The organism is Microvirga sp. CF3016, assembly GCF_036314085.1.
GTDB lineage: Bacteria > Pseudomonadota > Alphaproteobacteria > Rhizobiales > Beijerinckiaceae > Microvirga.
Genome location: NZ_JAYGGM010000011.1, coordinates 111,517 through 222,949, shown reverse-complemented (window position 1 = coordinate 222,949; position 111,433 = coordinate 111,517). Strand labels below are relative to the sequence as shown.

The 111,433-nt window shown below is 65.3% G+C and carries 108 protein-coding genes and 1 tRNA gene (2 of these 109 running past the window's edge); 37 read left to right on the top strand and 72 right to left on the bottom strand.

Annotated features, from left to right (window positions below; translation table 11 throughout):
• Positions 1 to 65: the 5' end (the start) of a response regulator transcription factor gene (locus tag VB672_RS17670; protein WP_329785512.1), read on the bottom strand. The gene continues 622 nt to the left of window position 1, outside the view; 65 of the gene's 687 nt are visible here — the first part of the coding sequence; the start codon lies at positions 63 to 65; its stop codon lies off the left edge, out of view.
• A gap of 230 nt (positions 66 to 295) precedes the next feature.
• On the opposite strand from VB672_RS17670, the gene VB672_RS17665 reads away from it, so the two are divergent.
• On the top strand, positions 296 to 829 hold the full coding sequence (locus tag VB672_RS17665) for a L,D-transpeptidase family protein (protein ID WP_329785511.1): 534 nt from the start codon (positions 296 to 298) through the stop codon (positions 827 to 829).
• Positions 830 to 963: 134 nt separating this feature from the next.
• Here the strand turns inward: VB672_RS17665 and VB672_RS17660 are convergent, their stop codons facing one another.
• Together VB672_RS17660 and VB672_RS17655 are read right to left on the bottom strand one after the other, a co-directional pair.
• Positions 964 to 2,478 carry an ABC-F family ATP-binding cassette domain-containing protein gene (locus tag VB672_RS17660; RefSeq protein ID WP_329785510.1) on the bottom strand — a complete coding sequence of 505 codons (1,515 nt, stop codon included), beginning with the start codon at positions 2,476 to 2,478 and terminating at the stop codon, positions 964 to 966.
• A gap of 279 nt (positions 2,479 to 2,757) precedes the next feature.
• Positions 2,758 to 3,693 carry a LysR family transcriptional regulator gene (locus VB672_RS17655; protein ID WP_329785509.1) on the bottom strand — a complete coding sequence of 312 codons (936 nt, stop codon included), beginning with the start codon at positions 3,691 to 3,693 and terminating at the stop codon, positions 2,758 to 2,760.
• A gap of 117 nt (positions 3,694 to 3,810) precedes the next feature.
• Here VB672_RS17655 and VB672_RS17650 point away from each other — a divergent pair, with 117 nt between their 5' ends.
• Entirely contained in the window at positions 3,811 to 4,806 is a 996-nt protein-coding gene (locus tag VB672_RS17650; protein ID WP_329785508.1) for an aldo/keto reductase, read from the top strand.
• Positions 4,807 to 4,965: 159 nt separating this feature from the next.
• On the opposite strand, the gene VB672_RS17645 is transcribed toward VB672_RS17650, so the two are convergent.
• The gene (locus VB672_RS17645; RefSeq protein WP_329785507.1) at positions 4,966 to 5,652 is read right to left on the bottom strand and encodes a YggS family pyridoxal phosphate-dependent enzyme; all 687 of its coding nucleotides are present in this window, start codon (positions 5,650 to 5,652) and stop codon (positions 4,966 to 4,968) included.
• A 330-nt stretch (positions 5,653 to 5,982) separates the two neighbouring features.
• Between VB672_RS17645 and leuS the strand changes: the two genes are divergently transcribed.
• Genes leuS through holA form a run of 3 tightly spaced genes read left to right on the top strand, consistent with a single transcriptional unit; the run spans position 5,983 to position 10,151 of the window.
• Positions 5,983 to 8,604 (top strand): leucine--tRNA ligase, encoded by a 2,622-nt coding sequence (gene leuS / locus VB672_RS17640; RefSeq protein ID WP_329785506.1) that lies wholly within the window; start codon positions 5,983 to 5,985, stop codon positions 8,602 to 8,604.
• A complete protein-coding gene (lptE, locus tag VB672_RS17635; RefSeq protein ID WP_329785505.1) occupies positions 8,591 to 9,127 on the top strand; it encodes an LPS assembly lipoprotein LptE in 537 nt (178 codons plus the stop codon). Before leuS ends, lptE begins: the two co-directional genes overlap by 14 nt.
• 4 nt (positions 9,128 to 9,131) lie before the next feature.
• A complete protein-coding gene (holA, locus tag VB672_RS17630; RefSeq protein WP_329785504.1) occupies positions 9,132 to 10,151 on the top strand; it encodes a DNA polymerase III subunit delta in 1,020 nt (339 codons plus the stop codon).
• A gap of 240 nt (positions 10,152 to 10,391) precedes the next feature.
• Here holA and VB672_RS17625 read toward each other — a convergent pair whose 3' ends face one another.
• The 5 genes from VB672_RS17625 to mnmE all read right to left on the bottom strand — a co-directional run bounded on the left by VB672_RS17625 (position 10,392) and on the right by mnmE (position 16,268).
• Complete coding sequence (locus VB672_RS17625) at positions 10,392 to 11,276, bottom strand: ParB/RepB/Spo0J family partition protein (protein ID WP_329785503.1); 885 nt, start codon at positions 11,274 to 11,276, stop codon at positions 10,392 to 10,394.
• A gap of 18 nt (positions 11,277 to 11,294) precedes the next feature.
• Positions 11,295 to 12,134 carry a ParA family protein gene (locus VB672_RS17620; RefSeq protein WP_329785502.1) on the bottom strand — a complete coding sequence of 280 codons (840 nt, stop codon included), beginning with the start codon at positions 12,132 to 12,134 and terminating at the stop codon, positions 11,295 to 11,297.
• Positions 12,131 to 12,760, bottom strand: a complete 630-nt coding sequence (rsmG, locus tag VB672_RS17615) for a 16S rRNA (guanine(527)-N(7))-methyltransferase RsmG (protein ID WP_329785501.1) — start codon at positions 12,758 to 12,760, stop codon at positions 12,131 to 12,133. The genes VB672_RS17620 and rsmG overlap by 4 nt, the downstream gene beginning before the upstream one ends.
• Positions 12,757 to 14,640: a tRNA uridine-5-carboxymethylaminomethyl(34) synthesis enzyme MnmG gene (mnmG, locus tag VB672_RS17610; protein ID WP_329785500.1), complete on the bottom strand. Its 1,884-nt coding sequence runs from the start codon at positions 14,638 to 14,640 to the stop codon at positions 12,757 to 12,759. Before mnmG ends, rsmG begins: the two co-directional genes overlap by 4 nt.
• Before the next feature lie 317 nt (positions 14,641 to 14,957).
• Complete coding sequence (mnmE, locus tag VB672_RS17605) at positions 14,958 to 16,268, bottom strand: tRNA uridine-5-carboxymethylaminomethyl(34) synthesis GTPase MnmE (RefSeq protein ID WP_329785499.1); 1,311 nt, start codon at positions 16,266 to 16,268, stop codon at positions 14,958 to 14,960.
• Between the two features lie 117 nt (positions 16,269 to 16,385).
• On the opposite strand from mnmE, the gene VB672_RS17600 reads away from it, so the two are divergent.
• Positions 16,386 to 18,404, top strand: coding sequence for a thioredoxin domain-containing protein (locus VB672_RS17600; RefSeq protein ID WP_329785498.1), 2,019 nt, complete (start codon positions 16,386 to 16,388; stop codon positions 18,402 to 18,404).
• A gap of 267 nt (positions 18,405 to 18,671) precedes the next feature.
• Here the strand turns inward: VB672_RS17600 and VB672_RS17595 are convergent, their stop codons facing one another.
• Positions 18,672 to 19,181, bottom strand: coding sequence for an Lrp/AsnC family transcriptional regulator (locus tag VB672_RS17595; protein WP_329785497.1), 510 nt, complete (start codon positions 19,179 to 19,181; stop codon positions 18,672 to 18,674).
• Positions 19,182 to 19,303: 122 nt separating this feature from the next.
• Here VB672_RS17595 and VB672_RS17590 point away from each other — a divergent pair, with 122 nt between their 5' ends.
• A complete protein-coding gene (locus tag VB672_RS17590; protein WP_329785496.1) occupies positions 19,304 to 20,224 on the top strand; it encodes a DMT family transporter in 921 nt (306 codons plus the stop codon).
• Positions 20,225 to 20,423: 199 nt separating this feature from the next.
• Here VB672_RS17590 and rho read toward each other — a convergent pair whose 3' ends face one another.
• The 3 genes from rho to hemE form a co-directional block, all read right to left on the bottom strand.
• A complete protein-coding gene (rho, locus tag VB672_RS17585; protein WP_329785495.1) occupies positions 20,424 to 21,689 on the bottom strand; it encodes a transcription termination factor Rho in 1,266 nt (421 codons plus the stop codon).
• A gap of 438 nt (positions 21,690 to 22,127) precedes the next feature.
• Complete coding sequence (gene hemJ / locus VB672_RS17580) at positions 22,128 to 22,553, bottom strand: protoporphyrinogen oxidase HemJ (RefSeq protein WP_329785494.1); 426 nt, start codon at positions 22,551 to 22,553, stop codon at positions 22,128 to 22,130.
• Position 22,554: 1 nt separating this feature from the next.
• A complete protein-coding gene (gene hemE / locus VB672_RS17575) occupies positions 22,555 to 23,592 on the bottom strand; it encodes a uroporphyrinogen decarboxylase (protein WP_329785493.1) in 1,038 nt (345 codons plus the stop codon).
• Between the two features lie 380 nt (positions 23,593 to 23,972).
• Here hemE and VB672_RS17570 point away from each other — a divergent pair, with 380 nt between their 5' ends.
• The 5 genes from VB672_RS17570 to dnaQ are packed head-to-tail and all read left to right on the top strand — an operon-like array spanning position 23,973 to position 27,630.
• Positions 23,973 to 24,803, top strand: a complete 831-nt coding sequence (locus tag VB672_RS17570) for a pyruvate, water dikinase regulatory protein (protein ID WP_329785492.1) — start codon at positions 23,973 to 23,975, stop codon at positions 24,801 to 24,803.
• A gap of 4 nt (positions 24,804 to 24,807) precedes the next feature.
• Entirely contained in the window at positions 24,808 to 25,425 is a 618-nt protein-coding gene (locus VB672_RS17565; protein WP_329785491.1) for a Maf family protein, read from the top strand.
• A 13-nt stretch (positions 25,426 to 25,438) separates the two neighbouring features.
• A complete protein-coding gene (locus VB672_RS17560; RefSeq protein ID WP_329785490.1) occupies positions 25,439 to 26,287 on the top strand; it encodes a shikimate dehydrogenase in 849 nt (282 codons plus the stop codon).
• Positions 26,284 to 26,889, top strand: coding sequence for a dephospho-CoA kinase (gene coaE / locus VB672_RS17555; RefSeq protein ID WP_329785489.1), 606 nt, complete (start codon positions 26,284 to 26,286; stop codon positions 26,887 to 26,889). Before VB672_RS17560 ends, coaE begins: the two co-directional genes overlap by 4 nt.
• Before the next feature lie 15 nt (positions 26,890 to 26,904).
• Complete coding sequence (gene dnaQ, locus VB672_RS17550) at positions 26,905 to 27,630, top strand: DNA polymerase III subunit epsilon (protein WP_329785488.1); 726 nt, start codon at positions 26,905 to 26,907, stop codon at positions 27,628 to 27,630.
• Between the two features lie 225 nt (positions 27,631 to 27,855).
• Here dnaQ and secB read toward each other — a convergent pair whose 3' ends face one another.
• Positions 27,856 to 28,338, bottom strand: coding sequence for a protein-export chaperone SecB (gene secB / locus VB672_RS17545; RefSeq protein ID WP_329785487.1), 483 nt, complete (start codon positions 28,336 to 28,338; stop codon positions 27,856 to 27,858).
• Positions 28,339 to 28,599: 261 nt separating this feature from the next.
• Here secB and VB672_RS17540 point away from each other — a divergent pair, with 261 nt between their 5' ends.
• From VB672_RS17540 to VB672_RS17520, 5 genes are all read left to right on the top strand, one after another.
• Positions 28,600 to 29,322 carry a Tim44/TimA family putative adaptor protein gene (locus tag VB672_RS17540; RefSeq protein ID WP_329785486.1) on the top strand — a complete coding sequence of 241 codons (723 nt, stop codon included), beginning with the start codon at positions 28,600 to 28,602 and terminating at the stop codon, positions 29,320 to 29,322.
• A 50-nt stretch (positions 29,323 to 29,372) separates the two neighbouring features.
• On the top strand, positions 29,373 to 30,488 hold the full coding sequence (gene mltA, locus VB672_RS17535; RefSeq protein WP_329785485.1) for a murein transglycosylase A: 1,116 nt from the start codon (positions 29,373 to 29,375) through the stop codon (positions 30,486 to 30,488).
• Complete coding sequence (locus VB672_RS17530) at positions 30,485 to 31,054, top strand: Smr/MutS family protein (protein WP_329785484.1); 570 nt, start codon at positions 30,485 to 30,487, stop codon at positions 31,052 to 31,054. The genes mltA and VB672_RS17530 overlap by 4 nt, the downstream gene beginning before the upstream one ends.
• Before the next feature lie 4 nt (positions 31,055 to 31,058).
• Entirely contained in the window at positions 31,059 to 31,478 is a 420-nt protein-coding gene (locus tag VB672_RS17525; RefSeq protein ID WP_329785483.1) for a helix-turn-helix domain-containing protein, read from the top strand.
• An 88-nt stretch (positions 31,479 to 31,566) separates the two neighbouring features.
• A complete protein-coding gene (locus VB672_RS17520) occupies positions 31,567 to 32,568 on the top strand; it encodes an adenosine kinase (protein ID WP_329785482.1) in 1,002 nt (333 codons plus the stop codon).
• A 296-nt stretch (positions 32,569 to 32,864) separates the two neighbouring features.
• Here the strand turns inward: VB672_RS17520 and VB672_RS17515 are convergent, their stop codons facing one another.
• A complete protein-coding gene (locus VB672_RS17515; RefSeq protein ID WP_329785481.1) occupies positions 32,865 to 33,386 on the bottom strand; it encodes a YidH family protein in 522 nt (173 codons plus the stop codon).
• A gap of 258 nt (positions 33,387 to 33,644) precedes the next feature.
• Between VB672_RS17515 and VB672_RS17510 the strand changes: the two genes are divergently transcribed.
• Complete coding sequence (locus tag VB672_RS17510; protein ID WP_329785480.1) at positions 33,645 to 34,649, top strand: DUF2279 domain-containing protein; 1,005 nt, start codon at positions 33,645 to 33,647, stop codon at positions 34,647 to 34,649.
• A gap of 29 nt (positions 34,650 to 34,678) precedes the next feature.
• On the opposite strand, the gene coaA is transcribed toward VB672_RS17510, so the two are convergent.
• The 8 genes from coaA to hisB all read right to left on the bottom strand — a co-directional run bounded on the left by coaA (position 34,679) and on the right by hisB (position 40,284).
• Positions 34,679 to 35,656 carry a type I pantothenate kinase gene (coaA, locus tag VB672_RS17505; RefSeq protein WP_329785479.1) on the bottom strand — a complete coding sequence of 326 codons (978 nt, stop codon included), beginning with the start codon at positions 35,654 to 35,656 and terminating at the stop codon, positions 34,679 to 34,681.
• Positions 35,657 to 35,674: 18 nt separating this feature from the next.
• Entirely contained in the window at positions 35,675 to 35,995 is a 321-nt protein-coding gene (locus VB672_RS17500) for a phosphoribosyl-ATP diphosphatase (RefSeq protein ID WP_329785478.1), read from the bottom strand.
• Positions 35,996 to 36,002: 7 nt separating this feature from the next.
• Positions 36,003 to 36,752, bottom strand: coding sequence for a type I methionyl aminopeptidase (gene map, locus VB672_RS17495; protein ID WP_329785477.1), 750 nt, complete (start codon positions 36,750 to 36,752; stop codon positions 36,003 to 36,005).
• Positions 36,753 to 36,809: 57 nt separating this feature from the next.
• Complete coding sequence (hisF, locus tag VB672_RS17490) at positions 36,810 to 37,631, bottom strand: imidazole glycerol phosphate synthase subunit HisF (RefSeq protein WP_329785476.1); 822 nt, start codon at positions 37,629 to 37,631, stop codon at positions 36,810 to 36,812.
• Complete coding sequence (gene hisA / locus VB672_RS17485; protein WP_329785475.1) at positions 37,631 to 38,383, bottom strand: 1-(5-phosphoribosyl)-5-[(5-phosphoribosylamino)methylideneamino]imidazole-4-carboxamide isomerase; 753 nt, start codon at positions 38,381 to 38,383, stop codon at positions 37,631 to 37,633. The genes hisF and hisA overlap by 1 nt, the downstream gene beginning before the upstream one ends.
• Entirely contained in the window at positions 38,371 to 39,021 is a 651-nt protein-coding gene (hisH, locus tag VB672_RS17480) for an imidazole glycerol phosphate synthase subunit HisH (RefSeq protein WP_329785474.1), read from the bottom strand. Before hisH ends, hisA begins: the two co-directional genes overlap by 13 nt.
• The gene (locus VB672_RS17475) at positions 39,018 to 39,509 is read right to left on the bottom strand and encodes a DUF2628 domain-containing protein (RefSeq protein ID WP_329785473.1); all 492 of its coding nucleotides are present in this window, start codon (positions 39,507 to 39,509) and stop codon (positions 39,018 to 39,020) included. Before VB672_RS17475 ends, hisH begins: the two co-directional genes overlap by 4 nt.
• 187 nt (positions 39,510 to 39,696) lie before the next feature.
• Entirely contained in the window at positions 39,697 to 40,284 is a 588-nt protein-coding gene (gene hisB, locus VB672_RS17470; protein WP_329785472.1) for an imidazoleglycerol-phosphate dehydratase HisB, read from the bottom strand.
• A gap of 294 nt (positions 40,285 to 40,578) precedes the next feature.
• On the opposite strand from hisB, the gene hslV reads away from it, so the two are divergent.
• The 4 genes from hslV (at position 40,579) to VB672_RS17450 (ending at position 43,979) form a co-directional block, all read left to right on the top strand.
• Positions 40,579 to 41,109: an ATP-dependent protease subunit HslV gene (gene hslV / locus VB672_RS17465; protein ID WP_329785530.1), complete on the top strand. Its 531-nt coding sequence runs from the start codon at positions 40,579 to 40,581 to the stop codon at positions 41,107 to 41,109.
• A gap of 120 nt (positions 41,110 to 41,229) precedes the next feature.
• Positions 41,230 to 42,543: an ATP-dependent protease ATPase subunit HslU gene (hslU, locus tag VB672_RS17460; RefSeq protein ID WP_329785471.1), complete on the top strand. Its 1,314-nt coding sequence runs from the start codon at positions 41,230 to 41,232 to the stop codon at positions 42,541 to 42,543.
• Between the two features lie 97 nt (positions 42,544 to 42,640).
• The gene (locus VB672_RS17455; RefSeq protein WP_329785470.1) at positions 42,641 to 43,411 is read left to right on the top strand and encodes an endonuclease III domain-containing protein; all 771 of its coding nucleotides are present in this window, start codon (positions 42,641 to 42,643) and stop codon (positions 43,409 to 43,411) included.
• 73 nt (positions 43,412 to 43,484) lie between these two features.
• Entirely contained in the window at positions 43,485 to 43,979 is a 495-nt protein-coding gene (locus VB672_RS17450; RefSeq protein ID WP_329785469.1) for a BA14K family protein, read from the top strand.
• A 58-nt stretch (positions 43,980 to 44,037) separates the two neighbouring features.
• Here the strand turns inward: VB672_RS17450 and VB672_RS17445 are convergent, their stop codons facing one another.
• The gene (locus tag VB672_RS17445; protein ID WP_329785468.1) at positions 44,038 to 44,388 is read right to left on the bottom strand and encodes a RidA family protein; all 351 of its coding nucleotides are present in this window, start codon (positions 44,386 to 44,388) and stop codon (positions 44,038 to 44,040) included.
• Positions 44,389 to 44,468: 80 nt separating this feature from the next.
• Entirely contained in the window at positions 44,469 to 45,083 is a 615-nt protein-coding gene (locus tag VB672_RS17440) for a pyridoxamine 5'-phosphate oxidase family protein (RefSeq protein ID WP_329785467.1), read from the bottom strand.
• A 112-nt stretch (positions 45,084 to 45,195) separates the two neighbouring features.
• On the opposite strand from VB672_RS17440, the gene VB672_RS17435 reads away from it, so the two are divergent.
• Complete coding sequence (locus VB672_RS17435) at positions 45,196 to 46,911, top strand: adenylate/guanylate cyclase domain-containing protein (RefSeq protein ID WP_329785466.1); 1,716 nt, start codon at positions 45,196 to 45,198, stop codon at positions 46,909 to 46,911.
• Between the two features lie 50 nt (positions 46,912 to 46,961).
• On the opposite strand, the gene VB672_RS17430 is transcribed toward VB672_RS17435, so the two are convergent.
• The 3 genes from VB672_RS17430 to rpsO form a co-directional block, all read right to left on the bottom strand.
• Positions 46,962 to 49,373, bottom strand: coding sequence for a calcium-binding protein (locus VB672_RS17430; RefSeq protein WP_329785465.1), 2,412 nt, complete (start codon positions 49,371 to 49,373; stop codon positions 46,962 to 46,964).
• A 112-nt stretch (positions 49,374 to 49,485) separates the two neighbouring features.
• Complete coding sequence (gene pnp / locus VB672_RS17425) at positions 49,486 to 51,660, bottom strand: polyribonucleotide nucleotidyltransferase (RefSeq protein WP_329785464.1); 2,175 nt, start codon at positions 51,658 to 51,660, stop codon at positions 49,486 to 49,488.
• Positions 51,661 to 51,876: 216 nt separating this feature from the next.
• Positions 51,877 to 52,146: a 30S ribosomal protein S15 gene (gene rpsO, locus VB672_RS17420; protein WP_173948757.1), complete on the bottom strand. Its 270-nt coding sequence runs from the start codon at positions 52,144 to 52,146 to the stop codon at positions 51,877 to 51,879.
• A 297-nt stretch (positions 52,147 to 52,443) separates the two neighbouring features.
• Here rpsO and VB672_RS17415 point away from each other — a divergent pair, with 297 nt between their 5' ends.
• Positions 52,444 to 52,989, top strand: coding sequence for a ferritin-like domain-containing protein (locus tag VB672_RS17415; protein ID WP_329785463.1), 546 nt, complete (start codon positions 52,444 to 52,446; stop codon positions 52,987 to 52,989).
• 117 nt (positions 52,990 to 53,106) lie between these two features.
• Here the strand turns inward: VB672_RS17415 and truB are convergent, their stop codons facing one another.
• The 16 genes from truB to VB672_RS17335 form a co-directional block, all read right to left on the bottom strand.
• Positions 53,107 to 54,027, bottom strand: coding sequence for a tRNA pseudouridine(55) synthase TruB (gene truB, locus VB672_RS17410; RefSeq protein ID WP_329785462.1), 921 nt, complete (start codon positions 54,025 to 54,027; stop codon positions 53,107 to 53,109).
• A complete protein-coding gene (gene rbfA / locus VB672_RS17405; RefSeq protein ID WP_329785461.1) occupies positions 54,024 to 54,461 on the bottom strand; it encodes a 30S ribosome-binding factor RbfA in 438 nt (145 codons plus the stop codon). The genes truB and rbfA overlap by 4 nt, the downstream gene beginning before the upstream one ends.
• A 158-nt stretch (positions 54,462 to 54,619) precedes the next feature.
• On the bottom strand, positions 54,620 to 57,523 hold the full coding sequence (infB, locus tag VB672_RS17400) for a translation initiation factor IF-2 (protein WP_329785460.1): 2,904 nt from the start codon (positions 57,521 to 57,523) through the stop codon (positions 54,620 to 54,622).
• On the bottom strand, positions 57,520 to 58,191 hold the full coding sequence (locus tag VB672_RS17395; RefSeq protein ID WP_329785459.1) for an RNA-binding protein: 672 nt from the start codon (positions 58,189 to 58,191) through the stop codon (positions 57,520 to 57,522). Before VB672_RS17395 ends, infB begins: the two co-directional genes overlap by 4 nt.
• Before the next feature lie 31 nt (positions 58,192 to 58,222).
• Complete coding sequence (gene nusA, locus VB672_RS17390) at positions 58,223 to 59,842, bottom strand: transcription termination factor NusA (RefSeq protein ID WP_329785458.1); 1,620 nt, start codon at positions 59,840 to 59,842, stop codon at positions 58,223 to 58,225.
• 12 nt (positions 59,843 to 59,854) lie between these two features.
• Entirely contained in the window at positions 59,855 to 60,484 is a 630-nt protein-coding gene (gene rimP / locus VB672_RS17385) for a ribosome maturation factor RimP (RefSeq protein WP_329785457.1), read from the bottom strand.
• Positions 60,485 to 60,630: 146 nt separating this feature from the next.
• Entirely contained in the window at positions 60,631 to 63,543 is a 2,913-nt protein-coding gene (locus tag VB672_RS17380) for a hypothetical protein (RefSeq protein ID WP_329785456.1), read from the bottom strand.
• 332 nt (positions 63,544 to 63,875) lie between these two features.
• On the bottom strand, positions 63,876 to 64,559 hold the full coding sequence (gene trmB, locus VB672_RS17375) for a tRNA (guanine(46)-N(7))-methyltransferase TrmB (RefSeq protein ID WP_329785455.1): 684 nt from the start codon (positions 64,557 to 64,559) through the stop codon (positions 63,876 to 63,878).
• Positions 64,560 to 64,711: 152 nt separating this feature from the next.
• The gene (metK, locus tag VB672_RS17370; RefSeq protein ID WP_329785454.1) at positions 64,712 to 65,890 is read right to left on the bottom strand and encodes a methionine adenosyltransferase; all 1,179 of its coding nucleotides are present in this window, start codon (positions 65,888 to 65,890) and stop codon (positions 64,712 to 64,714) included.
• A gap of 104 nt (positions 65,891 to 65,994) precedes the next feature.
• Entirely contained in the window at positions 65,995 to 66,408 is a 414-nt protein-coding gene (locus tag VB672_RS17365) for a helix-turn-helix domain-containing protein (RefSeq protein WP_329785453.1), read from the bottom strand.
• Positions 66,409 to 66,458: 50 nt separating this feature from the next.
• Positions 66,459 to 68,060 carry an apolipoprotein N-acyltransferase gene (lnt, locus tag VB672_RS17360; RefSeq protein WP_329785452.1) on the bottom strand — a complete coding sequence of 534 codons (1,602 nt, stop codon included), beginning with the start codon at positions 68,058 to 68,060 and terminating at the stop codon, positions 66,459 to 66,461.
• A complete protein-coding gene (locus VB672_RS17355) occupies positions 68,057 to 69,088 on the bottom strand; it encodes a hemolysin family protein (protein ID WP_329785451.1) in 1,032 nt (343 codons plus the stop codon). The genes lnt and VB672_RS17355 overlap by 4 nt, the downstream gene beginning before the upstream one ends.
• Before the next feature lie 20 nt (positions 69,089 to 69,108).
• A complete protein-coding gene (ybeY, locus tag VB672_RS17350) occupies positions 69,109 to 69,567 on the bottom strand; it encodes an rRNA maturation RNase YbeY (RefSeq protein ID WP_329785529.1) in 459 nt (152 codons plus the stop codon).
• Between the two features lie 14 nt (positions 69,568 to 69,581).
• On the bottom strand, positions 69,582 to 70,679 hold the full coding sequence (locus tag VB672_RS17345; protein ID WP_442932092.1) for a PhoH family protein: 1,098 nt from the start codon (positions 70,677 to 70,679) through the stop codon (positions 69,582 to 69,584).
• Between the two features lie 69 nt (positions 70,680 to 70,748).
• Positions 70,749 to 72,107 carry a tRNA (N6-isopentenyl adenosine(37)-C2)-methylthiotransferase MiaB gene (miaB, locus tag VB672_RS17340; RefSeq protein ID WP_329785450.1) on the bottom strand — a complete coding sequence of 453 codons (1,359 nt, stop codon included), beginning with the start codon at positions 72,105 to 72,107 and terminating at the stop codon, positions 70,749 to 70,751.
• Between the two features lie 110 nt (positions 72,108 to 72,217).
• Entirely contained in the window at positions 72,218 to 72,556 is a 339-nt protein-coding gene (locus tag VB672_RS17335; RefSeq protein WP_329785449.1) for an ArsR/SmtB family transcription factor, read from the bottom strand.
• Between the two features lie 112 nt (positions 72,557 to 72,668).
• Between VB672_RS17335 and VB672_RS17330 the strand changes: the two genes are divergently transcribed.
• Positions 72,669 to 73,853 carry an MFS transporter gene (locus VB672_RS17330; RefSeq protein ID WP_329785448.1) on the top strand — a complete coding sequence of 395 codons (1,185 nt, stop codon included), beginning with the start codon at positions 72,669 to 72,671 and terminating at the stop codon, positions 73,851 to 73,853.
• A 16-nt stretch (positions 73,854 to 73,869) separates the two neighbouring features.
• Here the strand turns inward: VB672_RS17330 and VB672_RS17325 are convergent, their stop codons facing one another.
• Positions 73,870 to 74,553: a glutathione S-transferase family protein gene (locus VB672_RS17325; RefSeq protein ID WP_329785447.1), complete on the bottom strand. Its 684-nt coding sequence runs from the start codon at positions 74,551 to 74,553 to the stop codon at positions 73,870 to 73,872.
• A 19-nt stretch (positions 74,554 to 74,572) separates the two neighbouring features.
• Positions 74,573 to 74,812, bottom strand: coding sequence for a DUF1127 domain-containing protein (locus tag VB672_RS17320; protein ID WP_329785446.1), 240 nt, complete (start codon positions 74,810 to 74,812; stop codon positions 74,573 to 74,575).
• Positions 74,813 to 74,932: 120 nt separating this feature from the next.
• Between VB672_RS17320 and VB672_RS17315 the strand changes: the two genes are divergently transcribed.
• Positions 74,933 to 75,865: a transcriptional regulator GcvA gene (locus tag VB672_RS17315; protein WP_329785445.1), complete on the top strand. Its 933-nt coding sequence runs from the start codon at positions 74,933 to 74,935 to the stop codon at positions 75,863 to 75,865.
• Positions 75,866 to 75,934: 69 nt separating this feature from the next.
• On the opposite strand, the gene VB672_RS17310 is transcribed toward VB672_RS17315, so the two are convergent.
• From VB672_RS17310 to tsaB, 4 genes are read right to left on the bottom strand one after another with little or no spacing between them, the layout of a single operon-like run.
• The gene (locus tag VB672_RS17310; RefSeq protein WP_329785444.1) at positions 75,935 to 76,705 is read right to left on the bottom strand and encodes a lysophospholipid acyltransferase family protein; all 771 of its coding nucleotides are present in this window, start codon (positions 76,703 to 76,705) and stop codon (positions 75,935 to 75,937) included.
• Positions 76,702 to 77,157, bottom strand: a complete 456-nt coding sequence (locus tag VB672_RS17305) for a Fur family transcriptional regulator (protein ID WP_442932091.1) — start codon at positions 77,155 to 77,157, stop codon at positions 76,702 to 76,704. The genes VB672_RS17310 and VB672_RS17305 overlap by 4 nt, the downstream gene beginning before the upstream one ends.
• Positions 77,158 to 77,207: 50 nt before the next feature.
• Positions 77,208 to 77,693, bottom strand: a complete 486-nt coding sequence (locus VB672_RS17300) for a GNAT family N-acetyltransferase (RefSeq protein WP_329785443.1) — start codon at positions 77,691 to 77,693, stop codon at positions 77,208 to 77,210.
• Positions 77,690 to 78,373: a tRNA (adenosine(37)-N6)-threonylcarbamoyltransferase complex dimerization subunit type 1 TsaB gene (tsaB, locus tag VB672_RS17295; RefSeq protein WP_329785442.1), complete on the bottom strand. Its 684-nt coding sequence runs from the start codon at positions 78,371 to 78,373 to the stop codon at positions 77,690 to 77,692. Before tsaB ends, VB672_RS17300 begins: the two co-directional genes overlap by 4 nt.
• A gap of 131 nt (positions 78,374 to 78,504) precedes the next feature.
• Here tsaB and VB672_RS17290 point away from each other — a divergent pair, with 131 nt between their 5' ends.
• Positions 78,505 to 79,089, top strand: coding sequence for an NUDIX hydrolase (locus tag VB672_RS17290; RefSeq protein WP_329785441.1), 585 nt, complete (start codon positions 78,505 to 78,507; stop codon positions 79,087 to 79,089).
• A 3-nt stretch (positions 79,090 to 79,092) separates the two neighbouring features.
• Here VB672_RS17290 and VB672_RS17285 read toward each other — a convergent pair whose 3' ends face one another.
• The 6 genes from VB672_RS17285 to VB672_RS17260 all read right to left on the bottom strand — a co-directional run bounded on the left by VB672_RS17285 (position 79,093) and on the right by VB672_RS17260 (position 84,587).
• The gene (locus tag VB672_RS17285; protein WP_329785440.1) at positions 79,093 to 79,683 is read right to left on the bottom strand and encodes a malonic semialdehyde reductase; all 591 of its coding nucleotides are present in this window, start codon (positions 79,681 to 79,683) and stop codon (positions 79,093 to 79,095) included.
• 81 nt (positions 79,684 to 79,764) lie between these two features.
• On the bottom strand, positions 79,765 to 80,325 hold the full coding sequence (locus VB672_RS17280) for a NifU family protein (protein WP_329785439.1): 561 nt from the start codon (positions 80,323 to 80,325) through the stop codon (positions 79,765 to 79,767).
• Between the two features lie 170 nt (positions 80,326 to 80,495).
• Positions 80,496 to 80,945, bottom strand: a complete 450-nt coding sequence (locus VB672_RS17275) for a universal stress protein (RefSeq protein WP_329785526.1) — start codon at positions 80,943 to 80,945, stop codon at positions 80,496 to 80,498.
• A 126-nt stretch (positions 80,946 to 81,071) separates the two neighbouring features.
• On the bottom strand, positions 81,072 to 82,112 hold the full coding sequence (gene trpS, locus VB672_RS17270) for a tryptophan--tRNA ligase (RefSeq protein ID WP_329785438.1): 1,041 nt from the start codon (positions 82,110 to 82,112) through the stop codon (positions 81,072 to 81,074).
• Between the two features lie 182 nt (positions 82,113 to 82,294).
• Positions 82,295 to 83,818 (bottom strand): murein biosynthesis integral membrane protein MurJ, encoded by a 1,524-nt coding sequence (murJ, locus tag VB672_RS17265; RefSeq protein ID WP_329785437.1) that lies wholly within the window; start codon positions 83,816 to 83,818, stop codon positions 82,295 to 82,297.
• 142 nt (positions 83,819 to 83,960) lie between these two features.
• Positions 83,961 to 84,587 (bottom strand): thioredoxin domain-containing protein, encoded by a 627-nt coding sequence (locus VB672_RS17260; protein WP_329785436.1) that lies wholly within the window; start codon positions 84,585 to 84,587, stop codon positions 83,961 to 83,963.
• A 299-nt stretch (positions 84,588 to 84,886) separates the two neighbouring features.
• Here VB672_RS17260 and VB672_RS17255 point away from each other — a divergent pair, with 299 nt between their 5' ends.
• Entirely contained in the window at positions 84,887 to 85,726 is an 840-nt protein-coding gene (locus tag VB672_RS17255; RefSeq protein WP_329785435.1) for a DUF3800 domain-containing protein, read from the top strand.
• 278 nt (positions 85,727 to 86,004) lie between these two features.
• On the opposite strand, the gene VB672_RS17250 is transcribed toward VB672_RS17255, so the two are convergent.
• The 4 genes from VB672_RS17250 to fabA all read right to left on the bottom strand — a co-directional run bounded on the left by VB672_RS17250 (position 86,005) and on the right by fabA (position 92,043).
• Positions 86,005 to 88,581, bottom strand: a complete 2,577-nt coding sequence (locus VB672_RS17250) for a bifunctional diguanylate cyclase/phosphodiesterase (protein ID WP_329785434.1) — start codon at positions 88,579 to 88,581, stop codon at positions 86,005 to 86,007.
• A gap of 460 nt (positions 88,582 to 89,041) precedes the next feature.
• Positions 89,042 to 89,872 carry an enoyl-ACP reductase FabI gene (gene fabI / locus VB672_RS17245; RefSeq protein ID WP_329785433.1) on the bottom strand — a complete coding sequence of 277 codons (831 nt, stop codon included), beginning with the start codon at positions 89,870 to 89,872 and terminating at the stop codon, positions 89,042 to 89,044.
• Positions 89,873 to 90,080: 208 nt separating this feature from the next.
• Entirely contained in the window at positions 90,081 to 91,304 is a 1,224-nt protein-coding gene (gene fabB, locus VB672_RS17240; protein WP_329785432.1) for a beta-ketoacyl-ACP synthase I, read from the bottom strand.
• Between the two features lie 217 nt (positions 91,305 to 91,521).
• Positions 91,522 to 92,043, bottom strand: coding sequence for a 3-hydroxyacyl-[acyl-carrier-protein] dehydratase FabA (gene fabA / locus VB672_RS17235; RefSeq protein WP_329785431.1), 522 nt, complete (start codon positions 92,041 to 92,043; stop codon positions 91,522 to 91,524).
• 237 nt (positions 92,044 to 92,280) lie between these two features.
• Between fabA and irrA the strand changes: the two genes are divergently transcribed.
• From irrA to VB672_RS17220, 3 genes are all read left to right on the top strand, one after another.
• Complete coding sequence (gene irrA / locus VB672_RS17230) at positions 92,281 to 92,751, top strand: iron response transcriptional regulator IrrA (RefSeq protein WP_329785430.1); 471 nt, start codon at positions 92,281 to 92,283, stop codon at positions 92,749 to 92,751.
• A 147-nt stretch (positions 92,752 to 92,898) separates the two neighbouring features.
• Complete coding sequence (locus tag VB672_RS17225; RefSeq protein ID WP_329785429.1) at positions 92,899 to 93,777, top strand: EamA family transporter; 879 nt, start codon at positions 92,899 to 92,901, stop codon at positions 93,775 to 93,777.
• Positions 93,778 to 93,801: 24 nt separating this feature from the next.
• Complete coding sequence (locus VB672_RS17220) at positions 93,802 to 94,251, top strand: GNAT family N-acetyltransferase (protein WP_329785428.1); 450 nt, start codon at positions 93,802 to 93,804, stop codon at positions 94,249 to 94,251.
• Here the strand turns inward: VB672_RS17220 and VB672_RS17215 are convergent.
• A complete protein-coding gene (locus tag VB672_RS17215) occupies positions 94,241 to 94,387 on the bottom strand; it encodes a DUF3096 domain-containing protein (protein ID WP_329785427.1) in 147 nt (48 codons plus the stop codon). The two genes, VB672_RS17220 and VB672_RS17215, sit on opposite strands and share 11 nt — an antisense overlap.
• 73 nt (positions 94,388 to 94,460) lie before the next feature.
• Positions 94,461 to 94,997 (bottom strand): SH3 domain-containing protein, encoded by a 537-nt coding sequence (locus VB672_RS17210; protein WP_329785426.1) that lies wholly within the window; start codon positions 94,995 to 94,997, stop codon positions 94,461 to 94,463.
• Positions 94,998 to 95,163: 166 nt separating this feature from the next.
• Here VB672_RS17210 and VB672_RS17205 point away from each other — a divergent pair, with 166 nt between their 5' ends.
• From VB672_RS17205 to VB672_RS17190, 4 genes are all read left to right on the top strand, one after another.
• Entirely contained in the window at positions 95,164 to 96,156 is a 993-nt protein-coding gene (locus VB672_RS17205; RefSeq protein ID WP_329785425.1) for a 2-hydroxyacid dehydrogenase, read from the top strand.
• Positions 96,157 to 96,325: 169 nt separating this feature from the next.
• Positions 96,326 to 96,703: a response regulator gene (locus VB672_RS17200; protein ID WP_329785424.1), complete on the top strand. Its 378-nt coding sequence runs from the start codon at positions 96,326 to 96,328 to the stop codon at positions 96,701 to 96,703.
• Between the two features lie 193 nt (positions 96,704 to 96,896).
• On the top strand, positions 96,897 to 97,616 hold the full coding sequence (locus tag VB672_RS17195) for a Crp/Fnr family transcriptional regulator (RefSeq protein ID WP_329785525.1): 720 nt from the start codon (positions 96,897 to 96,899) through the stop codon (positions 97,614 to 97,616).
• A gap of 17 nt (positions 97,617 to 97,633) precedes the next feature.
• Positions 97,634 to 97,915, top strand: coding sequence for a hypothetical protein (locus VB672_RS17190; protein WP_329785423.1), 282 nt, complete (start codon positions 97,634 to 97,636; stop codon positions 97,913 to 97,915).
• A gap of 5 nt (positions 97,916 to 97,920) precedes the next feature.
• Here the strand turns inward: VB672_RS17190 and VB672_RS17185 are convergent, their stop codons facing one another.
• Positions 97,921 to 99,219: a flavin monoamine oxidase family protein gene (locus VB672_RS17185; protein WP_329785422.1), complete on the bottom strand. Its 1,299-nt coding sequence runs from the start codon at positions 99,217 to 99,219 to the stop codon at positions 97,921 to 97,923.
• Between the two features lie 54 nt (positions 99,220 to 99,273).
• Between VB672_RS17185 and VB672_RS17180 the strand changes: the two genes are divergently transcribed.
• Positions 99,274 to 100,005 (top strand): sulfate transporter family protein, encoded by a 732-nt coding sequence (locus VB672_RS17180; RefSeq protein ID WP_329785421.1) that lies wholly within the window; start codon positions 99,274 to 99,276, stop codon positions 100,003 to 100,005.
• A 19-nt stretch (positions 100,006 to 100,024) separates the two neighbouring features.
• On the opposite strand, the gene VB672_RS17175 is transcribed toward VB672_RS17180, so the two are convergent.
• Positions 100,025 to 101,128: a complex I NDUFA9 subunit family protein gene (locus VB672_RS17175; RefSeq protein ID WP_329785420.1), complete on the bottom strand. Its 1,104-nt coding sequence runs from the start codon at positions 101,126 to 101,128 to the stop codon at positions 100,025 to 100,027.
• A gap of 173 nt (positions 101,129 to 101,301) precedes the next feature.
• Here VB672_RS17175 and VB672_RS17170 point away from each other — a divergent pair.
• Positions 101,302 to 101,386 (top strand) — tRNA-Leu (locus VB672_RS17170).
• Positions 101,387 to 101,486: 100 nt separating this feature from the next.
• Here VB672_RS17170 and VB672_RS17165 read toward each other — a convergent pair.
• The 8 genes from VB672_RS17165 to VB672_RS17130 all read right to left on the bottom strand — a co-directional run.
• A complete protein-coding gene (locus VB672_RS17165) occupies positions 101,487 to 102,407 on the bottom strand; it encodes a GntR family transcriptional regulator (protein WP_329785419.1) in 921 nt (306 codons plus the stop codon).
• Positions 102,408 to 102,552: 145 nt separating this feature from the next.
• Positions 102,553 to 103,518: a Bug family tripartite tricarboxylate transporter substrate binding protein gene (locus VB672_RS17160; protein ID WP_329785418.1), complete on the bottom strand. Its 966-nt coding sequence runs from the start codon at positions 103,516 to 103,518 to the stop codon at positions 102,553 to 102,555.
• A gap of 55 nt (positions 103,519 to 103,573) precedes the next feature.
• Entirely contained in the window at positions 103,574 to 106,285 is a 2,712-nt protein-coding gene (gene acnA / locus VB672_RS17155) for an aconitate hydratase AcnA (RefSeq protein ID WP_329785417.1), read from the bottom strand.
• A 217-nt stretch (positions 106,286 to 106,502) separates the two neighbouring features.
• Positions 106,503 to 107,780 carry an MGH1-like glycoside hydrolase domain-containing protein gene (locus VB672_RS17150; protein WP_329785416.1) on the bottom strand — a complete coding sequence of 426 codons (1,278 nt, stop codon included), beginning with the start codon at positions 107,778 to 107,780 and terminating at the stop codon, positions 106,503 to 106,505.
• 25 nt (positions 107,781 to 107,805) lie between these two features.
• Positions 107,806 to 108,855 carry an ABC transporter ATP-binding protein gene (locus tag VB672_RS17145; RefSeq protein WP_329785415.1) on the bottom strand — a complete coding sequence of 350 codons (1,050 nt, stop codon included), beginning with the start codon at positions 108,853 to 108,855 and terminating at the stop codon, positions 107,806 to 107,808.
• A gap of 12 nt (positions 108,856 to 108,867) precedes the next feature.
• The gene (locus VB672_RS17140; protein ID WP_329785414.1) at positions 108,868 to 109,728 is read right to left on the bottom strand and encodes a carbohydrate ABC transporter permease; all 861 of its coding nucleotides are present in this window, start codon (positions 109,726 to 109,728) and stop codon (positions 108,868 to 108,870) included.
• Entirely contained in the window at positions 109,725 to 110,576 is an 852-nt protein-coding gene (locus tag VB672_RS17135) for a carbohydrate ABC transporter permease (protein WP_329785413.1), read from the bottom strand. Before VB672_RS17135 ends, VB672_RS17140 begins: the two co-directional genes overlap by 4 nt.
• Before the next feature lie 66 nt (positions 110,577 to 110,642).
• Positions 110,643 to 111,433 carry the 3' portion of an ABC transporter substrate-binding protein gene (locus VB672_RS17130; RefSeq protein ID WP_329785412.1) on the bottom strand. Its footprint extends 493 nt past the window's final position, so only the last 791 of its 1,284 coding nucleotides appear in the window; its start codon lies off the right edge, out of view; its stop codon occupies positions 110,643 to 110,645.

Genomic DNA, 111,433 nt, shown 5'->3' with positions numbered 1-111,433 from the left:
TCGGCTAGGGTGTCGCGCAGGTCCTGATCGTCATCGACGACGAGGAGGCGGCTGGCATTCGACATCTCATACCCTTCAACACGATGGACTGCAAAAGTCGCCGGAACGGCCGACGGAAACGAAAACCATCAGGCCCTCGGCCGGTTCGGTCGCCCCGAGGCGCCTCCCATGACCCTGATCGAAAAGACGCAGCCTGACGATGGCACGGGCCTTGAGCTTCGGATCATGCTCGACGCATAAGAGTAGTCATTCCCAGCTTGACAACAAGGGGGCCCCAAGGCCCTTCCACTGCCTCATGAAACCGTCTCGCGTCAATGTTATTCGCGTCTTCCGCTCCCCGCTCGACCCCAGGCGCGGGCGCCTGACGGCCGGCAACCTGGTCATGCCCTGTGCGCTGGGCCGTTCGGGACCCCGCCATGACAAGCGCGAGGGCGACGGCGCCTCGCCGGTGGGCCGCTTCAGGATCCTGCAGGCCTTCTACCGGCCGGACCACGGCGTGCGCCCCCGGACCGGCCTGAAGCTGAGGCCGATCCGCCCGACCGACGGCTGGTCCGACGACGTGAGGGACCGCCGCTACAACCGCCTTGTTCCCCTGCCCTGCCCCACGGGCCACGAGAAGATGTGGCGGGACGACCATCTCTACGACGTGGTGCTCGACATCGCCTGGAACCGCGGCCCCGTCCGACGCGAACGCGGCAGCGCGATCTTCCTCCACCTCGCCCGCCCGGGTTTCCTGCCCACGGAGGGCTGCGTCGCGGTGGACAAACGCATGATCCGCCGCCTCCTGGAGCGGATCGGGCCCGATACGCGGATCGAGATCGTGGGGTGACGAGCCGTCGTCACTTTCCCCGTGTCATGGCCGGGCTCGTGCCGGTCATCCCGAAACGCAGAACGCTGCGCCTCGACGAAGCGGGATCACCGGCACAGGGCCGGTGACGACGTCGAGGATCGGGCTCTCTGCATTCACCCAACTACGCTCCCGTAAAACGTCTCCGGCCCGTCGATCTCGCGCAGGCGGCCCTTCTCGATGAGCAGGAAGCGGGTGCCGATGGTCTTCACGAAGCTGCGGTCGTGGGATACCACGATGCAGGTGGCCTGCGCATCGAGGATCTCCGTTTCGAGCTGCTCGCGGCCGGGGATGTCCACGTGGTTGGTGGGCTCGTCCATGAGATAGAAGTTCGGCTCGGACAGGCGCAGGGCCAAGAGCCCGAGCCGCGCCTTCTGGCCCGGCGACAGCTTTGCGATGGGAAGATCCTGCCGCTCGATGGAAAAGCCCGCCTCCGCCAGCACAGCGCGGCTGCGCTGATCGCCGAGACGGAAGCGCGCGAGGATGAAGTCGTGCGCGGTGCTGGTCTCGGGCAATTGCCCCATGTCCTGATCCACGTAGCCCAGCGCAAGGCTCGGGCTCACGCGGATGCCAGGCAGGCCCTCGGGCTCCTGCATCGCCCGGTGCAGCAGCCGGACGAGCTGCGACTTGCCGGCGCCGTTGCGGCCGAGCACCACGATGCGGTCGCCCTGGGCGACGTCGAGCCTCGGGACGGCGAAGAGCCTGCGGCCGTCCGGCGCCTGCACCGTCACGTTCTCCAGCGCCACGAGCACGCGGGCATGGGTGCCGCGGTTGCCGAGCCGGATCTCGCCGGGCCGCTCCTTGTGCACGGAACGCGCGGTCTGCTCCAGCGCATCGGCACGGCGCTTGATCTGCGCGGACTTGATCTGTGCTGCATCGCTGCCGCTGTTGATGCCGACGTTGCGCAATTCCTGCGCGCTTTGGCGCAGACGCTTGACCTCGCGCAGGGTCCTGTCGCGCTGCGCGAGGGCTGCTGCATCATGCGCGTCGAGCAGCGCGCGGGCGCGGCGGTAGGGATGCGCGAAGGCGACGGATTCCTCCGGCCTCAGAAACAGGGTCTTGGTCGTGCAGGCATCGAGGAAATCGCGGTCGTGGCTCGCCACCACGATAGGCGCGGTATAGCCCGCCGCGTTGATCCAAGCCTCCAGCTTGAACAGCTTTTCGAGATCGAGATGATTGGTGGGCTCGTCGAGGAGCAGCAGATCCGGCTCCGCGATCCAGGCGCGGGCGATCAGCGCGAGCCGCTGCCAGCCGCCGCTGAGCGCGCGCATGGGCAGAATGCGCAGATCGGCCGGCGTGTCGAACTCGTCGAGCACCATGTCGACGCGCCACTCCTGTCCCTCGCGCTCACCGGGCGGCAGAGCCCGGAGCAGCACGTCATGGAGGGACAGATCGAGCAGGTTCGCGGGAACGTCCTGCTCCACGAGGGCCACACGTATTCCCCGCGAGCGCACGATGTCGCCCTCGGTCGGCTCGGCAAGGCCGGCAAGGCATTTCAGAAGGGTCGATTTGCCGGCCCCGTTGGCGGCCACAAGACCGAGGCGGTCGCCCTCGCCGATGACGAGGTTCAGGTTCCGGAACAGGGGCGTGTGGGCAATGACGCCGACATTGCGAAGGCTCAAGGAAGCCATGGAAGGATCTCACTGGTGCAGCGCGCTCGGGCGAAAGCCTTCGGAGCGCGAAAAATCTCGAACGTGTCAGACGCACCGATGCCTTGCGGGGCGAAAGCGCGGAGAGCCGTTCAGAGCTGACCAGGATGAGATAAGGAGGGCAAAGAGCCCGTCAGATCCGTTCGATGGCCGGCCCTGCAACATGCTGCTGCAGGGCATGCCAGGGGCCGAACTTGCGTTGATGCATCGCTTCCAACATGCAGCCCTCCCTGGTTCGAATGGCGGATCGATCGTTCAAGCTTAACCGAACGGGGCCGCGGATGCAACGCCGGGCGCGTCGAGGTCCGGTCGCCGCTTGATGAAATCCACGAAGGCACGCAGGGGCACCGGCATGTGACGGCGGCTCGGGTAATAGAGGAAGGGTCCCGAGAAGGGCTGCTGCCAGTCCTGCAGCACCGGCTCGAGAGCGCCGCTCCTCAGCTCCTGCTCCAGAAATCCTGCGAAGGTCGCGATCAGGCCGAGCCCCTGGAGGGCGGCCGCGATCTCGAGATCGATGGAATTGGCGATCACCCGGGCGGTCGGGGTGATCTTCACGGCTTCGCCATCGCGCTCGAACTCCCAAGGGTGCATCACGCCGCTGGCGAAGCGATGCCGGATGCAGGCATGGTTCAGGATGTCCTTCGGATGCGTGGGCCGGCCATGGAGGGCGAAATAGGCCGGCGCGCCGGCGACCATGAAGCGCTGCGCGCGCGGGCCGATGGGCACGGCGATCATGTCCTTCTCCAGCCGCTCATCGTAGCGGATGCCGGCGTCGAAGCCCGCCGCCAGCACGTCGACGAAGCTGTCGTCGGCGCTTACCTCCAGGACGATCCCCGGATAGGCGGCAAGGAACGGGCCGAGGATCGGGGGCAGCACCAGGCGGGCCACCACCGTGGGCACATTGAGCCGCAGCGTTCCCGTCGGCGAGTCGCGAAAGCCGTTCACCGCGTCGAGCGCGGCCGCGACCTCGCCCAGGGCCGGCCCCAGGCGCTCCAGCAGCCGCTGCCCGGCCTCCGTCGGCGTGACGCTGCGGGTGGTGCGGTTCAGCAGCCGCACGCCGAGCCGTGCCTCCAGCCGGCGCAGGGCCTCGCTCAAGGACGAGGCTGAGACCCCGCGCAGGCGCGCCGCGCTGCGGAAGCTGCGCGCCCGCGCCACCGCCGCGAAAGCATCGAGATCGGCGAGGTCCACATCGCTCATTGTTCGAAAATCCAAACAGCCTGTTCTGGTTATGGCGGATTATCGCACGAACGGGAAGCGGGCATGTTTCGTTGACGCCAGCGACGTCGCCGGCCGAAAATTTCAGGAGATCGCATGATGCAACAGCGCCATTTAGGACAAACCGGCCCCTCCGTCTCGGCTCTCGGCCTGGGCTGCATGGGCATGTCGGGCATGTACGGCCCGGCCGAGAGGTCCGAGAGCATCGCCACCATCCACGCGGCTTTGGAGGCCGGCATCACCCTGCTCGATACGGGCGACTTCTACGGCATGGGCCACAACGAGATGCTGATCGGCGAGGCGCTCCAGGGCCGCAACCGGGATCAGGCGCTCATCAGCGTGAAGTTCGGCGCCCTGCGCGATCCGGCCTCGGGCTGGACCGGCTACGATGCGCGCCCGAAGGCAGTAAAGAACTTCCTCGCCTATACCCTGCAGCGTCTGAGGGTCGATTACATCGACATCTATCGCCCGGCGCGGCTCGATCCGAGCGTGCCGATCGAAGACACCATCGGGGCCATCGCCGACATGGTGAAGGCCGGCTACGTGCGCCACATCGGCCTGTCGGAAGTGGGCGCCGACACCATCCAGCGGGCAGCCGCCGTGCACCCGATCTGCGACCTGCAAATCGAGTATTCCCTCATCTCGCGGGGCATCGAAGACGCCATCCTGCCCGTCTGCCGGGAGCTGGGCATCGGCATCACGGCCTATGGCGTGCTCTCCCGCGGCCTGATCAGCGGCCACTGGAGCAAGGACAAGGCCGGACCCGGCGATTTCCGCGCGTACAGCCCCCGCTTCCAGGACGGCAACGTGGAGAGAAACCTGGCGCTCGTCGAGGCGCTCAAGAGCGTGGCGGAGCGGAAGGGCATCAGCGTGGCGCAGATCGCCATCGCCTGGGTGGCCGCCCAGGGCGACGACATCATCCCGCTGATCGGCGCCCGCCGCCGCGACCGGCTCAGCGAGGCCCTCGGCGCTCTCGACGCGCGGCTGACGGGCGAGGATCTCGCGGCCATCGAGCAGGCCGTGCCCAAGGGCGCCGCCGCGGGCGAGCGCTATGCCGCGCCCCAGATGGCGATGCTGGACAGCGAGCGGGGTTGAGGAAAACCATTCATGGCTCCTTGTGCCGTGTCATCACCGGCCTCGTGCCGGTGATCCCGATGACGTGAAGCGCTGAGCATCACCGGATCCGGATGGCCGGGACACGCCCGGCCATGACGGCGAGGATGCCTCTTCTGCAGCGGCAATCCGATCCGGTTTTCAAGCCTTGGCCGGGCGCGGTCTTGCCCCGAAAATCGCGCTGCCCACCCGCACATGGGTGGCGCCGAGCTGGATCGCCGCGTCGAAATCGGCGCTCATGCCCATGGAGAGCACCTTCAAACCATGCCGCCCGGCGATGGTGTTGAGCAGGGCGAAGTGCGGCGACGGCGGGTCTTCAGCGGGCGGGATGCACATGAGGCCCTCGATCTCCAGACCGTATGTCGTGCTGCAGGCCTCGAGGAAGGCGTCGACCTCGGTCGGGATCACGCCGCCCTTCTGCGGCTCCTCGCCGGTGTTCACCTGCACGAGCAGGCGCGGCTTCCTGCCCTGCCGGGCGATCTCCTTCGCCAGGGCCTCTGCGAGCGACGGGCGGTCGAGGGTGTGGATCACGTCGAAGAGCTCCACCGCCTCCTTGGCCTTGTTGGACTGGAGCGGGCCGATCATGTGGAGCTCCACATCCGGATAGCGCTCGCGCAGTAACGGCCATTTGGCCTTCGCCTCCTGCACGTAGTTCTCGCCGAAGACCCGCTGGCCGGCCGCGAGCACCGGCTCGATCGCCTCGGCGGGAAAGGTTTTCGAGACCGCCACGAGAGTGATGCTCGACGGATCGCGGTCATAGTCGGAGGCCGCGCGCCGAATGCTCTCCTGCACCTGCTTCAGGCCTTCGACCGCATCGTTCTCGCTCATAGCCGCGTCCTCACTCGTTTTGTCATCCCCCCGGCCGCCCCCCCCCCCCCCCCCCGCCCCCCCCGCGGCCGCCCCCCCCCCCCCCCCCCCCCCCCCCCCCCCCCCGGGGGGATGACATCAGCGCAAAACCTGACCGTCTCGCATGCGCGAAACCGTTGACCGCGCGGGAGAGCTGTGTCCTAGTCCGCCGCAACGTGGCGGCGCAAGCCGCTTGAATCGTTTAAGCATGATCCGGTGAAGTGGACACCGGTTCACCGATAAGATCATGCGATGATAGGAACAAGAGAGCAGGAAGCCCTTCCTGCTCGGAATGACGGATAAAGACGGAAAATGAGGCCCGAGCGCTACAACGCCAAGGAAGCCGAGCTGAAATGGCGGAAGGTCTGGAACGACCGCGACCTGTTCAGGACGAACAACGACGACCCGCGTCCGAAATACTACGTGCTTGAGATGTTCCCCTATCCGTCGGGACGCATCCATATGGGCCACGTGCGCAACTACACCATGGGCGACGTGGTGGCGCGCTACAAGCGGGCCAAAGGCTTCAACGTGCTCCATCCCATGGGCTGGGACGCCTTCGGCATGCCGGCCGAAAACGCCGCCATGCAGAACAAGGTCCACCCGAAGGAATGGACCTATGCCAATATCGCGACCATGCGCGCCCAGCTCCAATCCATGGGCCTGGCCATCGACTGGAGCCGCGAGATCGCCACCTGCGATCCGAGCTATTACAAGCATCAGCAGGGCATGTTCCTGGACTTCCTGGAAGCCGGTCTCGTCGACCGCAAGACCGCGAAGGTGAACTGGGATCCGGTCGATCACACGGTGCTCGCCAACGAGCAGGTGATCGATGGGCGCGGCTGGCGTTCGGGCGCCCTGGTCGAGCAGCGCGAGCTGACCCAGTGGTTCCTGAAGATCACCGATTTCGCGCAGGATCTCGACGAACGGCTCGACACCCTCGACCGCTGGCCGGAGAAGGTGCGCCTGATGCAGCGCAACTGGATCGGCCGCTCGGAAGGCCTGCTGGTCCGCTTCGCCCTGAAGCCGGAGACGGTGCCGAACGGCGACACCGAGCTGCAGATCTACACCACGCGCCCCGACACCCTGTTCGGCGCGAAGTTCATGGCGGTTGCGCCCGATCATCCCCTGGCGAAGGCCGCTGCCGAAAAGAACCCGGAGCTCGCCGCCTTCATCGAGGAGGCCAAGCGCATGGGTACGGCCCAGGAGGCCATCGACAAGGCGGAGAAACTCGGCTTCGACACGGGCATCCGCGCCGAGCACCCGTTCGATCCGAACTGGACCCTGCCGGTCTATGTGGCGAACTTCATCCTGATGGAATACGGCACGGGCGCGATCTTCGGCTGCCCGGCGCACGACCAGCGCGACCTGGATTTCGTCAACAAGTACGGCCTGGGCAATACGCCGGTGGTCTGCCCGCCGGACGTGGACCCGGCCAGTTTCGTCGTCACCGACACCGCCTATGACGGCGAAGGCCGGATGATCAATTCCCGCTTCCTCGACGGCATGACCATCGCGGAGGCCAAGGAAGAGGTTGCCCGCCGCTTGGAAGCCGAGACCCGCGGCAACCGCCCGGTGGCCGAGCGCAAGGTGAATTACCGCCTGCGCGACTGGGGCATCTCGCGCCAGCGCTACTGGGGCTGCCCGATCCCGGTCATCCATTGCGACGAATGCGGCGTGGTGCCGGTGCCGAAGGACCAGCTGCCGGTGGTGCTGCCGGAGGACGTGTCCTTCGACGTGCCGGGCAACCCGCTCGACCGTCACGCGACCTGGAAGCACGTGGACTGCCCGCAATGCGGCGGCAAAGCCCGCCGCGAGACGGACACCATGGACACCTTCGTCGATTCGTCCTGGTATTTCGCGCGCTTCACCGATCCGACCCTGACGGATCAGCCCACCGACCGCGCGACCGTGGACCGCTGGCTGCCGGTCGACCAGTATATCGGCGGCATCGAGCACGCGATCCTGCACCTGCTCTATTCGCGCTTCTTCACCCGCGCCATGAAGAAGACCGGCCATGCCGGCCTGGACGAGCCGTTCGCGGGCCTGTTCACCCAGGGCATGGTGGTGCACGAGACCTACAAGGATGCGAGCGGCGGCTGGGTGCTGCCCGCCGACGTGCGCTTCGAGACGCAAGGCAACACGCGCAGGGCCTTCCATGTGGAGACCGGCGCCCCGATCGAGATCGGCTCGATCGAGAAGATGTCGAAGTCCAAGAAGAACACGGTCGATCCGGACGAGATCATCGCATCCTACGGGGCCGACACGGCCCGCTGGTTCATGCTCTCCGACTCGCCGCCGGAGCGCGACGTGATCTGGACCGAGGAAGGCGTGCAGGGCGCCGGCCGCTTTGTCCAGCGCGTCTGGCGTCTCGTGGGCGAGATCGCCGAACGTATGACGGGCGGCAACGGCGCGTCCGCGGAGGGACCCATTGGTGCCGCCGTCCGCAAGGCTGCCCACAAGGCGCTGGCGGCCGTCGAGGAGGATGTGGAGCGCCTGCGCTTCAACCGCTGCGTCGCCCATCTCTACGAACTGGCCAATTCCCTGCAGGATTTGGCGAACCAGGCGAAAAGCACCGACGAGCCGGGCGTCGGCACGGCCTTTACCGAGGCCGGGCGCATCTTCGTGCAGCTGCTCGCCCCGATGATGCCGCATCTGGCGGAGGAATGCTGGGAGTCCCTGGGCCAGTCCGGTCTCGTGGCCGACGCCCCCTGGCCCCAGGTGGAGCGCTCGCTTCTGGTCGAGGACACGGTGACCCTGCCGGTGCAGGTCAACGGCAAGAAGCGTGCCGACGTGACGGTTGCCCGCGACGCCGATCAGGCTACAGTCGAGGTTGCCGTGCTGTCGCTCGAGGCTGTGCAGAAGGCCCTGGACGGAAAGCCCGCCCGCAAGATCATCGTCGTTCCCAATAGGATCGTGAATGTCGTCGCTTAATCTGAAGGGCCTCGCCCACGTCGTTGTCGTGGCGGGCCTGTCTCTCGGCCTGTCCGCCTGCTTCCGTCCGCTCCATGGCCCGACGGCGTCGGGCGAGTCGCTCCAGACGGTCCTGGCCTCCATCGACGTGCCGGAGGTGAAATGGCCGCCGGCGCTCGCGAATACGGGGCACTACCTGCGCAGCGAACTGGTCTATGCCCTCAACGGCTCGGGATCGGACACGCCCAAGCGCTATAGCCTGAAGCTGGCCCTGCGCGAGAGCCAGTCGAGCCCGGTGGTCGACACCGAGACCGGCACGGCCAGTTCCGTCATCGTCGGCGGCACCCTGACCTATACCCTGACGAGTCTGGACGGAAAGACCGTGGTCGCGCAGGGCACGGCCACCTCGTCGACGAGCTTCGACCGCTTCCCGCAGCGCTTCGCCAATATCCGGGCGGCGCGGGACGCGGAAATCAGGCTCGCCCGGGATCTGGCCCAGCAGGTAAGGACCCGGCTGTCGGCGACGCTCGCGACCGCAAGCTAAGCCGATGGTCGCCGTCAAGGCAGGCGACGTGGACGGGGCGCTGCGGCGCCCCGATCCGCGCATCGGCGTCTTCCTGTTCTACGGGCCCGATATGGGCCTGATCAACGAGCGCGCCCGCATGGTCGCCGAGCGCTCGGTGGACGATCCGTCCGACCCCTTCCAGCTCATCCGCATCGACGGCGACGACATCGCGGCCGACCCGGGCCGCCTCGCCGACGAGGCCGGCACCATGGGGCTGTTCGGGGCCAAGCGCGCCATCTGGGTGAAATCCACCTCGCGCAACATTGCGCCGGCGGTCGACGCGGTTCTGAAGAGCGAGCTGCAGGACACGGTGATCGTCATCGAAGGCGGCGATCTCCAGAAGTCCTCGCCGTTGCGAACCCTGTGCGAACGCTCGCAGAAGGCGCTCGCCCTGCCCTGCTATGCCGATACGGGCCGCGATCTCGGCACGGTCGTCGACGAGACCTTGAAGGCGAACGGCTTTTCGATCCAGCGCGAGGCCAGGACCGCTCTCATCGCGAGCCTCGGCGGAGACCGGCTCGCCACAAGGGGCGAACTCGCAAAGCTCATGCTCTATGCCCATGGCCAGACCGAGATCACCCTCGCCGACGTGGACGCCATCATGAGCGACGTGTCGAGCCTCGCCATGGATGCGGTGGTCGATGCCGCCTTCGCTGGCGAGGGCACGGGCTTGGAGACCGGCTCCCGGCGTCTGGCCGCGGAGGGCGTGAACGCATCCGTGCTGCTCGGCGCCGCGCTCCGTCACGCCCTGATGCTGCTCGCGGCCAGACTTTCCGTAGAGGAAGGTCGGCCGATCCCGGCCGTGATGGAAACCCTGCGCAGCCTGCACTTCCGGCGCAAGCCCCTGGTCGAGCGCCACCTGCAGCGCTGGACGAGCGACAGACTCAAGGATGCCATCGCTCTCCTGCAGACGAACCTGCTGCAGACCCGCCGCCTCGCCGATCTCGACGACACGATCGCGGCCAAGACCCTGCTCGACATCGCACGGGCGGCGCGGCGGTAAGCCCTCTTTTGGTGAAGCGTATATCTCTAAGTCATCACCGGCCTCGTGCCGGTGATCCCGATGCGAGAAGCGCCGCGCCTCAAACGATCGAGATGGCCGGCACAAGCCCGGCCATGACGAGCAGGATGCATTCCCGGCCGGCGATGGCGCAGCCATCGCAGGGCAAGGGAATCCATGGCGGTGGGCTTGATCTTGGATCCCCTTCCCGGTCCTACGGACCGTCGGGGATGACAACCGGGATTACGGATTCAACCGCCGGCACAATCCGTCGAGCTGCTCCAGGGTCTTGTATTTGATGCGCAGTTCGCCGCCCTTGCCCTTGTGATCGATGCTGACCGTGAGCCCGAGCACGTCCTGCAGGGCCTTTTCGAGGGCGCGGGTGTCCGGGTCCTTGTCGGCCTTGGCGGGCTTGGCCGCCTTGGCCTCGGCCTTGGTCGGGTCGGCATTGTCGTTCTGGGCGATCTCCTCGACCTGGCGCACGCTCAGGCCCTCGTCGAGGATGCGGTTCGCCACCTGGAGCGGATCCTTCACGGACAGGAGCGCGCGGCCGTGGCCCGCCGTGAGCTTGCGCTCCATCAGGAGCTTGCGCACGCCGACAGGCAGATCGGCGAGGCGCAGCATGTTGGCGATGTGGCTGCGGCTCTTGCCGATGATCTTCGAGAGGTTCTCCTGCGTGTAGGAGAACTCGACCATGAGCCGCGAATAGCCCTCCGATTCCTCGATCGGGTTGAGGTCGGCGCGCTGGACGTTCTCCAGGATCGCGTATTCGAGCGAGGTCTTGTCGTCGATGGAGACGATCACCACCGGCACCTTGTGCAGGCCGGCCTTCTGCGCGGCGCGCCAGCGGCGCTCGCCGGCGACGATCTCATATTGCTCGGTGTTGGTCGGCATCGAGCGCACCACGATGGGCTGGATGATGCCGCGATCCTTGATCGACTGGGTCAGCTCCTGCAGATCCTCCTCGTCAAAGCGCTTGCGCGGATTGCGCGGGTTCGGACGCAGGAACTCCACCGGCACATGGCGGGGCACGAAGCCCTTGCGCTCGAGATTGCCCATCTCGTCCCCGACCTCCCCGATCAGGGCGGCCAGTCCCCGGCCCAGGCGCGACTTACCTTCTTCTGCCATTGTCTCTCTCAAATATGTTTAAGCCGCGCGCAGGGCGCGTTCACGCTGAATGACTTCCGAGGCCAAACGGAGATAGGCCTGCGAGCCAGCGCATTTCAGGTCGTAGAGCAGCACCGGCTTCCCGTGCGACGGCGCTTCGGACACGCGGACGTTGCGCGGGATCATGGTCTCGTAGACCTTCGCTCCCATGAACTCGCGCACATCGGCCACCACCTGCCCCGAGAGGTTGTTGCGGGGGTCGAACATGGTCAACACGACCCCATGGATCGACAGATCCGGATTGAGCGCCGAACGGACCTGCTCGACCGTCTTGAGCAGCTGGCTGAGACCTTCCAGGGCAAAAAATTCGCATTGGAGCGGCACCAGAACCGCGTCAGCAGCCGTCAACGCATTGATGGTCAAAAGATTGAGCGATGGCGGGCAATCGATCAAAACATAGGTAAAAGGTTCGCTTACCTCGGAGCTCGAAAGGCTCTGGATCGCCGAGCGCAGGCGATGCGACCGGTTGCGCTCGTTGGCGATCTCCAGCTCGACGCCGAGCAGGTCGAGGGTCGAGGGTGCGACGGACAAACCCGGCACCACGGTCTCCGTGATGCTCTCGGCCAGAGACGCTTCGCCGGCGAGCACATGATAGGTCGAGATCTGGCGGCTCTTGCGGTCGATGCCGAGGCCCGTCGAAGCGTTGCCCTGCGGATCGAGATCGATGATCAGCACCCTTTCGCCGATGGCGGCGAGCGCCGTGCCGAGGTTGATCGCCGTCGTCGTCTTGCCGACGCCTCCCTTCTGGTTGGCGAGCACGAGAACGCGCGGCTTCACGCCACGCGCGCCTGCTTCGGGTCCGTTGCGGTCGGTCATCATGAATGGCTCTCGATGGAGGTTATGCGAAGAATCCTGGCTTCGGAATCGGTCAGGCTCGGCAGGTTCTCTGCCTCGAATGTCCACTTTTTCCGGGCCTCGGTCAATTCGATCTCGGCGTCCCGCCCCTTGGGAAACAGGCCCCTTGTCCCCGCTTTCAACAAGGGTGCGGTCCAGTCCAGGAGCAGGGTGAGCGAGGCCAAGGCGCGGGCGGAGACCACGTCGGCCTTGCCGACGAACCCGGGGATGACGGTTTCCAGCCGTGCTTCGTGGATTGTGGCCGAGACGCCGGTCAATCTGGCAATGTGACGGAGGAAGGCGCATTTGCGCGAATTGCTCTCGACGAGGTGAACCGCGAGCCCCCTCTCTGCCCCCGCGATGGCGAGCACAAGGCCGGGAAAGCCGGCGCCGGATCCGAGATCGAGCCAAGTCCGAGCATCGGGTGCAAGGTCGAGGAGCTGGAGCGAATCGACGATGTGGCGCTCCCAGATCTGGTCAAGGGTGGCCGGACCGACCAGGTTCTTGATCGCCTGCCAGCGCCGGAGCTCACGCTCCAGCAGCTCGAGCCTCTCGAATGTTTCACGTGAAACATTCAGGTCGGAGGCGTTGGCCGTAGCCGGTTTCGTCACGACAGCACCTCGGCGGAGCGGCCCTTCCGACCCGGTGCCTTGCGGGCGTGGGCGGCTAGCAGGGTCAGAGCCGCCGGTGTGATGCCCTCGATCCGGGCTGCTTGCCCGAGGGTCTTGGGACGGACCAGATCGAGCTTGGCCTTGATCTCGTTCGACAAGCCGGGAAGGCCCTGAAAATCGATGCTCTCCTCCAGCACCACGCCCTCATCGCGGCGATAGGCAGCGATGTCGGCCTGCTGCCGGTCGAGATAGACCGCATAGGTCGCATCGGTTTCGAGCCGCTCCCGCACCGGCGCGCTCACGTGGCCGAGGTCAGGCCAGACCCGGACGAGGTCGCCCCAGCCGATGCTCGGATAGGAGAGGAGCTGGTAGGCCGAGCGGCGGATGCCGTCCTGGTTCAGCTCGAACCCGTAACGGGACGCCTCCTGCGGCGTCAGGGTCAGGGACTGCAGCCGCTGCCGCGTCTCACGGATGTCCGCTTGGGATCGCCGGAAATGGCTCTCGCGCCGAGAGCCGACGCAGCCGATCTCCAGACCCTTGCCGGTCAGGCGCTCGTCCACGTTGTCGATGCGCAGGCTCAGGCGGTATTCGGAGCGGGACGTGAACATCCGGTAGGGTTCGCTCACCCCCCGGGTAATCAGGTCGTCGATCAGCACGCCGATATAGGACTCTGCCCTGTCGAACACGATTCCGTCCTGGCCGGCGGCCCGGCGCGCGGCATTGAGGCCGGCGACAAGACCCTGGGCGGCCGCCTCCTCATAGCCGGTGGTGCCGTTGATCTGGCCGGCCAGGAACAACCCTTGGACGGCCTTGGTTTCGAGCGCGGCGGTCAGGTTCCGCGGATCGACGTAATCGTACTCGATGGCATAGGCCGGCTGGAGCATCCTGACCTTCTCCAGGCCGGGGATATGGGACAGGAAGGCGAGCTGGACGTCCTCCGGCAGGGAGGTCGAGATCCCGTTCGGATAGACCGTGACGTCGTCGAGCCCCTCCGGCTCGAGGAAGATCTGGTGTCCGTCCCGATCGCCGAAGCGCACCACCTTGTCCTCGATGGACGGGCAATAGCGCGGCCCCCGGCCCTGGATCTCGCCGGAATACATGGCCGAGCGGTGCAGGTTGCGCCGGATCAGGTCGTGAACCTTGGCGGTCGTGCGGGTGACGCCGCACTCGATCTGCGGGTTCTCGATCCGGGTGGTGAGCAGGGAGAACGGCACCGGCTCGTCGTCCGCCGCCTGCTTGTCGACTCCGGCCCAGTCGATGGTGCGGCCGTCGAGGCGGGGCGGGGTACCGGTCTTCAGGCGTCCGAGGGTGAAGCCGAGCCGCTCGAAGGTCTTGGGCAAGCCGAGCGAGGGACGCTCGCCCATTCGGCCCGCCGGGATCTTCTTCTCGCCGATATGGATCAGGCCGGACAGGAAGGTGCCGGTGGTGATGACCACGGCCCCGGCGGTCAGGGTGCGTCCGTCGGTCAGAAGAAGGCCCGTGACCCGGCCTGCCTGGACGACGAGATCGTCGGCTTCTCCCTCGACGATGGTCAGGTTCGGCGTGTGCAGCAGCTCGGCCTGCATGACCCGGGCATAGAGCTTGCGGTCGGCCTGGGTGCGCGGGCCACGCACAGCCGGTCCCTTGCGGCGGTTGAGCAGGCGGAACTGGATGCCGGCCCGGTCGGCGATGCGGCCCATGACCCCGTCGAGGGCATCGATCTCGCGCACGAGATGGCCTTTGCCGAGGCCGCCGATGGCCGGGTTGCAGGACATGGCGCCGATGGTGGGCAGCTTGTGCGTGACGAGAGCCGTCCGTGCGCCCATGCGTGCGGCCGCGGCCGCCGCTTCGGACCCCGCATGGCCGCCGCCCACGACGATCACATCGAACACCTCACCCATCCTGATCTCCATGCCGGAGCATCGGCACATGAGCAAATCCCACTGGGGAAGCTCCGATGCTCCTTCGTCCTGCCGGGGCTCAGCCCGATGCGGGACGCTCGAAAACATTGTTTTGTCTGGTGCACCTGGATCTAAGACCCGGCGCGACGGAGGTCAAAAGGGCAAAATGTTTCACGTGAAACATTTCGGGTCGGACCTCGCTTCTGCACAGGCTGTTCACAACCTGTCCTCGGGCGATTCAGCATTGTTCCACCGATTCGTGAACAGCGGAAATCGCGAGTCTCACCGATTCGATTCAAGGTTACTGTCCGAGATAATTACTTTCCGATGCAGAAGCTGGAAAACAGGCGGTCGAGCACGTCCTCCACATCCACCCGGCCTGTGATCTCGCCGACGGCCCGGGCCGCCAGCCGCACCTCCTCGGCCGCCAGTTCGACCGGGCCACGATGGACCAGCATGAGCCGGGCCCGTTCCAGCGCCTCATAGGCCCGCTGCAGAGCCTGGCGATGACGCTCGCGAGTAACGAGGGCATCGCCCTGCCCCATCAGGGTGCCGGCCTCCTGCTCCAAGCGCCTGATCAGTTCCGGCAGACCCTCACCGGTCGTGGCCGCGATCATCAGGTCGCAATCATGCCGGGTCCGTTCGACATCCGCTTTGGTCCCGATGCGGAGGAGACGCCGCGCCGTGGGCGGGTTGCTCTCCTCGCCCTCCGGCGGCACGAGCCAGAGCACGAGGTCCGCATCCTGTGCCCGAGCCCGGGCGCGGGAGACCCCCTCCTGCTCGATCAGGTCGCCGCTCTCCCGCAGGCCGGCCGTGTCGACGATGTTCACGGGCAGGCCGCCGAGATCGCAATGGACCTCGATCACGTCCCGGGTGGTGCCGGCGATCGGCGACACGATGGCCACGTCGCGCCGGGCCAGGGCGTTCAGCAGGGTCGACTTGCCCGCATTGGGCGGGCCCGCCAGCACGACGGTCAGCCCTTCGCGCAGGCGTTCGCCGCTGCGATCGGCCATGGCCCGACCGATCTCGCCTGCCACCCGGTCGATCATCTGCAGGATCTCCGCCTCCAGATCCTCTGGGACATCGCCCTCGTCGGAGAAGTCGAGGCTCGCTTCGAGCAGAGCCAGGATCTGCAGCACGCTTTCCCGCCAGCCCTCGGCGGCGTTGCCCAGCCGGCCGCCGAGCTGGCGCATGGCCTGCCGCCGCTGGGCCTCCGTCTCGGCGTCGATGATATCCGCCAAGCCCTCCACCTGGGCCAGGTCCATCCGTCCGTTGAGGAAGGCCCGGCGGGTGAATTCCCCGGCCTCGGCCGGGCGGCAGTTTTCGACCACACCGAGGGCGCGCAGCACGGCAGCGCGGGTCGCTAGGCCGCCATGGATGTGGAGCTCGGCCTGGTCCTCGCCGGTGAAGCTCTGCGGGGCGGGCATCCACAGGACCAGGGCCTGATCGAGGAGCTCGCCCGTTACCGGGTGCTTCAACGTCCGCACGACCGCGCGCCGGGGCTCCGGCACCCCGCCGGCCATCCCCTCCAGAATGGTGCGGCTCTCACGTCCGCTGATCCGGATCAGGCACACGGCGGCGCGGCCGTGACCGGACGCGATGGCGAAGATGGTGTCGTCGGAACGCATGCGGGTGAACCTGGTGACGAGAAGAGGATTTAAGGTTGATGATGTCTTAATTAGTCAAAGCACGGTGCGGATCGGTTCTGATCCGAATCGATCGCGTTCAACGCCGGAGCAGGACCGATGAACCGCCTGACACAGGCCAGTTCCCCCTACCTTCTGCAGCACCGGGACAATCCTGTCCATTGGTGGGAATGGGGCTCCGAGGCCCTGGCGGAGGCCAAACGCCTCGACAAGCCGATCCTGATCTCCATCGGCTATGCCGCCTGCCACTGGTGCCACGTGATGGCCCATGAGAGCTTCGAGGATCCGGACGTAGCCGCGGTCATGAACGAGCTCTTCGTCAACATCAAGGTCGACCGCGAGGAGCGGCCGGATGTGGACCATGTCTACATGAGCGCGCTCCATCTCCTGGGCGAGCCCGGCGGCTGGCCGCTCACCATGTTTCTCACGCCCGACGGCGAGCCGTTCTGGGGCGGCACCTATTTTCCGAAGGAGCCTCGGTTCGGGCGCCCGGGCTTCGTCGGCGTGCTGCGGGAGATTAGCCGTCTGTATTACGCCGAGCCGGAGCGCATCCTCAAGAACCGGGACGCCATCAAGCACCACCTCGCGACAACCGACCAGGGTGACGGCGGCACTCTCGGACCGGCCGATCTCGACCGGATGGGGCTGCGGCTGTCCGAGCTGATCGACACGGAAAACGGCGGCCTGCAGGGTGCGCCGAAATTCCCCAACCCGCCAATCCTGGAATACCTCATTCGTTATGCTGGCCGCACCGGCGATGCGGAGGCGCGGAGGCGTTTCCTCCTCACCCTGGAGCGCATGGCGCTCGGGGGGATCCACGATCATCTCGGCGGCGGCTTCGCCCGCTATTCCGTCGACGAGCGCTGGCTCGTGCCGCATTTCGAAAAGATGCTCTACGACAACGCGCAGCTCCTGGAGCTCTTTGCGCTGGCCTATGCCGAGACCGGCCGCGCCCTGTTCCGGGATGCCGCCACCGGCATCGTCGCCTGGCTCGAACGGGAGATGACCACGCCGGAAGGCGCCTTCGCGTCCAGCCTCGATGCGGATTCGGAGGGCGAGGAGGGCCGCTTCTATGTGTGGAGCGTGCCTGAGATCCGCGAGGTCCTGGGCGATGAGGACGCCGCCTTCTTCGCGCGTGTCTACGACATCAGCCCGGAGGGCAACTTCGAAGGCCACAACATCCCGAACCGGCTCGTCTCCGGCGAGGCGCCGCCCGCCGTGGAGGAGCGGCTCGCCATCATGCGGGAGAAGCTTCTGGACCGACGCGCCTCGCGGGTGAGGCCCGGCCTCGACGACAAGGTGCTGGCGGACTGGAACGGATTGATGATCGCAGGCCTGGTGCGCGCCGCTCCCCTCCTCGACCGGCCGGACTGGATCGCCCTCGCCCGGCGGGCCTATCGTTTCGTGTCTGAATCGATGAGCCGCGACGGCCGGCTCGGTCATTCCTGGCGCGGCGGCGCCCTGATCTTCCCGGGCTTCGCTCTCGACCATGCCGCCATGATGCGGGCGGCGCTCGCCCTTTACGAGGCGACGTCAGAACCCGCCTATCTCCGGGACGCGCAGACCTGGCGCGATGGGCTGCTCTCCGACTTCATGGTCGAGGAGGCCGGCTGTCTCGCCATGACGGCCCAGGGGGCCGATCCGCTCGTGGTCCGTCCGCAGCCGACCCATGACGACGCGGTGCCTAACGCCAACGGCGTTTTCGCCGAGGCGCTCGTTCGGCTGGCCCAGATCACCGAGACAGAAGGCGATCTCCAACGGGCCTCGGATGTACTGAGCCGGTTGGTGGGGCTCGCACGCTCGTCCCCGCTCGGCCACACCTCGATCCTCAACGCCCTCGACCTACACCTGCGCGGCCTGAGCATCCTCGTCACGGGAAGCGGGGCCGAGGCCCTGTTCGAGGCTGCGCAGAAAATCCCCTACCTCGATCGGAGCGTGCGCCGGCTGGGCGCAGACGAGGCACTCGACGACAACCACCCGGCCAAAGCCCTTGCCGCATCGAGCCCGGAGGCCCAAGCCCTCGTCTGTGCCGGCACGCGCTGCTCCCTGCCGGTGACGGATGCGGATGGGTTGAAGGCGCAGGTGGCGGAGATGCTGGCGGTGGAGGGCGAAACATAAATCAAGCACGAAAACTCTCCTCCCCCTTGTGGGGAGGAGTTGGAGGTGGGGGTGTGGGCATAAGTCGATTTCGAGAGAGCGCAGCGCCTTCAGCTGCTCACCTCTCCTTGAGGGAGAGGTCGCGCCGGAGGCGCGGGTGAAGGGTTACAGGTCTATCCGGAGAGGGCGTATCCCCTCACCCGGACCTGACAGTCCGACCTCTCCCCATGGGAGAGGTGAGGCTGCGGCACCGCCGTGCCTGGCCCTCCGCAGTAGCGGGCAAGCTCATCAGCAATCCGGCTCCGGTCGCTCCACCCCGCGCTTCAGGTGCGTCAAAGGCAGGGTCGCGTCGGATTTCACGCGCGTCAGGGCGAAGTTCGACCGGATGTCGCCGATCATCGGCAGGACCAGGAGCTTTTCCGTCAGCAGCGTCTCGTAGGCTTTCAGGTTGGTCACCACGATCTCGGCGATGAAATCGGCCGTGCCCGAGACCATGTGGCAGGCGACCACCTCGGGCATGGCGGCCAGCGCCTGCTGGAGCGCCTGCGCATTGTCGCGGGAATGCTTCTCCACCTTGATCTCGACGAAGACCGTCAGGCCGAGACCGACCGAGTCCCGGTCGAGCACGGCCCGGTAGCTGCGGATGAAGCCGTCGCGCTCCAGGCGCCGGACCCGCCGCAGGCAGGGCGAGGGCGAGAGGCCGACCTGATCGGCCAGCTCCTGGTTGGTCAGCCGCCCGTTGGCCTGAAGGGCTTTCAGGATCCGAAGGTCGATGGCGTCGAGATTGATGTAGGGCATGGATGCGCGAAACCCTGTTATCGCGCAATTTTCTGCCAAGAACACGCAATCATCAAGCGGAACTTCGCAAGGACATGTCTTGGCCTGGAAGGCTATGCTCAATGGCACCAAGGAGACTCATCATGTCCGATCTTGCCTGTCCCGCGCCTCGGGCGCGACGCCGCCCTGCCCTTATCGGCTGGCTCGCCGCCCTTGCCACGGTAACGATCTGGGCGGTCTGGGCCGTTGCCACCCGCCATGCGGTAACGCACGACCTGCCGCCGGCCGCCCTCGGTCTCGTGCGGTTCGGCGTCCCGGCCCTCCTGCTCATCCCGATCAGCTGGCGGATCGGCCTGTTTCCGAAAGGTCTCGGGATCGTCAAAGGGCTCGGGCTCCTCGGCTCCGGCGCGCCGTTCTTCCTGGTCGTGGCGCTGGGCATGCAATTCGCCCCGGCGGCGGAGATCGGGCCGCTGCTGCCGGGCACCATGCCGCTCTTCGTGGCGCTGATCGGCTGGCTCGCTTTCGGCGAGCGGCTCGGGCGCATCAGGGTCGCCGGTTTCGCCCTCATCCTGATCGGAGTCCTCTGCATCGGGGGCCATGGCCTGCTCTATGCCGGCAACGGTGCCTGGCGCGGGCATCTTCTGCTGCTCACCGGCGCCTGCCTGTGGGGGATCTACACCCATGCCTATCGCGGCAGCGGTCTGTCTGCCCTCCAGGCCGCCGCGCTCATCGGGCTGTGGTCCTTCCTGATCCTCTTGCCTTTCGGCGCCCCGTCTCTGGTCCGGGCGCTCGGCGACGGATTAGCCGGTCCAGTGATCGTGCAGGCGGTGCTCCAGGGTTTCCTGTCCGGCGTGGCGGGCATCATTCTCTACGGGATGGCCGTCGACCGTCTCGGCGCCTCACGGGCGGCCGCCGTCTCGCCCCTGGCGATCGTGCTGGCGGCGGTGCTCGCCGTTCCCGTCCTCGGCGAGATTCCGGATATGGCCGCTCTCGTCGGGATAACATTGGCGACGCTCGGCGTTGTGCTGGCGAGCGGCGTCTTCGGTCCCCCCGCGAAGGGATGACGAGGGCGCCCGTCACGGCACAGGAGCGACGATGTTCTTTTTCTTCTCGAACCGGCTGGGCTGCGCAGGCTCGCTCCTGGTCTCCGCGGTGCTGACCGTGATCGTGCTCGCTCTGATGGGGGTGTTCTGACGGCAAACAAAAACCCCATCCTCACGAGAAGGATGGGGCTGATGTTCGGAGCCGGACGGTCCGGCCGCCTCAGGTGTTCATCGAATCGAAGAATTCCTGGTTCGACTTGGTCTGGCGCAGCTTGTCGAGCAGGAACTCGATGGCATCGACCGTGCCCATCGGGTTGAGGATGCGGCGCAGCACGTACATCTTCTTGAGCGTGTCGCTCGGGACCAGGAGCTCTTCCTTGCGGGTGCCGGAGCGGGTGATGTCGATGGCCGGGAAGGTGCGCTTGTCGGACACCTTGCGGTCGAGGATGATTTCCGAGTTGCCGGTGCCCTTGAACTCTTCGAAGATCACCTCGTCCATGCGCGAGCCCGTGTCGATCAGCGCGGTCGCGATGATGGTGAGCGAGCCGCCCTCCTCGATGTTGCGCGCCGCACCGAAGAAGCGCTTCGGGCGCTGCAGGGCGTTGGCGTCGACACCGCCGGTGAGCACCTTGCCGGAGGACGGCACCACGGTGTTGTAGGCGCGGCCCAGACGGGTGATCGAGTCGAGCAGGATGACCACGTCACGGCCGTGCTCCACGAGGCGCTTGGCCTTCTCGATCACCATCTCGGCCACCTGCACGTGGCGGGTCGCCGGCTCGTCGAAGGTGGAGGCCACGACCTCGCCCTTCACGGAGCGCTGCATGTCGGTCACCTCCTCCGGGCGCTCGTCGATGAGCAGCACGATGAGGTAGCACTCGGGATGGTTGGTGGTGATCGACTGCGCCACGTTCTGCATCAGCACGGTCTTGCCGGTGCGCGGCGGCGCCACGATGAGGGCGCGCTGGCCCTTGCCGATGGGCGACACGATGTCGATGATGCGCGGCGAGAAATCCTTGCGCGTCGGATCGGCGATCTCGAGGTTGAAGCGCTCGTGCGGGAAGAGCGGCGTCAGGTTGTCGAAATGGACCTTGTGCCGGATCTTCTCCGGATCCTCGAAATTGATGGTGTTGACCTTGAGCAGGGCGAAATAGCGCTCGCCCTCCTTCGGGCCGCGGATCGGGCCGTCCACCGTGTCGCCGGTGCGCAGGCCGAACTTCCGGATCTGGGAGGGCGAGACGTAGATGTCGTCGGGGCCGGGCAGGTAGTTGGAATCGGCCGAGCGCAGGAAGCCGAAGCCGTCCTGCAGCACCTCGACGACGCCGGCGCCGATGATCTCCACCTCGCGCGCCGCCAGCTGCTTGAGGATGGCGAACATGAGCTCCTGCTTGCGCATGGTGCTCGCATTCTCGACCTCGAGCTCTTCGGCGAAGGTGATGAGTTCGGTGGCGGACTTGGATTTCAGGTCTTGAAGTTTGATTTCCCTCATCGGGGAACACTCTCGGGGTAAAATCGCGGGCAGATGGGGCTGTACGCGGGGAGATCGGGGAACGTTCGACAGGGCCGCTCAGTTCACGAGGGTGACTTGAGAGAGCCCTGGGGGCCCCGTGCAGCGCACCTGTCTTTAAGGAAGAGAAATCTTATGTAGCGTCTTTCGATCCAAGTCTCAAGAGGCTTTGGAACACAACCTCGCGAACGTCATTCCGGACGAGGCACAGCGGAGATCCGGGAGCGGTTCAGGATATAGGGCGCACTCCCTCTCCCTGAGGGAGAGGGTTGGGGTGAGGGGTTAGAGCCTTACCGGCTAGACCTGTAACCCCTCACCCGCGCCTCTGGCGCGACCTCTCCCATCGGGAGAGGTGAAGAAGCGCCACACTCGTCCCACGTTCCCGGATCGTCTGCGGCATCCGGTATGACGTTGGTATCCTCAAAACGGCTTCACGATCACCAGGATCACGATGCCGATCATGAGCACCGTCGGGACCTCGTTGATCATGCGGTAGAACTTCGCCGGGCGGGTGTTCCGGTCGGCGGCGAAATCCTTCACGGTGCGCGACAGGAAGCCGTGCACGCCGGAGAGGATCAGCACCAGGAGCACCTTCACGTGCAGCCAGCCGGAGGTGTACCAGCCGCCCTGCCAGATCAGGATCAGGCCAAGGATCCAGGCGATGCTCATGGCCGGGTTGATGATCGCCTTGAGGAGGCGCCGCTCCATGATCTTGAAGGTCTCGGACTGGATCGAGCCCTTCGGCGCGTCGCAGTGATAGACGAAGAGGCGCGGCAGATAGAGCATGCCGGCCATCCACGCGATGATGGCGATCACGTGGGCCGCCTTGATCCAGAGATACAGCATGTCAGCCCCCCCGCACGCGAGCGATCATCTGCTCCACGTGGTCGATCGGCGTCTCCGGCAGGATGCCGTGTCCGAGATTGAAGATATGCGGCCGGCCGCGCACCGCGTTCAGGATGTGGTCGACGCCCTTGGTCAGGGCCTCGCCTCCGGCGATGAGGGCGAGCGGATCGAGATTGCCCTGGGTCGCCACCGCGCCCGGCAGGGTCGGCAGCACGATTGCGGGATCGAGCGTCCAGTCGAGGGCGAGCGCGTCCCCGATGCCGGCCGCGGCGAAGCGGTGGAGATTGGCACCGCCGCCGCGCACGAAAACGATCACCTTCGCCTGCGGCCGCGCGCGTTTGAGGCCCTCGACCATCCGACGGATCGGCTCGAGGGAAAGCCGGTCGAAAAGCGCCGGCGGCAGGGCCGAGCCGAAGCTCTCGAAGATCTGGACCGCTTCGGCGCCCGCGTCGATCTGGCGGACGAGATAGGCCATGGAGGCCCGCACCAGGCGGTCGATGAGCGCATCCATGAAAGCCGGATCGCGATAGGCGGTGAGCCGGGCCGGCGCCTGGTCGGGCGTGCCCTTGCCGGCGATCATGTAGCTCGCCACCGTCCAGGGCGCGCCGCAGAAGCCGAGAAGGGTAGTCTCCTTCGGCAGCGACTGGCTCAGGCGGTCGAGGGTCTCGAAGACGGGATTCAACCGCTCCAGCGGCAGCTCGTCGGCAAGCCTCGAAAAATCTTTCGCGGAGGTGACCGGATCGAGTTTGGGACCCTCGTTCTCGACGAAACGCACGTCCTGACCCAGGGCATGGGGGATCACCAGGATGTCGGAGAACAGGATCGAGGCATCGAAGCCGAAGCGGCGGATCGGCTGGAGGGTTACTTCCTCGGCGAGCTTCGGATTGTAGCAGAGATCGAGGAAGGAGCCGGCCTGTTTCCGGGTCTCGCGGTATTCCGGCAGATAGCGACCGGCCTGACGCATGATCCAGATCGGCAGCGGCCAGACCGGCTCGCCGTTCAGCACGCGTAAAATCGCTTTGGTGGGACGCTCGCTCACAGGCCCTCTCTAATAAAGATAATCTTTGAATCTAAGAATCTGATGTTTCTCTTGGGCCGTGAATCACAAAGCCGCAACCCCGTCCACAGACGGTCCACATGGGCCGTCCCGTTAACGGGTCATTAACGGATGGGGCGAGCGTGCCACAATCCTTTCCGAATTGTTAAACCTTAACAGCCCGTTAACGAAGCTTAACCACATCTGAATCGAGTTCTTGCGGGTGATTCGTGCCGGATTCTCCCAAACCGCCAGCGGGAGACTCGCACAATCGGGAGCCCTGTTGATCGTTTGAGACGAATCCCACAGGCCCCCGCGCTGGACCTCCGCGCGACGGCGTTTTATCCACATTGATCGACTCCTCTTCCCGGAGAGCATCCGCCGTGGGACGCAGCTATTTCCATCTCCACCTCGTGTCGGACTCGACCGGCGAAACGCTCATCACCGTGGCGCGCGCGGTGGTGGCGCAATACGAGGGGGTGGCCGCCATCGAGCACGTCTATCCGCTCGTGCGCTCCAACACGCAGCTCGAACGGGTGATCAGCGAGATCGAGACCGCGCCGGGCATCGTGCTCTACACCCTGGTGGAGCAGGATCTGGCCCACCGGCTCGAGGAGGTCTGCCGCGCCACGGGCTCGCCGCATCTCTCCGTTCTGGAGCCGGTGCACGCCCTGCTCTCCTCCTATCTCGGCACGCATTCGACGGCGCGTCCGGGCGCGCAGCACATGCTCAACGCCGAATATTTCAAGCGCATCGATGCGATGAACTTCACGCTGCTCCACGACGACGGGCACCTGCCGCACGATCTCGACGACGCGGACGTGATCCTGGTGGGCGTGAGCCGCACCTCGAAGACGCCGACCGCCATCTATCTGGCCAACCGTGGCCTGAAGACGGCGAATATTCCCCTCGTGCCCGGGGTGCCGCCGCCGGCGGTTCTGGAGACGGCGCGGAAAGCCCTGATCGTCGGCCTTGTGGCCACGCCGGAGCGCATCGTGCAGATCCGGCAGAACCGTCTGCTCAGCCTCAACGCCGATGACGACACATCTTACGTGGACCGCGACGCGGTGGCCGAGGAACTCGCGGCCTCCCGGCGGCTGTTCGCCCGCAACGGCTGGCCGGTGATCGACGTGACCCGCCGCTCCATCGAGGAGACGGCGGCGGCGATCATCGATCTCTATCGCGACCACCGCCTGCGCTTCATTGCGGAATAAACCCATGCCGGCGCTCTGGACCCATTCCGACAAACTTCTCCTCGCCTCGAAGAGCGCGACACGGCTCGCCTTGCTCGTGAGCGCGGGCCTTCCGGTCGAGACCCAGGATTCCGGCGTCGACGAGCGGGCCGTCGAGGCGACGGCCGCGCAGGAGAGGCTCGATCCGCCGGCGCTCGCCGGACGGCTCGCGGCCGAAAAGGCGCTCGCCGTCAGCCGCCGCCATCCGGACCGGGTCGTGCTCGGGGCCGATCAGGTGCTCGCGTTCGAGGGTGCGGTGTTTCACAAGCCTGCGGACTGCGATGCGGCGAAAGCGCATCTGATGAGCCTGTCCGGACGGCGCCACGCCCTGCATTCGGCCGGCGCCATCGCCATCGGCGGACAGGTGGTGGAGCGCTTCCTGGCCAGCGCCGATCTCGCCATGCGGACTTTGACGGACGAGGCGGTCGATCTCTATCTCGACCTCGCCGGGCCCGATGTGCTCAGGAGCATCGGCGTTTACCAGGTCGAAGGGATCGGGGTGCATCTCTTCGAGACCGTCGAGGGGGACCATTCGACGATCCTGGGACTCCCGCTCCTTCCGTTCCTTGCCGCCCTGCGCCGTCTCGGCTGCCTCGCCCTTTAAGGATCTTGACGTCATGACGAAGGCCTTCGTCGTCGGCCATCCGATCAAGCATTCCCGCTCGCCCCTGATCCACGGCTATTGGCTGGAGCGATACGGCCTCGATGGCTCCTATGACCGCATCGACGTCGCACCTGTGAACTTCGGGGATTTCCTGAAAGGCTTCCGGTCAAAGGGCTATGCCGGCGGCAACGTTACCATCCCGCACAAGGAGATGGCCTTCTTCAACGTCGAACGCCGCACGGCCCAGGCTGAGCGCGTGGGCGCGGTGAACACCGTCTGGATCGAGGACGGGGTGCTCTGGGGCGACAACACGGACGTCGCCGGCTTCATGGCCCATCTCGATGCGAGCCTGGGGACAGGCTGGGAACAGGATGTGGAAACGGTTCTGGTGCTCGGAGCCGGCGGCGCCGCCCGGGCCGTGGTGGCGGGTCTCCAGGACAGGCCGATCAAGCGCATCTTCGTGGCGAACCGCACCCCGTCGAAGGCCGAGGACCTGGCACGCGATCTGAGATCCGGCAGCCCCGTGGGTCTGGAGACCTCGGCCTGGGAGGCGCTGCCGCGGGTGATCCCCCATGCCCGGCTCATCGTCAACACCACGTCCCTCGGCATGGCGGGCCAGCCACCGCTCGCCCTCGACCTGTCCCGGGCGCCGCGCAAGGCAATTGTCGCGGACATCGTCTATGTTCCGATCGAGACGCCGCTCCTGGCAGCCGCGTCGGCCGAGGGGCTGAGGACCGTCGACGGGCTCGGCATGCTGCTCCACCAGGCGGTGCCGGGCTTCCGGCGCTGGTTCGGCGTGACGCCCGAGGTGACGCCGGAGCTGCGGGGGCTGATCCTCGCCGACATCGAAGGTGCACGATGACCTTCGTGCTCGGCCTCACCGGCTCGATCGGCATGGGAAAATCGGCCACCGCCGATCTCTTCCGCCGGCTCGGCGTGCCGGTTCACGATGCCGACGCCGCAGTGCACAGGCTCTATCGCGGCCGCGCCGCGCCGTTGATCGAAAAGACCTTTCCCGGCACCGTGACGGAGGGAGCCGTCGACCGGGCGAAGCTTGGCGCCGCCGTTCTCGGCGACCCGGCGCGCATGAAGCAGCTGGAGGCCATCGTGCATCCGCTGGTGCGGGAGGAGGAGGAAGCTTTCCTCAGGCGAGTGTCGGCCCTTTCGCCGGTCGCCGTGCTGGACATTCCCCTCCTGTTCGAGACCGGCGGCGAGACGCGCTGCGATGCGGTTCTCGTGGTCACCGCGCCTGCGGCCGTACAGCGCGCCCGCGTCATGGCCCGGCCCGGCATGACGGACGAAAAATTTCATGCCATCCTGGCCAAGCAGATGAGGGACGAGGACAAGCGGGCCAGGGCGCATTTCCTGGTCGAGACCGGCCGCGGCTTTTCGTCCGCCGAGGCTCAGGTCCGGTCGATCCTCGCCTGTCTCGCCGGCCGGCCCGGGCGACGAAGCCATTGTTGATGAAAAGAGTTCGTGATGTTGCGTGAAATCGTTCTGGATACCGAAACCACCGGCACCAGCTATGCGAACGGCGACCGGGTGATCGAGATCGGCTGCGTCGAGCTCCTCAACCACATTCCCACGGGCAAGAGCTATCACGTCTACATCAACCCGGAATGTCCGGTCTCGCCCGGCGCCTTCGCGGTCCACGGGCTCTCGGACGAGTTTCTCAAGGACAAGCCGGTCTTCGCCGCCATCGCCGACGAGTTCGCCGCGTTCGTGCGCGATGCCCGTCTCGTCATCCACAACGCCGCCTTCGACATCGGCTTCCTCAACGCGGAATTCGCCCGCACCGGACACAAGCAGTTCAACCTGTCCGATGCGGTCGATACCCTCAGCATGGCCCGGCGCAAGCATCCGGGTGCGGCCAACAACCTCGATGCCCTCTGCGCGCGCTACGGGATCGACAATTCCAAGCGCACCAAGCACGGGGCGCTGCTCGACGCCGAGATCCTGGCCGAGGTCTATATCGAGCTGATCGGCGGCAAGCAGGTGGGCTTTGACCTCGCGGTGAGGCCCGCCGCCCGGGCCGGCGCGGCCCATTCGGGCGCGACAGGTGCCCGCGATGCCCGTCCGCGCACCCTGATCTCACGGCTGACCGAGTCGGAGCGCGCGGCGCACGAGGCCTTCATCCAGTCGCTGGGCCCCAGCGCCCTCTGGCGCGAGTACCTTGGTGAGGCCACGACCGAGGCGTCGTCCTGATCTGAACTACCTCCGTCGTCATCACCGGCCCTGTGCCGGTGATCCCGATCAATTGAAGCGCGTCGTTCTTCCGATCGGGATGGCCGGGACAAGCCCGGCCATGACGTCTGCCGTTTGTTCATCACGGGCCGGCCAAGCCCCCGGGCTGAGGGCTAGACCACAAAAATAAGGGCGAGGCAGTCACCCGCCTCGCCCGATCTGGACAGTCGAACCTCGTCCGAAGACTTAGGACAGCGTCTGACCGGCGCCGTTCTGCTGCCCCTGGACCTCGGCCGCGCGCTGGCGGTAGAGGGCCACGAAATCGATCGGGTCGATGTAGAGGGGCGGGAAGCCGCCGTTGCGCACCGCATCGGCCACCATCTGGCGCGCGAAGGGGAACAGCAGCCGCGGGCACTCGATCATCACCACCGGGTGCAGCTGCTCCTGCGGGATGTTCTGGATCCGGAACACGCCCGAATAGGTCAGCTCGAAGGCAAACAGCACGTCCTTGCCGCCGATCTTGGCATCGCCCTCGAGGGTGAGGTCGACCTCGAAATCGGCCTCGGCGAGCTGCTTGGCGTTCACGTTGACCTGCAGGTTGATCTGCGGGCCTTCCGATTGCTGCTGCAGGGAGCGGGGGGCGTTGGGATTCTCGAAGGAAAAGTCCTTGCAGTACTGCGCAAGGGCGTTGAGCGCGGGCGCTCCGTTGTTTGCCGGGTTCTCGGCCATGGGTTCATGCTCCCTAAGGGGTGTCTTGTCGGCCCGGACGGAACACGTCGTCGGGCAAAGCGCCGGCTCGCTTCGGGCCATGGGTCTTCGCGCTATCAGCTTCTCCGGCACGAAGCAAGATTTCAGCCGACTCATTTGCTTGTCGGGGGCAGAGGTGGATGTTACGACCTCAAGACCCCATATGCGAAGGATGACACCTTCGCCTCCTTGATACAACGCCCGGCGACAACCGGGCGCGGGCAGGCTCACAACGGATCGACGATGCAGGATTCCTTCGACATCACGACCCTCATTTTTATCGTACTCGCCGTTTTCGTGATCTGGCGTCTGCGCTCCGTTCTGGGGCAGAAGACCGGCAACGAGCAGCCCCCTTTCGATCCGATGTCGCGCCGGGATGCGCCCCTTCGTCCCGGCAATGCGCCGGCCGAGCCGGATCACAATGTGGTGCGCCTGCCCGGCGCCAACGGCGCCCGTCCCGCCGCCGAGGTCCCCTCGGCGGAGCGCTGGAAGGGCATCGCCGAGCCGGGAACTCCCATGGCCCAGGCCCTCGACGGCATTGCCCGGGCCGAGCCGGCCTTCAACGCGGCCGAGTTCCTGGAAGGCGCCAAGTCCGCCTATGAGATGATCGTCACCGCCTTCGCGCAGGGCGACCGCAAGACCCTCAAGGACCTCCTCGCGCGGGAGGTCTATGAAGGCTTCGAGCGGGCGATCACCGAGCGCGAGCGCAGAGGCGAGACGGTGGAGACCACCTTCGTGTCCATCGACAAGGCCGAGATGGCCGGAGCCGAGATCCAGGGCAAGACGGCCCAGATCGTGGTCCGTTTTCTCTCCAAGCTGATCACTGCGACCCGCGATGCCTCCGGCACCGTGGTCGATGGCAGCCCCGAGACCGTGGCCGACGTCACCGACGTGTGGACCTTCGCCCGCAGCCTCGGCAGCCGTGATCCCAACTGGCAGCTCGTGGCGACCGAAGCGGGGCAATGAGGCATGCCGGGCGGGCCCTCCTCGCTTGCTCTCTCGCATGGGGCTTAAGCATGCCCGCTGGCGCAGCCTCGGCGCTGCGGGATCAGGCGCGGCTCGAGCCCCTGCCCTTCATGCAGCTTGCAGGCTGGGAGGCGGACGATCACGCGGCCGCCTTCCAGGCCTTTCTCCGCTCCTGCCGCGCTCTTGATGCGGGTGCCGGGACGCTGCGCCCGGCGCAGGCGCCGCAACCGGACCTCCTGTCGGTCTGCCGCGAGGCCCTCAAGAATCCCGGTGCCTCGCGGTCCGAGGCGCGGCGCTTCTTCGAAACCCATTTTCAGCCCGTCGCCGTCACTCCTCTGTCCGGCAACGGCTTTCTCACCGGCTATTACGAGCCGGAATTTCAGGGCTCGCGCACGCCCGACGCTACCTATCGGGTGCCCCTGCTCGACCGGCCCGAGGATCTCGTCACTATCCCTCAAGGCGAAACCCTGCCCGGCCTCGAGAAAGGCCTGCAGGCCGCCCGGCGCACGAAGGAGGGCTACGAGCCCTATCCGGACCGGGCCGCCATCGAGGAGGGCATCCTAGGACCTCTGGCCAAGCCCATCGTGTACCTGCGCGAGCCGGGCGAGGCCTTCATCATTCATGTGCAGGGCTCGGCCCGCATCCGCTTGGCCGACGGCTCGGTGATGCGCGTCGCCTATGCGGGGCGCAACGGACGGCCCTACACGTCCATCGGCCGCCTGCTGGTGCAGCAGGGCGAGATGGACCTGGAGACCATGACGCTCGACAAGCTGATGGGCTGGCTCAAGAACCATCCGGAACCGGCCAAAGCCCTGATGCGGCAGAACCAATCCTACATCTTCTTCCGCGAGGCGAGCGAGCTTGCGCCCGCGGACGGACCCATCGGTGGCGCCGGCACGCCGCTCGTGCCCGGCCGCAGCCTCGCGGTCGACCGGTCCCTCTGGACCTACGGCCTGCCCGTCTGGCTCGACGGTCAATTGCCGCTGACGCTCGACAGGACGGAGCCCCTGCGGCGGCTCATGATCGCCCAGGACACGGGCTCGGCCATCGTCGGCCCGGCCCGGGGCGATTTCTTCTTCGGCAGCGGCGAGGAGGCGGGACGCCGCGCCGGGCTCCTGCGCCATGCGGTGCGCTTCGTGGTTCTGCAGCCCAAATCCCGCTCATGACCAAGAGAAGCCGTGCCCGCCAGCTCAGCCCCGAGGAGAAGCGGCTCTGGTCCCACGTGGCCAGGCACGTGAAGCCCATGGCGGGCAAGCGCCTGCCGCCCGAGCCGGAGCCCGAGAGCAAGCCCGCCACGGGCCCTGCCCCGCAGGTTACGGCGCTGAACCCCACCCTGCCCCCGCTCCCGCCGCAGCCGAAACCGGCCCTGCCGCCGCTCGCGCCCGTGGAGCGCAAGACGCTCCAGGCCCTCCGGCGCGGCCGCAAGGACGTGGACAGCGTCATCGACCTGCACGGGATGCGCCAGGAAGAGGCTCATTTCGCCCTCCTGCGCTTCCTCCATCAGGCGCAGAGCTCCGGCTACGGGCTCGTCCTCGTGATCACCGGAAAGGGCGGCGCGGCTGCCGGCCACGGCCTGTTCGAGGAGCGCGGCGTGTTGCGGCGCATGGTGCCCCATTGGCTCCGCCTGCCCGATCTGCGGCCTCTGGTGATCGGCTTCGAGGAGGCCTCTCCCCAGCACGGCGGATCCGGTGCACTCTATGTCAGGCTCCGCCGCCGGCGGGGTGCGGGATAGGGACATGACCCCTTTCGGTGAACGGGTGCGGCAGCTGCGCCAGGAGCGCGGGCGAATGTTGAAGGACATGGCCGCGCATCTGGGCGTGTCGAGCGCCTATCTGTCGGCCCTGGAGCGCGGCGAGCGCGGCAAGCCCACCTGGGCTCTCATCCAGGGGGTCCTGCAGTATTTTCACATCATCTGGGACGAGGCCGACGAACTCGCCCGCCTTGCGGATCTCTCCGACCCGAAGGTGAAGATCGACACGGCGAACACCAATCCCAAGGCGACGCTGCTGGCCAACCGCCTGGCCCGGGAGATCCGCGGCCTCACGCCGGAGGAACTCGATCAGATGGTCGCCGTCCTCGACCAAGCGCAGGAGCGGGAGAAAAAGGCCGCTTGCGGCATTCCGGGCGACGCCCAGGCACCTGTCTCACCCCGCTGAAACATCGGCCCTTCAGGTCGGCTTAAGACCTTGACCTCCCCTGCCCCGGATGCGAAAGCGCCCCGTCCTGTCCCAACCCCGGTGGCTCATGTCCCAGACCCGCATCGACGTCCTCACCCTCGGCAACGCCATCGTTGACGTGCTCGCCCATACGGACGAGGCCTTCCTCATCAAGAAGAAGGTCCATAAGGGCGCCATGCAGCTCATCGACGAGGCCCGAGCCGAGGAGCTCTACGGCGACATGGGACCGGCGATCATCGTGTCGGGCGGCTCGGGGGCGAATACGGCGGCGGGCGTGGCCTCCTTCGGGGTCAAGGCGGGCTTCATCGGCAAGGTGAAGAACGACGAGACAGGAAAACTCTTCGCCCATGACCTCAGGGCCATCGACGTGCATTACGATGTGGCCCTGGCCGAGGACGGCCCGGCGACGGCGCGCAGCTTCATCCTGGTGACGCCGGACGGCGAGCGCACCATGAACACCTATCTGGGCGCCTGCCAGAACCTCACCCCCGACGACGTGAACCCCGACACGGTGCGCGCCTCGTCGATCGTCTATCTCGAAGGCTATCTCTGGGACCCGCCGGCCGCCAAGGAAGCTTTCCGCAAGGCGGTCAAGATCGCCCACGAGGCCGGCAACAAGGTGGCGCTCACGCTGTCCGACGCCTTCTGCGTCGATCGCTACCGGGACGAGTTCCTCGGGCTCATGCGCGACGGCAGCCTCGACATCCTCTTCGCCAACATCCACGAGCTGCAGAGCCTCTACGGCACATCCGACCCCGACACCGCGCTGGCCGCCCTGCGGGAGGAAAACGTACTCGGCGCCATCACCCGCTCGGCGGAGGGCGCGCTGATCGTCAGCCGTGGCGAGACCCGCGCCGTGCCGGCCTTCCCGGTGGAGCGCGTGGTCGACACCACGGGCGCGGGCGACCTCTTCGCCTCAGGCTTCCTCGCCGGCCTCGTGAAGAACCTGGATCTGACCGACTGCGCCCGCCTCGGCGGCCTCGCCGCCGCCGAGATCATCAGCCATCTCGGCGCCCGCCCGCAAACCAGCCTCAAGGGGCTGGCTGAGCAGCAGGGGTTGCTGGGGTGACCGCTTTCTTCCCTCCCCCTTGCGGGGAGGGATTGAGAGTGGGGTCGGAATGTCAAAGCGCTGCGCCTGATCCAGCAGGCGCAGCGGCTGCTGCGTGTACCTCCCCCTTCCTGAGGGAGAGGGTTGGGGTGAGGGGTTGCAAGTTTATCCGGCGAGGACTCTAACCCCTCACCCGGACCTCCGGTCCGACCTCTCCCATTGGGAGAGGTGAAACAGCGCCTCACTCGGCGAACGCTTACCCAGCTGCACCACCCCTACCTCCCACTCCTCCCCGTAAGGGGGAGGAGAAATCGCGCTCAATCCCCTCCCGTCCGCCCGAACCAGATGCTGAACAGCGCCGCCAAGGCCACCAGCGCCAGGAAGCCGTTGAAGGCGACGAGCAGGAACGGCGGGATCCGCTGCACGTCGGGCTGCGGCGGCTGCGAGCCGGTGAAGACCTGACGCCAAACCGCGGCCGCGAAGCAGAAGGCGCTGAACAGGACTAGGATCGACCCGGTGGATAGGATCGTCCAGTCCGGCACCACGCCCTCCAGGAGCTTCTTCGCCCCGATGCCGGAGGCGAGCGACGCGAGACCGGTGCGCACCCAGGCGGCATAGGTGCGCTCGGCGGCGAAGACCGTGCGGTTGGCGGCGAGCTCCGTGCGCCGGTCGGCGCTGTCCTTCATCTGCACGCTGGCGGTGGCGGTCGTCTTGGCGGCGGCCTGCGTATGTTCGGCCGCCTCCTGCGTCTGCTCGGCGGCTTCCTGGCTTTGCTCAGCCGCCTCCTTCGCGTGCTCGGCGCTGCGCTTGAGCTTTTCGTCGACGGGCTGGGATGTCATGCTTGCTCCGTAGATCTGGAGGCACAACGCTCAAGGTTATGAAAAGGTTGGCGCTTCCTCAAGCCTTGGGGCTGAATCGCACTTCACTTTCCGGATTCATACGTTCGGCCTCACCGTGCCAGCATTCGGGCCTTGAGGCTCTGTTTACCTTTCCGGCCGTCTTTCCGCCCCTGCGGCAGATGGCGTCTGCCACAGGGGTTGAGTTCCGCGGCTCGCCATAGAAGGATGCCGGTGGGGGCGCCGGAAGAGGATCGGCCAATGCGAGTGGTCGCCTTCGTCGCTTGCCTTGCCATCCTCATGGCTGCTTCGGGCCCCGCGCCATCACGGGCGCAGACGAGCGGGCCATCGTACCGGTCCGCATCACCGACAACGGTAGAACTCGCGCCGACACCCGCGCCTCCCACGTTTTATTCGGTCAGCCAGCTGGGCGATCACCTGCATGCGATCCGCTGGGAGCTGGCCATCGTCGGGGCCGCCATCGTGGCCGTCGGCATCAAGGATTGGGATTGGGGCAATGTCTCCGGGTTCCAGACCATCGAGGAAGGATGGTTCTCCAAGAACACCCGGCACGGAGGAATGGACAAGATCGGCCACTCCTTCTCGACCTATGTCATTGCCGACCTTCTCACCGACAGGATCCGGGCCAATGCCTCTGATCCTGCAGGGGCGCCGATCACGGCCGCCCTCGTCGCATTCGGCATCATGGGGCTGGTCGAGACCGTGGATGGGTTCACGGGCCGGCACCGCTTCTCGCGCGAGGACATCGTGGCGAACGGCGTGGGGGCCCTTTTCTCAGCCTTCAGCAACTCCGTTCCCGGGCTGCGGGAGAAGCTGGACTGGCGGATCATGTACACGCCCGCGAGCTTTGAGCGACCCGGCATCACAGGGGAGAACGGCATTCTCCCTCCCTACGAGCGCCAGCGCTACATCATGGCCCTGAAGGGGAGTGGATTCGAGACGCTCAAGAACACACCCCTGCGCTATGCCGAGCTGCATGTCGGCTTCGATGCACGCGGCTTCGAGGAGAAGGAGCGAGAGCTCGGCTACCCGATCGAGCGCTCCTTCTATGTCGGGCTTGGCCTGAACCTCAACGAGGTGCTCTTCGGCAACGGCCCCAATCCGAATTTCGCCCGGTACAAGGATACGCTCCCGGGCTGGGCCGCCCGCAAGACGCTCGAATACGTCCAGGTGCCATACACGTCCGTTTACGCCAAGAGCCGCTTTTCGACGGTGCGCCGCGTGGAAACGACCTTCGAGGATTAGAGCTTGGGCATATCTCTGGGATCGATGCCCTACAGCCTTCGCAGCGCCACCGTCTCGATCCGGTGGCTCGGACCCTTCTTCAGGATCAGGCTCGCGCGCTGGCGGGTCGGCACGATGTTTTCCTGCAGGTTCACCAGGTTGATGCGGTTCCACAAGCCGTCCGCGACGGCGATGGCTTCCGCCTCCGCCAGTTCCGCATAGCGCCGGAAATAGGACAGCGGGTCCCGGAAGGCCGTGTGGCGCAGGCGCAGGAAGCGGTTCACGTACCAGCGGTGCAGGTCTTCCTCGTCGGCGTCGATATAGACCGAGAAATCGAAGAAGTCCGACACGAAGGGAATGGCCGTGCCGTCCTTGGGCATGCGCGCCGGCTGGAGCACGTTCAGGCCCTCGACGATGAGGATGTCCGGCCGGTCGACCACGGTCTCCTCTCCGGGCACCACGTCGTAGACGAGGTGGGAATAGAGCGGCGCCTTCACGTTGCGCTTGCCCGCCTTGATGTCGGCGAGGAAATGCAGGAGCTTTCCGGTGTCGTAGCTCTCCGGGAAGCCCTTGCGCTCCATCAGCCCCAGCCGCGTCAGCTCGGCATTGGGCAGGAGGAAGCCGTCCGTGGTGACGAGGTCGACCTTCGGGGTGTTGGGCCAGCGGGCGAGGAGCGCCTTCAGCACGCGGGCCGTGGTGGACTTGCCGACCGCCACGGAGCCCGCCACGCCGATGATGTAGGGCACCTTCTCCTGATGCTCCGCGAGAAGGAAGCGCTGGGTCGCCTTGAACAGCCCTTGCGTCGCCGCGACGTAGAGGGAGAGCAGGCGCGAAAGCGGCAGGTAGATCGCCGCGACCTCGTCGAGCGAGATCGGGTCGTTGAGGGATTGCAGCTGCAGCACCTCGTCGGCGGTGAGCGTCATAGGCGCATCGGCACGCAGCCGGGCCCATTCGTCGCGCGGGAAGATGCGGTAGGGCGAGAGGCCGTCATCGGTCTCGGGCGTGGAGATCACGTTGGGCTGGTCCATGCGAACCACCTTCTCGGTTTAGGTCCCGCGTGCGGCCTTCTCCGCAAGACCCGACTGCGCCGTGCGGCGCTCCAGTTCGGCCATCACGTCACTTAGCGGAATGTTCGCGCCCTGCAACACGACCAAAAGATGATACAGCACGTCCGCGGCTTCCGCCGTGAGATTCTGCCGGTCGCCCTGGACGGCCGCGATGGCGGCCTCGACGGCCTCCTCGCCCAGCTTCTTGGCCGCCTTGGCCGGGCCGCCGCCGATGAGCTTGGCCGTATAGGATTCCGCCGCCGGAGCGGCCGCGCGCTCGGCCACGATCCGGGCGAGATCTTGAAGCGTGAAGGTGGTCATAGCCGCATCATCCGGGCAGGGTCACGACAAGGGGGCCGTTGCGGGTGGCAACGACGGTGTGTTCGTACTGGACGGTCAGCGCACGGGGCTCGCTGAACAAGGTCCAGGGATCATCGCCGTCCTGGGCCCATTCCGCTCCCAGAGACAGGAAGGGCTCGACCGTGAAGACCAGGCCCTCGTTCATGATCCGGCGTTCGGAGCGGTCTGGCCAGGTGGCGATCTCCTTCGGCTCCTCGTGCAGGGAATGACCGATGCCGTGGCTCGCCAGGTTGCGGACGAGCGTATAGCCGTTCTTCTGCGCAAATGTCCCGATGGCCTCGCCGATGCCCGCGAGGGGCTTGTTGGCCCCGACCTGGCGCAGCCCGATCCACATGGCGCGGCGCCCGTCCCGGCAGAGCCGCTTGGTGGCGTTCGTGATCGGCGGAACGGCGAAGGAAGCGCCCGTATCGGCGAAGACGCCGTTCTTTTCCGCCGAAATGTCGATGTTGACGAGATCCCCCGCGTCGATCCGCCGGGAACCGGGAATCCCGTGGGCGATCTCCTCGTTCACGCTGATGCAGGTGGCGCCGGGAAAATCGTAAACGAGTTCCGGGCCGGACCGAGCGCCGGCGTTCTCGAGGTGCCGGCGCCCGATCGCGTCGAGCTCCGCCGTGGTCATACCCGGTTCCAGGGCCGCCGCCATGGCTTCGAGCGCATTGGCGACGATCCTGCCGATGTCCTGGAGCCTGATCAGGTCGTCGTCGCCGGATACCGTCATTGTCTCACCTTCCTTCGGCCTTGCTCGATGCATCCTTCCGGTCGGAAGGTACGGCACTTATGACAGAGCCCTGTCTGCCCTTCGGACGGCCGTACCCTGCGCCGGCTCGTCGAGGCGCATCCTCAGGCCCTTCTCGGCCATGTAGCCCTTGGCCTCGCCGATCGTATGCGTGCCGAAGTGGAAGATCGAGGCGGCGAGCACCGCGCTGGCATGGCCCTTCTCGACACCGTCGACGAGATGGTCGAGGTTGCCGACGCCGCCGGACGCGATGACCGGCACGGCAACCGCGTCCGCGATGGCGCGCACCAGCGCCAGATCATAGCCGCCCTTGGTGCCGTCCCGGTCCATGGAGGTGACGAGCAGCTCCCCTGCCCCGAGCTCCGCCACCTGCCGGGCGAACGCGATGGCGTCGATGCCCGTGGCGTTGCGCCCGCCATGGGTGAAGATTTCCCAGCGCGGAGGTTCGCCATCCCCCGACACCTTCTTGGCGTCGATGGCCACGACGATGCATTGATTGCCGAATTTTTCAGCCGCCTCGCGCACGAAATCCGGGTTCTTCACGGCAGCGGTGTTGATCGAGACCTTGTCGGCCCCGGCGAGCAGCAGCCTGCGGATGTCCTCGACACTGCGCACGCCGCCGCCCACGGTGAGCGGCATGAAGCAGGCCTCTGCCGTGCGCTGCACCACGTCGAGCAGGATCCCCCTCGCCTCGTGGCTCGCCGTGATGTCGAGGAAGCAGAGCTCGTCGGCCCCGGCCGCGTCATAAGCTTTGGCGGCTTCCACCGGATCGCCCGCATCGACCAGGTCGACGAACTGCACGCCCTTCACGACGCGCCCGTCCTTGACATCCAGACAGGGAATGAGACGCACCTTGAGCATCAGGCGGGCTCCTTGCGCACGGAGCGCAGCAGCGCCAGCGCTTCCTCCGGGTCGATGCGCCCGTCGTAGAGGGCGCGGCCGGAGATGGCGCCGTTGAGGACGGCGCAGTCGGGTTGGGTCAGGCGCTCGATATCGGCCATGGAGGCGAGACCTCCCGAGGCGATGACCGGGATCGAGACGGCGCGCGCCAATCCCAAGGTCATCGGGAAGTTGAGGCCCTTGAGGATGCCGTCGCGGGCGATATCCGTGTAGATGAGCGCGGCGACGCCCGCATCCTCGAACCGGCGGCCGAGCTCTTCCGCCGACAGGGTCGAGGTCTGGGCCCAGCCCTCCACGGCAACCAATCCGTCCTTGGCGTCGATGCCCACGGCGATCTTGCCCGGATGGAGGCGAGCGGCCTCCCGCACGAAGGCGGGATCGCGCACGGCCGCCGTGCCGATGATCACGCGGGACACGCCCTTGGCGAGCCAGCCCTCCACGGTCTTCATGTCGCGGATGCCGCCGCCGAGCTGCACGGGGATGCTCACGCGCCGGAGAATGGTCTCGACCGCCGCGGCATTCATCGGCTTACCGGCAAAGGCTCCGTCGAGATCGACCACGTGCAGCCATTCGAAGCCCTGAGCCTCGAAGGTGGCGGCCTGGTCGGCCGGGTCGTCGTTGAACACGGTCGCCTGGTCCATGTCGCCCTGGACGAGGCGGACGCAGCGGCCCTCTTTGAGATCGATCGCAGGATAGAGGATCACGGGCGCCACCTCAGAAAATTGGCGATGAGCTTGAGGCCGAGCGCCTGGCTCTTCTCGGGATGAAACTGGGTGCCGACGAGGTTGTCCCGTCCGACGATGGCCGTGACCGGACCGCCGTAATCGGCGGTGGCGACCACGTCGTCCGGGTCCGCGGGCGAGAGCGCGTAGGAATGCACGAAATAGGCGTGCAGCCCGTCCGGCCCGGTCGGGATGCCATCGAGCAGCGGGTGCGGCTTTACCAGGGTCAGCGTGTTCCAGCCCATATGCGGAATCTTGAGCGATGGATCGCCGGGTTGGATGGCCTTCACGTCGCCCGGGATCCAGTCGAGGCCGTAGCTCGTGGTGTGCTCGAGGCCGCGCGTCGCCATGAGCTGCATGCCGACGCAGATGCCGAAGAAGGGGCGCTTGTCCTCGTGGACGCGCCTTTGCAGCACTTCCACCATGCCGGGCACGGAATCGAGGCCGTGGCGGCAATCGGCGAATGCGCCGACGCCCGGCAGCACGATCCGGTCGGCCCGGGCCACGAGGTTCGGGTCGGACGAGACGGCGACGGACAGATCGAGCTCCGCCTCCCGGGCCGCCCGCTCGAAGGCCTTGGCGGCGGAGTGCAGGTTGCCGGACCCGTAATCGATGATGACGACGCTCACCGGGGACGCTCCGCATCGGGGAAGAGGCCGATCACCGGCTCGGACCGCCTCGGGGTGGACAGGACCGGCGAAGACGCCGGAGGGCGGGGCAGGGAGGACGGCTTGGCCCCGAGCCAGCGGGCGAAGGCCCTGGCCTCCGCCTCGTCCTGGTCCTCGGCCGTCACCGCGTCGACCATGGAGAGGCCGCGGCGGGCCAGGGTCCAGCGCCGCAGGCTGTTGGCCTCGAGCCCGATCAGGCCCTGGAGCAGGAGCTGCGCGACGGAGCCGGCGAGCGGATGCACGTCGAGCACGGCCATGAGGCCGCCGAAGGCGAGGACGAGGATCAGCACGCCGAACCCGGCGAGCCAGAGCCGATGAAAGAAGAACCACAGGAAGGTGAAGAAGAAGGCGCCCCAGGAAAAGGCGTCCTTCACGAGCTCGGACCGGTCCAAAGCACTCGGATCACCCGGCCGCGCATCGCGCGGAAGGTGCAGGGTATAGGTGGTCATGACGTTTCCTCAGGCCTGTCCGGTGAGGTGACGCTGGCGTGCCCGCCGGACAAGACGTCTCTTCGAGCATCGGACCCAAAAGTGGAAGGCACATTTGGGATCCATCCGATGCTCCAGTTCCTAAAATGGCGCATCGTTAGGCGCGGAAAACCGGATCCACTTTTCCGCACGATGCGCTGACGGGTTTTTAGAGCGTTCCCTTGGTGGAGGGAACGCGGCCCTCTTCCCTTGGGTCCAGTGCCACGGCCTGACGCAAGGCCCGTGCCAAGCCCTTGAAGCAGCTCTCGGCGATATGGTGGCTGTTCTCGCCGTAGAGCGTCTCCACGTGGAGCGTCAGCCCCGCATTGATGGCGAAGGCTTGGAAGAACTCGCGCACCAGCTCGGTGTCGAACACGCCGATCTTCTCTGTCGGGAAGGTGGTCCGGAACACCAGGAAAGGGCGGCCCGAGATGTCGAGGGCGACGCGCGTCAAGGTCTCGTCCATCGGCAGATGGATGTCGGCATAGCGCGAGATGCCCTTTTTATCGCCAAGCGCCTGCAGGATGGCCTGGCCTAAGGCAATTCCGGTGTCTTCGGTGGTATGATGCTGGTCCACATGCAGATCGCCGGTCACCTTCACGGTCAGGTCGAAGAGACCGTGTCGGGCGAACAGTTCGAGCATATGGTCGAGGAAGCCGACTCCCGTGGAGATCTCGGCCTTGCCGGTGCCATCGAGGGCGATCGACACAGCGACATCGGTCTCGGCGGTGCGACGGCTGACGCTCGCGGAGCGCATCATCAAAATCCTTTGCGGAACAAGAGACCGGGCCTTCTAGCACATCGTCCGGAAAAGTGGATCCGGTTTTCCGATTCTGACGATGTGCCCATCGAAGAAGGAGCATCGGATGGATCCCGAAAGTGCAAATCCACTTTCGGGTCCGATGCTCTAGCAAGCCGCGGCGAGAAATGCCACCCGCGTTGCTTTTGGCCGACGAATGATTAAGTCAGGCCTTGAAACGGCCCTTTCTGCCTTCGATCATTTCCCGCCTGCCGGAGTCCTGTTCCCGTGTCCGAAGACGCCACCCCCCGCATGCATGCCACCACGATCCTCATGGTCCGCAAGGGCGGCCGCGTTGTCATCGGCGGTGACGGGCAGGTGAGCCTCGGCCAGACGGTCGTGAAGGGCAATGCGCGCAAAGTCCGCCGGCTGGCCAAAGGCGGCGTGATCGGCGGCTTTGCCGGCTCCACGGCCGATGCCTTCACCCTGTTCGAGCGCCTCGAGGCCAAGCTCGAGCAATATCCCGGCCAGCTCACCCGCGCCTGCGTCGAGCTCACCAAAGACTGGCGCACCGACCGCTACCTGCGCCGCCTGGAGGCGATGATGCTGGTGGCCGACAAGGATGTCGGCCTGCTGCTCTCCGGCGCCGGCGACGTGCTGGAGCCGGAAAACGGCATCATGGCCATCGGGTCCGGCGGCAATTATGCCTTGGCTGCCGCGCGGGCGCTCGCCGATTCCCAGATGGACGCGGAAGCCATCGTGCGCCGCTCACTCGCCATTGCGGCCGAGATCTGCGTCTATACCAACGCGAACATCGTCATCGAAACGCTCGATGAAACCTGAATGCCCGTCATGGCCGGGCTTGTCCCGGCCGTCCACGTCTTTAAACCTCTCCATGCCGGAAGGCGTGGATCCCCGGACCAGGTCCGGGGATGACGATCACCCTTTGAGCCAAGACATCTCATGACCACGTTTTCTCCCCGCGAAATCGTTTCCGAACTCGACCGCTACATCGTGGGCCAGCACGACGCCAAGCGCGCTGTCGCCATTGCCCTGCGCAACCGCTGGCGCCGGCAGCAGCTCGAAGGCAGCTTGCGCGAGGAGGTGGCGCCGAAGAACATTCTCATGATCGGCCCGACCGGGTGCGGTAAGACCGAGATCTCGCGGCGCCTCGCCAAGCTCGCCGGCGCGCCCTTCATCAAGGTCGAGGCGACCAAGTTCACCGAGGTCGGCTATGTGGGCCGCGACGTGGAGCAGATCGTGCGCGATCTGGTCGAGATCGGCATCGGCCTCGTGAAGGAGGAACGCCGACGGCAGGTGCAGGCCAAGGCCCACATCGCCGCAGAGGAGCGCGTGCTCGATGCGCTGGTCGGCTCCACGGCGAGCGCCGTCACCCGCGATTCCTTCCGCCGCAAGCTGCGCGCCAACGAGCTCGACGACAAGGAGATCGAGGTCGAGCTGCAGTCGGGCGGAGGGCAGGGGATGCCCATGTTCGAGATCCCCGGCATGCCCGGTGCATCGGTGGGTGCGATCAACCTCTCCGACATGTTCGGCAAGGCTTTCGGCGGCGGGCGCGCGAAGACGCGCCGCACCACTGTGCGTGAGGCCTACGAGCCGCTGGTGACGGAGGAGGCCGACAAGCTGATCGACCAGGATGCCATCGTCCAGGAGGCCCTGCGCCAGGTGGAGAACAACGGCATCGTGTTCCTCGACGAGATCGACAAGATCGCCGGCCGCGAAGGCCGCACCGGCGCGGACGTGTCGCGCGAGGGCGTGCAGCGCGACCTGCTGCCGCTGATCGAGGGCACCACCGTGTCGACGAAGTATGGTCCGGTGAAGACCGACCACATCCTCTTCATCGCCTCGGGGGCGTTCCACGTATCGAAGCCGTCGGACCTGCTGCCGGAGCTGCAGGGCCGCCTGCCGATCCGTGTCGAGCTCGCCCCGCTGACGGTGGAGGATTTCAAGCGCATCCTCACCGAGACCGAAGCGAGCCTCATCAAGCAGTCGGTGGCGCTGATGCACACCGAGGGCGTGGACCTCGTCTTCACGGACGATGCCATCGATGCGCTGGCCCAGGTGGCCGTCGACGTGAACAGCTCGGTCGAGAACATCGGCGCCCGCCGCCTGCAGACGGTGCTCGAGCGCGTGCTCGACGACGTCTCCTTCACGGCCCCCGATCGCTCGGGCGAGACGGTCACCATCGACGCCGCTTACGTGCGCGGCGAGGTGGAGTCGCTGGCGAAGAACACGGATCTGAGCCGGTTCATTCTTTGAAGACACCCGTGTTATCATTCCGGGGCGAGCGCAGCGAGAGCCCGGAATGACAGTGTGGGATATGGAACCACTCTCCTGATTCGCGACTTGCCCCGGGATGAATCCGGACCTGCAGGATCTCAAGGCGAAGGCGCTGATCATCCACCAGCGCCTCTGCGAGGTGTATGGCTGCCCGATTCCCTATTTCCATTCCCTCGATCCCTTGAGCGAGTTGATCTCGTCCCTTCTCTCCCACCGCACCCGCAATGCGGATTCCGGCCGCGCCTTCAAGGCGCTGAGGGCCCGCTATCCCGATTGGCGCGCCATGATGAACGCGCCGACGGAGGAGGTGGAGGAGACGATCCAGGGCGTGACCTGGCCGGAGCAGAAGGCGCCGCGCCTGCAGACGGTGCTGCACGCCATCGAGGAGCGGCACGGCAGCCTCTCGCTCGACTTCCTCGGCGCCATGCCGGTCGAGGAGGCGCGGGCGTGGCTTGAGAGCATTCCGGGAATTGGGCCGAAGACCAGCGCGGCGGTGCTGTCGTTTTCGATGCTGCGAAAGGCGGCTCTGCCCGTCGACAGCCACCATCACCGGGTCGCGCAGCGCAGCGGGCTGATCCCGCAATCGACGGCGGTCGGGCCGTCCCATGCGGCGCTCGCCGCCCTGCTGCCCGAGGATTGGGACGCTCAGGCGGTCTACGACCACCACGAGGTCATGATGCTGCACGGCCAGCGCTGCTGTTTCTTCAGCAATCCGGCCTGCGGACGCTGCGCCATTCTCGATCTCTGTCCGACCGGGCAGGGGCGGCTAGAGGGCAGGCGGGTTCCCGCCATGAAGCCCGAGATCGCCGCGAGGGATCATCCATCCTCACGTTCGCGCGAGAGATAGCCCGAGGTTCCTCGAAGGCGGAACGACCTGCGGGCGTCTCGCGTTCGCCTCCCACGATTGGAGGAGTAAACTCATGCGTAAGTTCGTCTTGGCTGCCGCCGCCACGGCAGTCCTTAGTACTCTTGGCTTTGCCGCTCCGGCTTCCGCTGCCGAGACGCGGACCATGCCCATCGATCAGCTTGCCGCCGCAGTGCGCAACGGCGACCTGAACGTTACCTACGTTCAGGACTACTACCGTGGACGCGCCATCCGGCGTGCCTATCGCGGTGGTGGCCCGCGCTACGTGGAGCGCCGCTATTACGGCCCGCGCCGTGGCTACTATGGTCCACGGTACGGCTATTACGGCCCCGGCTATTACCGTCGCGATTATGGCTCAGCTGCCGCAGCGGGTGCCATCGGTCTTGCCACCGGTGCGATCATCGGCGGCGCCATCGCCCAATCGCAGGCTCAGGCAGCGCCAGTCTATGGCAGCAACACCGCCGCCTATTGCGCCCAGCGCTACCGGTCCTACGATCCGGCCTCGGGCACCTATCTCGGCTACGACGGCCTGCGTCATCCCTGCCCGTAACGCCAGAAAGCATGAACGGACGGAGCGGGCCAAACGGCCCGCTTCTTTTTTCGAGATCTTACTTCGCCGCGATGACGGCGATTTCGACCTTGAAGGCCGGAGCCGCGAGCTTCGCCTCGACGGTCGCGCGGGCAGGCGTGTTGCCGGCCGACACCCAGGCATCCCACACCGCATTCATCTCCTGGAACGTGCCCATGTCGGTGAGCCAGATATTGGCCATCAGGATCTTCGACTTGTCGGTGCCGGCCTCGTTGAGCAGGCTATCGATGATCGCGAGGATTTCCTTCGTCTGCTCGGTGACGCTTTGCCCGGCGGTCTGGTTGGCGACCTGGCCGGCGAGGTAGACCGTGTTGCCGTGAACGACGGCGCCGCTCATGCGCGGGCCGGGCTTGATGCGTTGGATCGTCATGGAATGTCCTTGTGCCTTTTCCAGAACAGGTGGGATCTGCCTTTTCGGGGGCAGGGGGCTTCAGGTCAAGAGCGTCGGCCTCAGTAGAGACTCGACCGCTGCCGCTCCGGCAGTGCCCTGTCATAGGCCTCGCCGCCCACTTGGTCGTTGGACAAGGCAGCGAGGATCTGGCCGGCGCTCGGCAACGAGGCGCGGGCCACGTGCTTGTCCGGATTCCACAGGTCCGAGCGCAGGATCGCGCGAGCGCATTGGAAAAAGACCGCCTCGACGGCGATCGCGATGACGGATCTCGGCGCCTTGCCGTCGATGGCGAAGCCGTCGAGCAGGGCCGGCTCGACCGAGATCGTCGCCCGGCCGTTGACGCGCAGGGTCTCGCCGATGCCCGGGATCAGGAACAGCAGGGCGACGCTCGGGTCGCGCACGATGTTGCGCAGCGAATCGATGCGGTTGTTGCCGCGCCGGTCGGGCAGGAGCAGGGTCTTTTCGTCCTGCACCCGCACGAAGCCGGGACCGTCGCCGCGGGGCGAGCAGTCGAGCCCCTCCGGCCCGCGCGTCGCCAACGTCACGAAGGGCGCGGCCTCGATGAAGGCCCGATATTCGGGCACGATCCGATCCGTTTCCTTCAGAAGGGACGCCTTGTTGACCTCTCCATAGAGGGCTTCGAGTTCGGACAGGGTGGTGATCGTATGGGACATGAGGTGAGGAGCCGGTGCGGGATCGTGATTTGACAACCGGCACCTTGGTGCAACTGCATAGCGGCAGGCAAGCCCGATTGCTCTTGCCGACCGGCCCATGTGAAAGACGCGTATGAAAAGCCCGCAAGCCAAAGTGGCCCCTGAAGCCCCCGCTTCGGAGATCCCGATCCGTACGCGCGAAATCCGTCTGGTCACGGGGCTGGTGCTTGGCCTCTTTCTCCTCACCCATTTCAGCAATCACGCCCTCGGACTGATCTCGGTGGAGGCCATGGAGGCCGGCCGCGCCTGGTTCAATCGCCTGTGGCGAAATCCCGTCGGCACGCTCCTCCTGTACGGATCGGTCCTCGTCCATTTCCTGCTGGCCCTGCAGGCGCTCTACCGGCGCCGGACCCTGCGCATGCCCTGGCGCGAGGCGGCCCAGCTCACGCTGGGCCTGAGCCTGCCGTTCCTGTTGATCGCCCATGTGGTCGGAACCCGGATCGAATGGGCCCTGACCGGGCACGATTCCGGCTATCCCGAAGTGGTCAGGAATCTCTGGGTCCTCAATCCGGAAATCGGTGCCCGGCAGGCTGCCGCCCTCGTCATCGCCTGGCTCCATGGTTGCCTCGGGGTCTATTTCTGGCTGCGGCCGAAAACCTGGTTCCCGGGCTATGCGCTCGTCCTCTACACGGGCGCCGTCCTCGTCCCGGTCCTGGCGCTCCTCGGCTTTGCCGGAGCGGGAAGGGAGATCGCGGAAGCGCCGGAGCCGTTCCTCCGAACGCCACCTCCTCCCGGGTCCGACATCCTGCCGATGATCGCGCCTGCGCTTTATGCCTTCTTCGGCGGATTGGTCGCCGCCACAGTGGCTGGCCGCTTCATCCGCAGCGGGCTTCTGTGGTCGCGGCGGGTGCGCGTCTTCTATCCCAACGATCAGGTTGCGACCGTGCCGCTCGGCTTCAGCGTTCTGGAGGCAAGCCGCATCGCGGGCATTCCGCACCTCTCCGTCTGCGGCGGGCGAGGGCGCTGCTCCACCTGCCGGGTTCGGGTGCTCGACGGCCATCAGAGGCAACCGCCGCCCACGCCCCAAGAGCGGGGCACGCTCGCGCGCATCAAGGCCGGCCCCCATGTGCGCCTCGCCTGCCAGTTTCGGCCGACCCACGACGTCTCGGTGGTGCCGATCCTGTCCACGGGGCGCAACGGCGTGACCTCGCTCGTGCGCGCCGGCCGGGCCCAAGGCCAGGAGCAGGAGATCGCCGTGCTGTTCTGCGACCTGCGCGGCTTCACGAGCCTTGCCGAGCGGCGCCTCCCCTTCGACACGGTCTTCATCCTCAACCGCTATTTCGAGGCGGTGGGCGAAGCCGTCGAGGATGCAGGCGGCTACATCGACAAGTTCATCGGCGACGGGGTGCTCGCCCTCTTCGGCCTGCGCACGTCTCCGCAGCAGGCGGCCAGACAGGCCCTCGATGCGGCGCTGCGGATCAAGACGGCGCTCGTCCATCTCAACGAGGAATATGAAAGCGAATTCGAGCATCCCCTGAAGATCGCCATGGGCCTCCATGCCGGTCCCGCCATCGTCGGGCAGATGGGCTACGGCCAGGCCACCAGCCTGACGGCCGTGGGCGACACCATCAACGCCGCGAGCCGCCTTGAGGGCCTCGCCAAAGAACTCAACGTGGAGCTGGTGATCTCCGAAGACCTTGCCCTGCGCGCCGGCCTCGACCTCTCCGACCGCGACCGCCAGATCGTCCAGATCAGGGGCAGGGCGGCGCCGTTGGGGAGCTGGATCATCCCGGAGGTGGGGAGTTTGGTGATGAGCAGGAGCGAAACTGCTTTTCCGCAGAGGCCGTAAGAAAGCGCGGCTGCCTCTGTGCAATGGTCGATTGAGAGAACAGCACGGACTCAGATCACGAAGAAGTCTGTGCTCTTCAGAGAGAGCCCCTTCTTGATCTGTGCAAACTTGATGGCATTCGCAGATCCGGACCCGTCTGGATCGTACGAGAGCTTACCGGCGGCTTTGTTGTAGATGATGCGATCTTCCGCATCCTTGGCCTCTTTGCCGATGACGAAAGCGTCAGGTTTCAACTTCATGGGCTTGGCCAGCGTTCCCTTACCAACATTGCGGAAAACCGCGTTGTCGAGCCAGATCGAATCGTCCCTCACGTTGAAGTCCGTGATCGTGTCAACGTTCGAAAGTCCTGGCCGAGAGGTGAAGACAAAGGCATCTTTCCCGTTTCCGCCCGTCAGCCGATCTCCATCAGAGCCGCCATCGACGCGGTCATCGCCGCCTTCGGACGAGAGTTGGTCCTTGCCGGCACCTCCGACGACATGATCCTGCCCTGACCCTCCAACGACGACATCCGGAAGACCAGTGCCGATGACTTTTGTCGTGAAGCCATTCGACACAACAATTGTCTCAATGCCTTTGAGATGAGAAGGAGAAAGACGGAAGGTACCGCCGCCTGCGAGCTCCAGGGCATCCGAGCCACGATCAAGATCGATAGCCACTACGGCGCTTAGGACATTCTGATCCAAGACAAGAACGTCATTGCGTATTGTGCCCTTGATTTCCTCTACGTTTCTTACGCCCTGTAAATTGTAAGTGCCTGCAGCTCCTAATTCAAGACGGTCAGTACCAGAGCCTAGATCAAGTGCCAAAACTGAGCCGAATTTCACGTCGGCAACGATGGAGTCATCTAGATTGGAGCCTTGGACCTGAAGCTCCTCGACACCCTTCAACGGCGGAAGCCCACGCAGGTCGCAATGTCCTTCGACCATCAATCGGAAAACATCGAAGCCAGAGCCAAGATCAAAGGTAGAGAACGACGCAATGCGGGACACATCAGTGGCGATGACATCGTCACCGCTTGAGCCGATCAGAACCTCGAAGCCGCTCACTTTCGCCGCTGCTCGAAGATCCAAGTAACCCCCAGTCTCAAGCTGAAGCGTGTCGAGGCCCCCGAGAGCCTCAAGAATGTCACCGGCAGTCAGGGTTTGAGGTGCAATTGAGAGAAGGTCATTTCCTTCTGTTCCCAGCGCCCATTCCCTGCCGGGCGTCAACGACGGCAAGGCCGTGTTGTCAAAGAAATGTTGGGAGATGCTCCCGTATATCTCCCACGTCACAACATGGCTTCCGTCAGGCAGAGCTGTTGGAGTGATTGAAAAGGATGAGCTTGACCATTGATCGCTGATGAGTATGGCATGCCCTATCCGATTGCCGTTTATGTCGAATGATTGACTATAAGCTCCGTCGCGACCTACCCATGTGACGATGTAAGTGCCATTGGCAAGGCTCGTTACCTCTGGCTTTCCAGCAAGATTGTCGCCTGGGGCGCTGACCAATGTTTCCGGTTCCGTGGCTAAGCCATCGGCATCGTACTGACGCTTAAAAACTCCTCCTTGGCCACCATATCTTTCCCATACGACAACATACCCCCCATTGTTGAGGGCGGTGACCTCCGGCGATCCCCGAATACCTAAGGTCGTATCCTTGACCAGGATCTCGGCGCCCAAAAATTCCCCATCTGCTGTAAACAAACGTTGATAAATTTCTTGGGTCCCATCACGATTCCGATCCGAAAGCCAAGTGAGAACATACTTACCGCTGGCGAGAGCCGTTGTTGTTAGCTCAGGGTCATACCAGGGATTTTGATCGATGATCAGATCTTCACCAGCGTTGCCGACAGCATCATAGACGCGGAGTAAGATGGATCTGTCGAGCGCATTCGGCCCAATGGATTGCCGCGCAACGACATACCCGCCATCGGCGAAAGCTAAGATAGCCGGCCTGAAAAATGTATCACCTTCAAGGATATCCGTTCTTACAGCGCCGCCATCTGCATCGAATATACGGTGATAGATTTTATCCGCTGTAAAATCAGAAGTATCGTCCCATTCCCATGTGATGGAGTACTTCCCATCCGGAAACGCAGTTACGGCTATTATCGAGATAGAGGAATCATCTCGACTATCTTCTACGAGGATGTCAGCCGTTTTTGGGTTGCCGTTAAGGTCGAAGATCTGTTGATGGATTTCACCGGCGGATCGCCAAATCAAGACATAATGGCCATTGGCAAGAAGAGCGGTGTCGTACCTGCCGATTGTGATATCTCGATTTTGGATGACGGTCTTCGAGCTTAGAGCGTTGCCATTCGCATCGAACCGTTGCTGATAGACGTAAAAGTTGAAGTCGATATCGTTCAATTCGACCCACACGTTGATGTAGCCGTCGGACAAGGGCAGGACCTTACAATAGGAAATATCCTGCTCGCTCACGATTGTCTGAGGGCCGATCCGCGTGATCAAGAACGTCATGGTTTTGTATGCTATATCGTTTCACATAGCCCTAGGATTTATCACCCTCCATGTTAAGGCACAATAAAAAAGGCGGCCCAAAGGCCGCCTTTTGCAACTCTGTGGCGAAGCTTTACTCCCCGGCAGCCTTCTGCTGATCGCGCTGGGCGCGCTCGGCGTCGCGCTCGGCCTTGAGCTGCTCGGTGATGTCCTCGCCGGTCTCCTGGTTGACCACCTTCATGGAGAGACGGACCTTGCCGCGCTCGTCCATGCCGAGGAACTTCACCTTCACCTTGTCGCCTTCCTTGACCACGTCGGTGACCTTGCCAACACGGTTCTTGGCAAGCTCGGAGATGTGGACGAGGCCGTCGCGGGACCCGAAGAAGTTCACGAAGGCGCCGAACTCCATCACCTTCACGACCGTGCCCTCGTAGATCGTGTTGATCTCGGGCTCGGCCACGATGGAGCGGATCCAGTTGTAGGCCGCCTTGATCGACTTGCCGTCGGCGGACGCGATCTTGATGAGACCGTCGTCGTTGATGTCGATCTTGGCGCCGGTCTTCTCCACGATCTCGCGGATGACCTTGCCGCCCGAACCGATGACCTCGCGGATCTTGTCGACCGGGATCTGCATGGTCTCGATGCGTGGGGCATGCTCGCCGAGCTCGGCGCGCGGAGCCGTCAGGGCCTTGTTCATCTCGGCCAGGATGTGCGTCCGGCCGGCCTGAGCCTGATCGAGGGCCACGCGCATGATCTCCTCGGTGATGCCGGCGATCTTGATGTCCATCTGGAGCGAGGTGATGCCCTGCTCCGTTCCGGCCACCTTGAAGTCCATGTCGCCGAGGTGATCCTCGTCGCCGAGAATGTCGGACAGGACTGCGAAGCGCTCACCTTCGAGGATGAGGCCCATGGCGATGCCTGCCACCGGACGGCGCAGGGGAACGCCCGCATCCATCAGGGCCAGCGAGGCGCCGCAGACGGACGCCATGGAGGAGGAGCCGTTCGACTCGGTGATCTCCGACACGACGCGGATCGTGTAGGGGAACTCGTGGCTGGCCGGCAGCATCGGGTGGATGGCGCGCCAGGCGAGCTTGCCGTGGCCGATCTCGCGGCGGCCGGGCGAGCCCATGCGGCCGGTCTCGCCGACGGAATAGGGCGGGAAGTTGTAGTGCAGCAGGAAGGTTTCCTTGCGGGTGCCCTCCAGCTCGTCGATGAACTGCTCGTCCTCGCCGGTGCCCAGCGTGGTCACGACCAGGGCCTGGGTCTCGCCGCGGGTGAACACGGCCGAACCGTGGGTGCGCGGCAGGACGCCGACTTCCGACTGGATCGGACGAACGGTTTTCAGGTCACGGCCGTCGATGCGGTTACCCGTGTCGAGGATGTTCCAGCGCACGACCTTGGCCTGGGCGTCCTTGAAGACGGCCTTGACCTTCTCGGGGTCGAACTTGGCTTCGCCCTCGGCCGGAACCAACGCCTCCATCACCTTCGCCTTGACGGCGTCGACGGCGGCGTAGCGGTCCTGCTTCTTGGTGATCTTGTAGGCCTCGCGCAGGTCGGCCTCGGCGATCTCGAGAACGGCCTTCTCGACGTCGGAGACGTCCGCCGGCTGGAAGTCGCGGGGTTCCTTGGCGGCCTTCTCGGCCAAGCGGATGATGGCCTCGATCACCGGCTGGAAGTGCTTGTGGCCGAACATCACGGCGCCGAGCATCACGTCCTCGGGCAGTTCCTTGGCCTCGGACTCGACCATGAGCACGGCTTCCGACGTGCCGGCGACCACGAGGTCGAGAGCGGAATCCTCCATCTCCTGGACCGGCGGGTTCAGCTTGTACTGGCCGCCGATATAGCCGACGCGTGCCGCGCCCACTGGGCCCATGAAAGGAACGCCCGAGAGGGTGAGGGCCGCGGAGGCCGCCACCATGGCGACGATGTCGGGATCGTTCTCGAGATCGTGCGAGAGCACGGTCACGACGACCTGGGTGTCGTTCTTGTAGCCCTCGACGAAGAGGGGGCGGATCGGACGGTCGATGAGGCGGGAGACCAGGGTCTCCTTCTCGGTCGGACGGCCTTCGCGCTTGAAATAGCCGCCCGGAATACGGCCGGCCGCATAGGTACGCTCCTGGTAGTTCACCGTGAGCGGGAAGAAATCGAAGCCCGGCTTCGGCTCCTTGGCCGAGACGACGGTGGCGAGAACGGTGGTTTCACCGTAGGTGGCGACGACGGCGCCGTCGGCCTGGCGGGCCATCTTGCCCGTTTCGAGCACGAGCTTGCGCCCGGCCCAGATCAGTTCTTCGCGTTGGATATCGAACATAGCGTGTCTTTCATGACAGCGGGGCGGGGGCTCGATGCCATGAGCAAGACGGCGAGAGGCTCGCGCAGGCGGGCTTGCCCGCCTCCCAAGCCTCTTGCGATCCTGCCATGGTCATCGTGTCTGCCGCCTCCTTAGAAAACACCGGGACTTGGAAGCCTCGCAGTGTTGGAGAAACCGTCCGGAGCCGGGCTCCGGACGGAAGTTTTCCGAAGAAGCTTAGCGGCGAATGCCGAGCTTCTCGATCAGCGTGCGGTAGCGGCTCTCGTCCTTCTTCTTCAGGTAGTCGAGAAGCGAACGGCGGGCCGACACCATCTTCAGGAGGCCACGACGGGAATGGTTGTCCTTCGTGTGGCTCTTGAAGTGACCGGTCAGGTTGTTGATACGCTCGGTGAGAATGGCGACCTGCACCTCGGGGGAGCCTGTATCGCCAGCCTTCTGGGCGAATTCCTTAACAAGCGCGTTCTTGCGCTCGGCCGTAATCGACATCGTCAATCCTTTCAGGTTGGTTTTGTCAGGAGACCTTGGGCCTTTGGGCTTCAGGTCCGGGGCATCCGGATGGGCCGGGCCGGGATGTCGTCCAGCGCGGTCCGAACTCGGACGCGTCTTTCGGGGCATGACCCTCGAAAAGATGGCGCACCATACACGAAAAGCGCACAAGCGCCAGAGAAATCGTTTTTCCCAAGCAGAGCAATAGGATGCGCAGTTTGGGGCAACTTCCGGCGGAACAAGATTTCCGCCTCACGGTTGGTGAACCGGATACCCCTGGTATAGGAAGCTCACATCATGACTGCCAGTACGACCGGCATGGCCGACCTCACGTCATCGGAAGACATCCGGAACATCTTCATCACCGGCCTGGAAAACGCCCACGCCCTAGAGAAGCAAGCCATCCAGCTCATGGAGCGGCAGGTCGAGCGGTTCGAGAACTATCCCGAAATGTCGGACCTGCTGCGCCGGCATATCACCGAAACGGAAGGCCAGATCCGCCGCCTCGACGAGATGCTGCACACCTTCGGGGCCGATCGCTCGATCCTGAAGGACATGGCCACCCAGTTCATGGCCAACCTGGCGGCGGCGGGCCACATGCCGATGGCCGACGAGGTTCTGAAGAACACCTTCGCCAATCACGCCTTCGAGAATTTCGAGATCGCGTCGTACAAGTCCCTGATCGTCATGGCTGAAGCGTCCGGGAACCAGAAGTTCATCCCGGGCCTGCAGGAGACGCTGCGCGAAGAGGAGAAGACCGCCCAGGCGGTTTACGACATGATCGAGCCGATCACCCGGAAGTTCCTGATGCGCTCGGCTCAGGGTCAGAAGGCGGACCGGTAAGCCAAGCCAAGCACTTCCTTCGACGTCATGGCCGGGCTTGTCCCGGCCATCCACGTTTTGGAGGGCTGAAGACGTGGATCCCCGGAACAAGTCCGGGGATGACAGTGGTGAGCAGGATCAAACGCCCAGGTTGAACACCCGGTGCGGGACGAGTTCGCCGCGTTCCACGTCGCCCACCGCGATGAGGACGCCGTTGCAGGTGGCATAGACCTTGCCGGACAGGGGCGCCTCGCGACCGCGCAGGATGATCGACTGCCCACGCATCAGGCGCCCGGCCATGTCCCGGCTCACGGGAATTGCGGGAATTTCGCTCAAGGCGATCTCCACCGGACGCAGGGCCGCCGGGTCGGTGGCGACACCATCCACGGTGACGGCGTCGTGCTCGGTGAACGGGCCGACGCGCGTGCGCCTGAGCGCCGCGATATGGCCGAGGCAGCCGAGCGCACGGCCGAGATCGCGCGCGATGGCGCGGACATAGGTGCCCTTGCCGCAATCGGCCTCGATGATCGAGCGGTTGCCCTCGTGGTGGATCAGGGTGAGCCGGTCGATCTCCACCATGCGCGGCTGCAGGTCGACCACTTCGCCGTCGCGGGCGAGATCATAGGCGCGCTCGCCCTGGATCTTAATGGCGGAAAAGCGGGGCGGCACCTGCTGCACCTGACCGGTGAAGCGGGGCAGGAACGCCTCGATCTCTGCCGGATCCGGCAGCCTGTCGGTCCGTTCGACCACCTCGCCCTCGGTGTCGTCCGTGGTGGTCTCAGCGCCCCAGGCCACGGTGAAGACGTAAGACTTGCGCCCGTCCATGACGAATGGCACGGTCTTGGTCGCCTCGCCGAGCGCGATCGGCAGGATGCCGGAGGCGAGCGGATCGAGGGTGCCGGCATGCCCCGCCTTCTTGGCAGACAGGCCCCTTTTTACCACCGCGACCGCGTGGGTCGAGGTCATGCCGACGCCCTTGTCGAGGATGATCCATCCGTTGACGTCGCGCTTCTTCGGGCGGTCCCCGTGCGGCCTCCGGTGCGGGCGTTCTTCGCTCATCGCTCTTGCTCGCTGTCGTCATCCTCGGCCGTGTCGGACATAGGCTTGACCGTATCGCGGGCCACGCGCTCGGAGCGCAGCAGCGCGTCGATGCGGGCCGCCTCGTCGAAGCTCTCGTCGCGGCGGAAGCGCAGATCGGGGGCGAATTTCAGGTTGACCCGCCGGGCCACCTCCTGGCGCAGCAGCTTCTTGTTCTTCTCAAGCGCCCTGAGCACCGCATCCTCGTCCCGGCCGCCGAGCGGCATGACATAGGCGGTCGCGAGCTTCAGATCCGGCGACATGCGCACTTCGGGAATGGTGATGACGTTTTTCGTCAGCACGTCGTCCTGCAGGTCGCCGCGGGAGAGGACCTCGGCGAGCGCATGGCGCACGAGCTCGGCTACGCGCTGCTGGCGCTGGGACGGTCCGGTGGTTTGTTCGAAACGTTTGGCCATAATTTACATCTCCGGGATTGGACCGGATCATTGGAAAGGCATGGCCGGGCTTGCCCCGGCCATCTCGGTGAACTGGCTACGAGCCCGTCAAAGCGAGATCACCGGGACAAGCCCGGTGATGACGCATTGTTCAGAGGCATGAAGGAGCGAAGCGGAAATCAGAGCGTCCGCTTCACCTCTTCGACGCGGTAGCACTCGATGAGGTCGCCGGCGCGCATGTCCTGGTAGTTCTCGAAGGACATGCCGCATTCCTGGCCGGACGTGACCTCGCGCGCATCGTCCTTGAAGCGCTTGAGCTGCGAGAGGCGGCCTTCGTGGATGACCACGTTGTCGCGGATCAGGCGGACATGGGCGCCGCGCTGGACCACGCCGTCGAGGACGCGGCAACCGGCGATCTTGCCGACCTTCGACACGTTGAACACCTCGAGGACCTGCGCCTCGCCGAGCCGCTCTTCGCGGAGCGTGGGTGCGAGCAGACCGGACATGGCCGCCTTCACGTCATCCACGAGATCGTAGATGATGTTGTAGTAGCGGATCTCGATCCCGGCCCGCTCGGCGGCCTCACGCGCTTCCTTGTGGGCGCGCACGTTGAAGGCAAGGATGATGGCGCCCGAGGCTTCCGCCAGGGTGACATCGGATTCCGAGATGCCGCCGACGCCCGCCTGGACGATACGAGCCGCGACTTCCTCGTTGCCCACCTTCTCGAGAGCGCCGACGATCGCTTCCGCCGAGCCCTGCACGTCGGCCCGGACCACGAGCGGGAACTCCTTGCGGCCCGCTCCGGCCTTGAGGTCGCGCATCATGTCGACCAGCGTGCGCCCGGCCGTACCCATGCGGGCGGCCTGACGTTCGCGCTTCTGGCGGGCGCGGTACTCGGTGATTTCGCGGGCACGGGCCTCGGACTCGACCACCGCAACGCGGTCGCCGGCCTCGGGCGTGCCGTTGAAGCCAAGCACCTCGACCGGGACGGAGGGACCTGCCTCCTTCACGGCGGCGCCGAGATCGTTGATCAGGGCGCGCACGCGGCCCCATTCGGCGCCGGCCACGACGATGTCGCCGGTGTGAAGCGTGCCGCGCTGCACGAGCACGGTCGCCACGGGACCCCGGCCACGATCGAGCTTCGCCTCGATGACGGTGCCTTCCGCGGAGCGCTCCGGGTTGGCCTTGAGGTCGAGGATCTCGGCCTGGAGCTGGAGACCTTCGAGCAGGCTGTCGAGGCCATCGCCGGTCTTGGCCGACACCTCGAATTCGAGGGTCTCGCCGCCCATCGACTCGACGACGATGGAGTGCTGCAGCAGCTCGGTGCGGACCCGCTGCGGGTTCGCATCGGGCTTGTCGACCTTGTTGATCGCCACGATTAGGGGCACACCGGCCGCCTGGGCGTGATTGATCGCCTCGACGGTCTGCGGCATGACGCCGTCATCGGCCGCCACCACCAGCACGACGATGTCGGTCACCTTGGCGCCGCGGGCGCGCATGGCCGTGAAGGCTGCGTGGCCGGGCGTATCGATGAAGGTGATCTTGCCGCCGAGCGGCGAGGTCACCTGGTAGGCGCCGATATGCTGCGTGATGCCGCCGGCTTCGCCGGAGACCACGTTGGTCTTGCGGATCGCGTCGAGCAGCGAGGTCTTGCCGTGGTCGACGTGGCCCATGATGGTCACGACCGGCGGACGGGCCTCGAGGTTCTCGTCCACGTCGGGAGTGTCGAAGAGGCCTTCCTCGACGTCCGATTCCGCGACGCGCTTCACCGTATGGCCGAGCTCCTCCGCGACGATCTGCGCGGTATCGGCATCGATCACGTCGGTGATCTTGTGCATCTGGCCCTGCTTCATCAGGAACTTGATCACGTCCACGGCGCGCTCCGACATGCGGTTGGCGAGCTCCTGGATGGTGATCGTCTCCGGAATCGTCACCTCGCGGGCGATCTTTTCCTTCTGCTCCACCTGACGGTGGCCCATGAGGCGCTGGTTGCGGCGGCGGAAGGCGGCGAGCGAGCGGGTGCGCTCCTCCTCGCCCGAGGTCGCATTGGCCAGGGTCAGACGGCCGCGGCGCTTCTCCTCGCCGGGAGCAGCCTTGGGCGTCTTCGGCAGAGCCATGGGCTTCGCGGGAACGCCGGGACGCCGGATGGTGCGTGCTCCCTCTTCCTCATCCACCTCGACAGCGCGGGCAGCGACGGGCGGGGCCGGGCGGGCATGGGGCTTCGCCGTGTCCGGATCGGGGACGACCGGAGCGGCAGGGCGGGCCATGTGGTTCAGGCTCGGCGGACGGCCTCCCATGGTGCCACCGCCGCTGCGGGGGCCACCGAAGCCACCCGGACGGGCACCGTCCGAACGCGGGCCGCTGGAGCGCGGACCGTCGGCGCGGGCGCCGGCCGGACGCGGTCCATCCGAACGCGGGCGATCCGGACGAGGCCCCTCGAAGCGGCCGCCCTCCTGGCGCGGAGCGCCGGTACGGGCCGCGGGAGCTGCACCTTGAGCAGAACGCGGAGCCTCTTCGCCGAGACGACGACGGGCCTCGTCCTCGGCGCGGCGCTTGCGCTCCTCGTCCTGGCGGCGGCGCTCGTCTTCCTCGCGCTTGCGGGCCTCTGCCGCTTCGCGCTCCTGGGCTTCGGCGGCCTCGCGCTCGGCGCGGCGGGCTGCTTCCTCGGCCTGTCTCTTGCGATCTTCCTCGTCACGGCGGCGCGCATCGACGAGCGCGTTCATGCGCGCATCGCGCTCCTGCTCGGAGAGCGTCTGCAGCACCATGCCGCCGGAGCGGGGGGTATTCGGGGCGGGCCGCTGCGGACGGCCACTCTGAGCCGGGGCCGCCGGCTTCGGAGCCGGAGCAGCAGGCTTGGGCACGCTCGCGGGCGCCGCGGCCTGTTGCGGCGCGGGCCTGTCTTCCTTGGTCCCGCTACCAGGACCGACAGCAGGGCGACGCTTGACCGTCTCCACCACGACCGACTTGGACCGGCCATGGGAGAAGCTTTGGCGCACCACGCCCTGTTCGACGGGTCGCTTCAGAGAAAGCGTCTTGGACGACACATGGAGAGTCTTGTCGCCCTGGTTTTTCGTATCACTCATTCCGCCTCAGTTCCTGCGGGTTTCAAAATCGTGGGTTCGCCGGTCTCGTTCCCGAGGCCAGTTTGATCGGCGTCGATGCCGCGGTAGGAGCGGTAACGATGCCAGCGGTTCAGAAAGCCGTCGCTCCCAGCGCCCGCGACGAGGGCAGCATGTATCACATGTGACCGGCCTAATGCCAAATCCAATTCGTCATTTGACAATTCTTGGATGACCGGAAAGCTAGATATTGCCTCGCCGAGGCGTTTTCGCAACTGGTTCGCCAATTTTCTTCGCCCATCTTCGGCCGCCTCTGCGGCATGAATAAGGGCAACGATGGGCTTATCCGTGATCGCCGACTCGACCTTGAAGAAGCCGGTGATCACCGTGCCGGCCTTGTTGGCGAGGGCCAAACCCTGGCGCAAATCATCCCGGAGAAGACGCTCGATGTCCTGGGCCAGGGTCTCCGGGGCCTTGGCCTCGGCCTTGAAGGCGCGGGCGAAGAGGCGACGTTTGGCCGCCTCTTCCACCTTGTCGAAACGGGCCGTGACCCAGACGCCGCGGCCCGGCAGCCTGTGCCTGAGATCGGGCACGACCTGGTGGTCGGGCCCGAGGACAAAGCGGATCAGCTCCGCGGGGCCTTTCGCCTCGCGGGTGACGATGCAGGTGCGCTCCGGTTCATGCCGCGGCACGGGTGCTGACCTCGCTTCCTCATAGCCGGTTTTAAGACGGCTGAGCCTCGGTCTCGGCCTCTTCGGCCGATCCCTCGGTCTCCACGGTCTCGTCCGGCTGCTCGATCCAGCCCGCCTTCACGCGGGCGGCCATGATCATGTTCTCCGCGTCGGAGCGGGAAACGTCGAAGCCGTCGAGAGCGCCCTTGTAGCGGGTCGCCTCGGCGCCGCGGCCTTCCGTCCAGCCGACGAGATCGTCGGTGGCGCAGCCGGCCAGATCCTCGACATTCTTGATGTCGTTCTCGCCGAAAGCCACCAGCATGGCGGTGGTGACGCCGTCGATCTCCTTCAGGTCGTCGGAAACGCCCAGCTCCTTGCGGCGGGATTCGTTCTCGGCCTCGATGCGGGACAGGTATTCCTGGGCGCGGCTCTGGATCTCGGCGGCCGTATCCTCGTCGAAACCTTCGATCGAGGCCACTTCGCCGGCGTCCACATAGGCGATCTCCTCGACGGAGCGGAAGCCTTCGGAGGCCAGGAGCTGGCCCACGACCTCGTCCACGTCGAGGGCGTTCATGAACAGCTCGGTGCGCTCGGCGAATTCCTTCTGACGGCGCTCGGATTCCTCAGCCTCGGTGAGGATGTCGATGTCCCAGCCGGTGAGCTGCGAGGCGAGGCGCACGTTCTGGCCGCGCCGGCCGATGGCCAGCGAGAGCTGATCGTCGGGCACCACCACCTCAATGCGGTCGGCCTCTTCGTCGAGCACCACCTTGACCACTTCCGCGGGCTGGAGGGCGTTGACGATGAAGGTCGCCTGGTCGGGGGACCAGGGGATGATGTCGATCTTTTCGCCCTGCAGTTCGCCGACCACCGCCTGGACGCGGGAGCCGCGCATGCCCACGCAGGCGCCAACGGGATCGATGGAGGAATCGCGCGAGGTCACGGCGATCTTGGCGCGGGAGCCCGGATCGCGGGCCACGGCCTGGACCGAAACGATGCCGTCATAGATCTCCGGCACCTCGGAGGCGAAGAGCTTCGCCATGAATTGCGGATGGGTGCGCGACAGGAAGATCTGCGGCCCCCGGGCCTCGCGGCGCACGTCGAAGAGATAGGCGCGGATGCGGTCGCCCGGACGGAAGGTCTCGCGGGGGATGAGCTCGTCGCGCCTGATGATCGCTTCGCCGCGCCCGAGATCGACGATCACGTTGCCGTATTCGACGCGCTTGACCGCCCCGTTCACGACCTCGCCGATGCGGTCCTTGTATTCCTGGTACTGGCGGTCGCGCTCGGCGTCTCGGACCTTTTGCACGATCACCTGCTTGGCCGACTGGGCCGCGATGCGGCCGAAATCGAATGGCGGCAGGGTGTCGGCGATCACGTCGCCCACCTGGGCGGCCGGGTTGTGGCGCGTGCGGGCCTCGGCGAGGGTGATCTCGCGGGAATCGTTCTCCACCGCGCCGTCCTCGACCACGAGGAGGTGGCGGGCCAGGCGCAGCTCGCCGGTCTTCGCGTTGATCTCCGCGTGGATGTCCGTTTCGGCGCCGTAGCGGGACCGGGCAGCCTTGGCAATGGCATCCGCCATGGCGTCGAGCACGATCTGCTTGTCGATCACCTTCTCGCGCGCGACCGCATCGGCGATCTGCAAGAGTTCAAGCCTGTTGGCGCTGATAGCCATCGAGGTCGCTCCTTAATTCGGTTTCGTCTGATCGGACGGGTCGCGCGGCTCGTCTGGCGCCTCGACCATATCCGTGTCTTCGTCAAGATCGTCCGTGGTCGGCGCCGTTCCGCGGCGCAGCGATTCGCGGATCAGCTCGTCGGTGAGAACGAGGTGCGCCTCGCCGAGATCCGTCAGGGGTACGCGGGCGATGGGCTCCAGGCCCTCCTTCACGTCCGGCAGCTCGATCACGAGCATCCCGTTCTCCACACCCCGGAGGAAGCCGCGGAAGCGCTTGCGGCCCTCCACCGGCACCGCCATCTCCACCTTGGCCTCGTGGCCGCTCCAGCGCTCGAAATCGCTGCTGCGCACGAGCGGGCGGTCGATCCCCGGCGAGGAGATCTCCAGGTGATAGGCCGTGGTGATGGGATCCTCGAGGTCGAGGACCGGCGAGATCGCCCGGCTCACGGTTTCGCAATCGGCAACCGACATGGTGCCGTCCGGCCTCTCGGCCATGATCTGCACGGTGCATCCGTTCTGGCTGCTGACCCGCACCCGCACGAGGTTGAAACCCAGATCCTCGATCACCGGCTCGACGATGGCCGCCACCCGGGCAGCGACGCCGTTCTCCGTGATCAGCCGCTTGTCGCGTTCGTTTGCCATGGCTCTCCGCACGCTCCGGCGTCCAAGCAATAAAAAAGAGCGGACCCCGGGGGGCCCACTCTCGACTAGCAGCTTGACGCTGCAACCAGAGCTGACTGACGGAAGATAGCAATTCCGTCAGTGGATTGCAAGCGTTGACCGAGACGTCAGACGATCAGGAAGTCCTTTTCCGATAACCCAAAGAGACCTTTCTTGAGGCTGGCGAACTGCACGGCCGCCGCCCTGCCGGTGCCGTCGGGATCGTAGGAGAGGGTGCCCTTGCGGGCATCATAGATGACCCGGTCGCTGGAATCATGGGCGCGGGATCCGATCCAGAAAGCATCTTCCGAGAGTTTTCCCAGACGACCGATTTTCCTGAAGACGTCCCTGTCGAGCCAGACCGTATCGTCTACAACCCGGAAGTCCGTGATCACGTCCACATTGTCGCGGCCCAGCTTGGTGTCGAACACGAACGCGTCCTTGCCCCGTCCCCCCGTGAGGGTATCGTTGCCGAGGTTGCCGTAAAACCGGTCGTTGCCACGCCCGCCAACAGCCCTATCGCTCTCGCTCGATCCGATCACCCGCTCCGTAGCGACGTCCTCGACGCCGATGGTGAAGGTCCGGTCGAGGACCAATCCTTGCTTGTCGGTCGCCCTCACGGTGATTTGATGCGCTTTTGCCTGTTCGAAATCTAATTTGATCCCCTGCTTGACGACGAGCCGGGTCCCCTCCAGGGCGAAGCGCCCTCCCGCGTCGTTCAGCAGCTGGAAAGAGACGACGTCGCCCGTATTGGGATCAGCTGCGGTGAGCTCGCCCACCGGCGTTCCCGTCGCGGCAAGTTCCTTCACGCTCGTCCTGCTCAGAGAGATGGCGCCCGGCCGGACGGCCGCTTCCACGAACAGGGATGCTTCGGTGCTGTACCAGGTCGCGTCGGCAACCTTGACCTTGATCTCCCGCTGGCCTTCGAAAGAGCCGTCGTTCCGATAGGTAAGAGCCCTGACGAGTTCCTGCACCCGCTCCGCCGTAGCCTGCCCGTTGAACTCCACCTCGAGAGCGGAGGATCCTGCCGGAGCAAGCTTGACGAACCCAATGTCGACGTTGTCGACGAGAACGCGATCGAACCCATCCACCTGTGACAAACGGATCCTTCCGCCGGCCGCAACGGCCAAGTGTTCGCTGGAGGTGCCGCCGACGATGGTGACGGTCAGCGCGTTGAATCGATTCTCGATGTCCGTCACCGTCGCGTTGCGGTCCCGATCGATGAAGACCGTCTCGCCGGAGACGCCGAAGCTCCGATCCCCGGCCAAGTTACCGAAGGACGGAGCCAAGTTGACATAAGTTCCGCTCGCGTCGGAAATCGTCTCCACATGGCGCTGGAACAGGGCGTCCTTCTCGGCGGCGGTAAAGGTCTGTCCGACAAGAACCACATGATCGTTGGCGCTGAAGCTTCCGTTCACGAGGCCCGCCGTTGCCCGATCGTTGACCATGACGGTTGCGTGGTCGGTCGAAAGGATAACGTCAACGATGTCCAGGATCGTCTTGTCCCGCAGGTCGACCATGTCGCCCACGATGCGCAGGGTATTGGACGACGAAAGCGGATCGTCCATGTCCCCGCCGTCGATCGTTGCGACGTCGCGGAGCTGGTCCGCATTCATCACGATCGGATTGCCCTGTCCCGAACCCTTGATGATCTCGACGCCGGAAAATGCCTCGATCAGAGAGAAGTCAAAGGTCACGCTTCCGAACACACCTTGGCCTCCGAGGAGAAAGAGAGTGTCGATCCCCTCGCGGCCGATGATGATATCGCCGGCGCTCAGGCCAGAGCCGTCGGTCGCGAACGTGTCGTCTTGAGCCGTCCCAATCAGGAGATCGGCATCGAGCTGCGGCGTCGAGGGATCGGAATCCGGTCTGAGGAAGTGTACATCCGTGCCGCCCGCCATGATCGTCACGACGATGGGCGTCTCCCGTTCTCCCTCGTCCAGCAAGGAAATCCTGACAAAGGCTTCTTTGATCGACGTTGGGTCGGGATCCAGATTGCGATAGACCAGGGCGTGCATCAGCTCTTCGATGATTTCGGCTGTTGCGGCGCCGGTGAAGTCGATGATCAGGCTCACGTCGTCTCGAGTGACGGTGCCGATCAGAACCTCATCGAAATAGATCTCGCTTCCATCTTCCGTTCCCGAAGGAAGCGTGATCCTGCCCTGGGCGATGAGGTCGATCGTGGCCTGGTCGATCGTTCCATCCGGGAGTTCACCGATCGCGACCTTCAGGGCTTTGACCGGATCGTCGCTTTGCCCAACTACGGCGTCTGCACCGGCGTCGAGGAAGGCGACGCCCCCGGATGTATAGACGCGCTCTCCCAGCGCTTTGATCACCGGATAGGCATTGGTGTACGTGCCGCTGGCGTCGACGATGGTGTCGACGCCTTGACGGTGGAGCTGCTCTCTCTCGTCTTCGCTGAACACATCCTCGAGGAGGGTGAGCGTGTCGCGCTGACTGCGGAGCGCCCATACCTTCAAAGCCACATCCTTGTCGCTGAAAGTCGCGTCGAACGTCTTGCTCATGACGTTGATCCGCGAGAAGCCCGCGACCGTCTTGCCCTGGAAGTTCCACGGACCGTTGCCGGAAAGGTTGAGAACGTTGCTGCCGTCGCCGCCGTCGAGGGTCGAGATGGCGGCCAGACCCTCGGCGCTGATGGAGACGATGTCGTCCGCATCGGTTCCGAGAATTGCTTCGAGGCCGGACAGAACCGCCCCCGATAGGCTGAAGGTGCCGCCGCCGCTGAGCCGAAGCGTATCCAGCCCGCCTCCGCCGTCGATGGTCTGTAGTTCCGTTAAGGAATCGGCGTTGATGGAAATGATATCGCTCGTTTCGCCGCTGCGGATGGTTTCGATGCTGATCAGGGTGGTTGTCGTCAGATCGAACGGGCCATCGCCTGCGAGCACCAGCGTGTCGTTGCCTTCGCCGCCATCGAGGGTGAGATTCGGCAAGTCCTGAGCTTCGAATGTGAAAATATCGTCTGCTTCGGATGGATCCTCGGCGGTGACCAGTGACATAGCGTCGGCGTTGCGCATGATCATTGAAGATGTCCTTGCAGCATTCGAATTTTATAACGTTATGGAGTTCGAATGACTTGCGGCAAGGGGGGGTCGCCAGCCCTCAGCGGTTTACCTCCATGACGCAATCGAGGGCTGCCGCGATGCGCCGGTTTCAGGCTGCTGCCCCAGCTCCCGGACCGTCTCAAGCAGAGCTTGAAGGAGCAGATCGATGCGACCTTCCGCAGGGGCCGACTGCTTCCTCAGCGCTGATTTTCAACGGGAAGTTCCGTTGGGCATCCGAACGGATGCCGTTCAGATTTAGCGGAAGGCTCGGCAGATGTCGGTCCAAGGCGTGTTCCGGCTGAGAGACAGGCTCAGACCCGCACGAAGGTCAGGTAGCTCGGCACACGGCCTTCGCGAATCGCCTTGGCCTCGTAGCGCGTACCCGGCCAGCCCTCGTAGGGCTTGCGCCAATCGTCCGCCCGGGTGGCGGTCCAGCGGAAATGCCGGGATCGTAAGGCTCGGGCGAGCACCCAGCCGATGTAGTCGTCGATGTCGCTGGCAAAGCGCAGCTCGGCGCCGGGCTTCATCACGCGCGCCAGCAGATCGAGGGTCTCGTCCGAGACGAGACGGCGCTTGCGCTGCCGGCGCTTCGGCCAGGGATCGGGATAGAGGATGTAGACCCGGTCGAACGAGGCGTCGGGCAGGCTCGGCAGCAGGTCGGTCACGTCGTCGTCCCAAACGCGGACATTGTCCAGGCGCTCGTGCTCGATCACGGCGAGAAGCTTCGCCATGCCGTTCACGAAGGGCTCGCAGCCGATGAAGTTGATGTCGCGATGCGCCCTCGCCTGGGCGGCGAGATGCTCGCCGCCGCCGAAGCCGATCTCGAGCCAAGTCTCCCGCGCCCCTTCGTTCGGGAACTGACCGGAAGGTGCGCGGCCCGGAACCACGCGGATCGCGGGCAGCAGGTTCTGGACCAGCTCGTCCTGGCCCGCGCGAAGCTTCTTGCCCTTCCGGCGCCCGAAGAAGGCGCCGGTGCGCTCCGATGCGTCGCTCATGGGACAAATGCTCCTGAAGACGGCATGATGAGATCGAAAAGGGTCGCGCTCGGCGCCGAGCGATGCATTGAGAGCCGGCTCTCCTTCCGGGGAACCGGCTCTCCTGATGAATCCTCTTGTGGGGGACCGCAAACGGCCCGCTGGAGCCGCTCTTAGCGGAATGCCGTCTTCAGGCGGTCGGCGAGATCGGTGCGCTCCCAGGAGAAGCCGCCGTCCGCTTGCGGCGCGCGGCCGAAATGGCCGTAGGCCGAGGTGCGGGCATAGATCGGCTTGTTGAGGCCGAGATGGGTGCGGATGCCGCGGGGCGAGAGATCCATGGCGTCCATGAGGACGGCCTCGAGCTTGCCCTCGTCCACCTTGCCGGTGCCGTGGAGGTCCACATAGATCGACAGGGGCTTGGCCACGCCGATGGCGTAGGAGAGCTGCAGGGTGCAGTTCTCGGCGAGACCTGCCGCGACCACGTTCTTGGCAAGATAGCGGGCGGCGTAAGCGGCCGAACGGTCCACCTTGGTCGGGTCCTTGCCGGAGAAAGCGCCGCCGCCGTGGGGGGCCGCGCCGCCATAGGTGTCGACGATGATCTTGCGGCCGGTGAGGCCGCAATCGCCGTCGGGGCCGCCGATGACGAACTTGCCGGTGGGGTTCACGTGCCAGATGGTATCGGCCGAGATCCAGCCCTCGGGCAGGGTCTGGCGGATATACGGCTCGACGATGGCGCGCACGTCGTCGGACGAGAGGCTCTCGTCCAGGTGCTGGGTCGAGAGGACGATCTGGGTCGCCGCGACGGGCTTGCCGTTCTCGTAGCGCACCGTGACCTGGCTCTTGGCGTCGGGGCCGAGCTTGGCCGCGTCGCCGAGCTTGCCCTTGCGGGCTGCGGTCAGGTTCTCGAGGATCTTGTGGGCGTAATAGATCGGCGCCGGCATCAGCTCGGGCGTCTCGTTGCAGGCGTAACCGAACATGATGCCCTGGTCGCCCGCGCCCTCGTCCTTGTTGCCGGCAGCGTCGACGCCCTGGGCGATGTGCGCCGACTGGGCATGGAGATAAACCGACACGTCGGCGTTCTTCCAGTGGAAGCCGTCCTGCTCGTAGCCGATATCCTTGATGGCGTCCCGGGCGAGCTGGATCACCGTGTCCTTCGTGATGGATTCAGGACCACGCACCTCGCCGGCGATGACGACCCGGTTGGTGGTGGCCAGGGTTTCGCAGGCTACGCGGGCTTCCGGCTCGGCCGCCAGATAGGCGTCGACGACGGCATCGGAGATCCGGTCGCAGACCTTGTCCGGATGCCCCTCGGACACTGACTCGCTCGTGAAAAGATAGCTCGAACGCCGCACGATGGAATTCCTTCAGGCAATAGAGATCGGTGCCCACGGCCAGCCACGGGCTTCAAACCATGCTCATGCCGCAGGCTGTAGGAAAGGTCAAGCGAACGTGTTCTTTATGACGAACGCTCCACCTCTTCTTGGGCGGCGAGGGAGCTGACGAGCTGAACGATGCTTTTGCGCACCCTGGGGCTCTTGATGCTTGCGAATGTCCGGACGAGCTGCAGCCCTTCGGGAGTCGACATCATATCGGCCACATAGGGAGGGGAGCCGCTTTCGGCGAAGCCGGCATCGCCTTTCCCGCTCCTGATCCCGTCGAAGAAGAAATCGATCTCGACATTGAGGATCTTGGCGATTTCGACAAGGCGCGCCACGCTGATCCGGTTCATGCCCTTTTCGTATTTTTGAACTTGCTGGAAGGTCAGGCCGAGCATGTCGCCAAGTTTTTCTTGGCTCATTCCAATCGAAACGCGGCGCATGCGCACTCTGCTTCCGATTTCCTTATCAATAGTGCCCGTCGACTTCTTCATTATGGCCTGTCCCCTTGCCGACACTGACGCAACATCAAGGCATATATTCTTTAAGGAGAGGAGGATTGGTGCCTGCGACGTGCAATCACGATGATTAAGCAGATCGAAAGCGTGGCCGTCAAAGAAAACCTGCCCCACTTCCTATAAAGAGTAAGGGGCTCTGCAACCGGAAGATCGGCGTCTATTATACCTTCAACTCCCAGTGGAAGATTGTTCACGACTCGGCCGAAAGGATCGACGACAGCCGATATTCCCGTGTTGGCTGCTCTGATCAGGGGCAGGCCCTCTTCGACCGACCGCAGACGGGCTTGGGCAAAATGCTGATGAGGTCCTGGCGTCTGCCCGAACCATGCGTCGTTGGTCACGTTGAGGATCAGGTCGGGACGGGAGCCCTCGGCCAGGATCTCGTCGGGAAAGATCGCCTCGTAGCAGATCGTCGCGGCAACCGGCGGAAGACCCGGAATGGACAATGTGGTGCGCTTCTCGCTCGGCTCGAAGCCCCCCGGAATATGCACGAACTGGCGCAGGCCCGCGGCCCGGATCAGGGCGTCGAGAAACTTCGGCACGTATTCGCCGAAGGGCACCAGATGAACCTTGTCATAGGCGCCGAGGATCGTGCCTTTCTCGTCGATCACCTGGATGGCGTTGTAGAACTTGCCGACCGCCTCGCCGGGCAACGGGTCGTCCATGCGGGCCGCCCCTGTGATCAGGACGGAGCCCGGCCCGAGCAGCGTGGCGATCTGCGCCAGCGAGCCGGCATCGCGATGGAGCAGGAAGGGAAAGGCCGATTCCGGCCAGATGATGTGTGTCGGGGTGGCGTCCCCGTTCCGGCCCGGGCTCGCGCTCAAACCGAGATAGCGCCGCATGATGACGTCCCGGTTGCGCGGGTTGAACTTGGCGTCCTGCGGCAGGTTGGGCTGCATGATGCGCAGACGCACATCCGCCACGGACGCTACGGCCTCCGCAGGAACGCGCCAGAGACCGAAAGCCGCAAGGGCGACGAGAAGACCCGCCGCGAGACCCGGAGCCGTCCAGCGGGTGCGCATGGTCTTGCCCGTGAGAAGGACGGCCGGCGCGGCGCCGATGACGAGGCTCAGGAAGGTGAGGCCGTAGAGGCCGACCAGGGAGGCCGATTGCATCAGCCACAGGTTCTGGCCGAGCGCCAGCCCAAGATTGTTCCAGGGAAAGCCGGTGAAGAGATGGCCCCGCAAGACTTCGCTGATCGTCAGGCCGAAGGCGAAGGCGAGGATCCGTGCCGCATCGGGCAGCCAGAGCAGGCGAGCGAGAATGAACCCCAATGCGGGAAAGAAGGCGAGCAGGGCGGGCAGGCCCAGCACCCCGAACGGCATCGCCCAGGCGAACTGGTCCGCTTCCACGAGAAAGGCCGCGCCGAGCCACCAGAGCCCGGCGACGAAATAGCCGAAGCCCCAGCACCAGCCGAGCACGGCCGCGCCCCTGAGCGGAGCCCATCGGGGGGCATCCCCGGTGGCGGTGCCATCGAGAAGCCAGATGGCCGGGGCGAGGGATACGACCAGGGCTGGCAGAAAGCCGAAAGGCGGCATGCTCAACGCGCCGGCCGCGCCCGCCGCAAAGGCCGCAAGCCATCGGCGCCAGCCTCGCAGGAGGCCGACGCGCTTTGCCAGGAGCCTCATTCGGCGGCAGCGCTTTCAGGGCGCGGCGCGACCGGGTTTCCCTCGCTGATTTCCACCTCCGTGGAGGCCGGGGCGCGGCGATGGACGCGCAGGCGCTTGACGCGCCGGGGATCCGCGTCCAGGACCTCGAATTCCAGGCCTGACGGTCCCTCGATCACCTCGCTGCGGGAGGGGACCCGGCCGGCGAGCGTGACGATGAAGCCGCCGATGGTGTCGATGTCCTCGGCGCCTTCCTCCTCGGTCAGGTCGAGGCCGAGCACCTCCTTGACCTCGTCGAGGCTCGCGCGGGCATCGGCGATATAGGTGCCGTCGGCTGCCGGCACGATGGTGAGGGTTGAATCCTCGTCGTGCTCGTCTTCGATGTCGCCCACCACCATCTCGACCAGATCCTCGATGGAGACGAGTCCATCGGTGCCGCCATACTCGTCGATGACGAGGGCCATGTGCGTGCGGGTCGCCTGCATGCGCACCAGAAGGTCGATGGCCGGCATGGAGCGCGGCACGAACAGAACCGGGCGCAGGATATTGGCGGAAGAAAGCGCCATCGACAGGTCGATCTGGCCCAGGCTCGGCAGGGGAGCCTCACCGCCGGACCCCACCGAAGCGCCGCCATCCGCCCGCATGGCGATGAAATCGAGGAAGTCGCGGATGTGGACCATGCCCTTGGGGTCGTCCAGGGTCTCGCCATAGACCGGCAGGCGGGAATGGCCCGCCGTGCGGAACAGGTTGAGCAGCTCGCCGAGGTTGGTGTCGGCCGCCACCGCCACGATATCGGCGCGGGGCACCATCACGTCCTCCACCCGAATCCGGTGGAAGGAGAGCACGTTCTTGAGCATCGCCCGCTCCTGGGGCGAAAAGTCGGTATCCTCGACTGTCTCGGCGAGGACGTCCTCAAGATCGTGGCGGATGGATTCGCGGGGTTTCAGGCCGAGGCGGGTCAGGACCCGGTCGTACCAGTGGTCGCGTGTATCGTCTGTCTCGGCGAGGGTTCGGACAGGGCGTTCGCTACGACTTCGATCTTCGTTCATTGCTTTGGGTTGTCAGCCGTTCAAGCTGCCATATCGCGATAGGGATCGGCGATGCCAAGACTGGCAAGCGCCTTGACCTCGAGACCTTCCATGATGTCCGCCTCCGCTTCGACCTCGTGGTCGTAGCCGAGGAGATGCAGGACTCCATGAACGATCAAATGGGCAAAATGATGCGCGAGCTCTTTGGATTCTTCCTCGGATTCGCGCACCAGGGTTTCATACGCTAATGCAATATCGCCCAAATGGCGAGGGCCTGTCGCACCGGGCTGCTCGGGGGCCGGGAAGGAGAGCACGTTGGTGGGCTTGTCCTTCGCCCGCCAGGTGCGGTTCAGTTCCCGGATCTGGGCGTCGTCGGTGAGCATGACGCTCGCCTCGAAATCGCCGTCCGCCTCGTAGGTCACGGCAAGCGCGGCCTCAGCTGCCCTCTGGGCCAGGGCCTCTGCGTCCTCGAGACGGTCCCAATCGCCCGCCTCGATCATGATGTCGAGCGTGATCACGGCCTGCGGTCCCGGTAATCCTGGCGCGGCGGCTCAGGCGGGGCCTCGCGGGCCGCCTTGTCGTAGGCGGTCACGATGCGGCGCACGAGGTCATGGCGCACCACGTCGGCTTCCTTGAAGGTGACCCGCGCGATGCCCTCGACACCGTTCAGGATGCGCACAGCCTCGACGAGCCCCGATTTCTGGCCCGGCGGCAGGTCGATCTGGGTCGGGTCGCCGGTGATGATCATCCGCGAGCCCTCGCCGAGGCGGGTCAGGAACATCTTCATCTGCATGGACGTGGTGTTCTGGGCCTCGTCGAGGAGCACCAGGGCGTTGGTGAGCGTGCGCCCGCGCATGAAGGCGAGCGGCGCGATCTCGATCATGCCGGTCTGCAGGCCCCGGTCCACGTGCCGGGCCTCCATGAAGTCGTAGAGCGCGTCGTAGATCGGGCGAAGATAGGGATCGACCTTCTCGCGCATGTCGCCAGGCAGGAAGCCGAGGCGCTCGCCCGCTTCCACGGCCGGACGGGAGATGATCAGGCGGTCCACCTGCCCGGCTTCGAGCAGCGAGACCGCATAGCCCACCGCAAGCCAGGTCTTGCCGGTGCCGGCGGGCCCCTCGGCGAAGACGAGCTCGTTCGTCTTGAGCGCCTTGATATAGACGTTCTGGGAGGCGTTGCGGGCGCGCACCGGTCCGCGCCTGCGGGTGGAGATCTGGTCGAAGGCGGTCAGGCCCGGAACAGGCGGCTCCTCGGCGGCCGGGAAGAGGCTGCCCTGCAGCGTGCTCTCCTCGATGGCGCCGTCCACGTCGCCCGGCCCGAGCGCCCCGCCCTGGCGGGCGCGTTCATAGAGCCCTTCCAGGACCCGGCGGGCCATCTCGGAGGCCTCGGGCGTGCCCTTCACGGTGACGCGGTTGCCGTTGGCGATGGCGGTCACGTTCAGGCGCCGCTCGAGATGGGCGAGGTTCTGGTCGTATTGTCCGAAGACGAGGCTGGCGAGGCGGTTGTCGTCGAAGGTCAGAATGATTTCGGCCTCTTCGACCACGCCAGGATGCAAGCTGTTGGCGTTTCGTCCCTTCTGGGCGCGTGCGGTCACATTGTCCGCTGGGCTCAAATGCCTCTCCTCTGAAGTTTCGCCGTACGTCCTGCGGCGAAGGAATATGGGGTCCGGCCGGACAAAGGACTAGGCCGCGGCCTGGCTGCCGGGCCCGACCCATTCTCCGAACAGACTGTTGGAGCCGGCCTGCGTGATCCGCACCGTCACGATCTCGCCGACGGCATGGCGGTCGGTTTCGATCTGCACGGCCTGCAGATAGGGCGACTTGCCTGCCATCTGGCCCGGATGACGACCCGGCTTCTCCAAGAGAACGTCGAGGGTCTGCCCCACGGTTCCGCGATTGAAGGCCTGCCGCTGCATTTCCAGCAGATTCTGCAGCCGCGCCAGACGCTCGGCCTTCACGGCCTCGGAGACCTGCGCGTCGATCTCCGCCGCCGGCGTGCCCGGCCGGGGGCTGTACTTGAACGAGAAGGAACTGGCGAAGCCCACATCCGCCACGAGCCGCATGGTATCTTCGAATTCCGCATCCGTCTCGCCCGGGAAGCCCACGATGAAGTCGGACGAGAGGGCGAGGTCGGGCTGGACCTTGCGGATGCGCTCGATCAGGCGGCGGTACTCGTCGCCCGTGTGCTTGCGGTTCATCGCGCCGAGGATGCGGTCGGAGCCGGACTGCACCGGCAGGTGCAGGTAGGGCATCACGGCCGGCAGGTCGCGATGGGCGGCGATCAGTTCGTCGTCCATGTCGCGCGGATGGCTCGTGGTGTAGCGCAGCCGGGCGATGCCCGGCACCTCGGCCAGACGATGGAGCAGGCGGCCGAGCGACCAGACGGAGCCGTCCGGCCCCTCGCCATGATAGGCGTTCACGTTCTGCCCGATCAGCGTCAGCTCGCGCACGCCCGCATCCGCCAGACGCAGGGCCTCGTCGAGGATCTTGGCCACGGGCCGCGAGACCTCGGCGCCTCGGGTATAGGGCACCACACAGAAGGTGCAGAACTTGTCGCACCCTTCCTGGATGGTGAGGAAGGCCGACACGCCCCGGTTTCGGATCATCGCCTTCGTGGGTTTGGGAAGATGGTCGAACTTGTCCTCGATGGGAAACTCGGTGTCGACGACGCGCTCCGCACGCGCCTTCTTCAGAAGGTCGGGCAGGTTGTGGTAGTTCTGCGGCCCCACCACCACGTCGACGGCCGGCGCCCGGCGCAGGATCTCCTTGCCCTCGGCCTGAGCGACGCAGCCGGCCACGACGACCTTCGTCTCCTGGCCCTGACCGGCGCGTTCGTTCTTCATCTCGCGGACGCGGCCGAGCTCGGAATAGACCTTCTCGGCGGCTTTTTCGCGGATGTGGCAGGTGTTGAGGATGACGAGATCCGCCTCCTCCATCGCCTTGGTTTCGCTGTAGCCCTCGGACGCCAGCATGTCCGCCATGCGCTCGGCATCGTAGACGTTCATCTGGCAGCCGTAGGATTTGACGAAGACTTTTTTCACGAGGTCGGCCTGTTGCGAAAGGTTGAAGCCCCCTGTCTTTAAGCGCTTTGCGCGTTCAAGAGAAGAGAGTCGCGCCTGTGACAGAGAGAGCCTCGGATCTGGCGCTCTTCCTAATCCTGCGCCTTACCCGGCTTCGGCCCAACGGCCCGGCAGGCGATGATCGAGTCGAGAAAGCCCGGAAAACGCCGGTCGAGATCGGTCCGCCGCAGGCTGATCATGCGCTTCGTGCCTTCGGGGCGGACATTGACCAATCCGGCCTCGCGCAGTTTCGCCAGATGATAGCTGAGGCCTGTCTTGGAGCCGAGATGCAGGAACTGACTGCAGGTCATCGCGTCCTGCTCGCCGTTGGCCAGAAGCCCGATGATGGCCAGGCGCGTCTCATCGCCGAGCGCAGCCAGCACATGGGCGAGCTCGATCTGATCGGCAGGAGGATGGGGCAGGGACGTCATGAGCCTTTGATAGGGATTTTCAGCTATTGGTTCAAGGGACGTTGAACTATTTCTTGACAATGGATGCGTCGAAGTTCAATTGTTCAATGAATCTTGAACAAGGCTCATCGGCATGAACAGGCGCCTCTTCTGGCTGGCTCTCGGCACCTTCGCCATCGGGGCGGAGGGCTTCGTCGTTTCCTCGCTTCTCCCGCAGATCTCGGAAGACACCGGCGTCACCGTGATTGAGGCCGGCTATCTCGTGGTGGCGTTTGCCCTCGTTTACGCGACCGCCTCGCCTGTGCTTACGGCGCTCACGGCCGACCGGGACAGGCGCATGATCCTGACGGCGAGCGCTCTCACGTTCACGGCCGGCGCTCTCAGCGCGGCTCTTGCTCACAGCTACGCGGTTCTTCTGATGGCCAGGATCGTCATTGCCTGCGCGGCCGGGCTCTATGCCGCAACCGCCCAGGCAACGGCTGTCGCAATCTCGCATCCCGATCACCGCGCTCGAGCCATCTCCGTGGTTGTCGGCGGAACGTCGCTCGCCGTCGCGTTCGGGGCTCCCCTGGGAGCCTTCATAGCGTCCTGGGCCGGATGGAGGGGCACCTATGTGAGCATCGCCGTCGCAGGTGTGGCCGCCGCCGTCGCGATCCGCGTCATGCTGCCGACGGGGCTTCGGGGAACGAAGATGTCGCTCAAAAGCCGCTTCGACGTTCTGCGTCAGCCCGGAATTCGCCCGACGCTTGCGACGACGTTGCTCTACATGACCGCCGGTTTCATGGTCTTCACCTATATCGCGCCCATGACCCTTCAGGCTGCCGGACTCAGCCGGTCCGTGCTGCCGGCGGTGCTGCTCATCTATGGCAGCGGCGCAGCCCTGGGAAACTACCTCGGGGGCCAGATGGCCGACCGCTGGGGCGCGCAGCGCATGGTGTCGATTGCGATCGTTCTCAACACGGGCATGATGCTGTTCTTCGCCCTCTTCGGATACCTGCCTTCCGAATGGGCGGGACCGGCCTTCATCGGCGCCCTGTTCCCCTGGGGCGTCATGTCATGGTCGTTCCCGCCGGCTCAGGCGAGCCGAATCCTGGCGATCGCACCGGGCAGCGCGCCTCTCGCGCTCTCGCTCAACGGATCGGCGCTCTATTTCGGCGTGGCGCTCGGCTCGTTCATCGGAGGCTTGGTGCTGCGATATGCGACCGTCCGGGATCTCGGCTGGGTGGCGGCTCTCTTCCTGATCGCCGCTCTCGCTTTGGTCGGGCTGGAACGCTCCCGCGAGGCGAATCTTCAGGTGGCTTATCCCGTGAAGGATTGAGAAGCCTGCCGATCCCTCAATCCCGAAAAGCCCCCTCGACGGGAGCCGACAATCTCTCATCCGCCGCCCGGATCTCGGCGACGACACGTGCGAAGGCCGGGCGCCGGCTCAGCCGCGCATACCAGGCGCCCAGATTGTCATGTCTTCTCAGCGAAGGCCCGCCCAGGCGGCGGGTCCAGAACACGGTCATGAAGACGGCGATGTCCGCTGCCGAAAAGCCGCCGCAGAAATAGTCCTGGCCCTGGAGCCTGCGGTCGAGTTCGGCGAAGTGCCCGGCAAGCGCCGGCTCGGCCTCTCTCGCCTTGATCTCCTTCGCATCCCAACGCTCGCGTTCGTCCGGCTTCGGCTCGGTGCGATGCATCAGGAAGCGCAGCGGCGCCAGCATAACCTCGTCGGCGAACAGATCGAAGAGACGGCATCGGGCCCGCTCGTGAGGTGATTTCGGATAGAGCGCCGGATCGGGATAGGCATCCTCCAGATATTCGAGGATCACGGTCGAATCGTAGAGGGACAGGTTCCCGTCGATCAGGACCGGAACCTGTCCCTTGGGATTGATGGCCATCACGTCCGGATTCCTGGGGCTGTAGCCCTTGGTCTGCGTGAACGGCACCAGGATCTGCTCGAAAGCGAGCCCCTTCTCGTGAAGGGCGATCTCGACCTTGCGCGAGAAGAGGCTGACAGGACCGGAATAGAGCTTCATCAGGGTGCCTTTCGGGAGGTCATCGGCTGAAAGTGGAGGGCAGGTGATCCTGCCAGGATGCGGGATTCAAGCCTTCCACATCAGCCCGCGACAACCCGATATCGGCAAGCTCCCGGTCGTCCATCCGGAAGAGAACCTTGGCGTTCCTGCGCTCGTCGAGCCAAGCCTCGTAGCGGAGCAGGAGCTGAAGCAGGGTGCTCTTCCGCTCGCGGCGGGCGGTGTGAAGCCCAAGATTTGCTGTGGCATATCCGATCGCCATGGCGGGTCTCCTTCAATGGCGTTTCATTGAAGAGAAATGTGCTCCTGTGATAGGTTATAAGCAAACGAGAAGTTCTTGATCTGTGCTCAAGAAAAACTTGGGCATAAAACCGGATTTGCCATGTCCCGTCGCCGCCTGCCACCCCTGAACGCCTTGCGTGCCTTCGAGGCCGCCGCCCGCCATCTGAATTTCGAAAAGGCGGGCGACGAGATCGCCGTCACGGCGAGCGCCGTCGGCCAACAGGTCAAAGCGCTGGAAGCCTGGCTCGGACGCCCTCTGTTCGTGCGCCAGCCGAGCCGGGGCGTGGCCCTGACGCCGCTGGGCGAGCATTATGCCGCCTCCCTGTCGGACATCCTCGACCGGCTGGACAACGCGACCGCGCAGGCCCTGCGCTCCGACCGCTCCAACGTGATCACGGTGAGCTCCATGCCGAGCTTCGCCGCCGGCTGGCTCATCCCCCGGCTGGGCTCCCTCAAGGCGCAGCATCCCGATCTGGAGGTGCGAGTCTCAGTGGATACACGGCTGACGGATTTCGCCCGGGAGGACGTGGACGTGGCGATCCGCTTCGGCCGGGGAAATTATCCCGGCCTGCGCTCGGACCTGCTGATGGAGGAATTCTTCTTCGCCGTCTGCAGCGCGTCCCTGCTGGGTGATCCCGATCGTCCCCTGAAGGAACCGGTGGATCTGCGCCACCACACCCTGCTGCATGAGAGCGTCGAGACCATTCCCGACTACACCACCTGGGACCGCTGGCTCGCGGCCGTGGGCGTGACCGGGGTCGACACCTCCCGCGGCCCGCGTTTCACCCATACCTATCTCTGCCTCCAGGCCGCGGCCTCCGGCCAGGGCGTGGCGCTCGCGACCAATGTGCTGATCGGTGATTATTTGCAGGCGGGCCGCCTGGTTCAGCCCTTCCCGCAGCAGGTGAAGGGCTCCTACCAGTATTACGTGGTCTGCCCGGAAGCCACCGCCGACCGGCCGGCCCTCGCGGCTTTCCGCGCCTGGCTTCTGGAGGAGGCCCAGGCGCATGTTGCGGAGGCCGGGCGGGTGTAAAGCGACGCTGTCACGGCCGGGCTCGTCCCGGATATCTCGATTCGGAAGGGCACCGTGCTCACCCCGGAATCACGCCGCCTTCAGCGCCCGGCGGATCTCGGCCTCGGCGGAAGCGGTCGCCTGCTTGCGGTTGCCGTTGAAGGGGATCGGCTCGCCCCAGGTCACGACCACATCGAGCGGAACGCCCCGGGTGAACAGCTTCAGGTGAGGAGCCAGATCCATGTCGCCGTACCAGGCGATGAAGGGACGCTCGCGCCGGGTCACCGGCAGGCCATTGCGGCGGGTGTAGGAGATGGCGAGCGGCTGGAGAAAGACCCGCTCGACGCTGTCGTGCATGAGCGCCGTCTGGGCCGCGCCCACGAGGGAGGAGCGGAAGGGCAGGAGGCGGTTGCCGTCGCTGGTGGTGCCTTCGGCAAACAGCACGATCACCTCGCCCTTCACCAGACGGTGGGCGAGCGCATCGTTCACCTCGGCGGTGGCCTTGCGGCGCTGACGGTCGATGAAGACCGAGCGCTGGAGCCTCGCGCACAAGCCGACCACGGGCCAGGTCTCGATCTCCGATTTGGCGATGAAGGAGAGCGGGTGCAGCGAGCCGATCACCGGAATGTCGAGCCAGGAGACGTGATTCGACAGGACGATGGTGGGCGCATCGCCCGGGGGCGTGCCCCGTTCGATCACGCGCACGTTGAAGATCCTCAGCAGCACTCGATGAAACCACACCGGCAGCACATGCAGTATCGACGACCAGCCGAGGCGCAGGGCCAGCATCTGCAGGGGAAAGAGCACGAGGCTGCACAGCCCGAGCAGCAGAAGCCGGAAGACGACGCCTGGTCTCGTCACGCGTCGTCCTTGTCCAGCGGCACCGCGTAGAGTTCGAGGCGGTGATAGACGACCCGGTAGCCCAGCCGCTTGGCGATCTCGTTCTGCAGCGCCTCGATCTCCTCGGAGCGGAACTCGATCACGTCGCCGGTCTCGAGATTGATGAGATGGTCGTGGTGCTCCCGCGCCGCCTGCTCGTAGCGCGAGCGGCCGTCGCGAAAATCGAGCCGCTCGAGGATGCCCTCGGTCTCGAACAGTTTCACCGTGCGGTAGACCGTGGAGAGGGAGATGCGGTCGTCCACCTCGGCCGCGCGCCGGTGCAGCTCCACCACGTCGGGATGGTCCGCGGCGGAGTCGAGAACCTGCGCGATGATCCGGCGCTGTCCGGTCATGCGCAGGCCCTTGTCGCGGCAGGCGCGCTCGATGGCGTCCGTCCGGCGGATTTTGGCGGGTGTGCTGTTCCGAATGGCCAAGGCTTCAGTGACTCCTTGCGGAGGCTTATATGCGAGGGACGCGAAGCGGGCTATAGGTCCAAAGCCATGGTGAGGGCCGCAGCCTTCGTTCCGTCGGCTTTCTGATAATAGCCCTCCCGGCGTCCGATGTCGCGAAAACGCAGGCGGCGGTAGAGGGCGATGGCCGGCGCATTGCCCTCCTCGACCTCCAGATGCACCTGGGCCACGCCACGGCGCGAGAGCTCGTCGAGATGATGGGAAAGGAGCGGGCGGGCATGGCCTTTGCCGCGCGCCTCCGGGGCGATGGCCACCGTGATGATCTCCGCCTCGTCGAGCACGATCCGCGACAGGACGAAGCCGGCAGGCTTGGCGGCGCGTCCGAGGAAGAGGCCGTCGGCCACGACGCCGCGCTCGCTCAAGAGGCGCTCGAAATCGAGCGTGCTCCAGGCCCGTGCGAAGGCGGAGGCATGAAGCGCCGCCAGACGGGCGGCAGCCTCGGTCCCGAGGGATTCGATCCGAGGAGCGGGCGGGTGGATGAAGCGGTCGAGAATTCTCATTGCCTAGCGATTCGGGCCCCGTCCTGCGGCTTGGCGTCGGGCTCGCGCAGGTAAAGCGGCTTGGGCAGGGCTTGGCTCGGATCGGCCAGCACTCCGAGCCGCGCCACCCAGCCGATATCGGGAAAGGCCGACACGTCGCTGATATGGGCCTCGACCCCTTGGGCGCGCGCCTCTGCGGCGAGCATGGCCGAGGCCGATCCGGCGATCAGGATCGGGCCGGAGCCGAGAAGGCGGATGGCGTCCCGGTACGTCATGAGACCCGGCGGGATGATGGTGCGCCCGCCCGGCGCGATGGCCTGGATGTAGATGTGCCCATGCTTGGCGTCGATGGCGGCGGTGAAGAGCCCGCGCCGGTCGCCGACCATCAGGGGAGCGAGAAAGGCCGAGAGGGTCGCAACGCCCACCACCGGAATGCCGGCCGCCAGACCAATGCCGCGGGCGGCGCTGATGCCGACGCGCAGGCCCGTATAGCTCCCGGGCCCGACCGTGACGGCGACCCGGTCCAGGCTCTCGAAGCCGCCCTCCACCTGGGCCGAAAGCCGGTCGAGCAGCGGCATCAGGGCCTCGGCATGGCCCCGGTCCATGGGAATGGTCTCGGCCGCCAGCGGCACGGGCTCTCCGGCCTCGACGATGCAGGCCGAGCAGGCGCCGAGGGCGGTATCGATGGCAAGGACGCGCAACGTAGGTCTCCGTCAGGTCTGGGATTTCTTTAGCGCATCGTGCGGAAAAGTGGACCCGGTTTCGTGTTTCCGTCGTGCGGCCGGAGAGTTTCGGCTTGAGCAGGCCGGAAGGCGGATGCCATGATCGCTCCATGACGACCGAATCCGACCCTTCTGCCGCCGAACCTAAGCCCTGGACCGTGAAAACCTCGCGGGACGTGATTCGCGACCGTTGGGTCAAGCTTCGCGCCGACGATTGCCTGACCGCCGAGGACGTGGAGGTCGCGCCTTTTTACGTGCTCGAATATCCCGATTGGGTTCATGTGGTGGCCCTCGACGATGAGGATCACATCATCCTGGTCGAGCAGTATCGCCATGCTTTCGGGGGCATCACCCTCGAGGTGCCGGCGGGGGCAATCGACAAGGAGGATCCGTCTCCGCTCGCGGCGGCCGCCCGGGAGCTCGAGGAGGAAACGGGATATGTCGCGGAGCGCTGGCGCTCGTTCGGCAAGCATTCACCCAATCCCGCGACCCACACGAACTTCTGCCATACCGTGCTCGCGCAAGGGGTGCGCTTGTCCGGCAAGAAGCTGAACGACCCAGCCGAGCAGATCAAAGTGGTGCGGGTTCCGGTCCAGGAAGCCGTTCGGCTTGCCGCCAACGGGACCATGACGAACGCGATGCAGATCGCCTCGCTCGCCCTTGCGCTAACCGCCATCGGCAAGTGGAGCCTGTGAACCTCACGCGATGGTGCAGAACTCCTCGAAGGCGAGACGCGGCTGGCGCGGATGGAGTTTCTCGGGCAGGCCGTAGCCGAGATTGATCAGGAAGTTCGATTTGTACATCCCGTCGGGAAAGAAAGCCTCGTCCACGCCCTTGCGATCGAACCCTCCCATGGGGCCGCAATCGAGCCCGAGCGCGCGGGCCGCCATGATGAGATAAGCGCCCTGGAGGCAGGAGCCCTGAAAGCCCGTCCGCTCGATCGCCTCGGGCTTGCCTGCAAACCAGCTGCGCGCATCGGGACTGTTCGGTGCAAGACGGGGGAGCTTTTCGTAAAACTCGGTGTCGTAGGCCACGATCACGGTGGCGGGCGCGCTCATGGTCTGGCGCACGTTGCCCTCGTCGAGATGAGGCCTCAGCCTCTCCTTGGCCTCCCGCGACACCACGAAGACGAAGCGTCCCGGCGAGGAATTGGCGCTGGTCGGACCCAGCTTGGCGAGATCGGCGATCGTGCGCAGGGTCTCTTCCGGGATGGGACGATCCTGCCACCAGCGATGGGTGCGGGCCTCACGAAAGAGCTGGTCGAGAACGGCATCGGGCAGGGCAGGCAACGCGACACTCCGAAAAGAAAAGCGCGGCTCGGAAGAACCGCGCTTCGATAACTGAATCCAGGTTCGAGGCAAACGGCCCGATCAGACCGCCTGCACCTCGCGCACGTCCGGCAGGAAGTGGCGCAGGAGGTTCTGGATGCCGTGGCGCAGGGTGGCGGTCGAGGAGGGGCAGCCCGAGCAGGCGCCCTTCATGACCAGGTACACGGTGCCGTCCTTGAAGCCCCGGAAGGTGATGTCGCCGCCGTCGCCCGCCACCGCCGGGCGGATGCGGGTCTCGAGCAGCTCCTTGATGGTCTCGACGGTCGCGGCATCCTGTTCGTCGAAGAACTCCTCGCCGTCCTCCTCGGTCGCGCCGTAGCCGTTGGCGAAGAGCGGCGCGCCGGTCATGAAATGCTCCATGATCGCGCCGAGGATCGCCGGCTTCAGGTGCTGCCACTCGCCATCCGCCTTCGTGACGGTGACGAAGTCGTAGCCGAAGAACACGCCGGTCACGCCCGGCACGGCAAAGAGGCGCTGGGCAAGGGGCGAGACCTCGCCCTGCTCAGGGGTCTTCGCCTCGAAGGTGCCTTCCGGCATCACCACCCGGCCGGGCAGGAATTTCAGGGTGGCGGGATTGGGGGTCGCTTCGGTCTGGATGAACATCGTTTCTGTCGTCCTCTGGCGCCGGTTCAAGGCCGGCCGAGTGGGGTTAGAATCGTTCTAACAGGTTCCAGTCCCAATGTGGAATGGATCGCGGCCGATTCCAAGGGGAGAATAGATGCCTTCACCGCATGCCGGGGCTGCAGGCTTAAGCCGAGAAGGGAAGCTCCCGTTCAACCCGCCAGCGCGTCGATCTCCTCGTCCGTCAGGCCGCCCGGAACGATCACGATGGGAACCGGGAAGGAGGCGGCGGAGCGGCCGGCGAGGGTCGAGACCAGGGGTCCGGGGCCTTCCTTGGCGCTGCCCGCGGCGAGCACCAGGAAGGAGATGTCCTCGTCCTCGTGGATGAGCTTCATGATCTCGTCCGCCCGGGTGCCGACCCGGATCACCTGCTCGGGATCGACGCCGGCGGCGCTGCGCGCCTCGCGGGCGGCGGCATCGAGTTGCTTCTGGGCTTCCTCGCTCGCCTCCTCGATCATGGCCTCGCCGACGCCGAGCCACTCGAAATTGTCGGGCGGGTCCACGACCGCGAGCATGACCATGCTGGCGCCGGTGCGGGCCGCGCGCCGGGATGCGAAGTGCACCGCCCGGGCGCATTCCGGGGTCTGGTCGATCACCACCATGAATTTCGGACGGTGGCCCGATTCGTAGGATCGACGTTTGCCGCTCAAAGCCCGCTCTCCTGCATCATGAACGATGCTGCCCTGCCGTCACGGCAAGAGCAAGTCCGCTCATCGTCGACCCATTCATCAGCGCGAGCGCACGAAGCCGACGATGTCCTTGACCGCGTCCATGGTCACGGAGGCCAGGGCCCGTGCCCGCTCGGAGCCGTCCGCCAGCACCGCGTCGATATGGCCGGGATCGGCCATGAGGCGGCGCATCTCGTCGGCCACGGGAGAAAGCTTCGTCACCGCCACGTCCACGAGGGCCGCCTTGAAGCCGGAGAACTGCGCGCCGCCATGCTGGCGCAGCACCTCTTCCGGCGTGGTGTCCATGAGGGCCGCATAGATCGCCACGAGGTTCTCGGCCTCGGGGCGGGCCTTCAGGCCCTCGACCTCGCTCGGCAGCGGCTCGGGATCCGTCTTCGCCTTGCGGATCTTCTGGGCGATGGTGTCGGCATCGTCCGTCAGGTTGATGCGGGAATAGTCGGAGGGGTCCGATTTCGACATCTTCTTCGAGCCGTCGCGGAGCGACATGACGCGGGTCGCAGGGCCCTGGATCATCGGCTCGGTCAGCGGGAAGAAGGCGTCGCCGAAGCCGTGCGCGGCAATCGATTCGGCCCAGTCGTTGTTGAACTTCTGGGCGATATCGCGGGTCAGCTCCAGATGCTGCTTCTGGTCCTCGCCCACCGGCACATGGGTGGCGCGGTAGACCAGGATGTCGGCCGCCATCAGGTTCGGATAGGCGTAGAGGCCGACCGAGGCGTTCTCCCGGTCCTTGCCGGCCTTGTCCTTGAACTGGGTCATGCGGTTGAGCCAGCCGAGGCGGGCGACGCAGTTGAACACCCAGGCGAGTTCCGCGTGCTGCGGCACCTGGGACTGGTTGAAGACGATGTGGCGCTTGGGATCGATGCCGGCCGCGAGGAACGCGGCCGTCACCTCGCGGATCTGGCGGGTCAGGTCGGCCGGATTCTGCGGCACGGTGATCGCGTGCATGTCGACGACGCAATAGATGCAGTCGAAATTCTCCTGCATGGCGACGAAGCGCTTGATGGCGCCGAGATAATTCCCGAGATGGAGATTGCCGGTGGGCTGAACGCCCGAGAACACCAGCTCCTTGAACTGCGCCATGGTCTTGAACTCCGACTGAGGGTAGGTGCAGTTTCAGGTTCGACCGCAAACCGCCCCAGATATGGTCTGACTGCTTTTCTTGGGGAGAACCGAAGGCTGATCGCCTGCAATCGCTCCATCGAGGCGCGCCTTATGACAGGGCCGCACCATGATGCAAGGGTTCTCGTGATTTTTTCGGGTTCTCACGTTTTTTTCGTCAGAGCGGCCCAATCGCCGCGGGTCATGGCACCGGCGGCGAGGGCCGCGAGCCCGTACACCGCCAGACCACCCAGACAGATCATCGCTAAGGAAAGAGGGCCGGGTTGCGGTGCGGCACGCAAGGCCGCCACGAGCGCGAGGCTCATTGTGAGGACCGCCACGAGGATGCGCATCACCCGAACCATCAGACCGCGGTCCGGTAGCCAGAGGCCGAATCGGCGAAGGCCGGACGCCACGGCGACCGCATGGCCGAGGCATCCGAAGCTGACGCCAAGCGCGATCCCCGTCGGGCCGAAGGGCCAGGCGAGCGCCAGGGAGGCGGCGATCGTGAGGACAAGGCCCAGGATCGCCGCCGCCAGGGCCGCCTTCAGGGAGCCGCAGGCGAACAGCGTCTGGCTCAGGACTTTGGCGGCGGTGGCGAATGGCAATCCCAGGCTCAGGGCCATGAGCACGAGGGCGGTGCCCTCCGCGTCGGAGGACTGAAAGGCGCCGCGCTCGAAAAGCACGCTGCTCATGGGCCGGGCGAGGATGATCAGGGCCGCGCTCGCCGGCAGGGCGAGCAGCAGCGCCACTTCCAGCGCCCGGTTCTGCGCCGCCACGATGGCCTGCCCGTCTCCAGCCTGATGGCGGCGGGCGAGCTCGGGCAGGAGCAGGCTCGAGCCCAAAGCCGCCATCAGGCCGAGCGGCAGCTGCATCACCCGTTCGGCGTAGTAGAGCCAGGAGATTCCCGAGGGCCAGAACGAGGCGATCTGAGTGGCGGCCAGGATAAAGAGCTGCACGGCGCCGCTCGCCGCGAGCACGGGAAAACCGGCGAGCAGAAGGCTCTTCAGCAGCGGCGACCAGCGCGGCATCCGGAAACCGACGAGCCGGACCTTGCCGCTCGACAAGGCTGCGGCCACGACGGCGAGCTGGGCCAGTCCCGCCAAGCTCGACGCGGCCGCCAGCCACGCGGCCTTCTGCGCGAGCTGCAGGGAAAGACCGCGTTCGACCACGACGAGCGTCAGGATCAGTCCGCCGTTGACGGCCAGCGGCGCCAGCGCCGTCGCGGCGAAGCGGCCGTGCAGGTTCAGGATGGCGGCGCCCATGGAGGCGAGCACCACGCACGGCACGATCGGAAAGGACAGACGCGTGTAGAGCGCCACCAGCGCCAGCGTCCCGCCCTCGCCGTGCAGGCCCGGAGCGAGGAGAAGGGCGATCAGACCCGCGCCGATCTCCACGAGAGCCGTCAGTCCGAGCAGGGCGAGCCCGAAGACGCTCAGCACATCCCCTCCCGTGGCGGCCGCCTCATCGGGCTCCAGGCGGCTGAGAGCGGGGATCAGGGCCGGGTTGAGCCCGCCTTCGCCGACGATGCGACGCACCAGATTGGGCAGACGGAAGGCGGCGAGGAACGCATCCGCCACGGGGCCCGCCCCCAGGGCTTGCGCGAACAGCACGTCCCGGACGAAGCCGAGAACGCGCGAAGCCACGGAGCCGAGGCCGACCAGGAGCGAGGAGCGGATGAGCGACATGCCCTCGCGGCTTAGCGGGTCGCCCGATGGCCCGCAACTTTTCCCTCGTCGGACCAAGACGTCCGATCTCGTGAAGCGTCGAGTGTCCAACCGGGGTCGCCGGCACAAGGCCGGTGATGACATGCTGGGAAGAAGCGTGCCTTTACCCCCTCGCCCGCGCAATCGCCTCGCGCTTCTGCTCCAGGCTCATGCCGCCGATATAGGCTTCCGTCCCGATCAGGAAGGACGGGGTGGCCACGAGGCCGAGGTCGTTGCCGGTGGTGAACGCATCCTTCATCCAGCCGGTTGTCTTGTCGCTGTCGGCGAGCTCGGTCATGCGCTTGGGATCGCCGCCGAGCTTTTCCGCCTCGGCCAGCGCCCGCGGTCCGTCGACCGTGCCGCGCAAGGAGAACAGCGCAAGATGCAGCGGCAGGTAGCGCTCGGGCCCGTAGAGCTGCAGATAGGCCAGGGCCGCGCGCGTCGCGGCCACCGATTGCGGGCTGAGCACGGCAAAATTCACCAGAACATACGAGAGTTCGGGCTCCGCCTTGAGCAGATCGGGCAGGGCTTGAGCCGAGCGTTTGCACCAGGGGCAGTTGTAGTCGAAATACTCCACCATGATCACGTCGCCATGCTTGTGGCCGAGGCGCACGACGGAGGGCAGATTGAGGGCGTTCTCGATCAGCTCCACCGGGATCAGCTGCGGCTCCGGTGCGGATTGCGCAAAGGCGGGAGCTTTCGTGCCGGACAAGGCAAGACCGGCGAGAACAGCGCGGCGGGACAAGATCATGAACGGAACTCTCGTAAGAAAATCTCCTCGTGCCGCTCGATCATGGCGATGGCAAGGCCAAGGTTCTTTTTCTCGCAGAGACGTGCCATGGCTGTTGTCATCTAGAACGCTAGCACTTTTAGCGTCTGGGCTAATGAGTGTTATCTACGCCAGTTTGAAACGAGATACCCAATTTGCAATCTCGATCCTTCCTGGGGATCAGGAACATTACTGATCACTGATTAGGAATTAGAGCCTTGGAGGTGGTGCGAATTTCAAATATCTCTGGTTGCACAACTTCAATTTAGCAGTTCTTCCTAATGCGCTACATCATCTACTGTGACGAGTCCTCTTCAGGCGGCGTCTTCTATTCCAATTTTTACGGTGGTGCTCTGGTTAGAGCAGATGAAAGAGAAGGTATTGAGGCTGCGCTGAATGCAATAAAGGCGATCCGGAATCTTCAAGGGGAGGCAAAGTGGACGAAGATCAGCGAGTACAATGAAGCTGCCTACATCGATTTGGTCGATTGTTTTTTTGATTTGGTAAAGGCGAATTTGATTAAAGTACGGATCATGTTCACTCAGAACATCAATCAAACTAAGGGTGTAGCCGACTTTGACGCGGAAGATGAGTACTTCAAGCTATATTATCAATTCCTGAAGCATGCATTTGGGCTTCAGTATTGTAACCCAGAGTGCGCAGAGGACATTCACGTTTCGGTTTATCTCGACGACGCACCCGATAACCGGGAGAAGCTTCAGCGCTTCAAATACTTCCTATCTATGCTCTCGCTAAGCAAGGATTTCCGGGCCAGTCGGGTCAAGCTGCTTGAGTCGGAGATTACAGAGATCAACTCAAAGTCACATACGATCTTGCAAGCTGTTGATATTGTGTTGGGCGCTATGCAGTTCCGGTTGAATGATCAGCACAAAGCGAAGCCTGACGGCCAAAGGCTTCGCGGAAAGCGGACACGAGCCAAGGAGCGGGTCTATAAGCATATCAACGCCCGAATTCGAGATATCTACCCAGGCTTTAACATTGGGACTTCAACGGCTCGCTTGGAGTTAAGTCATTCTTGGGAGCATCCCTATCGTCACTGGTGTTTTACACCTCGACAGAGTGTCCGGGATCTTACACGCGGCAAGCGTGCAAATAAATGAGCCCCGCGACCACCTACGTATATACCCCCAGCAAAACTGAAGGCTTCGATGGAAGCAGGGCTCAAATAATAAATAACTAAGGCTGCGACTCAGTTCAACCAATTATAAATTCTATTTGTCAAGTATGAAGGTTTATCAATAGGTTAGCTGTGCACAAACTTGTTGATAACTATTTCCTGAGCTCCCTCAAGCCTTCTTGATAGCCTGCACCGGGGCGGTGCTGGTTCACCGGAGCGGGATGGGCCTTGTCCTACGACGAGGTGCCGGAATGACGGATGTCAAACGCCCGTCCAGGACGTGACGAAGGACGGCACGTCCTCGGCCGGCATGGGGCGGCCGAAGTGATAGCCCTGCACCAGGTCGCAGCTCATGCGCTGCAGGAGGGTCGCCTGGAAGGCGCTCTCGACGCCCTCTGCCACGACCTCGATGCCGAGATTGTGGCCGAGGCTCAGGAGAGCCCTGACGATGGCGGCATCGTCCGCATCCGTCTCCAGGCCGCTCACGAAGGTCCGGTCGATCTTGATCGCATCGACCGGGAAGCGCTTGAGATGCGACAGCGACGCGTAACCGGTGCCGAAATCGTCGAGGGCGATCGTCACGCCCTCCGCACACAAGGCACGCAACGCCCGCTCCACGTATTCGGCGCCGGAGTCGAGAAACACGCTCTCCGTGACCTCCACTTCGAGGCAGCGGGCCGGCACATCCATCCGTCGCAGATCGTCGAGCACCCGCTCGGCATAGTTGTCGCGCCGGAACTCCGCGGCCGAGACGTTGATGGCGATCCGTCCGACCTCGAGGCCCGACTCGAGCCAGCGGCGGATGTCCCTCAGGATGCAGCAGCGCATGCGCTCGCCGATGGCCGTTCCGAGCTCGGTGTCGTTGAAGGCCGGGGCGATCTTTTCCGGAGACTGGATCCCGCCGCGGGGGTGGTTCCAGCGCAGCAGCGCCTCGAATCCGCCGAGCGTGCCTGAGGCCAGCACCACCTTGGGCTGGTAGAACGGCACGATCCAGTCGGACTCCACCGCTCGCGCCGCCACCTCAAGGGCCGAAGCGGTTCGTTGCGACTCCTCCCGCATGGTTGTGACGAACATCTTGAACGACCCGCGCCCGGTCGTCTTGCTGCGGTAGAGAGCCAAATCGGCCTGCTTCTGAAGCTCTTCCGGTCTCATGCCGAGGCCGACGGAGAGGGCGCCTCCGATGCTGGTGCGGCAGTCCAGCAGCTTGCCGTCCCGTCGCAACGGTTCCTGCACGCGGGCGAGAATCGCGTCGGCCATTGCGGCCACGTCGTCCTCTCCGGCGATCCCGGGCAGGATAACGGCGAACTCGTCGCCGCCGAGACGGGCGATCGTGTCGGCGGGCCCGACAACGCTGCGCAGGCGCTGGGCGAACTCCTTCAGCAGAGCGTCGCCGGCATCGTGACCGAATCGGTCGTTGATCTGCTTGAGATGGTCGAGATCCATGACCAGGAGGCCGGTGGCGGGACGCGCTTCGGATACGCCATCGAGCGCCTGCTGAAGGCGTTCACGGAACAATCTGCGGTTGGCGAGCCCCGTGAGATCGTCATGGTGAGCCGCCCAGCGGAGGGTCTCCTCCGTCAGCTTCCGGTCGTGAATGTCCTCGGCCGCGCCGTACCAGCGCAGCACGGCTCCGTCCTCGGCCCGCCGGGCTGCCGCCTGAGAGCGGAACCAGCGGTAGGTCCCGTCGGCCATGCGCAGGCGGTAATCCACGTCGAGATCCTCGCCGGTTGCGACCGAACGAGACCATCTTTCGAGCACGATCGGCGCGTCTTCGGGATGAAGCGCCTGGCTCCAGCCGGTTCCCAGCGAGGTCTCCGCTTTCATGCCGGTGCGATCGTACCAGCGCGAGGAGATATCCAGGACATTGCCCTGCGGATCGGCCGTCCAGGAAATCTGAGGATTGAGCTCGACGGAATGGCGGTGATGCTCTTCGCTTTCGCGCAAAGCCGCATCGTCCCGCTGCCGTTCGATCGCCAGCGCGGCCAGATGCAGCACGGCCTCCATGCGCTCCATCTCGTGGCAGGCCGGGGCGCGGGGCTCGTTATAGTATAGCGCAAGGGTTCCGAGCACTTCGCCGGAGCGCGAGAAGACCGGCTTCGACCAGCAGGCCCGCAGGCCGTGACCGAGTGCGAGGTCGCGCCAGCCGGCCCATAACGGGTCCGAGGCGATGTCGGTGACGATGATGCTGCTGCGCATATGGGCGGCCGTGCCGCACGAGCCGGCGATCGGTCCGACGGCCACGCCGTCGATGGCCGCATTGTAGGCGGCAGGAAGGCTGGGAGCCGCGCCGTGCCGCAGCAGACTGCCCTCCGGATCGTACAGGAGGATCGAGCAGCGTGCGTCGGGAATCCGTTCCTCGGTCAAAAGGCAGAGCGCGTTCAGAATCTCTCCCAGAGGCTGGCCGGCTGCGACCATCTCCAGGACACGGGCATGATCCCGGAGGGTGCGCTCCGCCTCTTTCCGGTCATGAATGTCTTCCGTCGTTCCGTACCAGAAGATGATCGCGCCGGCCTCGTCCCGGTGGGCTGCGGAACTGGAGCGGCACCAGCGGTAGCTGCCGTCGGCGGTTTTGATCCGATATTCGCACTGATAGGGAGAACCCGTGTCCAGGCTTTCGCGCCTCGTCTGCACCAGACGGGACAGATCCTCCGGATGGACGAGCTTCACCCAACCGTTGCCGACAAGCCGCTCGGGAGGCTCCCCGATCCACTCGGACCAGCCGGGCCCAACCTGAACGACCTGTCCGCTCGCGTCGGCAAGCCAGGGAATCTGCCGGCTCAGGGCGAAGGCGTAATGATACAGATTATCAAAGACGCTTGGGTCTTCCCTTTGCGGCATGCTGAAATCTTCACGAGGTATCTCGCCAAGCGAAGAGAAATCGATGTCCTTATTCCATTGCATATCGCAAACCAGGGTGCCGCGAATATCGAATAAATTCTTGGCTTATATCAGAATGCCTGTCCATTAGGATGAATGAACTAACTTGGCCGTGGGCAGAGCTGTCACAGGCCGTCTTTTACTGATGATTTATTAGTAAGGTTAAGCGGCCATTCGAAGCATTGATGACTCGGCATCAAGCCCGAGGAGCCAGATGAGGACTCTTATGGCCCCTCGGAGCGGTGTCGGTGGATGCGACCTCCTGCGCGACTAGATTTGCTGCGCAGGAGGAGCGCCAGAGGCAGCCGCTCAAGATGTCAGAAGCTCGTGGAAAAAGCTCAAGCGCATCGGGCGAAAAGCGCAGCCAGCTTTTCGCCACAAAAGATGCGCCGCTGAAGCGATTGCGCACTGGTTTGAGGCTTTAGCCCTCTTCCCCCGTCACGCCCGCGGCATCCTGGGCCTTCAGGATCTCGGGGCGGGGCATCGAGATGATGTTGTAGCCGGAATCCACGTAGTGGATCTCGCCGGTCACGCCGTTGGACAGGTCGGAGAGCAGGTAGAGGGCCGAGCCGCCGATATCCTCGATGGTCACCGTCCGGCGAAGCGGGGCATGGGCCTTCTGGTACGTGAACATGAGGCGCGCGTCCGAAATGCCGGCGCCGGCCAGCGTGCGCACCGGGCCTGCCGAGATCGCGTTGCAGCGGATGCCCTGGGGGCCGAGATCGGACGCGATGTAGCGCATGGAGGCTTCCAACGCCGCCTTCGCCACGCCCATCACGTTGTAGTTCGGCATGACCCGGGTGGAGCCGCCATAGGTGAGGGTCAGGAGCGATCCGCCATTCCTCATGCGCTTGGCGGCGCGTTGGGCGATCTCCGTGAAAGAGAAGCAGGAGATCACCATGGTGCGCGAGAAGTTCTCGCGGGTGGTGACGTCCACGTAGGAGCCCTTGAGCTGCGACTTGTCGGAGAAGCCAATGGCATGAACCACGAAGTCGAGTCCGTCCCAATGCCGGTCGAGGGTTTCGAAGACTCCATCGACCGAGGCGATGTCCTCGACGTCGCAGGGAACGACGAGGCTGGAGCCGAGGGACTGCGCCAGGGGCGTGACGCGCTTGCCCAGGGCCTCACCCTGGTAGGTGAAGGCGAGCTCCGCTCCATGCTGGGCCAGGGTCTTGGCAATGCCCCAGGCGATGGAATGATCATTGGCGACGCCCATGATGAGGCCGCGCTTTCCTTGCATCAGACCGGTCACTTGGGTCCCCCTATGCATCGGCTCCATGGTGCGACGCCAATTGTTATGAAAGTGTGCATCGCGGGCCGGAAGAATCGTGTCGGTGAGCGTGTCCATGCGAGGTCCCCCAGAAATCAACTGGGCATCGCATGGAGCCGTCTCAGGTTTATGACAGTGTTAGAGCATCGATTCCAAAAGTGGAAACCACTTTTGGAATGCAGCAGATGCGTTAGCCGTTGTAACGGCTGAAGACCAGTGTGGCGTTGGTGCCGCCGAACCCGAAGGAGTTCGACAGGACGGTGTCGATCCTGGCATCGTCGACGCGGCTGCGGACGATGTTCATGTCGGCGAATTCCGGATCGAGCTCGTCGATATGGGCGCTCTCGCAGATGAAGCGGTTGTTCATCATCAGCAGCGAATAGATCGCCTCCTGCACGCCGGTGGCGCCGAGCGAATGGCCGGTGAGCGATTTCGTCGCAGAGATCGGCGGGCACTTGTCGCCCGAGCCGAAGACCTGGCGGATCGCCTCGATTTCCTTCTGGTCGCCGACCGGAGTCGAGGTGGCATGCGGGTTGATGTAGTCGACCGGATTGTGGACGTCCTTGAGGGCCATGCGCATGCAGCGGATCGCGCCCTCGCCCGAGGGAGCCACCATGTCGTAGCCGTCGGACGTCATGCCGTAGCCGACGATCTCGCCGTAGATGCGGGCACCGCGCGCCTTGGCGTGCTCAAGTTCCTCCAGCACCAGCACGCCCGCGCCGCCGGCGATGACGAAGCCGTCGCGGTTGGCATCATAGGCCCGGGACGCGCGGGACGGGGTGTCGTTGTACTTGGTGGACATGGCCCCCATGGCGTCGAAGAGGTTGGACATGGTCCAGTCCAGGTCCTCGCAGCCGCCGGCGAACATCACGTCCTGCTTGCCGTACTGGATCATCTCGTAGGCGTTGCCGACGCAGTGGTTCGAGGTCGCGCAGGCGGACGAGATCGAATAGTTCACGCCCTTGATCTTGAACCAGGTCGCGAGCGTGGCGGACGCCGTGGAGGACATCGCCTTCGGCACGGCGAAGGGGCCGATGCGCTTGGGGCCCTTGTCGCGGGTGATGTCGGCCGCTTCCATGATGATCCGGGTGGAGGGGCCGCCCGAGCCCATGATGATGCCGGTGCGCTCGTTGGAGATCTCGCTCTCCTCGAGGCCCGAATCCCGGATCGCCTGGTCCATGGCCACATGGTTCCAAGCCGTGCCGCGGGCATGGAAGCGCATGGCACGCCGGTCGACGATCTCCTCCGGGTTGAGGCTGGGAGCGCCGTGAACCTGGCAGCGGAAGCCGTATTTCGTGTAATCCTCAGCCTTGCTGATGCCGGACTTCGCTTCACGCAAAGAGGCAAGCACCTCCTGCGTGTTGTTGCCGATGGACGACACGATGCCCATTCCGGTGACGACGACGCGCCTCATAGCCTACCTCTTCTAAGGATCTTCACTGCCAGCCTTAACGTTTCAACACGTAAGGTCGACCCTGCTCATTCTCAACACTGAGCCATGCGAATGGGATGAAAGCGTGATCCCAAGATCGAAGGCCCTGCCGTGGAACGGCAAGGCTGGTTCTTTAAAAAAGAAGACGCTTTGTCAATACGTTGGAACAGGCCTGACCTTCGGGCACTACCAAAAAGGCCTAGCCGCCGGCGGCTTCCTCCGACTGGAAAAGGCCGACGCGCATGTCCTTGGCCTCGTAGATCCGGCGGCCGTCGGCCTCCAGCCAGCCGTCGGCGATGCCGAGCACCAGCTTCGAGCGGAAGACGCGCTTGAGATCGACCCCGTAGACGACCTTCTTGACCGTGGGCAGCACCTGATCGGTGAACTTCACCTCGCCGACTCCCAGCGCGCGGCCACGGCCGGCCGAGCCGCCCCAGCCGAGGAAGAAGCCCGTCATCTGCCAGAGCGCGTCCAGCCCCAGGCAGCCCGGCATGACCGGGTCGCCCTTGAAGTGGCAGGGGAAGAACCAGAGATCCGGCCGCACGTCGAGTTCCGCCAGCACATGGCCCTTGCCGTAGGCGCCGCCATCCTCGCCGATGGAGGTGATCCGGTCGAACATCAGCATGGGCGGAAGCGGCAATTGCGCATTGCCGGGGCCGAACAATTCTCCGCGCCCGCAGGCAAGGAGCTCTTCATAGGTAAAGCTGGACTGGCGGGCCATTCCGGATGCCGATCCTTTCATCGCGTCTCGAAAAAGCGGTCTCGAGAAAGCCCCGGGACCTGGGTGCGGGCTCTGGTAGCACAGGCTTGGCCATCCATCAAAGGGACCGGAGCCGGGATTCTTTCGCCATGGTCAGGGAGCATTTCAGCCGTCATCGCAGGGCAGCCTTGCAGTAACCCTCTCGCTTTCTTATGATTGTGATGTTAGAAGCGCCCATCCGATCATTCAGTTCCGCCGATGACAGATCCTTTGTCCGCCTATATCGAGTCCACCACCTCTCCGGTTCACCGGAAGGGGTGCCCCGTGTCCGAATTGCGGGACAAGCTGCGTCGCGTCGGCCTGCGCCCGACCCGGCAGCGCGTGTCCCTGGGCTGGCTTCTGTTCGGCAAGGGCGACCGGCACATCACGGCTGAAATGCTCTTCGACGAGGCGTCCCGCGCCCGCGTCCCGGTCTCCCTGGCAACCGTCTACAACACCCTGCACCAGTTCACGGAAGCCGGCCTGCTGCGCCAGCTCGCGGTGGACGGGGCCAAGGCCTATTTCGACACCAACCCGACGGAGCATCACCACTTCTTCCTGGAGGAAGAGGGCGAGCTCGTCGACATGCCGTCCTCCGGCATCAGCGTCGCCGACCTGCCCGAGCCGCCGGACGGCATGGAAGTGGCTGGCGTCGAGGTCATCGTCCGCCTGCGCCGCAAGGGCGCCTGACGTCCCGCACCCTTCTCTTCAGGGAGAGCGGTGCCCGGTTTTCGCTGACGCGGACCTCCGGTTCCGCATTGGACGGTGCGCCGCCTGAGGGATTGAGCATCGGGTCGATCCCGAAAGTGCCTTCCATTTTTGGGTCCGATGCTCCAGATGCCGCTCAGCCACAGCCTCGTCGCCCTTCTCGTCACGGCCATCTGGGGCCTGAGCTTCGTCGTCATCAAGCTCGGGGTCGGCACCACGCCGCCCCTGCTGCTGGCGGCGCTGCGCTTCCTCTTCGCCGCGCTCCCCGCCGTCTTCTTCGTCCCTCGGCCGAAGACAGACTGGCGCAACGTCGCGGCCTACGGCTTCTTCCTCGGGGTCGCCCAGTTCGGGCTGCTGTTTGCCGCCCTTGCGATCGGCATGCCGGCGAGCCTCGCCTCCGTGGTCATGCAGGCGCAGGTCTTCTTCACGATCCTCTTCGCGGCCCTGCTCATGGGCGAGCGGCCGGGGCCGCATCAGGTGATCGGCGGCTTCGTCGCCAGCCTCGGCCTCGTGCTCATCGCCTGGCCGCGCATGACGGGCGGCGGTGCCATTCCCTTCCTCATGACGGTGCTGGCCGCCGCCTCATGGGGCGTGGCCAACATCGTCTCCAAGCGGGCGGGCCGGGTCGACATGCTCGGATTCATCGTCTGGTCGAGCCTGGTGGCGCCCCTGCCGCTGTTCGGCCTGTCGCTCTGGCTCGATGGGCCCGACCGGGTGTTCGCGGCGCTCGCGCAGATCGACGGCGCCACCCTGGCGGCGGTCGCCTATCTCGCCTATCCGACGACGGTCTTCGCCTTCGGCGTCTGGGCCTATCTCCTGTCCCGCCACCCGGCGGCCACCGTGACGCCCTTCGCCCTGTTCGTCCCCGTGGCGGGCATTCTCGGCTCGGCTCTGATCCTGGGCGAAGCCATGCACCCGATTGAGGCCGTGGGTGGGGCGGTGATCGTCCTGGGCTTGACGGTGAACGTTTTCGGGGCGCGGCTCCTTCGACGCCTGCGCCCGCAATAGAGCTGATCGGGAGGACGCGACAGAATGAGCGAGCTGCAGATCGAGACCGTTTCCGCGGTGACGCCCGAACTGGTCGAGGGGGTCAACCGGCTGCTGCCCCAGCTGACCTCCTCGCCGAAGACCTTGAGCTGGAGGGATCTCGAGGCGATTGTTGCCTCGTCCTCGTCCCTGATCATCCTGGCCCGCTGCGATCAGGAACCGGCCGGAATGCTGACCCTCGGATGGTTTTCCGCACCGACCGGGCCACGGGCCTTCATCGACGACGTGGTGATCGACGAGCGCTACCGCGGCCGGGGAATCGGCGAGGCCCTCGTCCGTTCGGCCCTGGACCATGCCCGTCGGTTGGGAGCCAACACGGTCGACCTGACATCTCGCCCGGCCCGCGAGGCCGCGAACCGGCTGTATCGGCGCATCGGCTTTGAGCAGCGCGAAACGAATTCCTATCGCTATCGGTTCGATGCGGTCAGCGGATGAAGCCGAAGCCGACCAGCGCGTAGACGATCAGGAAGATCGCCACGAAGATGTTCAGGAAGCGCGGCGCCACGATGGACGCGATGCCGAGGACCAGGGCAAGGATCGGCAGCAGCTTGAAGCTCAGGTTGATACTCATGGAGGCAGGCTTTCGGAGAAAAGGAAACGGTGTTTCCTTCTAGAACCCAAAAGCTTGATAAATTGGAAAAGCCCTATTCGACCGTCTCATTGGGATAGACGCCCCACAGCTTTTCCTGCTGGATGTAGCCGTCCACGTCGCGAGCCCCGTCCATGACGATCATCACTTGGCACCATTTGCCGTTGCAACCCTTGATGTTGGTGATTACGCCCGGCTGCAGATGGGCGGCGACGCCGCTCTTCTCGTCCATTTGGTAGAACAGGCTGATCGGCGGCTGGTTGCCCTTCGCCCAGGGCATCACGAGGGCCGTACGCCGCCCCGACAGAAGGGAATGGAGGACCCAGCCTTCCGTGCCCTCCGAATCGCGGATGCGCCGCCAGGTCTCGTATTCGGCGATGATCTCCACCGGAAGACCGGCACGCTGGAATACCCAGGCGGTCCTGTGATCCTTGGACGGGCCTTCGCGCAGGTTCACCCGGTCCGTCTTGAGGCTGACATAGCGCGGCACCGGCAGACCGGTGCCAAGTCGGCCGCCCGGGGGCTGCTGCTGGCCCAGGGCCGATGCGGCGCTCAGGCTGACAAGAGCAAGGGCAAGGACGATCTTGCGCATGGTTCCCCCGGATAGTGGCTTTGTCTTGGGTTGAGGCTCTGGTAGAGAAGCTTGACGGAGACCGCCACGCGGCGGGTCGTCACCTTTGATCGCCGAAGCAGAGTTAAGAGAGCGTGAAACTCTTTAAACTTCGCGGGTTTTTCAGTGCTGGGGACGCTTGAAGTCGATGAAGAAGAGACCGGTCGTCGTTGTCACCCGCCGCCTGCCTGATGTGACCGAGACGCGCCTGCGCGAATTGTTCGACACGCGCCTCAACCTCGAGGACAAGCCTCTCTCGGCGCAGGAACTCGCCGACGCGGTCAAGACGGCCGATGTGCTCGTGCCGACGATTACGGACGAGATCGATGCCGCGGTCCTGGAGCAGGCCGGCCCCAATCTGAAGCTCATCGCCAATTTCGGCAACGGCGTCGACAACATCGACGTCTCGGCGGCCGTAGCCAAGGGCATCGCCGTCACCAACACGCCCGGCGTCCTCACCGAGGACACAGCCGACATGACCATGGCGCTGATCCTGGCGGTCGCCCGGCGCATCCCGGAAGGCGCCCGGGTGATCCCGGACGGAAACTGGGCCGGCTGGTCGCCGACCTGGATGCTCGGCCGGCGCATCACGGGAAAACGCCTCGGCATCGTCGGCATGGGCCGCATCGGCCAGGCGCTGGCCCGGCGGGCGAAGGCCTTCGGACTATCGATCCACTATCACAACCGCCGCCACGTGCCGCCGAAGATCGAGGCGGAGCTCGAGGCGACCTACTGGGAATCCCTCGACCAGATGCTGGCCCGCATGGACATCGTGTCCGTGAACTGCCCGCACACGCCCGCCACCTATCACCTGCTCTCGGCCCGGCGCCTCAAGCTCATGAAGCCCGACGCCATTCTGGTGAACACTGCCCGGGGCGAGATCATCGACGAGGGTGCGCTCACCAAGCTCATCGAAGCCGGCGCCATCGCGGGCGCAGGCCTCGACGTGTTCGAGGAGGAGCCGGCGGTCAATCCGCGCCTCGTACGGCTCGCGCGTCAGGGCAAGGTGGTGCTGCTGCCGCATATGGGCTCGGCGACCCACGAGGGGCGCGTCGCCATGGGCGAGAAGGTCATCGTCAACATCCGGGCCTTCGTCGACGGCCACAAGCCGCCGGATCGCGTGCTGCCCAGCATGCTTTGACGGCCTGCATATCGGGGTCGAGGCCGGAAACACGTCTGGTCCGCAGGCCGCGGCTCTTCTGCGCGTTGGGGCCTTGCCTTGAAGCCTCGATAACATATGTTAATCGACACGATTCGTCTGAGCCGACCTCTCAACTCCGAACCACTCTTGCGTGAGCAATCAGGATCCGATGAACGGCCACGCGACTCCTCCGCGATCTGTCGTCCTCCTGGTGGAGGATGAGATCTTCGTCCGGATGGCGACCGCCGACGCGCTCATGGATGCCGGATTCGAGGTGATCGAAACCGTCAACGCCGAGGCGGCGCAGGTCATTCTTCAAAGCCGGAGCGATATTCAGGTTCTCTTCACCGACGTGAGAATGCCCGGTTCCATGGATGGGCTCGAACTCGCACGCCTTGTTCGCCGCCAATGGCCCCACATCTCGGTCGTGATCACGTCCGGTCACCTGGAGCCAGCCAAGGCCGCTTTGCCGGACAACGCTGTCTTCATCGCAAAGCCCTATGGCGACCAGGCTCCCGCACGGGCGATCCAAGCGCTGCTGGGCTGACCCAATCAAAAGGGGCGGATCAAGCGTCACCGTCACTGGCATGAGCGCTCCTCCACACCTTCACAGGACCGTGAAGGTGTGGGGTGCGACTCCGCGAAACTAGAATCCATCCTGAGCATAAACATATGTGAGTGCGGCTAAGAATGGAGTTTGGCCAGAACAAGTCTGTTTCGATGCCCCAGCCATGACCCGTATGACCAACCCCCTGATTCTGAAGCTCGACCAGCGCGACCGACTCTCCGATGACGAGAAGAGGGCGCTGGAGAACGCGATCACGCGCATCCGGGTCGTCGAGGCCGATGAGGATATCGTGCGGGAGGGTGATCGTCCGGCGGAAAGCTGTCTGCTCCTCGACGGATTCGCCGCCCGTTACAAGATTGTCTCCAACGGACGGCGCCAGATCTCGGCTCTGCATGTGGCCGGAGATTTCATCGATCTGCACAGCTTCCTGCTGAAGACGATGGACCATGGGGTTTCGGCTCTGACCACCTGCCGGATCGCCCATGTTCCCCATGCGACGCTTGAAAAGATCACCGACGAGTACCCGCACCTGACACGGATGCTCTGGCTCGACACGCTGATCGACGGCGCCATTCACCGGGAATGGCTGACCGCCATGGGCCGCCTCTCCGCCACGGCGCATATGGCCCACCTGATCTGCGAGCTGTACCTGCGTCTGAAGACGATCGGCCGGGCCGAAGGCGACACGATCCAGCTTCCGATCACCCAGGCGGAACTCGGCGATACTCTTGGCCTCTCCACCGTCCACGTGAACCGCGTGCTGCAGGAGCTGCGCAAGGAAGGGCTGATCCGTTTCCAGGGTGATGCGTTGACCATTCTCGATTGGGAGCGGCTGAAGAAGGTCGGCGAGTTCACCTCGACCTATCTCAGCCTCCAGAACGAGGATCGATAGCCTGGGCCTGCTGACAGATGACGCGTGACATTACACTCCTGCCGATGCCCGTTCTGGCGGATGGCGGCCGGCACGAAGGTCAGCTTATTCTCGCGGACGGGCAGCTCGTGGCCGTCTTCACCTGGGTGACGCCGGAGGAAACCGTCGGCGGCCAGGAGCGCGCCGGAGGCTGGTTCCTGGAAGCAGGCTTCGGCCCCTGCAGCACCCTGCTCAGTGTGACGCCTCCGGTCCTGGCCACCCTCGACGAGGCCGTGAACTGGGTACAGGCCCGGCTGGACAACGGCTTGGCTCAGCCCTGATCTCGTCAGCGGAGCTGGGCAATGATCTCGTCGGCGGCTCTCTCGCCCTCTTCCCAGGCTCCTCCGGCCGTGCCCCATTGGGCCCGCGAGAGCGCCTCGCCGGCAAACCAGATCCGGTCCCCGACCGGCGCCTTCAGGACGTCCCGGATGGCGTAAAGCCCCGGAGGCACCACGGCCCAGGAGGCGCGCGACCAGGGATCGTGCCGCCACGTCGTATGGTGAACGGCCGAGAGATTCCTGATCGCCCGGTAGCCGAAATGCTCGGCCAGAACCTCCCGCGCATAGCGATAGGGCGCATGGGCGTCCCGGCGGTCGAACGCGGCGGCAGCGGGCTGATCGAGCTCGAAGAAATGGAACGGCGTGCCGTCGATGCGGGTCAGGAGGCCCGGCGGCTGCCGGCGCGTTCCCGTCAGGCTCGCCAGCCGGTCCGCGCCGCGAAAGGGCGTGTCCGGCCAGTGCAGGATCACGTGTTCATAGACGCCCTGGGTGAAACCGTGAACGGCTTCCCCGACCCTGTTGGGGAGTGCGGGCGCAAAGCGGATCGCCTCCTGCTGCAGCACGGCCATGGGGGTGGTGACGATGACGGCCCTGGCCTGGAGCGTCCCGGCCGAAGAGTCGATCCTCACGCCTCGCCCGGACCAGTCGACGGCATGAACGGCAGTGCCGAGCCGAACCGGCAGATCGTGGCCGAGACGACCCAGATAAGCGCCGAGGCCGCCTGCAATGAACAGGTTGTCCGCATATTCCATGCTCGGGAAATCGTGCAGGCTGACCTCGTCGAGCGGCCGGCCCGAGACGAGGCCGTGAATGGCCGCCACCCGTCGCCCCTGCGGCCCCATCGGCGGGAGCGCTCTGGCTGCCGGCTGATCCTCGCAGCTCTTGGCCGCCTGGGTCATCGCCCGGTCGGCCATGGCGAAGGCACGGTCGAGAGCCGCGCGTTCGGCCCGGCTGCCGGGTCTGCCGCGCACGAAGAAATGCCCATTCACCGGCGCCCGGCGCAGCGGCTCGCCGCGCAGGTGCCCGAGCCTCACCAGAGGATTGATCGGACCCGCATGCAGCCAATGGGCGCCCAGATCGACCGGATGGCCCTTGAATCGTCGCGTGACCGTGCGTCCGCCCATGCGGTCCCGCGCCTCCAGCACCGTGACCGTCAGGCCCGAGGCCAGCAGCCGTCGTGCCGCGGCGATCCCGGCGCTTCCCGCGCCGACGATCGCCACGTCCGGATTGGAATCCAGGCTCCTGGCCGTTTCACCTTCCAAGGGCACGATGATCTCCAGCTCTCGCTTTGCGGCGCGGTCGTTCATAAGTAAGGTCCACCGTCCCGATCAAGGGAGGTCTTGTCAGGAGACGAACGACAGATGCTGGTCCAATCGGTTTTCGCGGCGGCCCGCGAGGTCTTCTCGCCCGCGCTGCGACGCATCCTCTGGAAATCGATCGGATTGACGGTGGCGCTGCTCGTTCTGGTCTGGCTCGGGCTGACCAAGCTGTTCGACATCTTCCTGACCGATCACGATCTGAGCGCCACCTATCCGATCATCGACAGCTTCGCGTTCTTCCTTGCAGGGTTCGGCCTGTTCGTCGCCCTGATCTATCTGCTGCCGGCGATCTCCGCCATCGTGGCGGGCTATTTCCTCGACGACGTGGCCGAGGTCGTGGAGCGCAAGGACTATCCGGCCGAGGTGCCCGGCCAGGCTCTGCCCTTCGGAAAATCCCTTCTCTACGGCCTTCGCTTTGCCGGCCTGTCCCTCCTGGTGAACCTCGGCGCCCTGCTCCTGTTCTTCATCCCGGGCATCAATATCGGCGTGTTCTTCATCGCCAATGCCTATCTGCTGGGGCGGGAATATTTCGAGCTGGCGGCGGGCCGCTTCTGGCCGGCCGAGGACGTGGCGCGCCTGCGCACCGAGCACCGGGGCACGGTGCTGGCCGCCGGTGCCGTGGTGGCGGCTCTGGTGCTCGTGCCGGTGGTGAACCTGATCACGCCGGTCTTCGGCGCGGCCTTGATGGTTCACCTGCACAAGAGGCTCACGCATGGCGCGGGAAAGCGAATGCCGCTTCGCCATGTGGAGCAAGCGTCGGTCGAGAAGGCCTGAAGGGGCGGAAGACCGCTCCTCAGCGGCTCGCCTGCTGGCCTATGGCGGGACCGGACGCCCGCTCCGGGTGGAAGTCGGATCCGGCTCCCCCTGAGCGGGGTGCGAGCAGGTCCGGGGTCGTCTGCTTTGCGTTGCGCTTGAGGTCGAACTGGCCGGTCTTGCGGAAGCGCAGGAGATAGGCCGGCACGATCGCCTCGATGGTGGTGGGCGCAAGACCGAGGCCCTGGAGCGTGCGGCCCTCGCGCAGAGCGGCTTCCGAGACCACGTTGTCCGTCTCCAGCAGGATTGCCTGGTCGCGGGTCGTCACGAGCTCGTCCGGGATGAGCCCCAGGGTCAGCCAGTCGAGGGTGCCCAGGGCGCTGCCCATGGTCCGCGCCAGGTTGTTCGGCACAGGCAGGATGACGCGCTTGCGCTCGGTGACCTCGAACACGAATTCCATCATCTGGCGCATGGTGCGGATCTCGGGGCCGCCGAGCTCGTAGACGCGCCCGCCGGGTGCCGCGCCGTCCACCGCCCGCACGACGGCCTCGGCCACGTCGCCGGCATAGACCGGCTGGAAGCGGGTCTCGGCCCCCGGCAGCGGCAGCACGGGAAGCATGCGGGCGAGCGTCCCGAAGCGGTTGAAGGCGCTGTCGCCCGGCCCGAACATCAGGGACGGGCGCAGGATCACCGCATCCGGCCGCGCCTCGAGCAGGGCGGCTTCGCCCTCGGCTTTCGTGCGAGCATAGGCCGATTCCGAATTCGCATCGGCCCCGATGGCCGAGACATGGGTGAAGGACACGGCCTTCTTGGCGAGCCGCGCGATCATGGCCGGCGCCTTGGCCTGGAGCGTATCGAAGTGCTGGCGGCCGGTTTCCTGCAGGATGCCCACGAGGTTGACCACGTGGTCCGCCCGCGCCACCGCATGGGCGACCGAATCCTCGTTGCGCAGGTTGGCATGGATCGGATTGATCTGCCCTACCTTGCCCAGGGGCAGGAAGTTCGCGAGATTCGGCTGGCGGGTCGGCACGAGAACACGATAGCCGCGCTCGGCCAGGCGGCTCACCACGTAACGGCCGAGAAAGCCTGATCCGCCGAAGACGGTGACGGTTTGCTGCTCAGGCGTGCGAAGGGCACCGATCATGAAACTCTCCTGCCCGACGAAGGGCTTGAGCTTGGGTGGGGAATTTAAAATGTCTCTAGTCAAACGCTGATCCCCTGTGAAGAGGTGCAGCCGCAAGAAAGCGCATCCGTCGCATTTTCAGCGATTGACGAAGCCTGAGAAGCACCGTAAACGAAGCCTCGCCGACGAGGCATGCCCAGGTGGCGGAATTGGTAGACGCACTGCTTTCAGGTAGCAGCGGGTAACACCGTGGAGGTTCGAGTCCTCTCCTGGGCACCATCCCTTCTCTAAGGGGTTGATGCAAAAGAAATCCGGCATCACCGGACGTGAAGCGCCAGACGGGCCGATAAGTGCCCGCTGTTCTCGGCCCTTCCATAATTCAGCGCTCCAGGATCGGCCTGATCTCCTGAAGGTTTTCGATCGTGTGTTCCAGGTGGCGTCGAAGCGCCTGGGAGGCGTCCGCGTTCCTGCCGCGTTCCAGGAGTTCGAGAATCTGCAGGTGTTCCTCGCATTGCTGGCGGTAGCGCTTGCGGTCGACCATCGACCGGTAGGAGAGCAGGCGGCGGACGCGGTTGATGCGTCGGACGGCTTCCAGGAAGAACGGGTTGCCGGAGGCTCCGATGATCGCCTCGTGAAACCGGACGCCGCGCTCGTGGAGCGCGTCGGCGCTGTCCGTCTCGATGGCTCCGCCCAGGAGCCGCAGCTCCGCCTCGCGGCAGCGGGCCGCTGTTTCGGGATCCAGGTGATAGCGCGGCTCCAGCAACGCCGCCGGTTCGAGCGCGAGGCGCACGCGATAGGTCTGCTCCAGGCTCTCCGGGGTCGTCAGCATGGGCGAGAAGGACCAGCCGTAGCCTGGGCGACGCTCGGCCCAGCCTTCCTGGGCGATCCGGCCTAGAACTGCGTTCAGCTGCGCCTTCGTGACCACATAGGTATCCTTGAGATAGGCCTCGGAAGCCGGATCCGGCAGGCGGCCGTGAAGGTGATCCTCGGCGATCCTGAAATAGATCTCCGACGCATCGTCCTTCGCGGCCAGCCCGAGGCTCTCCGGCGATGCGCCCTTGAGGTCCGACACGAAGTAGCCGCGGTTGCGCTCGTGGGTGAGGACGCCCTTGGCGGCGAGCAGCTGCAGGGCCTGGCCGACGGGAAACCGGGACACATTGAACCGCTCCGCCAGTTCCTGTGCGGTGACGTGTGTGCCGACAGCCAGTCCGGATCCGCGGATATGGTCAAAGATCTGGGCGGCGAGACCTTCGGTCAACTCGCGCTTTCCGCTGACCGGGCGCTCTCCGGCTAAACTCATGACCACGACCTTGCACTCAACCTTCAAGAACGGCTTGATCCTTCTTTACGCGATTTGTCGCGACCCGGGTACTCCGAGGCGTCACGAGGGAGACTTTCGATTTGGAATGGGGAGCCCCCGCTGGGCTCCCCGGACTCTTGGACGATCAGGACTTCACGAGGCCGATCGACTTCAGCACGTCGCCGACGCGGGCCTGCTCCTCCTTCAGGAAGGATTCGAACGGGGCTCCCGCCAGGTAGAAGTCCTCCCAGCCGCGCTGCTTCAGGATCTCGGCCCATTCCTTCGACTTGACCAGCTTGTCGATGGTCTCGGCATGAGCCTTCTTCTGGTCCGCCGTGATGGCGGGAGGCGCCATGATGGCACGCCAGTTCACGACTTCCACGTCCATGCCCTGCTCCTTCAGGGTGGGAACGTCGGCACCGGCGAGCCGCTTGCCGGACGAGATGGCGAGCGCCCGCAGCTTGCCGGCCTTGATCTGGCTCTCGAACTCGCCGTAGCCGGACACGCCCGCCGTCACGCGGCCGCCGAGCATGGCCGCCAGGGCCTCGCCGCCGCCCGAGAAGGCGATGTAGTTGACCTTTGACGGCTCGGAGCCGGCCGCCTTGGTGAACAGGGCGGCCAGGATGTGGTCCGCGCCGCCTGCCGAGCCCCCGGCCCAGGTCACCTTCGCCGGATCCGCCTTCACGGCATCGGCCAGTTCCTTGACCGACTTGATGGGAGAATTCGCCGGCACCACGATCACCAGCGGATCGCCCGTGAGGCGCGCGATCGGGGTGACTTGATCGAGATTGACGGGCGACTTGTTGCTCAGGATCGCGCCGATCATGGTGATGCCGTTGACCATGAGCTGGTTCGGGTCGCCCTTGGCGTTGTTCACGAACTGCGCCAGACCGATGGTGCCGCCGGCGCCGGTCACGTTGGTGACCTGAACGCTCTTGGCGAGGCCGTTCTGCGTGAGCACCTGCTGGATGGAGCGGGCAGCCGAATCCCAGCCGCCGCCGGGGCCTGCCGGCGCCATGATCTTGAGTTCCTGCTGAGCGAAGGCCGATGACGCGACAAGTGTGAGAGCGGCGACGGCAACGCCGCGGATCGTCTTGGTGAAGTGGCTCACGAGTTCCTCCCTTTAAGGTTGCGTGAGATGGTGAACGCTAGGCGGATTCTGCCGCTCAGCGCCTTGCTGTCGGCGAAGCCTCTCGCCGGGTGCTTTCACCGCTGCCGGTGAACTCTGATGCAGGCGTCGCGCGGCTTGTGGCCTCCGCGTTGACGACACGCTGCAGGATGAGGGGAATGATGCCGCCGTTGCGCAGGATCTCGACCTCAAGGCCGGTCTCAATGGCGGCAATGGCCATGAAGGTTTCGCTCGTCCCCGATGCACGGCGGATCGTGACGGGCACGACGCAGCGCGGGCTGATCGTTGCCGCATCTGCGTCGATGACGACTTGGTCCCCGGGATGCAGGTGCAGGCTGTTCGGATGCCGCTCCACAGGCAGGCGCAAAGGCAGGATGCCCATGCCGATCAGGTTCGAGCGGTGGATGCGCTCGAAGCTCGCGGCCAGCACCGCGCGGGCGCCGAGCAACGCCACGCCTTTCGCCGCCCAGTCGCGCGACGACCCCATGCCGTAGCGTTCGCCCGCCACCACGACGACGGAGGCGCCCTCCTCGGCATAGCGCGCGGCGGCCTTGTAAAGGGGCAGGTGTTCGCCCGATCCCACATGGATCGTGAAGCCCGGCGCGATCTGCGAATCGAGCAGGTTGCGCACGGACTTGTTGGTGAACAGGCCCCGCACCATGGCTTCCCAATTGCCGCGGCGGGAGGCGAAGACGTTCAGATCGCGGGGGCTCTCGCCCCGCGCGATGAGATATTCCGCAGCCTCTCCGGTTGCCGGGATCTGCCCGGCCGGGGAAATGTGATCGGTGGTGATGTCGTCGCCGAGCACGAGCAGCGGATGCGCCGCGTAGGTGCCGAGCCGCGTGCCTGTGCCGAAGCCGGCGAAAGGCGGACGGCGGATATAGGTCGAGCTCTCGTTCCAGGGAAACAGCGGAGTGGCCGGCGCATCGAGCCCGCGCCAGGTCTCGCTCGCCTCGGCCTCGTCGTAGGAGGTGTCGTAGTCGCGCGCATCGATGGCCATGGCCAAAGCCGCGTCGATCTCGTCGCCGGTGGGCCAGAGATCCGCGAGCCCGATTGCCTCGCCGGAAGATGAGCGGCCGATGGGATCGCTCAGGATGTTGCGGTTGACGTCGCCCGCCAGCGCGAAGGCGACGACGAGCGGCGGCGAGGCCAGGAAGCCGGCTTCGAGTTGCGGGTGCACGCGGCCCGGGAAATTGCGATTGCCCGACAGCACGGCGACGGGGAGAATGCCGCGCTCCGCCATGGCCTGCTCGATCACGTCGGGAAGCGGACCGGAATTGCCGATGCAGGTGGTGCAGCCATAGCCGACGATGCCGAAGCCAACCGCTTCAAGATCCTCCAGCAGTCCGGCGCGGCGCAGATAGCGCTCGGCCGTGGGCGAGCCCGGTGCCAGCGAGGTCTTCACCCAGGCCGGCGGCATGAGGCCAAAGGCGCGCCCCTTGCGGGCGACGAGACCCGCGGCGACCAGGAGCCGTGGATCGGACGTGTTGGTGCAGCTCGTGATCGCCGCGATCGCAACGGCACCATGGCCGGGCTGTTCGGTCGAAGCGGGCGCGGCGTGTGCTGCCAGCATCGGCGCAAGGGCCTCGACGGTCTTGCCGGCGGGAATGCGGTCCTGCGGTCGGCGCGGGCCGGCGAGGCTGACCTCGACACCATCGAGATCAATTTCGATGGTGTCGGTAAAGCGCGGCGTGGCGTCCGGATCGAACCAGAGCCCCTGGCGCTTTGCGTAGGCTTCAACGAGACGAACATGGTCCGCTGAGCGGCCCGTTTCGCGCAGGTAGCGCAAGGTCTGATCGTCGATGGGAAAGAAGCCGGAATTGGCGCCGAATTCCGGGGTCATGTTGGCAATGACGGCGCGGTCGCCGGCCGACAGCGTCGACACGCCGGGCCCAAAGAACTCGACGAAGCGGTCCGCAAGATCGATGCGGCGCAGGCGCTCGGTGACGGTGAGGGCCAGATCGGTCGCCAGCACGCCCTGGCGCAACCGTCCGGTGAGACGCACGCCGACGATGTCCGGCACGCGGATCATCACCGGCATGCCGAAGAACACGCTCTCGGCTTCCAGCCCGCCGACGCCCCAGCCGAGCACGCCGATGCCGTTGATCATGGGCGTATGGCTGTCGGTGCCGATCAGGGTATCGGGCAGGGCCCACGGCACGCCATCCCGGTCAGCAGTGGTGACGACGCTCGCCAGGCGCTCCAGGTTGAGCGTGTGCATGATGCCGGTGCCCGGCGGGTGAACACGGAAGCCGGTCAGCGTCCGCGTGGCCCATTTCATGAAGCGATAGCGCTCGGCATTGCGCCCGTATTCGCGCTCCATGTTGCGGCGAAGGGCATCGGTCGAGCCGAACACGTCGACGCCCAGCGAATGGTCGGTCGACACATCCACGGGCAGGACCGGATTGAGGCGGCTCGGATCGTGCCCGGCCTCGGCGAGCGCCGCGCGCATGCCGGCAATGTCGACCAGAGCCGGCCCGCAGGTGGTGTCGTGCATCATCACCCGGCCCGGCAGGAACGGGATTTCCGCCTCGCTGCGTCCGGTCTCGAGCCAGTTCAGGATCACAGCCCTGGCGCGGGGCGCGTCCTCGCCCGTATTGCGCAGCACGTTCTCCAGCATGATCCGCAGGATGTGCGGCAGCCGGTCAAGCTGACCTTCAGCCGCCGCCGGCACGTCGGCGATGCGGTGCTTTCGTCCGTGGATGGCAAAGGTCGATTCGAAAGTGCGCAGGTCGAGATCACGGGGCATGACTCATGATTGCATAATGTCACAATCAAATGCAAATAATATCTGCATTTGATTGTGACATTATGCAAAGCACCTGAGCCTGACGCCGACTTTAGGCCGGTCGGAAAACATTAGAGCCGGAAGTGAGGTGCACTTCCGGCTCTAATGCTCAGGCGTCTTCAACTCCCGTGATGAGCCTGCGCAAGCTTCAGCTTGGCCGCCGCTCCGACGGTTGAACTCAGGTTCGCCGGCCGAGCACCATGTAGGCTGCGGCCGTCCAGGAAAAGGTGTCTCCGCCCAAGCCTTCGCCGGTCGTCGGGTCGAAATACTCGCAGAACCCGGCGTTCTCGATGGCGCGGACGGTGCCCTGCTCGATCTGACGGGCGAGATCCTCGGACCCGTTTCGGCGCAGGCCGTCGCAGATGAGCCAGTTGATGACAGCCCAGACCGGACCGCGCCAGTAACGCTTGGGTTCGAAGGCGGGCGAGAAGGCCGGAGTCGAAGGAACGCCCACGACCATGCCGTCGAGCCAGCGCTCGATCTCCGCCGTGACGGCGTTCCGCTGAGCCTCGTCGAGCGTCAGGGCGACGAGCGGAATGAAAGCGGCCTGCGTGGGCGTCTCGATGTCCCGGCCCGAGATCAGGTCGAGGTTGACGAAGCGTGATAGCGCCGGACGCCAGCGGCGGGCGAGGCCCCGGCACAGCCTTGCGTGCATGCGCGCCAGCTCGGCCTTCTCGTCATCGGTCCCAAGGGTCTCCGCGAGTTGCATCAGATCGGCCGTCGCGCGTGCCAGGATGGCGGTCATCTGCACGTCGGCGACTTTGAAAGGAGCGGCCGCCCATTGCCGCTTCGGGTCCCAGCCGCAATCCCGATAGGTGTCCACGAGATGGATGAAGCGCTGGTAGTCCTCGTCGCGCGGACGCATGGAGGCGTCCACGTGGCCCGTATCCTTGCGGCGGATCGTGGTCGTCGTGGTGGTCGGCACGCGAGCCAGGGCTTCGTCCCAGGCCGGCGAATTGTCGCTGCCGCTCTCCCAAGGATGAAGGATCGACACGAGGCCGAGTCCCTCCGGATCGCGCGCGAAGAGCCACCAGCGGTGCGAGCGCAGGGCGGCCTGGAACAGCGTCTTGGTGCGCTCCGTCGCGCCTGTGACGCCGCCTGCAAGGGCGGCCTCATGCACATGGCGCAGGGCCATGCCGAAGACCGCCGGCTGCGTGATGCCGGAGGTCGGAATGCGGTGGCGCGTGCCCCATACGTCCGGACCTGGAAAATAGGTGTCGCTTGGCGCATGGAACACGATGTGCGGGATCATGCCGTCATCCCATTGGCCTTCGGCGAGGCGCTCCAGCTCGCGATAGGCCCGCTCCACGTCGAAGATCGCAAAGCCCATGGCGACGAAGGCGGAATCCCAGTTCCACTGGAACGGATAGAGCCGATCGGTGGGCACCGTGTAGCCGCCGCGATCATTGCGCGCGAGAATGGCGCGCGCCGCCTCTTCCTTCGGAAGCGTGTTCATCTCAAATGTCCTTCAATTCAAATATTCAGGCCCGGGCGATGGCGCGTCCGGTGCCGCTGTCGATCCAGGTCACGCGCGCAGGATCGACGGTGAGGCCCACGCGCGCGCCGGCATTCACCTGTGCCGTCGGCGGTGCGACGATGCGGGCGAGCTGCCCGTCGATCGATCCCGTCAGGAGCAGGTGCGAGCCCATCGGCTCCACCACGCGCACATCGAAGGGAATGCCGGAGCCGGTGGGACTGAGACTCGCATCCTCGCCACGAAGTCCCAGTTCCAGGCTCTGCGCTGTCAACGGGCAGGGCAGGGAGGCATCGCCGATCCGCGCCGTGCCCTGGCTGCACTGAACCTTGATGAAGTTCATGGGCGGCGAACCGATGAAGCCGCCGACGAACCGGGTTGCCGGCGTGGCGTAGATCTCGAGCGGCGAGCCGATCTGGTCGATCTTGCCGCCATACATCACGGCGATGCGGTCGGCGAGGCCCATGGCCTCGGTCTGGTCGTGGGTCACGTAGATCGTCGTCGTTCCGGCTTCGCGCAGAACCGCCTTCAGCTCCGTGCGCATCTCGAGGCGCAGGAGCGCGTCGAGGTTGGAGAGCGGCTCGTCCATGAGCAGCACGGCTGGCTCGACGGCGAGCGCACGGGCCACCGCCACGCGCTGACGTTGGCCGCCAGAGAGCTTCGCCGGGTAACGGTCGAGATAGCTCTCGATATGAAGCAACGCCGCTGCACGCTCGACCTTGCGCTTGACGTCGGCCTGCGTGGCCTTCTGCATTCGCAGGCCGAAGGCTACGTTCTCGAACACGGTCATGTGCGGGAAGACGGCGTAGTTCTGAAACACCATCGCGAGCCCACGCTTGCGCGGCGCGAGGTTGCTCACGTCCTGACCGCCGATGACGACCCGGCCCGCAGTCTGGGTCTCGAGACCGGCGATGATGCGCAACAGCGTGGTCTTGCCGCAGCCCGAGGGGCCGAGGAGCGCCACGAACTCACCGTCGTTGACGGTGAGCGAGACCTCCTGCAGAGCGCGGAAGGAGCCGAATTCCTTGACGACGCGATCGATGACGATGTCAGCCATGAGGGTGATCCGTTACTTGCTGGCGATGCCCCACACCGCGAACAGATATCGTCTCACGGCGAAGATGAAGAGCACGGAAGGGATGATGAGGATGAAGCCGCCGGCGAAGCGGTAATGCAGCGGGCTCTCGGCGAGGATCCGCAGCAGATAGGCGGTGAGCGTCCGCTCGCGCACGGTGAGGATCGAGGCGGCGAACACCTCGTTCCACGAGATCACGAAGGCGAAGATCGCGGTGGCGGCGAGGCCCGGCAGTGCGAGCGGCAGGATCACCTTGATGAAGGCCTGGAAACGCGTGCAGCCGAACACCCACGCGGCCTCCTCGTATTCGCGCGGGATGCCCATGAACAGGCTCTGCGTGACGAGCGCCGCGAAGGGCAGCGCCAGCACCGTGTGGATCAGCGACACGCCGAAGGGCGTGTCGTAGAGGCCGAGGCGGATGAACGAGACGGTGAGCGGCAGCGCCAGGATGGCGAGCGGGAAGGCGCGGGTGAGGAGAACGAGCAGCCGATAGGCGTTCTGCCCGCGGAAGCTGTAGCGCGCCAACGCATAGCCGGCGGGCGCGCCGAGCGCGATGGAGAACACCACCGTCAGGCCGGCGGCGATGAGCGAGTTGACGAGGGCGTTGAACACGCCCTCGATGGCGAGGAACTGGCTCATGGCCGCAAAGGACAGGTCCGTGGGCCAGATCGATTTGGGCCATCGGAACACGCCGAGCCTGCCGCCGAAGGCGCCGAGCGCCACGAGGTAGATCGGCACCAGCACCCAGGCGATGAGCACCGCAAGGCCCGTCCAGAGCAGCAGGCGGCGCGCCGACGGAAGAGCCATGCTGCGGCTCGTCGAGGTTTGTGAGAGTTCGGCAGCGCTGGTTGTCATGGGAGCTGCTCCGGGCGCGTTCTCAGCACGCGCAGGTAGACGGCGGTCGCGGCGAGCGAGATCGCCATGATGAGCACCGCATAGGCTGCGGCGACTCCGTAATTCTGGTTGTCGTTCTGCCAGACATAGGCCTCGCCGGCGAGAACCGGGAAGTTGCGCCCGCCGAGCGCATAGACGACGGCGAAGACCTCGAAGGCGAGCACAGTGCGCAGAATGAGGGCCGACTGCAGGCTGGGCTTGAGAAGCGGCAGGGTGATCCGGGTGAAGCGCGTCCAGGGCTTCGCGCCGAAGATCTCGGCCGCTTCCGCGAACTCCTTCGGGATCAGCTGCAGGCCGGCGATCAGGATCACCAGCACGATCGCCGTGGCGCGCCAGAGTTCGGCCAGCACGATGGCGAAGAACAGGGCGACGGGCGTCTCCTGCGAGAGCCATCCGGTCGGCCCCTGGATGAGGCCGAGCGCATAGAGGGCCGAGTTCAGATAGCCGGTGTTCTGGAGCAGGGCGAGCCAGGCGAGGCCTGCCGCGAGATCCGAGATACCTAGGGGAATGGTGAGCACCCACAGGACCAGGTCGCGGCCCTTGTCGAGCTTCGTCACCATAGTGGCCATGCCGAGCGCCAGCACGACCTGGAGCGGCACGACCACGAGGGTGAGCAGGAACGTGTTCTTGACGGCGAGCGCGAAGTTCAGGTCGCCGGCCATGCGCTGGTAGTTCTCCAGCGACAGGCCTTCGCCCGCGGAAAACGACAGCCAGATCGTCTGCACGAGCGGCACCAGAAACAGCGCGGCGAGAAAGACGACCGAGGGCGCGATCAGCGCATAGGGGATCCAGGATGTGCGCGCAGGCATGAAGCCGCTCCACTCGCAAAGGGAGGAGCCCGGCAGAGCCTTCTCCGCCGGGCTTGATATGTCAGGTTACTGAACCGCGCAGGCGCCCTGGCTCGGCTTGTCCGGAGCCCAGCAGGGTGCGCCGGTGTCCTTCATAAGCGCGTCGAGCGCCTTCGCCTGGGCTTCGAGCACGTCCTTGACCGGCTCGTTGCGCAGCACGATGCGCTGGAACGAATCCATGTAAACCTTGTTGAACTCGCCGCCCTTGGCGCCAAGGCCGACCGGCAGGAGCGAGACGAGCGCATCCTTGGCGTTCTGGGTCGCCGCGACCGCGCCGGCGAGCGCCTTGATGCCCGGCGCGAGATCCGCCGGCAGCTCGGCCTTCACCACTGGGAAGAAGCCGACTTCGGCGGCCGTCGCCAGCTGCGTCTGAGGCTTGGTCAGGTGCTCGATCACCGCCACGGCGCCGGCACGGTTCGGGGCGTCCTTCGGGATGGCGAGACCGGCGATCACCGGCATGTAGCCGCGTCCCTTCGGGCCGGCCGGCGCCGGGAAGGCGACGAACTGGTCGGGCTGCAGGGTGAGCGCTTCCTTCACGCGGGCGATGTGATCCCACGCGATCCACACCTCGCCCGAGAGCAGCGGCTCCTGCATGAAGTTGTAGTTGGTGGAGTTGGGGTTCGACACGGCCCACAACTCTTTCAGGGCGTTCCATCCGGCTTGCGCATCCGCCGACTTGAAGGTGGTGACCACGCCGCCCGTAAAGGACGGATAGAAATAGCCCTGGAAGAAGCGCGGCAGGAGGCCGGTCGGACCGGCCGGGAAGCCGAGACGGCGCTGCCCGGTCTTGTCGACGATGTTCTTGCCCCATTGCTGCA

What these genes read in the sequence shown, in the direction of transcription:
- VB672_RS17185 (WP_329785422.1), bottom strand. Translation starts at nt 99,219, where the DNA reads ATGAACGACCGCGCCGCAAAGCGAGAGCTGGAGATCATCGTGCCCTTG.
- VB672_RS17150 (WP_329785416.1), bottom strand. Translation starts at nt 107,780, where the DNA reads ATGAACACGCTTCCGAAGGAAGAGGCGGCGCGCGCCATTCTCGCGCGC.
- VB672_RS17165 (WP_329785419.1), bottom strand. Translation starts at nt 102,407, where the DNA reads ATGAGTTTAGCCGGAGAGCGCCCGGTCAGCGGAAAGCGCGAGTTGACC.
- VB672_RS17525 (WP_329785483.1), top strand. Translation starts at nt 31,059, where the DNA reads ATGACCCCTTTCGGTGAACGGGTGCGGCAGCTGCGCCAGGAGCGCGGG.
- ybeY (WP_329785529.1), bottom strand. Translation starts at nt 69,567, where the DNA reads ATGATCGAGGCGGGCGATTGGGACCGTCTCGAGGACGCAGAGGCCCTG.
- VB672_RS17210 (WP_329785426.1), bottom strand. Translation starts at nt 94,997, where the DNA reads ATGCGCAAGATCGTCCTTGCCCTTGCTCTTGTCAGCCTGAGCGCCGCA.
- hisF (WP_329785476.1), bottom strand. Translation starts at nt 37,631, where the DNA reads ATGCTCAAGGTGCGTCTCATTCCCTGTCTGGATGTCAAGGACGGGCGC.
- fabB (WP_329785432.1), bottom strand. Translation starts at nt 91,304, where the DNA reads ATGAGGCGCGTCGTCGTCACCGGAATGGGCATCGTGTCGTCCATCGGC.
- VB672_RS17515 (WP_329785481.1), bottom strand. Translation starts at nt 33,386, where the DNA reads ATGACATCCCAGCCCGTCGACGAAAAGCTCAAGCGCAGCGCCGAGCAC.
- VB672_RS17280 (WP_329785439.1), bottom strand. Translation starts at nt 80,325, where the DNA reads ATGTTCATCCAGACCGAAGCGACCCCCAATCCCGCCACCCTGAAATTC.
- leuS (WP_329785506.1), top strand. Translation starts at nt 5,983, where the DNA reads ATGAGGCCCGAGCGCTACAACGCCAAGGAAGCCGAGCTGAAATGGCGG.
- VB672_RS17175 (WP_329785420.1), bottom strand. Translation starts at nt 101,128, where the DNA reads ATGATCGGTGCCCTTCGCACGCCTGAGCAGCAAACCGTCACCGTCTTC.
- nusA (WP_329785458.1), bottom strand. Translation starts at nt 59,842, where the DNA reads ATGGCTATCAGCGCCAACAGGCTTGAACTCTTGCAGATCGCCGATGCG.
- dnaQ (WP_329785488.1), top strand. Translation starts at nt 26,905, where the DNA reads ATGTTGCGTGAAATCGTTCTGGATACCGAAACCACCGGCACCAGCTAT.
- VB672_RS17315 (WP_329785445.1), top strand. Translation starts at nt 74,933, where the DNA reads ATGTCCCGTCGCCGCCTGCCACCCCTGAACGCCTTGCGTGCCTTCGAG.
- VB672_RS17415 (WP_329785463.1), top strand. Translation starts at nt 52,444, where the DNA reads ATGACTGCCAGTACGACCGGCATGGCCGACCTCACGTCATCGGAAGAC.
- mnmE (WP_329785499.1), bottom strand. Translation starts at nt 16,268, where the DNA reads ATGCGTTCCGACGACACCATCTTCGCCATCGCGTCCGGTCACGGCCGC.
- VB672_RS17180 (WP_329785421.1), top strand. Translation starts at nt 99,274, where the DNA reads ATGCTGGTCCAATCGGTTTTCGCGGCGGCCCGCGAGGTCTTCTCGCCC.
- lnt (WP_329785452.1), bottom strand. Translation starts at nt 68,060, where the DNA reads ATGAGGCTCCTGGCAAAGCGCGTCGGCCTCCTGCGAGGCTGGCGCCGA.
- VB672_RS17255 (WP_329785435.1), top strand. Translation starts at nt 84,887, where the DNA reads ATGCGCTACATCATCTACTGTGACGAGTCCTCTTCAGGCGGCGTCTTC.
- rpsO (WP_173948757.1), bottom strand. Translation starts at nt 52,146, where the DNA reads ATGTCGATTACGGCCGAGCGCAAGAACGCGCTTGTTAAGGAATTCGCC.
- irrA (WP_329785430.1), top strand. Translation starts at nt 92,281, where the DNA reads ATGACAGATCCTTTGTCCGCCTATATCGAGTCCACCACCTCTCCGGTT.
- VB672_RS17625 (WP_329785503.1), bottom strand. Translation starts at nt 11,276, where the DNA reads ATGGCAGAAGAAGGTAAGTCGCGCCTGGGCCGGGGACTGGCCGCCCTG.
- VB672_RS17475 (WP_329785473.1), bottom strand. Translation starts at nt 39,509, where the DNA reads ATGACCACCTATACCCTGCACCTTCCGCGCGATGCGCGGCCGGGTGAT.
- VB672_RS17530 (WP_329785484.1), top strand. Translation starts at nt 30,485, where the DNA reads ATGACCAAGAGAAGCCGTGCCCGCCAGCTCAGCCCCGAGGAGAAGCGG.
- VB672_RS17595 (WP_329785497.1), bottom strand. Translation starts at nt 19,181, where the DNA reads ATGCCCTACATCAATCTCGACGCCATCGACCTTCGGATCCTGAAAGCC.
- infB (WP_329785460.1), bottom strand. Translation starts at nt 57,523, where the DNA reads ATGAGTGATACGAAAAACCAGGGCGACAAGACTCTCCATGTGTCGTCC.
- VB672_RS17225 (WP_329785429.1), top strand. Translation starts at nt 92,899, where the DNA reads ATGCCGCTCAGCCACAGCCTCGTCGCCCTTCTCGTCACGGCCATCTGG.
- VB672_RS17135 (WP_329785413.1), bottom strand. Translation starts at nt 110,576, where the DNA reads ATGCCTGCGCGCACATCCTGGATCCCCTATGCGCTGATCGCGCCCTCG.
- map (WP_329785477.1), bottom strand. Translation starts at nt 36,752, where the DNA reads ATGACGGTATCCGGCGACGACGACCTGATCAGGCTCCAGGACATCGGC.
- rbfA (WP_329785461.1), bottom strand. Translation starts at nt 54,461, where the DNA reads ATGGCCAAACGTTTCGAACAAACCACCGGACCGTCCCAGCGCCAGCAG.
- VB672_RS17500 (WP_329785478.1), bottom strand. Translation starts at nt 35,995, where the DNA reads ATGACCACCTTCACGCTTCAAGATCTCGCCCGGATCGTGGCCGAGCGC.
- VB672_RS17320 (WP_329785446.1), bottom strand. Translation starts at nt 74,812, where the DNA reads ATGGCGATCGGATATGCCACAGCAAATCTTGGGCTTCACACCGCCCGC.
- hemJ (WP_329785494.1), bottom strand. Translation starts at nt 22,553, where the DNA reads ATGCTGTATCTCTGGATCAAGGCGGCCCACGTGATCGCCATCATCGCG.
- VB672_RS17325 (WP_329785447.1), bottom strand. Translation starts at nt 74,553, where the DNA reads ATGAAGCTCTATTCCGGTCCTGTCAGCCTCTTCTCGCGCAAGGTCGAG.
- coaA (WP_329785479.1), bottom strand. Translation starts at nt 35,656, where the DNA reads ATGGACCAGCCCAACGTGATCTCCACGCCCGAGACCGATGACGGCCTC.
- VB672_RS17300 (WP_329785443.1), bottom strand. Translation starts at nt 77,693, where the DNA reads ATGAGAATTCTCGACCGCTTCATCCACCCGCCCGCTCCTCGGATCGAA.
- VB672_RS17660 (WP_329785510.1), bottom strand. Translation starts at nt 2,478, where the DNA reads ATGGCTTCCTTGAGCCTTCGCAATGTCGGCGTCATTGCCCACACGCCC.
- VB672_RS17455 (WP_329785470.1), top strand. Translation starts at nt 42,641, where the DNA reads ATGAATCCGGACCTGCAGGATCTCAAGGCGAAGGCGCTGATCATCCAC.
- VB672_RS17650 (WP_329785508.1), top strand. Translation starts at nt 3,811, where the DNA reads ATGCAACAGCGCCATTTAGGACAAACCGGCCCCTCCGTCTCGGCTCTC.
- VB672_RS17355 (WP_329785451.1), bottom strand. Translation starts at nt 69,088, where the DNA reads ATGAACGAAGATCGAAGTCGTAGCGAACGCCCTGTCCGAACCCTCGCC.
- VB672_RS17145 (WP_329785415.1), bottom strand. Translation starts at nt 108,855, where the DNA reads ATGGCTGACATCGTCATCGATCGCGTCGTCAAGGAATTCGGCTCCTTC.
- VB672_RS17190 (WP_329785423.1), top strand. Translation starts at nt 97,634, where the DNA reads ATGACGCGTGACATTACACTCCTGCCGATGCCCGTTCTGGCGGATGGC.
- truB (WP_329785462.1), bottom strand. Translation starts at nt 54,027, where the DNA reads ATGAGCGAAGAACGCCCGCACCGGAGGCCGCACGGGGACCGCCCGAAG.
- hisB (WP_329785472.1), bottom strand. Translation starts at nt 40,284, where the DNA reads ATGCGCTCCGCGAGCGTCAGCCGTCGCACCGCCGAGACCGATGTCGCT.
- murJ (WP_329785437.1), bottom strand. Translation starts at nt 83,818, where the DNA reads ATGTCGCTCATCCGCTCCTCGCTCCTGGTCGGCCTCGGCTCCGTGGCT.
- VB672_RS17275 (WP_329785526.1), bottom strand. Translation starts at nt 80,945, where the DNA reads ATGGTGGTGATCGACCAGACCCCGGAATGCGCCCGGGCGGTGCACTTC.
- VB672_RS17335 (WP_329785449.1), bottom strand. Translation starts at nt 72,556, where the DNA reads ATGACGTCCCTGCCCCATCCTCCTGCCGATCAGATCGAGCTCGCCCAT.
- acnA (WP_329785417.1), bottom strand. Translation starts at nt 106,285, where the DNA reads ATGCCCCGTGATCTCGACCTGCGCACTTTCGAATCGACCTTTGCCATC.
- VB672_RS17260 (WP_329785436.1), bottom strand. Translation starts at nt 84,587, where the DNA reads ATGATCTTGTCCCGCCGCGCTGTTCTCGCCGGTCTTGCCTTGTCCGGC.
- VB672_RS17380 (WP_329785456.1), bottom strand. Translation starts at nt 63,543, where the DNA reads ATGATCATGCGCAACGCCGACGCTATGTCACTGGTCACCGCCGAGGAT.
- hslV (WP_329785530.1), top strand. Translation starts at nt 40,579, where the DNA reads ATGCATGCCACCACGATCCTCATGGTCCGCAAGGGCGGCCGCGTTGTC.
- VB672_RS17195 (WP_329785525.1), top strand. Translation starts at nt 96,897, where the DNA reads ATGACCAACCCCCTGATTCTGAAGCTCGACCAGCGCGACCGACTCTCC.
- VB672_RS17205 (WP_329785425.1), top strand. Translation starts at nt 95,164, where the DNA reads ATGAAGAAGAGACCGGTCGTCGTTGTCACCCGCCGCCTGCCTGATGTG.
- VB672_RS17450 (WP_329785469.1), top strand. Translation starts at nt 43,485, where the DNA reads ATGCGTAAGTTCGTCTTGGCTGCCGCCGCCACGGCAGTCCTTAGTACT.
- VB672_RS17510 (WP_329785480.1), top strand. Translation starts at nt 33,645, where the DNA reads ATGCGAGTGGTCGCCTTCGTCGCTTGCCTTGCCATCCTCATGGCTGCT.
- VB672_RS17665 (WP_329785511.1), top strand. Translation starts at nt 296, where the DNA reads ATGAAACCGTCTCGCGTCAATGTTATTCGCGTCTTCCGCTCCCCGCTC.
- hslU (WP_329785471.1), top strand. Translation starts at nt 41,230, where the DNA reads ATGACCACGTTTTCTCCCCGCGAAATCGTTTCCGAACTCGACCGCTAC.
- VB672_RS17560 (WP_329785490.1), top strand. Translation starts at nt 25,439, where the DNA reads ATGACGAAGGCCTTCGTCGTCGGCCATCCGATCAAGCATTCCCGCTCG.
- rimP (WP_329785457.1), bottom strand. Translation starts at nt 60,484, where the DNA reads ATGGCAAACGAACGCGACAAGCGGCTGATCACGGAGAACGGCGTCGCT.
- VB672_RS17440 (WP_329785467.1), bottom strand. Translation starts at nt 45,083, where the DNA reads ATGTCCCATACGATCACCACCCTGTCCGAACTCGAAGCCCTCTATGGA.
- trpS (WP_329785438.1), bottom strand. Translation starts at nt 82,112, where the DNA reads ATGGCGCAGTTCAAGGAGCTGGTGTTCTCGGGCGTTCAGCCCACCGGC.
- VB672_RS17655 (WP_329785509.1), bottom strand. Translation starts at nt 3,693, where the DNA reads ATGAGCGATGTGGACCTCGCCGATCTCGATGCTTTCGCGGCGGTGGCG.
- lptE (WP_329785505.1), top strand. Translation starts at nt 8,591, where the DNA reads ATGTCGTCGCTTAATCTGAAGGGCCTCGCCCACGTCGTTGTCGTGGCG.
- coaE (WP_329785489.1), top strand. Translation starts at nt 26,284, where the DNA reads ATGACCTTCGTGCTCGGCCTCACCGGCTCGATCGGCATGGGAAAATCG.
- VB672_RS17250 (WP_329785434.1), bottom strand. Translation starts at nt 88,581, where the DNA reads ATGCCGCAAAGGGAAGACCCAAGCGTCTTTGATAATCTGTATCATTAC.
- VB672_RS17645 (WP_329785507.1), bottom strand. Translation starts at nt 5,652, where the DNA reads ATGAGCGAGAACGATGCGGTCGAAGGCCTGAAGCAGGTGCAGGAGAGC.
- rho (WP_329785495.1), bottom strand. Translation starts at nt 21,689, where the DNA reads ATGAGGGAAATCAAACTTCAAGACCTGAAATCCAAGTCCGCCACCGAA.
- holA (WP_329785504.1), top strand. Translation starts at nt 9,132, where the DNA reads ATGGTCGCCGTCAAGGCAGGCGACGTGGACGGGGCGCTGCGGCGCCCC.
- VB672_RS17565 (WP_329785491.1), top strand. Translation starts at nt 24,808, where the DNA reads ATGCCGGCGCTCTGGACCCATTCCGACAAACTTCTCCTCGCCTCGAAG.
- VB672_RS17200 (WP_329785424.1), top strand. Translation starts at nt 96,326, where the DNA reads ATGAACGGCCACGCGACTCCTCCGCGATCTGTCGTCCTCCTGGTGGAG.
- VB672_RS17140 (WP_329785414.1), bottom strand. Translation starts at nt 109,728, where the DNA reads ATGACAACCAGCGCTGCCGAACTCTCACAAACCTCGACGAGCCGCAGC.
- VB672_RS17540 (WP_329785486.1), top strand. Translation starts at nt 28,600, where the DNA reads ATGCAGGATTCCTTCGACATCACGACCCTCATTTTTATCGTACTCGCC.
- mltA (WP_329785485.1), top strand. Translation starts at nt 29,373, where the DNA reads ATGCCCGCTGGCGCAGCCTCGGCGCTGCGGGATCAGGCGCGGCTCGAG.
- VB672_RS17430 (WP_329785465.1), bottom strand. Translation starts at nt 49,373, where the DNA reads ATGACGTTCTTGATCACGCGGATCGGCCCTCAGACAATCGTGAGCGAG.
- VB672_RS17435 (WP_329785466.1), top strand. Translation starts at nt 45,196, where the DNA reads ATGAAAAGCCCGCAAGCCAAAGTGGCCCCTGAAGCCCCCGCTTCGGAG.
- VB672_RS17445 (WP_329785468.1), bottom strand. Translation starts at nt 44,388, where the DNA reads ATGACGATCCAACGCATCAAGCCCGGCCCGCGCATGAGCGGCGCCGTC.
- VB672_RS17330 (WP_329785448.1), top strand. Translation starts at nt 72,669, where the DNA reads ATGAACAGGCGCCTCTTCTGGCTGGCTCTCGGCACCTTCGCCATCGGG.
- mnmG (WP_329785500.1), bottom strand. Translation starts at nt 14,640, where the DNA reads ATGGGTGAGGTGTTCGATGTGATCGTCGTGGGCGGCGGCCATGCGGGG.
- secB (WP_329785487.1), bottom strand. Translation starts at nt 28,338, where the DNA reads ATGGCCGAGAACCCGGCAAACAACGGAGCGCCCGCGCTCAACGCCCTT.
- VB672_RS17600 (WP_329785498.1), top strand. Translation starts at nt 16,386, where the DNA reads ATGAACCGCCTGACACAGGCCAGTTCCCCCTACCTTCTGCAGCACCGG.
- VB672_RS17290 (WP_329785441.1), top strand. Translation starts at nt 78,505, where the DNA reads ATGACGACCGAATCCGACCCTTCTGCCGCCGAACCTAAGCCCTGGACC.
- VB672_RS17215 (WP_329785427.1), bottom strand. Translation starts at nt 94,387, where the DNA reads ATGAGTATCAACCTGAGCTTCAAGCTGCTGCCGATCCTTGCCCTGGTC.
- VB672_RS17220 (WP_329785428.1), top strand. Translation starts at nt 93,802, where the DNA reads ATGAGCGAGCTGCAGATCGAGACCGTTTCCGCGGTGACGCCCGAACTG.
- pnp (WP_329785464.1), bottom strand. Translation starts at nt 51,660, where the DNA reads ATGTTCGATATCCAACGCGAAGAACTGATCTGGGCCGGGCGCAAGCTC.
- VB672_RS17590 (WP_329785496.1), top strand. Translation starts at nt 19,304, where the DNA reads ATGTCCGATCTTGCCTGTCCCGCGCCTCGGGCGCGACGCCGCCCTGCC.
- fabA (WP_329785431.1), bottom strand. Translation starts at nt 92,043, where the DNA reads ATGGCCCGCCAGTCCAGCTTTACCTATGAAGAGCTCCTTGCCTGCGGG.
- VB672_RS17520 (WP_329785482.1), top strand. Translation starts at nt 31,567, where the DNA reads ATGTCCCAGACCCGCATCGACGTCCTCACCCTCGGCAACGCCATCGTT.
- VB672_RS17620 (WP_329785502.1), bottom strand. Translation starts at nt 12,134, where the DNA reads ATGATGACCGACCGCAACGGACCCGAAGCAGGCGCGCGTGGCGTGAAG.
- trmB (WP_329785455.1), bottom strand. Translation starts at nt 64,559, where the DNA reads ATGAGCGACGCATCGGAGCGCACCGGCGCCTTCTTCGGGCGCCGGAAG.
- VB672_RS17365 (WP_329785453.1), bottom strand. Translation starts at nt 66,408, where the DNA reads ATGAAGAAGTCGACGGGCACTATTGATAAGGAAATCGGAAGCAGAGTG.